Source organism: Arthrobacter sp. 24S4-2 (assembly GCF_005280255.1).
Classification (GTDB): Bacteria; Actinomycetota; Actinomycetes; order Actinomycetales; family Micrococcaceae; genus Arthrobacter.
Map to the genome: position 1 here is coordinate 1 of NZ_CP040018.1, position 113,895 is coordinate 113,895.

The window sequence follows — 113,895 nt, forward strand, 5'->3', positions numbered from 1 at the left end:
ATGACAGTAGACGAAGCCAACCACGCGAATACTGTCGGAAGTTCCTGGCGGCGGGTTGTGAGCCTCCTGGAGCAGGACCACCGGGTTTCACCCCGGCAGCGCGGCTTCGTAATCCTCGCCCAGGCGCAGGGACTGATCGGATCCACCCTCTTGGTGGCCGTGCCCAACGAACTCACCCGCGAAGTCCTGCAGACCCAGGTCAAGGAAGCCCTCGATGACGCCCTGCACAGCGTCTTCTCCGACGACATCCGCTGCGCCATCGACGTCGACACCGATCTGGTGCCCCTCCACACGGAGCCGGAACCCGCCGTCGAACTTTCCCTCGCCACCGATCCCACGGTGGAACAGAAGCCGCAGCCTATGCTGCCTAGCACTTCCCACGAATTTGGCCGACTAAACCCGAAGTACGTCTTCGACACGTTCGTGATCGGTTCCTCGAACCGGTTCGCGCACGCGGCTGCCGTCGCCGTTGCCGAGGCACCGGCCAAGGCCTACAACCCGCTGTTCATCTATGGCGATTCCGGCCTGGGCAAGACGCACCTGCTGCACGCGATCGGACACTACGCCCGGCGCCTCTACAGCGGAATCCGGGTCCGCTACGTGAACTCCGAAGAATTCACCAACGACTTCATCAACTCCATCCGGGACGACGAGGGCACGAGCTTCAAGACCACCTACCGGAACGTCGATGTGCTGCTGATCGATGACATCCAGTTCCTGGCCGGTAAGGACCGGACGCTGGAGGAGTTCTTCCACACCTTCAACGCGCTGCACAACAACAACAAACAGGTGGTCATCACGTCCGACCAGCCGCCCAAGCTGTTGGCCGGGTTCGAGGACAGGATGAAGTCGCGCTTCGAATGGGGCCTGCTGACTGACATCCAGCCACCGGAACTGGAAACCCGGATCGCGATCCTCCGGAAGAAGGCCCTCAGCGAAGGCCTGTCGGCACCGGACGACGCCCTGGAGTACATCGCGTCCAAGATCTCCAGCAACATCCGCGAACTCGAGGGCGCCCTCATCCGGGTCACTGCCTTCGCCAGCCTGAACCGCCAGCCGGTGGATGTGGCCCTGGCCGAAATGGTGCTCAAGGACCTCATCACGGACGACGGCGCCCAGGAAATCACCTCCGCGCAGATCCTGACCCAGACGGCCGACTACTTCAAGCTCAGCATGGAAGAGCTCTGCAGCAAGTCGAGGACCCGCACGCTGGTGACCGCGCGCCAGATCGCCATGTACCTCTGCCGCGAGCTGACCGATATGTCACTTCCCAAGATCGGGCAGGAGCTCGGCGGCCGGGACCACACCACGGTGATCCACGCGGACCGCAAGATCCGCGAACTGATGGCCGAGCGCCGTGTGATCTACAACCAGGTTACGGAGCTGACCAACCGCATCAAGCAGCAGCAGCGGGACTCCTGAGCCGCCACTCCCTACCTTATTAACAGGCGCATGTGGATAAGCCTGTGGACAGTTAAGGGGACAACCGCGCTTAATGGGCTTAAAACCCTTAAGCCATCTGTGGATCAGCGAAACGGCAAAAAAAGTTGTCCCCATCCACACCCTGTTTAAAACCTGCTTCGCCCACAACGGATGAACAGGGCTTAACCGCGGAATCGTGCCGTGAAACACGGTTATCCACAGTTTCCACAGCAGTTATTAACACTACTAATCCCAAAAAATTGAAATTCCCTCAAATAACAATCTCGTTCCCCACCCCGCACAGCCTCGTGACCTCGGCCCGGAAGGGCCAGCGTCCTTCCCGGGGATGGGGAAATCCTCAATGTTCCGGCTAAGCTGTCAGCAGCGCTCCCATCCTTGGGTCTGTTTGTGGTTCAGCAAGCGCGGACCATGCAGGTTCCGGTGTCCGGGAGCAAGGTTTTTTGAACTCCCCGAGGGAGTTCCCGTTGAGAAAATGGCAGCAGCAATGAAAGGCGGCACCCTTCCGTGAAGTTCAGAGTCGAACGGGACGTCCTGGCAGAAGCCGTCACATGGACCGCCCGGTCGTTGTCTCCGCGGCCGCCGGTTCCGGTGCTTTCCGGGCTCCTCCTCAAGGCCGAGTCCGGCACCGTGAGCCTCTCGAGTTTTGACTACGAAACGTCAGCCAGGCTCGAAATCCCGGCTGACATCAGCGTTGAAGGAACCATCCTGGTGTCCGGCCGCCTCCTGGCGGACATCTGCCGCAGCCTGCCCTCAGCTCCCGTTGAAGTCGAAACCGACGGCAACAAAGTCACGCTTACCTGCCGCCGCAGCAGTTTCCACCTCGCCACCATGCCGGAGGCCGAATACCCCCCGCTGCCCGCACTACCCACCATCAGCGGCACGGTTCCGGGCGACTCGTTCGCCCAGGCCGTCTCCCAGGTGATCATTGCCGCCAGCAAGGACGACACCCTGCCCATCCTCACCGGTGTCCGCATGGAAATCGAGGACGACCTCATCACCCTGCTGGCAACGGACCGCTACCGCCTTGCGATGCGCGAAGTGCCCTGGAAGCCAGTCACTCCGGGAATCTCCACAAGCGCCCTGGTCAAGGCCAAAACCCTCAACGAAGTTGCCAAAACGCTCGGCAACAGCGGTGACATCAACCTTGCCCTGGCAGACGACGACAGCCGGCTGATCGGATTTGAGAGCGGCGGACGCACCACAACCTCGCTCCTGGTAGACGGCGACTACCCCAAGATCCGTTCACTGTTCCCGGATGCCACCCCGATTCACGCCACGGTCCAGACCCAGGAATTGGTCGAGGCTGTCCGGCGCGTGTCCCTCGTTGCTGAGCGCAACACCCCCGTGCGGCTTGCGTTTACCGAGGGTCAACTCCATCTCGACGCCGGCACCGGCGAGGACGCCCAGGCCTCCGAAGAACTTGAAGCGCAGCTGACCGGAGACGAGATCACCGTTGCCTTCAACCCGCACTACCTTGTCGAAGGCCTGAGCGTCATCGAAACGAAGTACGTGCGGTTCTCCTTCACCACCGCTCCCAAGCCCGCCATGATCACCGCCCAGGTCGACGCCGACGGCGAAGACCAGGATGACTACCGGTACCTGGTCATGCCGGTGCGCCTGCCCAACTAGGTAGCAGCTGATGTCGTTTTGGGCACCCAAAACGACATCTATTGCGACCCAGTTGGGCACCAATCGCAGCCCCGTCACCACACCAGCGCAGAAAAGAGTTCCTACCGTGCATATCGGACTGATCGGCCTTGGAAAAATGGGTTCCAACATGCGCGAAAGACTGCGCAAGGGTGGAATCGAAGTCACGGGCTTTGACCGAAATCCGGACGTCACCGACGTCGCCACGGTTGACGACCTCATCGCGGCCGTTCCCGCCCCGCGCGTCATCTGGGTCATGGTCCCGGCCGGCGACATCACCGATGCCGTGATCACCGAACTAGGATCCAAGCTCGACGCCGGCGACCTCGTGATCGACGGCGGCAACTCCCGCTTCACGGAGGACCAGAAGCACGGCGCCGCGCTGGCCGAAAAAGGCATCCGCTTCGCCGACTGCGGTGTATCCGGCGGTGTCTGGGGACTGCAGAACGGCTACGGCCTGATGGCCGGCGGCGATGCCGCCGACATCGAACGTGCCATGCCGGCATTCGATGCGCTCCGTCCCGAAGGCGACCGGGCTGACAGCTTTGTCCATGTCGGCGGAATCGGCGCGGGGCACTACGCCAAGATGGTGCACAACGGCATCGAGTACGGGCTGATGCAGGCCTACGCCGAGGGCTATGAACTCCTCGCGGCCAAGGACATCGTCACGGACCTTCCCGGGACATTCCGTGCATGGCAGAAGGGCACAGTCGTGCGCTCCTGGCTGCTGGACCTCATGGTCAAGGCCCTGGACGAGGATCCGGGCCTGGCCTCGATCGACGACTACGTGGAAGATTCCGGCGAAGGCCGTTGGACCGTTGAAGAAGCGATCGCCAACGCGGTTCCGGCCCCGGCCATCACGGCAGCCTTGTTTGCGCGGTTCTCGTCCCGCGAGGACAACTCGCCGGCCATGAAGATGGTGTCCGCCCTGCGGAATCAGTTCGGCGGCCATGCCACCCGTCCGGCCAAGTAGCGGCAATCCGAGCAGTCCGGGAATCCTGAAGACGGCGTGTACCTAGAAAAGCTCTCACTGACCGATTTTCGCAGTTATGCCCAGGTGGACCTCACGCTCGAACCCGGCGTGACGGTGCTGGTGGGATACAACGGCATCGGTAAGACCAACCTCATGGAGGCCATCGGTTACCTGGCCACGCTCAGCTCGCACAGGGTGAGCACGGATGCCCCGCTCCTGCGGTTCGGGACCGAGCGTGCCCTGATCCGGGCCAAGCTGGTCCGTGGTGAGCAGTCAACGGTGCTGGAGCTGGAAATTAACGCCACCCGGGCCAACCGCGGGCGGATAAACCGCAGCAACCCTGTACGGGCACGGGACATCCTTGGAATTTGCCAGACGGTGCTCTTTGCGCCGGAGGATCTTGCCTTGGTGAAGGGCGATCCTTCCAACCGCCGGCGCTTCCTCGACGAGCTGCTGGTCAGCCTCATGCCCCGCCATTCGGCCACCCGCAGTGATTACGACCGCGTCCTGAAGCAGCGCAATGCCCTGCTGAAATCAGGCCGCGCCGGAAAGTTCACCTCCGGGCATGAGGCAACCCTGGACGTGTGGGACCAGCACATGGCCCGCGCCGGTGCCGAGCTGCTGCACGCCCGGCTTGAACTCGTGGAACGGCTGCGGCCGCACCTGAACAAGGCCTATGCGCAGCTGACCGACGGGTCGAAGGAAGCGGATGCCATCTACCGGTCCACCCTCCAGGACCTGCTGGACGACGACGGCGACGGCGCCGGTTACGCTGCCGGCCCCTCCGCCGTCGGACGCGGTGAGGACCTCCGCATGCTGTCCGTCGATGAGCTGACCGAACGCTATGTGCAGGCTTTCGCGGCGTCCCGCCGCAAGGAACTGGAGCGTGGCATATCGCTGGTCGGCCCGCACCGCGACGATGTGGAACTCATCCTCGGCGAGGCACCGGCGAAAGGGTATGCCTCCCACGGCGAAACGTGGTCCATGTGCCTTTCCCTGCGGCTTGCGTCCTACTACGTAATGCTCGACGACGCCCGCACCGGCGGGTCCGCCCCGATTCTGATCCTTGACGATGTGTTTGCCGAACTCGACGTCCAGCGTCGGCGTAAACTGGCGGCAATAGTATCCGGCGCCGAACAGGTGCTGGTGACCGCCGCCGTCGACGCCGATATTCCGGAGGAACTGACCGGGCGGCGGGTGAAGGTCATCCCGGGAGGAATCGATGAGTCGGAATCCCAATGAATAAGGACACCGGCGGTGGGCTGCAGCCTGGCCGCGATCCCGACGACATTGATGCTCCCCAGGCAGCCCTCAACCGGATGCGGGAAGCGGCGGCCGCCCGGGGTGAAATCCGCCGCAAGTACCCGCCGCCCGCAAGCGGAGCCAAGAAGCCCGGGCGCAGCGCCGGAACCCGCGGCTTCACCCAGTTCCACGGCACCGGCCGCGATCCGCTGGGCCTGGGCAAGGTAGTGGGACGGCTTGTCGCAGAACGCGGCTGGACCTCTCCGGTTGCCGTCGGTTCCGTGATGGCGGAGTGGAGTACCCTGGTGGGTCCGGAAATCTCGGCGCACTGCACTCCTGAAAGCTTCACGGACACCACCCTTCATGTACGGTGCGATTCCACGGCCTGGGCCACCCAGCTCCGGCTGCTCAGTTTCAGCCTCCTCGAAAAATTCCGGACCGAGCTGGGCGAGGGCGTAGTCACCAAGATCCAGGTGCTGGGCCCGGCGGCGCCTAGCTGGCGGAAGGGCGGACGGACCGTCAACGGCCGAGGTCCCCGCGACACGTACGGATAGCGGTTTGCGATGATGGCCGGCGCTATCCCGCCGTCCGGCTTCGCCTACTATTGAAAAATGGCCAAACGGCGTGTAGGACGCTCGAACGCCCCGGGACCGTATAGGAACCCGGAGACCGGACCGCTGGAGCCTTGCAGGTAGAGCCAATGGCCAGCCAGCGCCACTTTCGTCCGCGTTTGCGGGCCTGGAATGCGGGATTACGCTCTCCCACACGGTAGAATCGGGGTAGATAACTGGGCGCCGGTGAAACGTTGACTGAGTCCGTTTTTCGGCGCATTTCCTGCGGCCGGGGTACGGTTCCGCCAGTCACCGAAGTAGTCGGCGCGATCAGCGACGTGCCTGTTGGCGGGAGCCGCTTCCATCGGAGACGGTAACGGCCGGCCAAACGAATACAGAGGAGTCGAGAGCGCCTGTGGCTAACGACAATGCAGATGTCCTGGCAGTGCAACCCGCAGCTGGGGATGCCCGTGCAACTGATGCGCCGGCGGAGCCCGCCGAACGCAAGGGATACGGCGCCAGTGACATCACTGTCCTTGAAGGACTCGAGGCCGTCCGCAAACGGCCCGGCATGTACATCGGGTCCACCGGGCCCCGCGGGCTGCACCACCTCGTGTATGAAGTGGTGGACAACTCCGTCGATGAGGCCCTGGCCGGGTACTGCACCCACATCGAGATTGTTCTCCAGGCTGACGGCGGAGTCAAAGTGGTTGACGACGGCCGCGGCATCCCGGTAGACATGCACCCCACCGAGCACAAGCCCACGGTTGAGGTGGTAATGACCATCCTGCACGCCGGCGGCAAGTTCGGCGGCGGCGGTTATGCCGTTTCCGGCGGCCTCCACGGCGTGGGCATCTCCGTGGTCAACGCACTTTCCAGCAGGGTGGACACAGAAGTCCGGCGCCAGGGCCACGTCTGGCGGATGTCCTTCGCCGATGGCGGCAAGCCCCAAGGCGGCCTGGTCCAGGGTGATGAGACGGACCAGACCGGAACCACCCAAACGTTCTACCCGGACGCCAGCATCTTCGAATCCACTGAATTCGACTTCGAGACGCTCCGTGCGCGCTTCCAGCAGATGGCGTTCCTGAACAAGGGGCTGCGCATCACCCTCACCGACGAACGCCGCGTGGCCCAGGAAGACTCGGAAGACGAGGATCTGGACCTCGACGCCGTTCCCACCGAAGGCGAAGTCGCAGCGGAATACCGCACCGTGGTGTACCAGTACGACGACGGCCTGCTGGACTACGTGAAGCACCTGAACTCCGGCAAGAAGGTTGACGTGGTCCACGAGGACGTCATCGCCTTCGAAACCGAGGACACGGAACGGAAAATCGCCCTGGAAATGGCGATGCAGTGGACCAACGCGTATTCCGAAAGCGTCCACACCTATGCCAACACCATCAACACGCACGAGGGCGGCACCCACGAAGAGGGCTTCCGCGCCGCCATGACTTCGCTCATCAACCGCTATGCGCGCGAAAAGAACATCATCAAGGAAAAAGACGACAACCTCACCGGTGATGACATCCGCGAGGGCCTCACCGCCGTCATTTCCGTGAAGCTGGCCGAACCGCAGTTCGAAGGCCAGACCAAAACCAAACTCGGCAACTCCGAGGTCAAGGGCTTCGTCCAGCGCGTGGTCACGGATGGCCTGGGTGACTGGCTTGAACGCAACCCCGGCCCGGCACGCGATGTTATCCGCAAGGCCATTTCTGCGGCCCAGGCCAGGATGGCGGCCCGCAAGGCCCGCGACAACGCCCGGCGCAAGAGCCCGCTGGAGTCCTTCGGCATGCCGGGCAAGCTGTCTGACTGCTCCTCGAAGGATCCCGCCAAGTGTGAGGTCTACATTGTGGAGGGTGACTCCGCCGGCGGTTCGGCCAAGCGCGGCCGCAACCCGGAAACGCAGGCCATTTTGCCGCTTCGCGGCAAGATCCTGAACGTGGAGCGGGCGCGGCTGGACAAGGCCCTCGGCAACAACGAGGTCCAGTCCATGATCACCGCTTTCGGCACGGGCATCGGCGAGGACTTCGACCTCAGCAAGCTCCGCTACCACAAGATCGTCCTGATGGCCGATGCTGACGTTGACGGCCAGCACATCACCACACTCCTGATGACGCTCCTGTTCCGTTACATGCGCCCGCTGATTGAAAACGGCTACGTATACCTTGCCCAGCCGCCGCTGTACCGGATCAAGTGGTCCAATGCTCCGCACGACTACGTCTACAGCGACCGCGAACGCGACGCCAGGCTCGTGGCGGGCCAGGCCGCAGGGCGCCGCATCCCCAAGGACAACGGCATTCAGCGCTACAAGGGTCTCGGCGAGATGGACTACACGGAACTGTGGGACACCACCATGGATCCGGACCACCGGACCCTCCTCCAGGTCACCATGGATGATGCCCTCGCGGCGGACCAGATCTTCACCGTGCTGATGGGCGAGGACGTTGAATCCCGCCGTAATTTCATTCAGCAGAACGCCAAGGATGTCAGGTTCCTGGATATCTAGAGGGCCATTGGCCAGCCCGAATATTCTTGATTCGACATATACCTGAAACGGAAAATATAGACTATGAGTGACGAAACACCCGAGGTTCCCGGCGAGCCCGCCGGTCCCGCCGAGCCCGTCCTTGAGGGCGACGTACTGGTCGATCGCGTGGAGCAGGTGGACCTGCAGACGGAAATGCAGCGCTCCTACCTGGACTACGCCATGGCCGTTATCGTCGGCCGTGCGCTGCCGGACGTCCGTGATGGCCTCAAGCCCGTCCACCGCCGCGTGCTCTACGCGATGTTCGACGGCGGCTACCGCCCGGACCGCTCGTTCAACAAGTGCGCCCGCGTGGTGGGCGAGGTCATGGGCCAGTACCACCCGCACGGCGACACGGCCATCTACGATGCCCTGGTCCGACTGATCCAGGACTGGACCATGCGCTACCCGCTGGCGCTGGGACAGGGAAACTTCGGTTCTCCCGGTAACGACGGCGCCGCCGCGCCGCGTTACACCGAAACGAAGATGGCGCCGCTTGCCATGGAAATGGTCCGCGACATCGACGAGGAGACCGTCGACTTCCAGGACAACTACGACGGCAAGAACCAGGAACCCACCATCCTGCCGGCGCGCTTCCCCAACCTGCTGGTCAACGGCTCCTCGGGCATCGCCGTCGGCATGGCAACCAACATTCCGCCGCACAACCTCCGCGAGGTAGCCGACGGCGTGCAGTGGTACCTGGCCAACCCGACAGCCAGCCGGGAAGAGCTGCTCGAAGAACTGTTGCTCCGCATTAAGGGCCCGGACTTCCCGACCGGCGCGACCATTCTGGGACACAAGGGCATCGAAGACGCCTACCGCACCGGGCGCGGTTCCATCACCATGCGCGCGGTGGTCAACGTGGAGGAACTCCAGGGCCGCACCTGCCTGGTGGTTACCGAGCTTCCGTACCAGGCCAACCCGGACAACCTGGCCATCAAGATTGCCGAACTCGTCAAGGACGGGAAGATCTCGGGCATCGCCGACCTGCGTGATGAGACATCCGGCCGCACCGGCCAGCGCCTGGTCATTGTGCTCAAGCGCGACGCCGTGGCCAAGGTGGTGCTTAACAACCTCTACAAGCACACCCAGCTGCAGGACAACTTCGCGGCCAACATGCTGGCGATCGTTGACGGTGTCCCGAGGACCCTCAGCCTGGATGCCTTCATCCGGCACTGGGTCACCCACCAGATGGACGTCATTGCACGCCGGACCCGCTACCGCCTGCGCAAGGCGGAAGAGGAAGCACACATCCTGCGCGCCCTCCTCAAGGCTTTGGACATGCTGGACGAGGTTATTGCCCTCATCCGCGCCTCCAACACCACCGAAGCGGCGCGCGACGGCCTGATGCAGCTGCTGGATATCGATGAACTTCAGGCGCGTGCCATCCTGGACATGCAGCTTCGCCGGCTCGCCGCCCTGGAACGCCAGAAGATCCAGGACCGGCACGCGGAACTGGAAGCCCTGATTGCCGAGTACAACTCGATCCTGGCCTCGGAAGAGCGCCAGCGCGAGATTATCAGCACTGAACTTTCCGAAATCGTCGCCAAGCACGGCGATGACCGCCGCACGAAGATCCTGATGGGCTTCGACGGTGACATGTCCATGGAAGATCTCATTCCTGAAGAGGAAATGGTGGTCACCATCACCCGCGGCGGCTACGTCAAGCGCACGCGGAGCGACAACTACCGCTCCCAGCAGCGCGGTGGCAAGGGCATCAAGGGTGCCCAGCTGCGCGGGGACGACGTCGTGGAGCATTTCTTCGTCACCACAACGCATCATTGGCTGCTGTTCTTCACCAACCTGGGCCGCGTCTACCGTGCCAAGGCCTACGAACTCGTGGAAGCGGGGCGTGACGCCAAGGGCCAGCACGTCGCCAACCTGCTGGCATTCCAGCCGGACGAGCACATCGCCCAGGTACTGGACCTCCGCGACTACCAGCACGCCCCGTACCTGGTGCTGGCCACCAAGCGCGGCCTGGTCAAGAAAACCCGCCTGGAGGACTACGACACCAACCGTTCGGCCGGCGTTATTGCCATCAACCTGCGCGACGGCGATGAACTGGTCTCCGCCCAGCTCGTTTCGGAGACCGACGACCTCATGCTGGTGTCGCGGATGGGCCAGTCCATCCGTTTCACGGCCACCGACGACGCATTGCGCCCGATGGGCCGCGCGACGTCCGGTGTGACGGGCATGAAGTTCCGCGAGGATGATGAACTGCTCGCTGCGGATGTGGTCAAGGATGGCTCGTTCGTCTTCATTGTCACCGAAGGCGGGTACGCCAAGCGCACGGCAGTGGAGGAATACCGCCTCCAGGGCCGCGGCGGACTCGGAATCAAAGTGGGCAAGTACCAGGAAGAGCGGGGCCACCTGGTGGGCGCCCTGATCGTCCAGGAAGAGGACGAAGTCCTGGTGGTCATGGAAGGCGGCAAGGTGGTCCGGTCCTCGGTGGCCGGTGTGCCGGCCAAGGGCCGCGACACCATGGGTGTCATCTTCGCCAAGCCCGACAAGAACGACCGCATCATCGAGGTCGCACGGAACAGCGAACGTGGCTTGGAAGGCGAGGAGGCCGAAGCCTCCGACCCGGAAAACCCGAGCGAAAGCCCGGCTACGGCCGCGGATGACGTAACGTTGGCTGAAGGTGCCGGATCACATAGCGGGTCCGCAGAGGCAGATTCAGCACCGGCCGTGGAGTCCGACGAGTCATTGGACGACCCTGAGCTGGACGAAGAAAATACCGGAGGTAACGAGTGAGTAATTCCGACTCATATCCCAAGCCGAACAGCAACACTCCCGGCGGGATCAGGCAGCCGGCGTCCGCTCCGCGCGTGAACGCCCCCGTACGTCCCCAGCAGAGGCCGTCTACGCCGAGTGCGCCGGGCCAGCGCCCCGTGGTCCCCGGTCAGCGTCCGGCACAGGGCCAGCGCCCTGCCCAGCCGCCCCAGGGCCAGCGTCCCGGCGTTCCCGGGCAGCGCCCGGGCCAGGCCGCCGCGGGACTGGTCAAGCCTGCACCCAAGGCCAAGGTCCGGCGGGCGCGGCTCCTGGTCAGCAAGGTGGACCCCTGGTCCGTGCTGAAGATGGCGTTCCTGCTGTCCGTGGCCCTTGGCATTGTCACCGTGGTGGCGGCCATCGTGCTGTGGACCGTCCTGGACCTCACGGGCATCTTTGACCAGGTGGACAGCCTGCTCGGAACCCTGGCCGGCTCCGAGGGCGGCGGATTCGAACTGAAGAAGGTCGCGTCCCTGGGCCAGGTGGCCTCCTTTGCAGTCATCATCGCGGTGGTCAACGTTGTGCTGCTGACGGCACTGTCCATGCTGTCGGCTGTGCTGTACAACATTTCCGCCACCCTCGTCGGGGGCATCGGCGTGACCCTGACGGACGACTAGGACAAAGAATTTTGCCGGAAATCCACCCGCAAAATGCCTCGATTTGAGATCGGGCCGGGATGTGCTGTAAAGTCATGTCTCGGCCCGATGAGGCATCGGGGCGTATAGCTCAGGCGGTTAGAGCGCTTCGCTGATAACGAAGAGGTCCCAGGTTCAAGTCCTGGTACGCCCACGGAACCTGCACAGGTTTTGGAAATGGCCCGGGTAATCCGGACCGGAACGGGGTGCATGTGAAGAAGTTGCTGTTTGTGGCAATGGCAATCGCAGGCGCTCTGCTCTACAAGAAGGTGCAGGAGTCCGAAGCCCGGAAAGCGGTCTGGAGCGAATCGACTGACACGGTCGAATAGTCCGGATTCCCGGTCTGGACGCTGGTAAGACGCGTTCCGGAACTAGGGTATGATTGACGGGTTGCTTCTTATGGGGGCATGGCGCAATTGGTAGCGCACCTGCTTTGCAAGCAGGGGGTTCGGGGTTCGAGTCCCCGTGCCTCCACCATAAGAAAGGCCCCGGAATGCGGAAACGCAGTCCGGGGCCTTTGCTTTGCACTCATTCCTTACGCTTGGCGTAGTCGTCCATGCCCTGCCAGTCGATTAAGACGCAGGGCTCATCGCCCAACACCCAGGCGTCGTGCCCTGGCGGAATGATGCCGAAGCCGCCGGGACCGTCCACTTCTTCGCCGTCGCATGAGACCGAAGCTTAAGACTGGCACTGCGTATTCCAGCGTCAAGGACACTGTGCCGGCGGCCTGCCCATGGTCCGGGAGAAATGGCGCTGCGATTCCGCGAGCAGCATTACTGTTGGGTCAGTGAACTTCTTCCTCGCCACCCTGGGCGTGCTGGGCGTGGCCTCGTCCGGGCCCCTCATCGCCGCCACCCTGGGTGCCACCACTGTCAGTGCCCTCGCCATCGCCTTCTGGCGCAATGCGATCGGGGCGGCCGTCATGGCCACTCCGGTGGTGGTGAGGGATCCCCGGCAGTTCAGCAGGCTCACTGCGAGGGACTTCCGGTGGTCGCTGCTGGCGGCCGTTGCCCTGGCCTTTCACTTCGCCTGCTTCATCACCTCCCTCCAGCTCACCTCGGTAGCGGCAGCCACTGCGCTCGTGTGCCTTCAGTCAGGCTGGATCGCGGTTTTCCAGCTGTTCCGCGGAGTGCGCCACCGCTGGCAGGTGCTGGTGGGCCTGGGCATGGCCTTCGGCGGCGTGGTGGCCATCACCGGGTTCGACATGGGCACCTCACCGGATGCGCTGCCGGGTGACCTGCTGGCCGTGGCAGGAGGCGCCCTCGCCGGCCTCTATACGCTGGCAGGCGGCAAAGCCAGGGAAACCATGGGCACGGGCACCTACACGACGCTCTGCTACGGCATGTGCGCCGCGGTGGTGGCGGTACTGGCGCTGGGCTCCAACCAGCCGCTGGCGGGCTTCGAGGCTGCGGGCTGGCTGGGGATCCTTGCAATCACTGTTTGTGCCCAGTTGGTGGGACACACAGCCTTCAATCACCTGCTGGCCACCATGAGCCCGCTGCTGGTGTCCATGATCATCCTCCTGGAGATCCCGGGCGCTGCGCTGCTGGCCGCGCTGTTCCTGGGCGAGACCCTTCCCGCCGGCACGTATGCCGGACTCGGGCTGATACTCGTGGGACTCGCCGTCGTGGTGGCGGGCCAGCGGCGCCAAAAGCCCGGATACCCGGGAACGACAAAGCTGGCGGAGCTGGGAACGGACTGACGCCCGGCGGGAAAGTGCCGACGGTACAGGCACGCCAGGCAGCAGTTACTGGCCGCCCCGGCGGGCAGGCTGGGCCGAGTTTACGGTGTGGATGGCTCGCAGCAGCTTGGCCGGGAAATACACGGAGAAGAACACCACCATAGGCGCCTTGAGGGCCATCTTCTTGACGTTGTGAGCCTTGTAGGTGCGGTCAAACCTGGTGACGTAGTACCGGTAGTCGCGGGGCGAGTCCTCAAGCCGGCGGGCCGACATCCCCGACACCATCTGCGGCCAGTACTGCACGCGGAGGTCATGGTCAGCCAGATGCAGGGACAAATCGATGTCCTCATGCATTTCGTCCTTCTCATCCCGGCAGGTCTCGTCCCGGATGGTTTCCCAGGCGGAGCGGCGCAGCGCCATATTGGAGCCGAAAAGGAAATGGTACTGGTGTTTGGCCAGCTTGAGCATCAGCTGACGCATCTTGTCGTCCGCCTTGAGCCCGAAGCGGCGCATCGGCATGTCGTAATACACCACCGGGCCTGTTGCTGCCTGGACGGAGGGGTCAAAGAAGGCCTTCTGGACCTGTTCCACCCAGTCAGGTTCCACCACTGAGTCGGCATCGATTCTGCCGAGAACTTCGCCCGTGGCGTGGTTAAGGCCGAAATTACGCGTTGGGATGAGGCCCTGGTCGCGGTCCTGGCTGAGCAGGATGATTGGGCTCTCCGGGTATTCAAGCTGCATCTGCCGCACGATCTCGGCCGTACGGTCTATGGACATGTTGTCCACAACGATGATCTCCGCGGCCGGCACCGACTGGTAAACAGCCGCGATGAGGCACTGCCTGATGACGCTTTCTTCGTTGTATGCCGGGATGACGATGGATACGCCCGGCATTAGCGCAGCGTTGTGCGAGGCATTCTCGGGGGATCTATCGGGTGACATCACCTCAAATTTAGCACCGATATGCACCGCGACCCGGGACGGTGGGTGAAGGTCCGGAAAACAACAGATGGGCCCCGCATTGCGGAGCCCATCTGTTCCAGTTCCGTGCTGTGACGGCCTGTTCTACTTCTCGGTTGCCTTGGCGGCGCCGTTGTTCATGCTGGAAGCGATGTTTTTCACGGCAGTCTTGGCGTCCGTGGCAACCTTGGCTGCCTCGTCCTTGGCGTCCTCAACAGCATCCGCGGCCTTTTCGGCGGCGGCGTCGGAAGCGTCAGCAGCAGCGTCCGCTGCGTCGACGGTCTTCTCGCCGGCGGTCGCCGCAGCGTCCTTGGCCACCGCATTGACGTCATTCACGCTGGTCGCGGGAACCGGTGCCGGCGTTACAGGCGCCGGAGTCTTCCAGGGATCCTCCACGGGCTTGGAAGCCTTCCAAGCGGCCACGCCGGCGGCAACCGCGGCAGCGATCACACCGAAGATCAGCAGTCCGCGGTGCTTGGGCTTCTGCGGCTTGGCCACTTCCCCGGTGACAACGCGGGTGGCTTCGGCTGCAGCAGCCTTGAGCTGGTGGCCAGCGGCCTGGGCCTGATCCTGGATGGAATGCACCACGCCCGAATCAGCAAGCTTCTGTGCGACGGCATCCACATGGGCCGGGGCGCTTTCGAGCGTGCGGTGCACTACCTCCGAAGCCTGGCCGATCTGGTCCGAGAGCCGGGGCAGGTACTCCACCACAACACGGTCGCGGGCCTGGGAAATCACCGGGGTGGCCTTGTCCAATGCCTCGTGGAGGCGCGGGGCGGCATTGTCCACAGCGTCATGGATCTTCGGTGCGAGGTGAGCCAGACCGTCCTGGATCCGCGGCGTAACGATGGCGACGCCGTCGGCAAGGTTGTGGGCCGCGGACTTGAGCCCTTCCTGAATCTTCGGGGAAGCGGTGTCAATGCCGTGCTGCAGGCGGGGAACCGCCCAGTCCACGGCTGCTTCTACGCGGGGGGTTGCCCAATCCTTGGCGTTCTCTACCGCGCTGCTGACTGAGTGCTCCAGGTCACGGGCAATACGATCCGATTTCTTCACAACTACCTCCCGATTAATGTGACGGTTCTGTGGTTAGCCTACGTGGATTGGATCGCACCGGCTATTCTTCACAAGGATTTTGGCCGGATTTCACCTAGCGCGGAACTGCCCGGCAGGCCTCCTGCGCCATAGCCCGACATGGAACAATGGGCCTATGACTGCCATCGCAACAGCAAAAGCAACCATCCACACCAGCCTGGGCGACATCGTCGTCAACCTCTTCGGCAACCACGCGCCCAAGACGGTCAAGAACTTCGTCGGACTGGCCACCGGCGAGCAGGCCTGGACCCACCCGGAAAGCGGTGAGGACAAGACCGGAACCCCCCTGTACAACGGCACCATCTTCCACCGCATCATCAAGGACTTCATGATCCAGGCCGGAGATCCCCTGGGCCGCGGTGTCGGCGGACCGGGCTACAAGTTCGACGACGAAATCCACCCCGAGCTGACCTTCAACCAGCCGTACAAGCTGGCCATGGCCAACGCCGGCATCCAGATGGGCAAGGGCACCAACGGCTCGCAGTTCTTCATCACCACCATCCCCACCGACTGGCTTCAGGGCAAGCACAGCATCTTCGGCGAGGTTGCGGACGAAGAATCCAAGAAGGTTGTCGACGCCATTGAAGGTGTCCGCACCGGCATGGGCGACCGTCCGGTTGAGGACGTTGTCATCAACAGCATCGACATCGAACAGCTCTAACACTCCATGAGCTACGGAATTCCGGCGGCTGAGCCGTCCGCGCAGATTCCGGTGTGCCCCCGGCACCCGGACAGGCCTTCCTACGTCCGGTGCCAGCGTTGCGGGCGCCCGGCATGCCCGGAATGCCAGCGGGCGGCCGCCGTCGGGTTCCAATGCATTGACTGCGTCAACGAAACAAAACGTACGACGCCGGCAGCGAAGACCGTCTACGGCGGCACCGCCGTTGCCGGCCGGCCCCTGGTGACGTTCGGGATCATCGCCGTTTGTGCCCTTCTCTATGTGCTGCAGTGGCTGATCCCCAACGACGGAATCTACCAGAACCTGGCCTTCGCCTCGGTCTATGCGTCCCCCGAGTTCGGAGTATTCGAACCCTGGCGGATGCTGACTTCGGCCTTCCTTCATTCGCAGGGCTTCATCCTGCACATTGTCCTGAACATGTACACGCTGTGGATCTTCGGGCAGGCGCTGGAGCCGCTCCTCGGTCGCATCCGGTTCCTCGCTGTGTATCTGATTTCCGCGTTTGGCGGCTCCGTGGGCTTTCTCCTCCTGACGTCCACCTACGTCCCTGGCCAGCCGCTGACCGGCGTCGTGGGTGCCTCGGGCGCCATTTTTGGCCTCTTCGGGGCGATGCTGGTGGTCCAGCGGCACCGCGGCGGCGACACGCGGCAACTGTGGGTGCTGATCGCCATCAACGGTGCCATTGGCTTCATCGTTCCCCAGATCGCCTGGCAGGCGCACCTTGGCGGCCTGGTCACCGGCGCTGCCTGCGCCGCCGCCATTGCCTACGCCCCGCATGGCGCACGCCGCGGGCTTTGGCAGGCGGCCGGCCTGATACTGGTCCTCGCCCTCCTGGTCGCCGCCACTTGGTTCAGGATGGCCAGCACCTAGGCTTGCCTGGCCCTGATGGGGCCTCTTGCCCGGCCCCCCGCTAGCCCAAGCCCCCCTTTCGTTCAGCCCGTGCACCCCTCTCCCGGGCGCGCTAACGCGCCCGACGACATCTCATCCACGACGCTCGGCCGTGACGCCGCATCAGTTCCGCAGGGGCCCCAAACTCGGCACATGGCGGTTCCTGTTCCCCGTTGGCGTGTCCGGAGCCATCCCCGCGACTGACGTTGCCGCGGCCCGAAGTCGCGGTGACTCACCGCGGTAACCAGGGGCTGACCGCTTCCGGAAGTTGCCGTCTGGAAGTTTTCCACAGCGGTTATCCACATTGTTGGTAACTTACATGGTTGTAGTTCAGCAATGCTTCCATGTCCTGTCCGTGCCAACAGGCGATTATGGGTGCTGCCTCCCGTTTTCTATCCACATCTGTGGATAACTTTATTCCGCTGGCCTGTGGTTAAGTGGACAACTTTGCTGCCCCGGCGGTTGCGGGGTCTGACCCATTGATCGGGTGCGACCCCCGACCCCTGGTTGGGGCACGCCGCGAATTGCGGACCCGCTGGAGCCGCTCGGCTCCGCATCCATCCATTTGGGTCAGTAGACGGGTGTCATTTGTGGAAAGAGTGCGGACAGCGGCCGGATCGTCAACACGTTATGCACAGTGTTAATAAGTCGTCGCGCCGCACGAATACGCGGCGGTTCGCTGTCACAGAGCCTCAGCAGGACGGGTTCGGCAGAAATAACCCCCAGCTTATCCCCACCTGTGGATAACTTCTGGGGATAGCGCTGTTCTTAAGTGGATAACTCAGTGCCAGTTTCCCCTTGCGCCCACAGAAGCGGACGTCGGGTCCGTTATGTCCGGCAGAAAGCCCGAACTGGCCGGAACTTCGCCCACTTCGACGTGGCAGAAGCGTTATCCACAGGCAATCCACAGTGTTAATAACTTACAAGCACGTGATTGAGCTCGAACGGTGTTCCGTGAAGGGCCCTGAGCCGCCGAACAAGACATTCAGGCTGTCCGGACTTTTCAACATTGTGGATAACTTTCCCCACAGTGCTGGTGATAACTTCAGGCCGGTGCCACCCAGACGCCCGATGAACCGCGGCGGTGGCTGTCCACCAAATGGGTGTCGATCATGCCGATCGCTTCCATGAGCGCGTACATGGTGGTGGGGCCGACGAAAGCGAACCCCTTGCTGCGCAGTGCCTTGGACAGGGCGATGGATTCAGCCGAGGTGGTGGGAATCTCGGCATGCGTTTGGGGTTGAGGGGTCGCAGGCGGCTGGAAGCTCCAGACAAAATCCACCAGTCCGCCTTCTCGCCGCAGGGCGATGGTGGCTTGGGCGTTGGTAATGGCAGCCCGGATCTTCAGTCTGTTCCGGACAATGCCTGCGTCGAGGAGCAGCCGCTCCACGTCTTCTTCGGTGAACGCGGCCACGATATCCGGCTGGAAGTCATGGAATGCCGCACGGAACGCCGGGCGCTTACGCAGGATGGTTGCCCAGGAGAGCCCGGCCTGGAAGGCCTCCAGACTGATACGTTCAAACAGCCCCTGTTCGTCCCGGACCGGCATTCCCCATTCGGTGTCGTAGTACTCCTGGAGCATGGGGTCAACGGCTGCCCATGGCGGGCGGGCAAGGCCGTCGGTGCCGACAATGGTGCCGTGTTCATCCGGGGTCATCTGAGTTCCTTAGCTTTCCTGCGCGGTGTTGCTGCCTCCAGCATATTTAGCGACCAGGACAGGACATGCTTCCGACGTCGCGAAGTTCATAGCCGAAGGCGGACTCTCATATTATGCTGTGGCTCTGATCACAAAACACTGGGAGGTGCGTGTGAGGAAAACCAAAATTGCGGTGGCGGCCGTCGCGGGGGTCGTGCTCGGGATGCTCACCATCCAGGCCCCGGCCGTAGCCGCACCACCCGCCGACGACGGGTCAACGGGTGCCGAAGCAGCAATACGGCAGGACAACCGGCCGGGACCGCGGACCAAGGAACTCGTTGAAAAGCGCAAGGCGGCAATTGACAAGGTGGCCAGGGGCCAGGCCAAAGCCAACGACGACGGCGTAGTCCAGTTGGCCGAGGATAAGTTCGCGGAAATCCAAAGCACCAAACAGGACAAGATCTTCACCATACTGGCGGAGTTCGGCGACCAGGGCTCAGGCCGGTTCGGAACGGCGCCGGGTCCGCTGCACAATTCGATCGCGGCACCTGACCGTTCGGTGGACAACACCACCCTGTGGACCCAGGATTTCAGCCCGGCCTACTACGGAGAACTTTTCAACGGCGGCGGCGAATCGATGAAGGGGTACTACGAGGCAGTTTCAAATGGCAAGTATTCCGTAACGAATACCGTGACGGACTGGGTCAGGGTGCCGAACAACGGATCCTTCTACGGCGACAACGCCACCGAGGACACGGGCGGTTCATGGGCATTTGTCCGGGACTCCGGCAACGCCTGGTGGAATTCCCAACTGGCAGCCGGCAAGACCCCGGCGGAAATTGACGCGTACCTTGCCCAGTTCGATGTGTGGGACCGCTATGACTTCGACAACGACGGCAACTTCGATGAATCCGACGGCTACATCGACCACTTCCAGGCAGTCCACGCAGGCGAGGGCGAGGAAGGCGGAGGCGGCGCCCTGGGCGAGGACGCCATCTGGTCCCACCGCTGGTACGCCTACGGCGACCAGTTCGGCTCCGCCGGGCCTGACGGGAACCTTTCCGGCGGAACCCGGATCGGATCATCCAAATACTGGCTGGGTGACTACACCACAGAACCAGAAAATGGCGGCGTCGGCGTGTTCGCGCACGAGTTCGGCCATGACCTCGGACTGCCGGACTTCTACGACACCACGGGCGCCGCGACCAACAGCACCGCGTTCTGGACCCTCATGAGCTCAGGATCCTGGTTGGGCCACGGTTCTGCGGCCAACGACGGAATCGGCACGACCCCGGGCCTGATGGGACCCGAAGAAAAGCTCTTCCTCGGTTGGCTGGAACACAGCACAGTGGAGGCAGGTTCGACCGGAGACTTTGTCCTGAATCCGTCCCAGCTTCAAGTTGAGGGCAAGGACCAGGCCGTGCGGGTCAACCTTCCGGACAAGACAACCACCGCGGACTACACAGCCGCCGCCTCGGGGACGAAGGCGTGGTGGACGGGCAGCGAGGACAACCTCAATGAATCCCTGACCCATGCCGTCCCGCCGCAGTCGCGGGTGACCGTAACGGCCAACACCTGGTACGACATCGAGGAGAATTACGACTTCCTCTACGGTGAATATTCCACTGACGGCGGCAAGACCTGGAAGTCTGCGGGCCGCGCGCTCAGCGGCGCAGCCGGGTGGGGGCAGGTGCGCTACGCGTATGACGCCGCCGGCCTCGCATCGCTGTTTCGCTTCAGGTACCAGACCGACGGGGGCGTCCATAACCCGGGTGCCTTCGTTGACGACGTGAAGATAGCGGCCGGAAAGACCGCAGTCCTTGGCGACGACGTCGAGTCCGGCCAGGGGCAGTGGCTTGCCACCGGTCAATGGCAACTGAGTACCGGCTCGGTCACCCGCACCACCGAGCAGTACTACCTCGTGGAAAACCGTGAGTATGTGGGCTTTGACGCCACGCTTGCGGAAGGACCCTACGCCTTCACCAAGGGCATCACGGCCCCGAACTGGGTTGATTTCTTCAAGTACCAGAACGGCATGCTGGTCTGGTACATCGACGATTCCTATGCGGACAACAACGTTTCGGCCCACCCGGGAGCCGGCTCCGCGCTGCCGGTCGATGCCCGGCCCACACCCTTCAAATGGGCCGACGGCACTATGCCCGGCAATAGCCGGCAGCCGTTTGACGCGACGTTCGGGCTGGAAACAACTGATCCTCTGTGCCTTGCGAAGGAAGTGCAGACCGGCACCAAGCGCAATCCGGGCATCAGCTCAGCTGACGCCTGCGCCGTGGGCAGTGCACCGATCGGAGTCTTCAAGGACAGTGATCCGCTTGCCTACTACAGCGCCGACAATCCCTATGGAAGCGTCAAGGTGGCAGGGCACGGGGTGGAGATTTCTGTAACGTCGGATGCCGGCCAGGACCTGGCCATCCACGTGATCAACCCGGACTAGGACTGAACACCACCAGCCATATAAGAAGGGTCGGACCGGCACACTGTGCCGGTCCGACCCTTATGTATGAAGCTGGGTGCCCGCCCTGGGGGCGGTCAGGGTGGAAGGCCGGCGGCTAGGAGCGCCAGCGGGTGGTCATCAGGAACCCTACGATCGCAATGCCGAATCCGGCCACGATGTTCCATGATTCCCAGGCCTTCACGGGCAGGGCGCCTTCACTGATGTAAAACGTAATGATCCATAGCAACCCAATGATCATCAGTCCGAACATGACGGGCTTGAACCACACCGCGTTGGGTTTATATGCCTGCGATGCAGAAGCCGGCGTTTCCGAAGCGGCAGTCTTCTTTCGTGGCTTTGACTCGGGCACGGGTCCTCCTCGTCGGGCTGAATCAAAGGCGGAGCCTCCGGCTTGGTATCCTGCAAGAAGGAAATGCCGGCGGTGTGGGGCCCTTGCTCAGGTCTGAATTCTTACTAGCAGCCAATTCTAGCTGTAGTTCAGGACACACCGGTGCCCGCCCAAGCTGCCAATTGAGGAGAACACGTGGTGTTGCTGGAGAAGGAGACGACCGCGGCTGTGCCGGCCCGCGGCGTCGGGGTTCTCCGCAAGCTCGTCCAGATCGTCGGCGAGCTGCTGATCACGCTGGGCGTGATCCTGCTCCTCTTCGTCGCTTGGCAGCTGTGGTGGACGAACGTCGAGTCCGATGCGAAGCAGAGCGAGGTCATCAGGAATTTCGCCCAGGACCTGGGCGGTTCCGCCGCGCCAGTGGCCCCGGATCCCACCCCCGCCGCGCCGCCCGACTATGGTCCGCCAAAGATCGCCGAAGCGCCAGGGCACGGCGGCACCATCGGCATCATGTACATCCCCCGCTTCGGCGCGGACTACACCCGGCCCATCGTCCAGGGGACCTCCACGGATGTCCTGGACACACTGGGGCTCGGCCACTACAGCGAGACGGCCATGCCGGGGGCAACGGGCAACTTTGCCGTCGCCGGGCACCGCCAGACACACGGAGCGGTCCTGGACAACATCCACACCCTGGTCCCCGGAGACAAGATCTACGTCCAGACCAAGGACGGCTTTTACGTCTATGTGTTCCGCAACAACCAGATCGTGCTTCCATCCGCCACCGATGTGCTGCTCCCCGTGCCCACCCAGCCTGCAGCCCAGCCCACGGAAGGCTACCTCACCATGACCAGCTGCAATCCGCGCTTCGGCTCCCAGGAACGGATCATTGCCTACTCGATCCTGGACCACTGGCAGCCGGCCTCGGCAGGCCCTCCGGCGGAAATAGCGGCCCAGGTGGCCAAAGCGCTTGGGAAGGGCTGACGCCATGTATGGATGGATTTTCCGCCACTTGCCAGGCCCGCTGTGGCTCAGGATTGTCACCTCGCTGGCACTGCTGGCCTGCGCGCTAATACTGATGGTTCAGTTTCTCTTCCCCTGGATGTCACAGTTCACCCAGTTCACCGACTCAACGATTGGTTCAGTAACTCAACAATGAGCACCAAGATCCTGGTCGTAGACAACTACGACAGCTTTGTTTACACCCTGGTGGGGTACCTCCAGGAACTGGGCGCCGAGACAACGGTGGTCCGCAACGACGACGTCACCCTCGCGGAGGCGATCGAGATGACGGAAGCGCGCGACGGCGTCCTCGTCTCGCCAGGACCCGGCACCCCGGCGGAGGCCGGCGTCTGCATCGAACTGATCAAATGGTGCGGCAGCCACAACAAGCCCATGTTCGGCGTCTGCCTGGGACACCAAGCCCTGGCTGAGGCCTACGGCGCCACCGTGACCCACGCACCTGAGCTGATGCACGGAAAGACCTCCCTCGTGGAGCACCAGGGCGCCAGTGTCTTCGCCGGCCTCCCCTCCCCCGTCACCGCCACGCGCTACCACTCTTTGGCTGCGGTCCGGGAGACCATCCCGGACATCCTGGAAATAACGGCCCAGACGGCCAACGGCGTGATCATGGGATTGCAGCACCGGACGGCACCACTCTGCGGCGTGCAGTTCCACCCGGAGTCAGTCCTCACAGAGGGCGGCTACCAGATGCTCGGGAACTGGCTGGAATCACTCGGCATGGAAGGTGCCGCCGAGCGCGCCGCGAAACTGAGTCCGCTGATCCAGCACTAGGGTCCAACAGTGCGCCGCAGCGAAGGCTAACCGCGGTCCTTGCTCGGATCGGTCGCCGTAGGCGTGGGAGTCGGGGTGGGGCTGGGCGCTGGGGCCTTGGCAATGATCACGTTGATGGTCTTGCCCTGCTCCACCAGCGCGTTGACGGCGTCGCTTTGCTCCGTGACCTTCCCGGGCTCCACTTCGGAGTTCTCAACTTCTTTCACCGACATGCCCAGGCCGAGGTTCTTGAGGGCAGCCTCAGCTTCCGCACGCGGCAGGCCGCGGAGTTCGGGCATGGCCACCTTGCCCGTTGACACAACGATTTCCACGGTGCTTCCGATCGGGACTGTGTCGCCTGGGGCGGGTTTGGTGGTGATGACGATTCCCGCCGGCACGCTGGCGCTGTTCGCCATCGTGGTGCCAGGGGCGCCGGCAAGGCCGATCTGCCGCAGGACATCCCGGGCCGCCGCTTCCGTGCGGCCCGGCAGGTTGTCCGGGATCTTGACGGCGCTCGGCCCATCGGAGATGTTCAGCGTCACCTTCGACTCGGCTTCCATGGATGTACCTGCCGCTGGCACCGTGCCGATGGCCGTTCCCTTGGCGATGGTGTCATGCTGCAGCCTGGTGATCTGTGGGCTTAGCCGGGCGTTGTAGAGCTTCTGCAGGGCCTCAGTTTCCGTCAGTGACGCCACGGGCGGGACCAGGACCTTCGCCACGGCGGGCGGCGGTTGGTTCATGATGTTGTAGAGCCAGAGGCCACCGCCGGCGAGGACCAGCAGCGTGAAAATCACCAGGGTGGCAATCCACGTCCGGCGGCGGGACTTCTGCCGCGGTGTACGCTCACGTTCGGGCGGGAGCCCAAGGGGAAGATCGCTGGCTTCGGAGGGTTCGTAAACCAGGGCGGGCAGGGCCCGGTCATCGCCTAGAGTGTCCTGGACGGGCCGCAGCCTGCCGCTCGGTGCATCGTCGAGGAAGCTTGCACCCGTGAGCGAATAGGGGGCAGCCTGGGCCGTGCGCTCCGTGGCAGGTACCGTGTTGTTGGGTTCCGTGGCTGCTTCACCTGCCGCCACGTCGGGGACGGGGACGCCGCTGCGGGCCGCCCGGAGGGCGCGCTGGAAGGCGGCCGCATCCTGGAAGCGGTCGGCACGGTTTTTCTGCAAAGCTTTCGAGAGGACGCTGTCCAGGGCTTCTGACACGTCCGGGTTGAGGCTGCCGGCCGGTTCCGCGATCTCACGGACGTGCTGGTAGGCCACGGAGACCGGACTGTCGCCGACGAACGGCGGACGACCCGTCAGCATTTCGTACAGCAGGCATGCAGCGGAGTACAGGTCGCTGCGGGCGTCCACAGTTTCGCCCCGCGCCTGTTCCGGCGAGAGGTACTGCGCTGTTCCCACTACTGCCTGGGTCTGGGTCATGGTGGCCGACGAATCGGCCATGGCCCGGGCAATGCCAAAATCCATCACCTTGATGGTCACCGAGTCTTCGCAGACCATTACATTTGCCGGCTTGATATCCCGGTGGACGATGCCCGCCCGGTGGCTGTACTCAAGGGCGGAGAGTACGCCGAGGATGAAGTCGATGGCATGGTCGATGGTGACTTCCTTCGCGCGGATGAGATCCCTGAGGGTCTTTCCGGATACGAACTCCATCACAATGTAGGGCACCCGGACGGTGTCCTCCGGACCCCCCGGAACCGCGTGGTCACCGGTGTCGTAGATGGCAACGATCGAGGGATGGTTCAGCGCTGCCACGGCCTGGGCCTCGCGCTTGAACCGCGCCTGGAACTGCGGATCCCGGGCAAGGTCCGGCCGGAGCAGCTTGATGGCCACTGTCCGGCCCAGCCGGGTATCAACGCCGCGGTGCACGTCAGCCATGCCGCCGCGGCCGATCAGCTCACCGAGTTCATACCGTCCGTTGAGGACGCGCTGGGTATTCACTGGGAGGCTGTCCTCTCTGTGCAACGGGATACGGGGTGAGTCCGGCACGGTGCGTCTTACTTCGACGTCGGGGTGCTGGGCGTGGGCAGGAGTTCCGCGGCGAGGTGGTAGGTCACTACGGATCCGGCGGGCACCTTGCTTCCGGCGCCCGGCTCGGAACTGACGAACGTGCCGGCCTGTTGCCCGGTGCTGCCCGGCACGGCAGATCCCTTCACCCAGCGGAGCCCGGCGTCTTCGATCGCTTTCTGCGTCTGAGCTTCGGTGCTGCCCACGCCTATCGCGGGCACGGAAATCTCTTGGCTCGGATCCTTGCCCTTGGAATAGGTGACGGTGATGGTCTCCCCGGGATTAACCCGACCGGACGGCTCGATGTTGGTGACCGTTCCCTGTGCCGCATCGCTGAACACCGGGTCGCCTTTCACGGTTAGTCCCATACCGACGAGCTGGCTGCGGACGTCATTGTACTGCTGACCCAAGTAGGCGTCCGGGATCAGGTTGATGGCTTCCGGAGTGGTTTGCGTGGGGGTCGGAGTGGGGGTGGGGCTGGCGGAAGTGGGCTTGGCGGAAGTGGCCGACGCCGACGGGCTGGCACTGCTTGGCTTAGCGCTGCTGGACGTCGAAGAGGACTGTGCCGGGCTTGCCGGGAAGAGGATGCCGGCCTGCGTGAGGATGACACCAACCAGCGCGAACAGCACCAGCACGATGAGGGCAATCAGCGGCCATGTCCAGGGACTGCGGCCACGGCGTTGCGGTTCGTCCTCCGGCTCGTCATAGCGGTCGTGTTCCTCTTCCTGTTCCCAGGTGCGCTCGGCTGCCAGGGCATCGGCACGCGAAAGCGTGCCGCGCGGACCGGTGGCCCCCGCAGCAGCTCCGGCGGCCAGGCCCGCGGCCGCCCCGGCGCCCGCGGCGCCGACCACGGGAAGTGCGGATGTCGCCGTCGTCGATTTGTCCTTTTCGGGACCTGAGTCGATGACGCCGGTGGCCGCGGTGGGAATGTCCACAGGGGCGGTGATGGGCCCGGTGGTTGCCTCGAAGAGCAGCATGCCGGGAACGGCAGCGTGGGCAGTTGCGATGTCGCCGTTGCGGATGGCCTCGGCCGCTTCGGACAGCTTGATGGCGTTGGCCGGGCGGTTCTTGGGGTCCTTGGCGAGCATGGACATCAGGAGGGCCCGGACCGGAGTCGGGAGGGTTTCCGGCAGCGGCGGCGGAGCGTCGTTCACCTGCGCCAGCGCGATGGCGATCTGCGACTCCCCGGAGAACGGCCGGCGCCCGGTGAGGCACTCGTAGCCGATGACGCCGAGCGAGTAGATGTCCGAGGCGCCCGTGGCGGTCTGGCCGGTGGCCTGTTCCGGGGCAAGGTACTGGGCCGTGCCCATGACCTGCCCGGTCTGGGTCAGCGGGACCTGGTCGGCCAGCCGGGCGATACCGAAGTCGGTCACCTTGACGCGCCCCTCCGGAGTGATCAGCAGGTTGCCCGGCTTGATGTCGCGGTGGACCAGGCCCTGTGAGTGGGCAACAGACAGGGCCCGGGCCGTCTGGGCGATCATGGACAGCGTCCGGTCCGGAGAGAGCACCTGTTCGCGTTCGATGATGGCGCTCAGCGGATGGCCCGGGACCAGCTCCATCACCAGGTAGGCCGATCCCTCTTCCTCGCCGTAGTCAAAGACATTGGCGATGCCCACGTGGTTCAGCAGGGCCGTGTGGCGCGCCTCGGCACGGAAGCGCTGGAGGAACCCGGGATCGCCCGTGTACTCCTCTTTGAGCACCTTGATGGCGACAATCCTGCCAAGGATAAGGTCCTTGGCTTTCCAGACTTCTCCCATCCCGCCAATCGCAATACGCGTGGTCAGCTGGAATCTCCCGCCGAGGGTGATTCCCGATGTAGGCCTCACTTATTCAACACCGCCTCAAAAATCTTCTTCGCGTTCGGACTGGTTAGCTGTGCACCGGTGGTGATGTCCACGCCCTGCATGACGACGGTCACCGACACCTGCGGATCGTTGGCCGGGGCGAACCCGGTAAACCATGAGTTGTTCGAGCCGTCTCCGAGCTCGGCGGTGCCGGTCTTGCCCGCCACCGGGACGCCCGGTACGGCCGCCCCCTTGGCGATGCCGTCGCTGACCACGCTGGTCATCCACTCCGTGATCTGCCGCGAGATCTCCGGTGTAGTGGACGTCCGGAGGACCTCGGGTTTCGGTTCGCTGATGACGCGCAGGTCCGGGGACCGCACTGTCTTGACCAAATTGGGTTCCATCTGGACTCCACCGTTGGCGATCGCCGACGTCATCAGGGCAATCTGCAGCGGCGTGGCCCGGACATCCCGCTGGCCGATGACGGACTGGGCGAGCCCGGCGTGGTCCAGTTCCTCTTCCGGGAATGGTTTCTTGGCGTAGTCCAGTTTAAGCTGGTCGCCAAGGTCCTCGCCGAAACCGAATTTTGCGGCCTGGTCGGCTATCGCCTTTTGGCCCAGGTCAAGGGCAATGCTCGCGAACGGCGTGTTGCAGGACTGCTGGAGCGCGAAGGCGAAGCTGGCCGTGTTTTGCGTGTAGCAGTTACCGCCGGCGTAGTTCGGCAGCTTGTACTGGATGCCCGGGAACGGCATTTCCGCCGGGTTGGGCAGCACGCTGTCCTTGTTGTATTTCCCCGAGCTGAGCGCCGCGGCCGTATCAATGAGCTTGAACACCGAGCCGGGTGCCAGAAGCGCGCCGGTGGGGCCGCTGACGTTCTGGTTCAGGTTGATTCCGGGAATCTTGTTCAACTCGTTCAGGTTGGCTGCCTCGGCATCCGGGTCCTGGGTTGCGATCAGGTTGGGGTCGTAGGACGGCTTGGACACCATGGCCAGGATGTCGCCGGTCTTCGGGTTGGTCACCACAATGGAGCCGCGCTGGCCGTCCGGAATCAGGTCGTAGGCAAGCTTCTGGATCTTAGGGTCAATCGTCAGTTCAACGGACGCTCCCTTGGGCTGGTTGCCCAGGAACATCTGGCCGATCCGGTCGAGGAAGAGCTGGTCCGAGCTGCCCTCGAGCTGTTCGTTCATGGCCTTCTCCAGCCCGGTGACGCCGAAGCTCCGGGAGAAGTATCCGGTGATGCCGGCGTAGAGCTCAGGCTGCGTGTAGCTGCGCTGGAATTTGCAGCTTTCCGAACCGGGCACGGACTGCGCCACGGCCGTTCCGCCTACGATGATCGCTCCGCGGTCGTTGCAGTAGTTCTGCAGGATGGCGCGCTTGTTCCAGGCATTGGCCTGCAACTCATCAGCACCGATCACCTGAACGTAGCTGAGGGCGCCGAAAATGAGCGCGAACATGGCCACCGCGGCAATCCATGAATTCCGAATAGCGTGGTTCACAGTTGTTTCACCGCTTCAGTCGGGGCGTCGGGGTGGGTGGCAGCGGGCTGCCGTCCGGGCTGTTTGGCCGGGCGCGGCGGCGCGGGTGGAACAGGTTTCTGTTCATCCGGCTGCGCGCCGTGCGGCATGGGCGTAGTGTCCACGGGACCGCGGGCGGTGTGCGAGATCATCAGCAGCAGGCCAACGATGATCCAGTTGGCCAGCAGCGAGGATCCGCCCGCCGCCAGGAAGGGCGTGGTGAGACCGGTCAGCGGAATCAGTCGGGTCACGCCGCCGATCACCACAAAACACTGCAGGGCAATGGCAAAGGACAGGCCGCAGGCCAGCAACTTGCCGAAGGCATCCCGCGTGCCCAAGGCCGCGCGGAAGCCACGCGTGAACAGCAGAAGGTACATCAGTACGATCGCGAAGAGGCCGATAAGGCCAAGTTCCTCGCCGAATGACGCGATGATCATGTCGCTGTTGGCGAACGGCACCAGGTTTGGCCGGCCCTGGCCCAGGCCCGTACCAACCAGGCCGCCGTTGGCCATGCCAAAGAGTCCTTCGACGATCTGCAGGCTGCCGCCGAACTGCCGTCCGTAGACTTCGTCCGTGAAGGCGTTGAGCCATCCGTCGATGCGGAGACCCACGTGGGAGAAGACCTTGGAGGCAACAAAGCCGCCACCCAGGAGCAGCGCGACGCCGATGATGACCCAGCTGATGCGGCTGGTGGCCACGTAGATCATCACGATGAAGAGGCCGAAGAACAGCACCGAAGAGCCTAGGTCGCGTTGGAAGATCAGCACACCGATGCTTACCAGCCAGGCCGTGATCATGGGCCCCATGTCCTTGAAGCGCGGGAACTGGAGCGGCCCGATCTTGCGTCCGGCCAGCAGGATGAGGTCGCGGTTGGACGAAAGATACCCGGCGAAGAATATTGCCAGCGTGATCTTGGCGACTTCGCCCGGCTGGAAGGTCATGGGGCCGATCTTGATCCAGACGCTGGCGCCCAGGACTTCGCCGGCGGAGATGCCCGGCACCAACGGCAAGATCAGCAGCAGGGCACTGACAGCCAGCGAGATGTAGGTGAAGCGGCGCAGGATCCGGTGGTCTTTGAGGAACCAGATCACCGCGATGGCGACACCCATGGCCACCAACGTCCAGCGGAGCTGGTTGTTTCCGGTGTCCTCGCCCACCCGGTCCAGGCGGTGGATCATGGCCAGCCCGAGGCCGTTGAGGGCAATCACGAGCGGAAGTATTACGGGATCGGCATATTTTGCGCGGATCCGGAGGACGACGTGGAAAGCGAGGGCGGCGGCAGCCAGCAGGCTCGACTGGAACCAGAAATCGGTGTCAAACGCCTTTTCCTGATCCACGCCCACGAGGGCATTGGCGCCGATGCCGACGGCAAGGGCAAGGATCAACAGGGCCAGTTCGGCATTCCTGCGCGGCTTGGGAGTGGCCTCGATTTGTGTCATTTGGCCTCCTCACAAGGGTTGGCGGTCGGGCTGGGTGTTGCGGTCGGTTTGGGTGTTCCCGGCGGCGCGGCTGTGCCGCTTGGCGCGGGCGCCGCCCCGGAAGCGGATGGCGGGGCTGCCGTTGCGGTGGGCGACGGCGACAGGCACTCGTCCGACGGCGAGGTGGTACCGGTCAGGTCAAGGTTCTTGACGATCCGTTGGGCGTCGTAGAGGTCCTTCGCGGGCACCGTCTGGCGGACCCGTTGCTGCGAGAACTCAGGGAGGTCTGACATTTTGATGTCGGTGACGGTTTCCAGCGTCGACAGCTGGATGGGTCCCAAACGCTGGGAAACGCCGTTGAAGATAGCTACCCGTTGATCGTATTCGCCGATGTAGTAGCGCGTTTGCGTCCAGGCGTAGCCGAGCCACAGGCCAACGCTCAGGATGATCAGGAGGGCCGCCGCCGTGGCGATGGTGACCCAGCGGCGCGGCTTGGCAGCGGGTTTGTATTCGTCCGTTTCCTCGCGGCCCTGATCCGACTTGTGGGTGAGAACGGTTGCTGCGCGGCGCGCGACGGTCCGTCCTGCGATCGTGGGGATGGAGCCGGACTCGGCCGCGGCGACCGCCGCGCCCACGAGTTCATGCGGGCGGTTGGCGAGTTCCTCGCGAAGGACAGCGGCGGAGAGGTGCTCGCCGAGGTGGGGGTCCGTGGCGGTGGCGGGTTCAGCGGATGTCGCGGGAGGCGTGCCTACCTCGCCTTCCGTGGCCGCACCCGAAACTGCATTCTCCGAAGCATCCGCGCTGTCCGCTGTCGCAGCGGCCGGCGACGCCGGGGCATCCGCAGGTTTGGGGGAGGCGCTGTCAGTTGGGGCGGCTTCAGGGCCGCGGGACCCGGCGGCAGTGCCTGCCGGGGGCTGCACGATCTCGACGGCGGCGGTGCGGACGTCGTCGGACGTCTGTTCCACTATCTCAAGCAGGACAACGGTGACGTTGTCCGGAGCGCCTGCTTCGAGGGTGAGGTCCACCAGTTTTTCGACGCACTCGCGCAGGTCCTTGGTTTCGCGGACGGTGCGCTCCACCACGTGGCCTGCAACGTAATTAAGGCCGTCCGAGCAGAGCAGCCACCGTTCGCCGGGCTCCACCTCGTGGGTGGCCAGATCTAGTTCGGGACTAGCGTCGACGTCGCCCAGGACCCGCATGAGTACGTTCTTGTGCGGATGTGTTTCCGCTTCCTCGGGGCGAAGTCTGCCTTCGTCGATGAGCCTTTGGACGAAAGTGTGGTCGACGCTGATCTGTTTGAATTCACCGTTGCGCAGCCGGTAGGCGCGGGAGTCGCCGATGTGGGCGAAGTGCAGTTTGCCCTCGGCCAGGAGCAGAGCCGTGACGGTGGTGCCCATCCCGGCAAGCTTGGGGTTGATGTGCACCAGTTCGGACAGGAGGGAATTGGCGGTCTGGATCTCGTCCGCCAGGACGGTGCCGGCGTCGCCGTCGTAATGACCGTGGTCCAGGTGGAGCATGTCCAGGACGGTGGCCGCGGAGGCCACGTCACCGCCGGCATGGCCGCCCATGCCGTCGGCCACAACGGCAAGGTGCCTGCCGACATACGCGGAGTCATCGTTCTTGGCTCGAATGCGTCCCACGTCAGAGCGGGCGGCGTAGCGCATGATGAGCGGCCGCGTCGAGGTGGGGGCCTTTTCTGCGGGATTCTCCGGGGCGGCCACGGCTATGGCCTCAATTCGATGACCGTCTTGCCGATTCTCACGGGGACACCGAGCTCCACCGGCAAGGCGCGGGTGAGCTGCTGATTGGCTAGGTACGTGCCGTTGGTTGAGCCGAGATCCTCGATGAACCAGCGGCTGCCCTGCGGGAACAGCCGGGCGTGCCTGCCTGAGGCGTAGTCGTCTTCAAGAACCAGGGTGGCCTCCTGGGCGCGGCCCAGGAGGATGGGGCTTTCGGAAAGGGGGACTGTGCGGCCCTTGAGCGGGCCCTCGGTCACAACCAGTTGGCGGGCCTGCTGTTTCGCTGGGGGCGGGGCGGCTTCGGCCAACTCGGGGTGCTTGCGTACCTGGCGGGCAGTCGGTGCGCCCATCGCAGCCTTACGGCCGATCATCAGGTCACGGCGCATGGCCGAAACAATGCTGAAGATAAGGACCCAAAGCAACAGGAGGAAGCCGAAGCGCAGGGCCGTAATAGTCAGTTCGCTCACGGGCGGCCACCAGAGTTGGCGGGCAAAAGTCGGAAGATGATTTTGGTCCGTCCCATCGTGATGGTAGAGCCGTCAGTGAGGTCCACGCTGCCTACCACCTTGTGTCCGTTGACGTAGCTGCCGTTGGTGGATCCCAGGTCGACGGCCTGTGTTGTGCCGTTGGTGGTGCGGATTTCGAGATGGCGGCGCGATACCCCGGTGTCGTCCACCAGGATGTCAGCTTCGGAAGACCGGCCAAGCACAATGGACGCCGCGTTGAGTGAGTAGCGCTGGCCGTCAATGTCCAGAACGGGCTGGAGGCGCACTGGTTGCCTGTTGGGCGCTGCCGGGACGTTGTTCCTCGGCACGGCCGGGGCGGCGGGGGAACCGGAGGCCTTCTCAGTCCGGGAATCGATTTCGAAATCCCCGGCGCGGATTTCTTCGTCGCGCCGGAAGGAAATACGGACCGGGCCCTGGAGTGTGTAGCCCTGGCTTCTGACGTGGTTGATCACCACATCGCAAAGTTCTTCGGCCAAGGGGGTGCCCCATTCCTGCGCGCGTTTGAAGTCTTCCTCGCTGAGGCGGACGTCAAAGACGTTGGGGGCCAGCGTGCGGCCGGCGGCGATGGTGATGGCCTTGTGGTCGACCTCCCGGCGGAGCCGGCTGGCGATTTCCACAGGCTCAACCTGGGCGCGTGAACCGGTGGAGAAGACACCGCGGACGGCCTTTTCGATGCCGCGCTCGACTTTGTCCAGCATTCCCATGGCACCTCTCCTCTCCCTACGGCTGCGGGGCAGCACACGATTCGGAACTCAGCTCACAACATTGCCGGGAGCGCGCCGGGGACGGGCACTCCTACATCTGATACTACTGGGCAGGGCTGTGAATGACCTTAATGCACAACGCCGGGGCGGGCGGAATAGTTCGTTCCGGCCAGCCGTGGCGCGGCATCCGAAGCGGGGCGTGAGGGGTCCGTCGGCGGGGAGATTTCGGGCTGAGGCGACCGCCGCGGTTCCCGATTGGTGTTTTCCGGTGATTGTCCGTTATGCTTGATCTCGCTGCTTTTACGAGGCTGGCAGTCCGGAAATCGGACTCCATCCGGGTGAAAGAAGTTGCGCGCGAGTGGCGGAACGGCAGACGCGCTGGCTTCAGGTGCCAGTGTCCGAAAGGGCGTGGGGGTTCAAATCCCCCCTCGCGCACGCAAATGAAAGAACCCCGGTCTTAGGACCGGGGTTCTTCTGCTTTAACTGGACTCGCGGGGAAAGGCCTGGCGGGTCGTGGCCGGCTCCCGTATTGCCGTGGCGGATGCGCCTTCGGCGGGCACGACGGCGGACTGTTCCGCCGCCGTCGTCCGTTCCTTCAGGAAGTACACCAGGCCGGCGGCGAGGGTTGGAAGCTGCGGCCGGGGGCGAACAGGCCCGGAACAACGCTCCCGGTCTGTTCCTTGATGATGCCGAATCCGAACGGGCCACGAAGCCGCCCAGCACATTTTCTTGCCTGACTTGATACCTACAGGGCAGCAAGGGGGCGTTTACCGCCCGGCCCGGAGCCGCCGTCGTGAGTTTGCCAGATGGCTGCGCATGGCAGCCGACGACGACGGTTCGTCGCCTTCCGCGATCGCCGCGTAGATGGATTCGTGCTCGTGGACCACTTGTTCGAAGTGGTCCCGGGCGTAGTGTTCGACGCCGGTCATCAGCCGGGTGCGCGGCATGGCGATCATGGTCTGGCCCAGCGATGCCAGGCAGTCGGAGTAGAAGGGATTACCCGACGCCGCGGCGATTGCCTTGTGGAATTCGTAGTCGGACTTCATGGCATGCGCCGGATGGTCGCCGTTGGCCGTGAACTCCGCCAAGGCGTTCAGCACGGCCTTCAGTTGCCGGTCCGTCCGGTTGCGGGCAGCCAAAGCGGCGGCCTCGGACTCGACGCCGATGCGGAACTCGAGCAGGTGGAGCCGGTCCTCCATGCTGGAGACCGGCCGGCCTCCGGGTGCCGGCGGATCGCCGTGCGGGGGCGGGGTCAGCGCGAAGCTTCCCCGCCCGCGTTCGGTTTCCACGAGTCCCTCGGCCTGCAGCCGGGTCAGGGCTGCCCGGACCACGGTGCGGCTGACGCCGAACTCGCCGATCAGTGTGTTTTCGCTCGGAAGCTTGTCGCCGGGCTGGATGACGCCGTCGACGATGCGGGTGCGAAGATCTGCGGCGAGGTCCGTGGTCAGGTTCCGGCTCATGCGTTCAAGGTTACGCGCCGAACAACACGGACTCGGTGGTCCAGGCGCGGGCCTGGTCGCTGAGGGTCACGCCGAGTCCCGGGCGGTCCGGAACCAGCATGCGGCCGTTCTTGGTTTCAAGGCGCTCGTTGAACAGCGGGTCCAGCCAGTCGAAGTGCTCCACCCACGGTTCGCGGGGGTAGGCGGCGGCGAGGTGAAGGTGTATCTCCATGGCGAAGTGCGGTGCCAGTCCCAGTCCCCGTTCGTCCGCCAGTGCAGCCAGGCGCAGGAACTGGGTGATGCCGCCGACGCGGGGAGCGTCGGGCTGGATGATGTCGCAGCCGTTGGCGTTGATCAGGCCCTTGTGCTCGGCCACGGAGGCCAGCATTTCGCCGGTGGCGATGGGGGTGTCCAGGACGTTGGCCAGGTGGGCGTGGCCCTCGAAGTCGTACGCGTCCAATGGCTCTTCGATCCAGATGAGGTTGAATTCCTCCAGTTGCCGGCCCATCCGCATTGCCGTGGCGCGGTCCCACTGCTGGTTGGCGTCCACCATGAGCGGTACGTCCCAGCCGATGTGTTCGCGGATTCCGGCGACGCGGCGCAGGTCCTCTTTGCTGTCAGGGAGGCCGACCTTGATTTTGATGCCGCCGATTCCCTCGTCGATGGACTGGGTGGCGCGTGCCTTGACCTCATCCAGGGTTGCGTTGAGGAAGCCGCCGGAGGTGTTGTAGGTCTGGACGGAATCGCGGTAGGAGCCCAGGAGCTTGGCCAGCGGCAGGCCGGCACGCTTGGCCTTGAGGTCGTAGAGGGCGATGTCGATGGCGGCCAGAGCCTGTGTTGCCACGCCGGAGCGGCCCACGGACGCGCCGGCCCAGAGGAGCTTGGTGTAGATCTTGCCGATGTCGTTGGGGTCCTCGCCGATGATGCCCTCGGCCACCTCCTTGGCATGGGCATACTGCGCGGGTCCACCCGCGCGCTTGGAGTAGCTGAAGCCGACGCCGCTGTGTCCCTGTTCGGTGGTGATCTCCGCAAAGAGGAAGACCACTTCGGTCATGGGCTTCTGCCGGCCGGTGAACACCTTGGCGTCACTGATCGGAACAGCGAGTGGAAGCCTCGCGGTGGACAGATTTACGTGGCGGATGAGGTCTACGGTGCTCATGGGTGCTCCTTGGAAGCATGATGGCCGGGCTACATTGCCCTCCTGCTTAGAGTATAAGTTTCAAACTTGTATTACAAGTGGATGCCTCACGTTTGACGGTGATTGCGTTGTGGTTGTTGGTGGGGGTCGATGTGGGGTGGCGGGATGAACCAGGGGATGCCGGTTTTGACCTGGACGGTCCACAGTTCTTTGTGGATGAGGTGGTGGTGATGGGAGCAGAGCAGGGTTCCGTTGTCGGTGCTGGTGGGTCCGCCGTGTGACCAGTAGGTGATGTGGTGGGCTTCGCACCAGGGTGCGGGGATGGTGCAGCCGGGGAAGGCGCAGCCCTCGTCGCGGGCGGTGATGACTTTGCGGATGTGGGGCGGGAAGATCCGGGTGGTGCGGCCGATGTCCAGGATGCGGCCTTCGCTGCCGAGCAGGACGGGGATGATGTCGGCGTCGCAGGCGATCTTCCGGACGGTGGCGGCGGTGACCGGGCCGGTGAAGGTGAACGACCCCGTGCCCGGGATCCCGGTGGACCCGTGGTGCCCAGCTGTAGCGCTTCCGTCGCCGTGGAAGCCGGAGCTGGTGGCCGCGGTTCGGGAGCGGTAGCGGGGTCCCTGGTTGGTGGTGTGTTCGAGGCGGTCCAGGAGGTCGCGGTAGTCGATGGTGACCATGACTTGGGGCCGCAGCCCGCCCGCCGCGGGGAGGGTGCCGGTGGCGAGGGCTGCCTTGCACGCGCCGATCAGGCCGTCGAGGAGCCGCTGCGGCCGGGTCCGCCTGTCCAGATCGGCATCAAGTGCACTGCTGTTGCCGCCGGTCTCATCGCAGCTGTCCCCGGCGCCATCACCGGTCCCGCCACCGCTGTCAGGGGCGCCTCCAGCGTCGTTGCCCTCAGTAGTACCTGCCCGGGTGCGGGGGTTGGTGGCGGTGTTCATGACCGTCAGAAGTGATTCGTACTGGTCGGCGGTGGCGAAGATTTCCAGATGGTGCAGTCCGCGGCGGGCCGGGCGGAGGAACGCACCCTGGCGGCGGCGGAGTTCTTCCTCGGAAGGCTCCGAACCGTCCTGGTCGATCGCGTCGGTCCACTGGCGGGCGATGCGGGTCAGGAAGTCGGTGTCGCGTTCGGCCGCGGTGCGGGTCAGTGCATGTTCCATCCGGGCGGTGGCCTCTTCGGGGGCGTGGTGCCGGACACGGTCCAAAGCCAGGGTGATGATGGTCGCGGGACGGGAGCCGATGGTCCCGGCCGCAACGGCGGCGGCGAGTTCGGGCCGCTCCGCAGGCTCCGTGTGGCCCGTGAACCCTGTCCGGGGCAGCACCGCCGCAGCGAGAGTGATCCGGCGGCGTGCTTCAGCGGCGCTGATCCGCAGCAGGGCACGGAGGAACTCGGTGGCGTTCCGGGACCCGTCATCAGCAGGGTCGGAAGTGGTGGGTGGTGGCGCTTTGGGGGTCGCGGCAGTTTCTGTGCTCCAGCCAGTGGTCCAGCCGACTGCGCCCGAACCGGCTGATCCTGAGCCGAGTGCGGCTGAGCGCGCGGCTGCCGCGGCCTGGCGCCGGGTCCGGTCCACGGCCCCGGCTGCCACGACCTGCAGGTATTCAACGGCCCGGGAGATTTCCTCAACATTGGCGGCGAAGTCGGCGGACTCGCGGAAGCCGAGCATCGCGGTGTCGGCGACCGCCGTCGCGCTCAAGGTCTTGAGCAGCGCAAGGCACCGCGCCAAATCACCGGAACCTCCGGCGTCGGCTCCTAAGACAGCCGGATGCTGGAGTTCCACCGGGACGCTGCGCAGGCCGCGGATGCGCCCGGCATGCGATTGAACAGAAGGGGGCCGAACAGCAGAACCGGCGGCGGGCAGCTTGGCCCACCGCAATGCCTCTCCTGCTGCAAGACCCCCCACGGCTTCCATGGACTAAGTCTGAAGTGGGGGTATGACAATAATGCCGACCCGGAACTAATGAACCAGCCAGGCGACAACGAGCAGCGCGCCGATACTCAACAACGTGGTGCAGAGGATGACGTCGCGGGCCACCGTCATCCCGCGGCCGTAGGGGGAGGCGAAGAGGAACACGTTCTGCGCAGTGGGCAGCGCAGCCATGATGACGCTCGCCAGCAGGTGCTGCCCTTCCAGCTCGAAGACAAAGCGGCCCAGGACCCACACAACGAGCGGCATCCCGGCAATCTTCAGGAACGTGGCCACGAGGGTCTCAGTGCGGCCGTTATCTTTTTGCAGCGGCGCCCGGCCGGCCAGTGACAGCCCGAACGCGAGCAGGACCATCGGCACGGCACCGCCGGCCAGCATGTCGATGGGCTTCTGCAACAGGTCCGGGGCGCTCCAGCCGGTCAGGGCCACCGCGGCGCCAAGTCCGGAGGCGATGATCATGGGATTGGCAAACGGCGTGACCAGCAACTTCTTCCACGAAATTTTAGAGCCGGAGGCCACGCCCAGCACCGTGAGGTAGAACGGTGCCATCACCAGGATCTGGACCAGGAGCACGGGTGCAACGTGCTGTGCCGTTCCGACGGCGTACAGGGACACCGGGATGCCGATGTTGTTTGCATTGGCATAGCTGCTCGCCATGGCGCCCACCGCAGTTTCGGCTGCCGGGCGGCGGAAGAACAGGAAGCTTGCCAGGCAATAAAGGAGCCCCACTATCGCTGCTGAGAGCAGCGCCAACGGGGCGTCCGTTCCGAGTGCGGCCCGGATATCGCTGCCGGCCACCACCGTGAACAGGAGTGCCGGGTTGGTAACGTAGTAGGCGGTGCGGGTCAGCGCGCCCTGGACTTCCGGGCCTAGTATCCGGAGGCGGGCGGCGAGATAGCCCACGGCAATGACGGCGGAGACGATCAGTATTCCGGAGACAACGCCGCCCAAAATGAGCCCTTCTATTTAAGTCTGGGTTTCCGCACGGCCGTCTCCCCGTTGCGAAGGGAGGGCCGGCCGCGCGGAAGTTGGGGCTGGCGCCAGCAGGGACCTAGCGCACCAGACAGGGGCGCTTGGGATCAAAGGACCAGCCGTCGATGTAATACTGCATGCCGATGCTGTCGTCGCGGGCATCCAGCCCGTGCTCCAGGTACAGCTGGTGTGCCTTGTCCAGGGAATCGTGGTCCAGCTCGATGCCCAGCCCCGGCGCGTCCGGAACCTCGATGGCACCGTTCCGGATCTGCAGCGGGTCCTTGGTGAGCCCCTGCCCGTCCTGCCAGATCCAGTGCGTGTCCAGCGCCGTGATCTCGCCCGGCGCGGCTGCCCCGGTGTGAGTGAACATGGCCAGCGAAATGTCGAAGTGGTTGTTTGAGTGCGAGCCCCAGGTGAGCCCGAATTCATGGCACAGCTGCGCCACCCGGACGGAACCGTGCATGGTCCAGAAATGCGGGTCTGCCAGCGGAATGTCCACGGCGTTGCTGCGGATGGCGTGAGACATTTCGCGCCAATCCGTGGCAATCATGTTGGTGGCCGTCTTGAGCCCGGTGGCGCGGCGGAATTCCGCCATGACTTCACGCCCGGAGAATCGGCCTTCGGCGCCGCAGGGATCCTCGGCGTACGCCACCACGCCCTGCATCCGCTTGCCCAGCCGGATAGCCTCGTCCAAAAGCCAGCCGCCGTTCGGGTCGAGGGTGACCCGCGCGTCGGGGAAGCGCTTGGCCAGAGCCGTGACCACGTCCACTTCCTCGTCGCCGGAGAGCACGCCGCCCTTGAGCTTGAAGTCACTGAACCCGTAACGGTCCTGCCCGGCTTCTGCCAACGCAACCACCGCTGCGGGGGTCATGGCTTCCTGCCGGCGCAGCCTCTCCCAGCGGTCTGCCGGGGCGTCCTCCACAGGGTACGGCAGGTCCGTCCGACGGCGGTCACCGCGTGGACGGTGGTGCGGAGGTCGAAGGTCTGCACGCCGCGGCCGCCGGCGTCGCGGTCCGCGAGCTCCGCCGCGATCTCGCGCAGCAGGGACCGGTAACGGGCCACCGGCTTGCCGGCGATGAAGGCTCCGGCCTCCTCGATTGTGGTGCGGATCTTCTCCCCGCCGGGCACCTCGCCCAGCCCGGAGCGGCCCTCAGGGTCGGTAATAACCACCACGTTGCGGGTGAAAAACGGTCCGTGCGCGCCGCTGAGGTTCATCAGCATGCTGTCGTACCCGGCGACCGGAACTACTTCGACTTTGGCGATCGTGGGCTGGGTGCTCATGCGTTGACCCCGGCCTTTGCGTCGGCGGCGGCTTCAACCGTTCCGTCGATCCGGCGGTTCAGGTGCCACGGGTTGGCGTCCTGCAGCGGTGCCGGAAGCAGTTCCTGGGGGAGGTTCTGGTAGGCGACCGGCCGCAGGAAGCGGTTGATTGCCAGCGTACCCACGGAGGTGGTCTTGGTGTCCGATGTTGCGGGGAAGGGACCGCCGTGGACCATCGCATGGCCAACTTCGACGCCGGTGGGCCAACCGTTGACGATGATGCGCCCCACCTTCTGTTCGAGTGCGGGCAGCAGCTGGGCCGCCGTCGGGTAGTCCTCTTCGGTGAGCTGCAGGGAAGCGGTGAGCTGCCCCTCGAGCCGGTTGGTGGCTTCGACCAGTTCCCCGGTGCTGGAGTACCGGACCACCAGGCTGGCGGCGCCGAAGATCTCGGCGTGCAGCACGTGGTTGCTGACAAAGTCGGCGATGTCGGTGCCGAAGATGGTCGGTGCCGGTGCGTTTTCGGTGGAACCGGCCGTGCCCTGCCCGACGACAGTCACGTTTTCGGCGGAACCAAGCGCGTCGGCGCCGGCGTTCCAGGACGCGGCGATGCCTTCGGTCAGCATTGTCTGGCCGGCGCAGGCGGATACTGCGCGTCCGACGGCGGCAGCAAGTTTGTCACCTGCCTCACCGGACGGGGCGAACAGCAGGCCGGGAGAAGTGCACAGTTGCCCTGAGCTGCCGGTGACGGCTGCGACGTATTGCTGCGCCAGTGCGCTAATTTGTTCGGCGGAGCCGTTCAGGGCGCCGGGGAAGACGAAGACCGGGTTGATTGAGGACATTTCCGCATAGACCGGGATGGGTTCGGGACGCGCGGCCGCCGTGCGCATCAGCGCGATGCCGGCGTTCTGCGAGCCGGTGAACCCCACGGCCTTTATGGCGGGGTCCGCCACGAGGGCCTGGCCGATGCTGCTGCCGGGGCCGTAGATGAGCGAGAAGACGCCGGGGTGCAGCCCGGCGTCGCGGACGGCTTTCACGATGGCCTGGCCGACGAGTTCGCTGGTGCCGGGGTGGGCGTTGTGGGCCTTGAAAACCACCGGGCAGCCGGCGGCGAGGGCCGAGGCGGTGTCTCCTCCCGCCGTCGAGAAGGCCAGCGGAAAGTTGCTGGCACCGAAGACGGCCACGGGGCCCAGCGGGATCTGGCGCTGACGGATGTCGGCGCGGGGGAGCGGTGTGCGTTCCGGCAGGGCGGGATCGATGCGGACGCCGCGGAAGTCGCCCTGGCGGACTACCGTGGCGAACAGCCGGAGCTGGCCGGTGGTGCGTGCGATTTCGCCCTGCAGCCGGGCTGCGGGCAGGCCGGTCTCCTGGCCTGCACGGTTGATCAGCTCGTCGCCGATGGCCTCGATGTTGCTGGCGATGGCTTCCAGGAAGCCGGAGTGCGTCTCGGGATCGAGGGTGCTGAAGGAGGCATACGCCTCGGCGGCCGCGGCGGTGGCTGCCTTGAGCTGCTCTTCGGTGAGCAGCGTGTACGCGGGCTCAAGGGCTTCGTTGCTGGCAGGGTTGAAGCCAAAGGCTGTTTTGCCTTCGCCTGCTACGGCCTGCCCTGCGATCAGGGAATGTCCGGTGAGTGTCACGGTGGTTGCTCCTAGGAAAGGATGGATCAGGAGACGGTTGGTCAGGAAACGGTGGCGATGAGTGCTTTAAGGTCGGCCAGGTCCTGCGGTGCCAGGTTCTGCAGCGGCGGGCGGACCCCGCCGGCGGAGCGGCCAATGGCGTCCAGGCCGCCCTTGACGATGGACACGGAGTAGCCCTTGACCCTGTCCCGGATGTCCAGGTAGGGGATCACGAAGTCGTTGAGCTTCTTGTTGACGGCGATGCGGTCCTGTTTGCGCACGTCCTGGTAGAAGTCCAGGGCGAACTGCGGGACGAAGTTGTACATGGCGCTGGAGTAGGTGCTCATGCCCAGCTGCAGCAGTGGGAGGGCGAAGGTCTCGGCCGTGGGCAGCCCGCCAAGGTAGAACAGGCGGTCGCCGAGCTTGGCGTAGACGCGCGCGTCGTGTTCGAGGTCGCCCACACCGTCCTTGAAACCGATCAGGTTCTCGTGGCGGTCGGCCAGGGTGGCCACGGCGGTGTCCTTGTAGATCGCGTTGGCGCGGTTGTAGATGATGACGCCGAGCGAAGTGGAACTGCAGACCGCACTGACATGGTCGATCAGGCCGGCCTGGTCCGCTTCCGTCAGGTAGGGCGGCAGGAGCAGGATTCCTTCGGCTCCTGCGGCCTCCGCTGCCTGGGCGTTCTCAATGGCCTGTGACGTGGACCCGCCGGCGGAGGCCAGGACGGGAACGGTGCTCCCGACCTCCTCGACGGCGGCACGGACAACGCGGGCCGATTCGGCGGGCGTGAGGGAGAATCCTTCACCGATCCCGCCGGCGGCGAAGAGCCCGGCCACCGGGTAGCTGGCCTGCCATGCGAGGTGCTTGCGGTAGTTCTCCTCGTCGAATTGGAGCTGCGAATCGAACGAGGTCACCGGGAAGGAGAGCAGCCCGTCTTTGAGAGCGCTGGCAAGTTCCTGGGGTGAGTGTTTGGCCACGATGGGTCCTCCATGCCGGCGCCGCATCGGCGCGTCAGTTGATGTCTTCCCCTTCAGCCTAGGGAGCCAAGTGATGCCTGTCTAAGTTCATTTTTGAATGCATTGATACCCTCCGAGCATCGCTCTCCAGGGCCTGCTTCGGTGCCTCAGTGACCGCGCCCGACTTCAGTTCTCCTGGAACTCCAGGGACCCCAGCGCCAGTGTGAGTGCGGGGTTGGTGATGTTGCGGTTCCAGATGGCGTGCAGTTCCACCGGGTCATCCACGCTGCTTTCCAGAGGCAGGAATTCGACGCCCTGGACGCCCAGCAAGGTTGCGGAGTGCGGTACGAAGGCCACGCCGCGCTTGGCGGCAACCAGCGACACCATGGTGAGGATCTGGCTGACAGTGTGGACCACGTTTGCGTGCTGGATGGGGATCATCCGGACCACGAGGTCATAGAAGTACCGTGCCTGGGTCGATGAGTGCATGATGAGCGGCTCGCCCCTGAGGTCCTGTTCGGTGATGTCCCGCTTAAGGGCGGCCAATGGGTGGCCTGACGGCACGGCCAGCACCATGGCTTCCCGGTAGAGCAGATGCGAGTCGAAGACTTCGTTGTCAAAGGGCGGCCGTGCCAGGCCGAGGTCCAGTTCGCCGGACTGGAGTCCGGCGATCTGCTCGCCGGTGACCAGTTCCTGCAGGTCGATGTCGACGTCGGGCAGTGTTGCGGCGATCTCCTCCAGCAGCGGGCCAAGGATGCTGAAGCCGCTGGCTGCCGTGAAGCCGATCCGCAGCAGGCCCGAACGCCCCGAGGCGATGCGCCTGGCCGTCACGGGCGCCCGGTCGGCCAGTGCCATCAAACGGCGGGCTTCGTCCAGGAAGGCCCGCCCGGCGGCCGTCAGCTGGACCTTGCGGTTGTCGCGTTCCAGCAGTTCCGCGCCCACGGACTTTTCCAGCTTCTGAATCTGGCGGCTCAGCGGCGGCTGGGTCATGTTGAGGCGTTCGGCGGCCCGGCCGAAGTGAAGTTCCTCCGCCACGGCGATGAATCCTGCAAGCTGGTCAAACGTAAACATGATGCCTTCCGGGTATCACTGGATGCAAATTTGGGCTTAGACATGCATCATAATGGCTTCCTACACTCGATACAGCCGACCGGCAGTGATCCGGTTCACAGACGTACGGGGCAACGGCCCCACCGGCTTCTTCGGTCGTCCCATCTCAGCCACCCTGCTTGTGGTGTTCGTCCTGGTTGCGGTGCTTCCGGGCATCAAGTCCATGCTGGCCAAGCGCCAGGCCCCGGCGGCGGCAGAGACCGCACCCACCAGAATCAAGGAGAAGGTATGAGCATCATCGTCGGATTCGTTTCCACGCCTGCAGGCGAGGCGGCGCTCACCGCAGGCATCGCCGAGGCAACCCTCCGCAACGAGGACCTGGTGATCGTCAACTCCGCCCGTGAAGGTGCGCTGGTGGACAAGTCCGTGGCCGCCGAGGACGTCCTGGCCCGGGCCGCCCGGCGTGCCACGGAGGCCGGCGTCAAGGCAACGGTGATCCAGCCGCCCTACCAGCACGACCTTGCCGACGAATTCCTGGACATCGCCCGCGAAGCGAATGCGTCCCTGATCGTCATCGGCCTGCGGCACCGTTCACAGGTGGGAAAGTTCATCCTGGGCAGCCATGCCCAGCGCATCCTGATGCAGGCAGACCGGCCGGTCCTGGCCGTAAAGGCCGACGGCTCGAACTTCTAGGCCGGATTCTCCAACCCAAGGCGCGGTACGCGACCTATCACAGGGTCCGCGGCCGCCCCTTGCCGGCGGAGCCTACTGCCGCAGTGCCCCAAGCCCGGAAATCAGCGCCTCCAGGCCCAGGCTGAATGCGACGTCCGCCGGCTTTTCGTGGCCCTGTTCCGCCAGGCTCCGCACCGCTGCCGTGAAGTTGGGCGTGGATTCCGCCATGCTGCCCGGATCGAAGATGTCCGCCGGCGCCGTTACGTCGTAGGCAGAGCCGAAGATGAAGGATTCCAGCGCCACGATCGAGGAGATGATGCGCTCCTGCGGGAACCCCGCCTCACGGAGTCCCCGGCTGACCGTTTCGTACATGGCCAGGGTCTGGGGTGCATCCGTCACCGGCAGCACAGCGATGACCGGGATCAGCGGAGTGTGCTTGGAGAACACGTCCCGGTAGCTCCAGGCCCACTGCCGCACGGCTTCGTCCCACGGCACCGTGCCGAAGGCGGACACATCCACCAGGGACGCGAGGTGGTCCTCCACCAGGACCAGTACGTCCTGTTTGGACGTCACGTGGTTGTAAAGGGCCGACGGCGCCACGTTCAGGGAGCGCGCCAGCGCGGCCATGGTGAGGCCGTCGTAGCCGTTCTTTCCGATCAGCAGCAGTGCTGCTGACGTAATAACTGCCTGGTCCAGCACTGCCGAGGCTGGCCTGCCTGCGCGGCGTTTCACCGGCGCTTCGGCGTGGCGGGAGTCGGTGGTCGGGCGTGCGGCTGCCGGCATCGTCGGCCTTTCTGCTGGCGGGGTCCCCAGCATTATTCCACTCACCTCTTCCGTGACGATCCGGAAACCGCTATAGTTCATAAATGAATGGCATTCATTTAGTGGTTCGCATCACTCTGGCGGCCACAGAAAGGACATCATGCTGGAACTTGACCGCGACGTCGTCGTCGTAGGTGCAGGCCCCTCGGGCCTCACTGCAGCCCGTGAACTGAAGAAGGCCGGCCTCAGTGTCGCCGTACTGGAAGCGCGCGACCGCGTGGGGGGCCGCACCTGGACCGACACCATTGACGGCGCCATGCTGGAAATCGGCGGCCAGTGGGTTTCGCCGGACCAAACCGCGCTGCTGGAACTGCTGGACGAGCTGGGCCTGGAAACGTACTCCCGCTACCGCGAGGGCAAATCCATCTACGTGGGCGCCGACGGACGGAAGACCCGCTACACCGGTGACTCCTTCCCCGTCAGCCAAACCACGGCCGCCGAAATGGACAAGCTCATCGGGCTGCTGGACGGGCTGGCGGCGGAAATCGGCCCCACCGAGCCTTGGGCCCACCCCAAGGCCCGCGAGCTGGACACCATCTCCTTCCACCACTGGCTTCGCCAGAACTCCCCGGATGAAGAGGCCTGCAACAACATCGGCCTGTTTATCGCCGGCGGCATGCTGACCAAGCCGGCACACGCCTTCTCCGCGCTGCAGGCGGTGCTGATGGCGGCATCCGCGGGATCGTTTTCGCACCTCACGGACGAGGACTTCATCCTGGACAAGCGGGTAGTGGGCGGGATGCAGCAGGTTTCGCTGCTGCAGGCGCGGGAGCTGGGCGACGACGTCGTCCTCAGCAGCCCGGTGCGCACCATCAACTGGACCGAAGAGGCCGACGGCGGCCCACGCGTGACGGTTGTGTCGGAGCGGGCAACGGTGAACGCCCGCTACGTGATCATGGCCGTCCCGCCCAACCTGTATTCGCGCGTCTCCTTCGTCCCGCCGCTGCCGCGCCGGCAGCACCAGATGCACCAGCACCAGTCACTGGGCCTGGTCATCAAGGTGCACGCCGTGTACAAGACGCCGTTCTGGCGCGAGGACGGGCTGTCCGGCACGTGCTTCAGCGCCGGCTCGCTGGTGCAGGAGGTCTACGACAACACCAACCATGGGGATCCCCGGGGCACGCTGGTGGGCTTTATCTCCGATGAGAAGGCCGACGCCGTCTTCGAGCTGAGTGCCGAGGACCGCCGCCGCGCCATCCTGGAATCCATCGCGGCGTTCCTGGGGACAAGGCCCTCGAGCCCGAGGTGTACTACGAGTCCGACTGGGGCTCCGAGGAATGGACCCGAGGCGCCTACGCATCGAGCTACGACCTTGGTGGCCTGCACCGCTACGGCAAGGACCAGCACCAGCCGGTGGGCCCGATCTACTGGAGCTCCTCGGATCTGGCGGCCGAGGGCTACCAGCATGTTGACGGGGCCGTCCGGATGGGGCAGCTCACCGCGGCCCGGGTGGCCACAGTCGCCAGGGTCACCGCCCCGGCTTAAGCTCCCCGCCGCGCCCGGGTGTCAAGCCAGGCGCCCGCCATTCAACGTCGAATGAACCTCCTGAGAGGCAACCCCAGAATGTCAACCGCAACGCAGCCGGCGCCGGCTGCCCACAAAACACTCAGCGATAAAGGTCTGAAGGCCGGATCGGTGGGGCTGATCGGCGCCGTCGTCATCGGGGTCTCCTGCATTGCGCCGGCCTACACTTTGACGGCTGCGCTGGGCCCCACCGTCTCGGAGGTGGGGGTCCACCTGCCGGCGATTTTCCTGGTGGGCTTCATCCCCATGCTGCTCGTGGCGCTGGGGTACCGCGAACTCAACAACGCGATGCCCGACGCCGGCACTTCCTTCACGTGGGCAACGCGCGCCTTCGGGCCCTGGATCGGCTGGATGGGCGGCTGGGGCCTGATAGCAGCCACCATCATTGTGCTTTCCAACCTGGCAGCCGTTGCCGTGGACTTCTTCTACCTCATGCTCGCCCAGCTCTTCAGCAACCCTGAGCTGGGCGGGCTGAGCAAGAACCTTCCGGTGAATATTGCCACCACGCTGGTGTTCATCGCGCTGGCCTGCTGGATTTCCTACCGCGGCATGGAGACCACCAAGGGCGTCCAGTATGTGCTGGTGGCGTTCCAGCTCCTGGTGCTTGGCTGGTTCGCGGTGGCGGCGTTCAGCCATGTTGCCAACGGTTCTGCCTTCGATGCCACGGCACTGTCGCCGGACTGGTTCAATCCGTTCGCCGTGGACTCCTTCTCATCCTTCGCCGCCGGGGTGTCGCTGTCGATCTTCATCTATTGGGGCTGGGACGTCACGCTGACCATGAACGAGGAAACCCGGAATCCGGAAAAGACGCCTGGCCGGGCCGCGACCGTGACTGTCCTGGTGATTGTGGTCATCTACATGACGGTTGCGCTGGCCACGCTGTCCTTTGCGGGCACCGGCGACAGCGGACTTGGCACAGGGAACCCGGACAACCAGGGCAGTATCTTCGCTGTGCTTGCCGGTCCCGTGATGGGTCCGTTCGCCATTCTGATGTCCCTGGCCATCCTGAGCAGTTCGGCGGCATCCCTGCAGTCCACGTTTGTCTCGCCGGCCCGGACCCTGCTGGCCATGGGCCACTACAAGGCCCTGCACCCGAAGTTCGGCAGGATCAGCCCGCGGCACAAGTCCCCGAGCTACGCCACCGTGGCCGCGGCCGTGGCTGCCGCGGCCTTCTACGTCATCACCCGGACCACTTCCGAGAATGCATTGTGGGACACCATCACTGCGCTGGGCATGATGATCTGCTTCTATTACGGCATCACCGCCCTCGCCTGCGTCTGGTTCTTCCGCGCCCAGGCCTTCAGCGGAGCGCGCGCGTTCCTCTGCAAGTTCCTCGCACCCCTCCTGGGCGGGGTCATCCTGCTGGTCATGTTCGTCAAGACGGCCTACGACTCCATGGACCCCGAATACGGTTCGGGTTCGTCCGTTGGCGGCGTGGGGCTGGTGTTCGTCCTTGGCATGGGCGTGATCCTGCTGGGCGTGGTGCTCATGCTGGTGATGTACAAGGTCCGTCCGGAATTCTTCAGGGGACAGGTCCTGTCCCGCGGAATCTGATCCGGGAAATGTAATCCCCGAGCTTCCGCCCGGCATCCTGCCCATTGAAAGTAAGCGCACTTACTAATAGGCTGGATCGGGCTGGGGAACTCACCCCCGAGGTGGTCCTCTTGCGCGTTGACTCGGATTCGGCCGAATGCTGGACCAGCCCCGTCGGAACGGCCGCAACAGTTTTTCAGTGGATCAAGTCCAAGGTGACGCACAGCCGCATGAGCGTGGGTGAAAGCGGGACCGTGGACCTGTAGTCCCTACTGCACCTTCCGGAGGGCTGCCAGCACTTCCGGTAGCAGGACGTCGTTCCGGCCCCAGACCGGGTCCAGGACTTCCACATACCAGGAATCGGCAAGCAGCAGGGCCAGCGTTTCGTTGGTCTCGTCGGACCAGTCGCGGAGCTGGTCGTTCTCCACCGGGCTTTCGCTGGAGCCGAGCACCGTGACTACCGCATCGCCGTCGAAGGTGACAGGAATGGCGGCCCGGCTCGTTTCCCCGGGGCGTGGGCAACGGTAATGAGTTCGGACCTGGTGGACAGCGCCACAAGCTCGGCCGCCGCACCGGCGCCGCAGAAGCCGGTCACATACTGGCGCTGCGCGTGGCCGGAGTCGTCGCGGACACCCGGCTGGGATTCCTTGGTGAAGAGCCCGTTCCTGTTGATTTCCGCCAGTGCGGCGGCGATGGGACGGGTCTCGTCGTCGAAGCTGGGCGCAAACGTTCCGGGCTGGTATTCGCTCCGTGACTCAAGCCACCGCGCAGTAAGTTCACCGGCCGCTTCGAGGGTGGTGGCCTGCCGCCAGACTCCCCGGTCCGATCGCAACCTGCCGTGCTCGTCTCGTGTGTCTGTGACTAATGGCTCCATCATGGGATGCTACCGCCGCACCTGCCGGCGTTTCCAATGTCGCCGACACACCCGTTAACGTCCGGGCAGCCAATGTCCCGAGGTTTGGGGCGACGGAACACCCGCCGCGGCCTCCGCCCTGCCCAGGGCGTTTTCCAGCCGGGCGACGGCAGGAAGGTACCCCGCTGCTTCCATGGCACGGAGCCGCTCGGCCTCCCTCAAAGCCTTGATCAGGGCCGCCGTTTCGGGCCGGCGCACGTCGGACATGTCCGGGAAATCGATGCAGCACGCGGGGTCCAGCTCATAGCGCTGCCAACGCGCCAGCACCATCCGGTGCCGCGCCGCCGCGGCCTCGAGCTCCGCCCGTAAGCCGGTGCGCTGCAGTCGCGCTTCCTGCCAGGCCAGTACGCGGGGACTCCACAGATAGGCGGCAACAGCCGTGACAATGGCAAGGGTTCCTACAGCGAGGCCCAGCCACGGCGAGTCCAGGGTAGGTATGAGGACGGCCGGGAACACAATCACGAGTCCGGCGAAGCCGTCCCAGAAGACGGCGTCGGTGACCTCTCCGGCGTCGCGCCTGACGTGATACCGCGCGGAAAACACCGCGCCGGCCACGCCACACACCACGACGGCGGCGCAGACTGCTAGCTGCAGGGGCCCCATGGGGACCGATTCCGTGATGACAGACACCGCTCCACCTCCAACGGAACCGGACCGGGATGGTTGGGTTCCGCTAATTCCATTGGAATCCCGGCGGGCCCGGCCGTCAATGGGCAGGCCCCGTGGCCGGTCTCGCCCGCACGGCCTCTCTGCACGACCTGCCTCCAGGCCTTGCCGGCCATAGCCGTTCCGGTGCCGCGGGCCCACGGGTAGCCTAGGCACCATGCGACTAAAAATGTGCAGCATCCACGTCAAGAACCCGGCCGCGGCCCACCGGTTCTATACAGAGACCCTTGGGTTTGAGACCCTCATGGCCATGCCCGAATATAACCTGTACATCGTGAAGGATCCCGGCTCCGCGGGTGGCAGTGCCGGGTCCGCGGGGCTGCTGCTGGAGCCCAGCGACAATCCCATTGGGGCGGACTACATGAACGGCCTGCACGACGCCGGGATCCCGGCCATCGTGTTCGGCGTCCCCGACGTCCGGGCCGAGTATGAGCGGCTCAGGGCCCTGGGCGTCGTGTTCCAGGCGGAACCGTCCGAGGGCCCCACGGGCACCTCGGCGGTGCTGGACGACGGCTGCGGAAACTACATTCAGCTGCACCAGGATTGAGGCAGGACCAATGCTTCATACCTCTGGACTGCACCCGGACCCACGCTGGTAGTCTGACCGCATGACTGCAGCGTTGGTTCGGCCCAGGAATGGCAAGATGATCGCCGGCGTCTGTGCCGGCCTCGCTTCAAGGTTCGGTATTTCAAAAGCCCTTGTCCGAATCGGCTTTGTGCTCTTCGGCGTTTTCGGCGTGGGTGAATTGGTATATATCGCCCTGTGGATCATCATGCCCAAGGAGTGATCCTGCCCGGCTGGGCAGTTAACTACCTGCGGGGCCCCGCAACGGAGTCCCGCACAACCAGCGGGCATGCGGCCCGATAAAGGCCCATGGCCTGTCGCCACTTTTCAAGGGCGCGCAGCCGGCGCACAATGAATCCACCTTTACCTTGGCGGTGATGACCAGTGGCGCTGGCAATCGTGGTTGTGTGCACGCTGTTGCTGCTGGCTGGCGTCGCCATGGTCATCGCTTGGGGAGGCCGCACGGTCAGGGCGCCTTCGAGGCCCGCTTCTTCGGCGGATACCATAGAGTCTTCGGCAGTGCCCGCACGGGATGCTGTTGTGGAGGCGCAGGTCTCCGCCCTACGCCGCTACCTGTGGTGGGCCAACGTCGCCACCGTGGCGGCCGTCGCATCCGGGATCCTCGTTGCAGGGGGCCGGCGGCAGGCTGGTGATGCGCGTACTGGCCGTCACCTCGCCGGCGTCGGCCCAGGGGCGCCTTACCGAAGCCCAGGCTAATGTCGGATTCCCCACGATCGACGGCAGCATTGCCTTGCTGTTCTTTGGCGGACTTCCCGCCGGCTTCGCGGCCGCCTTCATCTACCTGCTCATTCACCGTTGGCTCCCCGCCGGCCGCCGGGCAGGACCGCTGTTCGGGGCACTGCTCCTGCTCGTTCTCGGCGCTTCCGTGGAGCCGTTCCGGGCCGACAACATCGACTTTGCCATCGTGGGTCCAGGCTGGCTGTCCGTAGTGCTCTTCTCCGCGCTTGCCGTTTTGCACGGCGCAGTGGTGGCCGCGGTGGCCGGCGCTTTCAGTGAGCGCCTTCCGCTACCGTCAGGGCAGGACTGGAAGCATTACCTGCCGCTGCTAGGAGCGTGGGGCGGTAGTGGTTTCCGTCATCCAGGAGTGGTCCTGTCTACTGACCGGTGACACGTTGCCATCTTGATGACCGGGCTGTCCGCGGCGGTGGTGGGCCTCCTTCGAGGATTGGCAGCGGCCGCGGGCCGGGCAGCCGTGGCCGCCTTGGCCCGTGGGTCAGGCTCCGGCCGGGGCGTTGAGACCGGCTTTGGCTTTGAAAGTGAACAATTTCAGCAGGTTGTGACAGCCTGCCATCAGTTCCCACTCGTGTTTGGCCTGTTCGAGGCCGCGCAGGAGTGCGTGTTTGCCCTGGCGGGTGTGGATTTGCCCGAAGACCGGTTCGATGATCGCCTTGCGCCGCGCGTAAACGGCCCGGCCCTTCTTGGTTTTGAGTTTCCTCGCCATCCGTTCCCGGAGTGTGGCGGTGGCCGGGATCCTGCCCCGGGGCGTCTCGGGAACCTTTTCGCCGTGTTTGAGCCGGCCGGTCGCGATGAAGAACTCGGTCCCGCCGGCGGCCTCGATTTCCTTCACGTGTTCGAGGTTGGCTGCTGAACAATATCCGGCATCAATGGTCCATTGGGCGGGCATCCGGCCCAGGGTTTCGGCGGTGCGTTCGGTCATCGGGACCAGTTGCTGCACGTCCACCGCGGTGTTGTTCAGATCGGTGGCGACGATGACCTGATGGTCCGCGTCGACCACGGCCTGGGCGTTGTAGCAATAGTGGTACGAGCCGTCTGCGGTCTTCATGATCCGGGAGTCGGGGTCCGTGAAATTGCGCTGGGCCCTCGGTCTGACCTCCGCTTTGGCCGCGGCTTCCTCGCCCTTGGCCGCAGCCGCCCCGTCGTCATCGCCGCGGTCCCGGGCTTTCTGCTCCGCCTCTTGGCGTGCTTTGGCTGCTGCGTCCTCTTCGAGCTGTTTGCGGGCCGCGGCCATCTTCGCCAGCCGCGATTGCCGGTCGGCCAGGTCCGGCGGGAGCTCATCGCCGCGCGTATCCGCCCCGAACCGGGCATCCTCCTCCCTGTCCACGGCCTCGGCGTCGGCGAGCATGTCCGAGACCTCCGCGGCGAGGATCCTCTGTTTTTCGGTCAGCCGTCCGTAGCTCATCGCCTTTCGCCGGGACGCGTTGGCCCGGACCTTCGTCCCGTCCAGGGCAACCCGGCCCAAGGAGACCATGCCCGCGGCCCGGCAGAGTTCCAGCGCCTGCAGGAACACGTTCCCCAACGCCGCGAGATGGCGTTTGCGGAACCGGCCGATGGACCGGAAATCCGGTGCCTGCTGCCCGGCCAGCCAACGGAACGCGACCACGTCCACGCACGCCCGCTCCAACTCCCGGGAGGAACGCACCCCGACGCAGTAGCCGTAAAGCAGGACCCGGACCATCAACCGCGGATCATACGGCGGCTGGCCCTTCGTCTTCCCATACGAGCCGTAGAACCGGGACAGATTCAGCTCCCGGGACACCAGATCAGCGATGAACCGGGCCAGATGATTGCCCGGCAACCACTCATCCAGCGACGGCGGGACCAGCATCACCGCGTCCGGCTCAAAGGATTTGAACCGCTTCTTCACACCAGCGCCGGCCTCAACGATCCCGTCATCAAAACGCTCCACCCGCTCCACGAGAGCTTCATCAAAAAGGCCATCCTGGGAACCGGAATTCATACTCCCGATTCTTCCAGCCACCCCTCCCGCACCCCGGCAATTCACACGGCGTTTTAAGAACCCGGCCGACTACTGACCCGCGCTCCTAGCGGCCGTCCTGTTCGTGCCTGCGGGACTGGTGATTGGCGCCGGGGCGCTAGCGGTCGTGGTGTGGAGCAAGCTTGTTCCGGGTGCCGGGGCCGGGCAGCCGGGAACAGAGGACGGACCACCTGCAGCCAGGCGGCCGGGGACCTCCCACCGGGCGGCGGCCATGACCTGGGCAGCCCGCGGGCTGCTCGGATTGGCGGCTGTCGCGGCCTTGCCCCTGTTTATCAGCGCAGTCACCTTGATTGCCTCACGCTGATTCGTCCGGCCCCGGTGACAGCACCGGCGACACCATCGGTGCCCGCGTCGTTGATCGCGTTCGTCAGTGCGGCCAGTACGTCGTCCTGGGCGGCGCCCGCGTCGATCCCGACGAACGCGGGGAACTCCGGAAGCGAGCGGTATGCGTCGCTGAGTGCCGCCAGCTCCTCCAGTGTTTCGGTGTCCGTCGCCCGGAGGAGGATACGTTCCAAAGCCTGCTCCGGAGCGATGTCGAAGTTGACCACCAGGTCAGGCGCGGGGAGTAGCCGCAGGAGCCAGGGCAGGAACCTGCCGCGCGGGAGCTGCCTGACCCTACGCAGGGCAAGCTGGCAGTAGAGATGGCGGTCCATGACCACCATGCCGTTGAATCGGCGGGCGCGGGCATGTGAGACCAGCACGTTGACGGTGCGGACTAGGGTCTCCAGGGCATCGGCCAGGCGGGGGTTGAGCGGCACCCCGCAGCGTGCCGACCACTGGGACATGTTTCGGCGGCCCGCATGGTTTCGAAGCAGGAGTGCCTCGCCGCCGGCCAGACGGGCAGCGTCAACGGCGGCCCGGGCGGCGGTCGTCTTGCCGGCACCATCAATTCCGGTCAGGACAACCGGCAGGGGTTACTCGTTTCGTAGGGTGGGACGTCTATTCGGTGGACCGGTCCAGCGGACCTGTTCAGTCGGGCCTCGCCCGGCACCGTGCCCCGTTCTTTCTTTCGGACTGTTTTTACTCCAACGACGAACGGGGTGTCCATCGGCCGTTGAACTTGTTCGCTGTTGGCCGTCCGGATTTCACGCGCCGTTAATGGTGGCGTTTTAGCGTGGTTCTTCAAGCACCATTTGCAAGAAGGGATCCATCATGGCCGATATTGCTGCTGTGCTTGGACGGCTCACCCCGGAAGAGCTCGACGAACTCCGTGCCCTCGGCCCCCAGGGGCACCTGCCCCGGCACCTCACCGATGCCCTGGACAGGGCTGCCGGCGGGCCCGGTGCCGGCCGCGGCTACTACGTTCCCACCGGGAGCGTCAGCCCCACCGGCGGACCCCACCTTGTGTTGCGCAGCGACGTTGCCAGCTGGCTGTTCGGGTCGGCGCCGCAGATTCCGCACGGTCATCAACCGGCGGAAACCGATGCGGAGTCAGTCCACACCGGAGCTGACTGGTCGGAGCTTCGGCCCGGAGACAGGGTGTCGATCGTGCGGGGCAACCGCGTCACGGGGTCGGGCATCGTGGACACCATGACCGAGGATGCTTCCACAGTGTGGGTTCTTTTCGAAGGCGTTGCACCCCGGCGTATGTTCCACCGCGGCGACCCGGACGAACTGCGGCCGGTCCGCTAAGGACCCACCGGAGTCAGGCTATTCGGCCTTGGCGCGGGCCTTCTTGGCGTCCTTCTTCGCAGCTTCGTCCTTGACGCGCTGGGCCTCGGTGCGGACTGCAGCGTGCGTGGAGCGCTCGGCGACCAGCCATGCGGGCGGCGCCTGTAGCAGTGCGGTGATTTCCGCCGTCGTGAGTGCCTCTTCGACACCGCCGCGGGCCAGGCCGCTGATGGAAACGTTCAGTTTCTGCGCCACCACGGGGCGGGGGTGCGGGCCGTTGCGGCGGAGTTCAGCCAGCCACTCCGGCGGGTTGGCCTGGAGCTCGGCGAAATCGGCGCGGGTGATAACCGAATCCTGGAACTCCTGGGGTGTTGCGGGCAGGTGGATGCCAAGCTTCTTGGCAACGGTGGCCGGCTTCATGGACTGGGAGTTTGCAGAGGTCATGCTTCAAGGGTATCCGGCGGACCGCCCGCAGGGCACCAACGCAGCACCAACGCAGCACCACGCAGGCCCCGTGCGTCCGCCGGCACGGGGCCACCCCGCGGCTCTGGCGGTACTGTGAACGTGTGTCCGCTGAAGAAGAATTCCCGCAAGCATCCGCACCTTCCGAACCGGAAGGGCGTGAGTTGCGCTTCGCGTACGTTGCCGGCGTGACGCCGGGGAAATGGATCCGGCGCTGGGAAGAGCGGATGCCGGACGTTCCGCTGCACTCCTTTATGTCCGACGACGGCGCGCAGCTTTCGGTCCTGCGTGACGGCGCCGCCGACCTCAGCTTCGTCCGGCTCCCGGTAGAGCGCGAGGGCCTGAACGTCATTCCCCTTTACGAGGAGCAGGCCGTAGTGGTTGCCCCCAAGGGCCACGAAATTTCGGTGTTCGAAGAGGTGGCACTAGCGGACCTCGCCAGCGAAACGTTCCTGGATGTCGCGGAACTCGGCGGCCCGGAAATGGCCCTGCAGGTGGTGGCGTCCGGGGCCGGCCTGGCCATCCTGCCGATGTCCGTTGCCCGCCACTTCAACGTGAAGGACACGGTGGCGCGGAAACTCACCGGTGCCCCTACCACCCAGATTGCGCTGGCCTGGCCCAGCGAAGCCACGGATGAGGTGATTGAGGAGTTCATCGGCATTGTCCGCGGCCGCACCGCCCAGAGCTCCCGCCAGCCGTCGGCGAAGGTGGAAGCGCCCAAGAAGGAGCCGAAGCCGGACAGGCGGGGGACCGGCGTCAAGAAGCCCAAGGTCGCCCAGCGCTACGCCCCGAATCCGGACAAGGGCCGTGGCAAGGGATCGCGCAAGAAGGGAAAGCGCTAAGGCTTAGGCCGCGCAGGCGTCCTTGAGGGCCGTGACTGACTCGGCCGGAACCTGGTCGCCGGCTTCGGCGATCTGCCGCAAGGGAGTGGTGATCTCGGACGGGACACCGGCGGGTTCCGCGCCGGCAACGAGGCCGCCCAGCGCTTCCTTGTCCTTGACGCTCACAAGCCCGTCTTGCACGAGGGCGCAGACCTGGCCCTTGACCTGGTCGGCGGCCGCGGTGGCAACCTTGGACGCGCCGTCGTTCACGGCTTTTTCCGCTGCATCCTGGACCTGGCCGCAACCGGTGAGTATGACGATGAGGGCAGCAACGGACAGGGCGGCGAGGCGGGATTTCATAATTCCACCCTAGCAAGGGCTGTTGGGAGCCGTTCTTGCCTTCTCCTTTGGACTGGCCTCCTTTGGACTGGCCTCCTTTGGACCGGCGCCGGCAGGGTGTGTGGGATGACGCCCCGTGGCGGCACGAGCCGCGCGTTTCAGCTGGAAACGCGGGCAGTTGTGCCGCGGACGATGAGGGCAGGTTCGATCAGCTTGCGCCCGGGTTTGAGGGTGGGGTGTCCGATGCGGGTATGGCCGAGGCTGAGCAGGTGCTCGGCGGCCATACGGCCGCCGCCGTCGTCGTCGTTTGTGATGAGGTCGGCGCCGGCCGGAACGCCGTTCCGCCAGCCGGCGACGACGGCGGGAATCCAGGTTCCGGCCATCATGGATTCGCTGGGCTCGGCGGCGATGACGAGCCCGTCCACGTGCATGGCCAGCAGGCCGTCAGTGGCTTCCGTGATGCGGTTCTCGCCTGGGCGTGAATCGGCAAGGGTGACCTGGTAGCCGTGGGGTGAGAGGGCGGATTCCATGCCCCTCAGGAGGTCCACTAACCAGAGGTTCCGGTAGTCATCAATGACCAGTCCGATGCTTTTTGTCTGGCTGCTGGCGAGGGTGGTCGCGGCCCCGCTGGACCGCTTTCCGGCGCTTCTCGCTGACCTTGGACGGGTTTTGAAGCACGAGCGACACCAGGGACGGAGAGACGCCGGCAGTGGTGGCGACGTCGTAGATCGTCGGTCGGCGCGTCCTGGGCGAATTTCAAAGGAGAAATCGATGGCTGACAGTCTAGGAGCACGCCAACAGCCTCAACTTCGAAGTGTTCTGCGAGAACGGTGCCGCCAAGTTTGACCAGCGCCGCCCCTCCGAAATCCAGCTGTTCCTCAACGATGGCTCCGGCAACGAGAACGGCTACCGCCAGGTCATCCTCGGCCCCGGCCACCCCTACGTCGCAGGCGGACTGACCATGGACGCCGCTGAAGTCGGCTTCGGCCAGAACGGCGCTTTCGGCTACCAGGCACGGGCGTTCCTCGAAGAGGTTGCCGGCCTCAGCGAAGCAGAATCCCTGCCCCGCTGCGCCAGCTTCGACGAAGGCGTGCGCAATATGGAGCTGCTCGGTGCTGTCACGGAATCCGCGCTCAACAACGGAAGGAAAGTCACGCTATGAAACTCGGCGTCTACAACGCAATCCTGCACGACCGGCCCCTTCCCGAGGCACTCAAGGTCATCGCGGACCTCGGGCTGACCGGCATCGAAATCAACACGGGCGGATTCCTGCCCGCCGTCCACGTCCCCAACATGGACCAGATCCTCGAAAGCGATGCGGCCCGGGACGACTACCTCGCGATTTTCGATGGCACCGGCGTCTCGATCGCGGGCCTGAACTGCAACGGCAACCCGCTGCACCCCAAGCGTGAGATCGGCGAGAAGCATGCCGAGGACATCCGCCGCTCCATCCGGCTGGCGCAGCGGCTGGGACAGGACCGGGTGGTGACCATGTCCGGCCTGCCCGGCGGCGAACCCGGGGCCGCCACGGTCAACTGGGTGGTCAACGCCTGGAATTCGGCCGCCCTGGACGTGCTGGACTACCAGTGGGGCATCGCGGCCGACTTCTGGAAAGAAACCGACCGCCTTGCCGCCGATCATGGCGTGAAGGTTGCCCCTGAGCTGCACCCGCAGAACATCGTGTTCAACACTGCCGATGTCCACAAGCTCATCGAGCTCACAGGCGCGACCCATGTGGGCGTCGAACTGGACGCCTCGCACCTGTTCTGGCAGCAGATGGATCCTGTGGTCGTGGTCCGTGAACTCGGCCCGCTGGTTTTCCAGGCGGCCGCGAAGGACGTGCGCGTGAACACGGAAAACGCCGCTCTCTACGGTGTCCTCGACAACAGCTTCCGCCGGCTCGCGCCGGAGGAAAACCGCACCAACCTCGGCGGCGACGAGTGGGCCAACGAATGGCCCAAGAACTCCGCATGGGACTTCGTGGCACTCGGCCGCGGGCACGACACCGCCTACTGGACCGAGTTCCTGCGCGCGCTGTACGAGGTGGACCCCAACATGCTCGTCAACATCGAGCACGAGGACACCTCCCTTGGCCGGATCGAAGGCCTCCAGGTGGCGGCAAAGGTCCTGCGGGACGCAGACGCGGCGCTCACGTCGTCGCTGCATCTCACGGCCTAGGACTTACCGTGTAACCCCGCGCCCGGCGCCGCCTTGACGGGCGGCCGCCGGGCGCGGACTGCGTTTACGGGCCTGTGTTTAGTGGCGTGTGTTTAGGGGTCACACACGCACGCGGTGTCCCTAACCCTGGCGGGCCTTCATCCGCGGATTCTTCTTGTTGATGACGAAGGTCCCGCCGCGGCGCCGCACGATCTGCGCACCCGGTATTTTCTTCAGTGCCCGCAGCGAATTGCGTACTTTCATGGTGTTTCTCCTTGGTTGATTGGGTGGGGGCCTGACTCCTTGAATGGCGATCCTGCGGCCCGGTGCGGTCCGGACTGACCACGCGGCGGGCAACGGCACACTACGTCGAGGGAGCTGACAACTGTAAGGTGCACACCAATTACTCTAATAAGAATGATTCGCATTTGCAATAGCTTTGAGTGTTGGCCCCGGTGTGGAGGCCGACGACGGCGGCCCCGCTGCCGCCGTCGTCCTCCGTAGTGCCCGCTATTGGTGAGGGGCTGAATCGTTTTCGGCGTCGCGTGCCCGCACCAGGCCGTCGAGGACACGGTCCAGCCCGAACGCGAACTCGTCGGAGTAGTTGTAGCCGGGCGTGAGGACGTGCTGGGGGTGAGTTCAGGGAGGTAGGGGTATTCGTCGGCGCGCAGGTGGGCGAGCATCACTTCCGCCATTGAGCTGCGGTCCGACGGGCCGCCTGGCGTGGGCACTGCTCGGCAGCCGGATGGCTTACTTCTTGGTGACTGGAAGCCGGGTGCGCTTGGTGTTTTACCTCAGGGACGCCGAGATCGCCTTGCACAACGGGGATGCCGCTCCGCGGTTTGCGATCTGGTCGTGCAGGGAACCGGTCACGGTTCTGGGCGCGTGGATGTCAGACAGCGGGCCCGTGGAGGTGGGGGACATCTTCCGCAAGCTTGAAAGCTCGTTCTCGGACTGCACGGCCTACGAACACGAAGTCATCGCGGCCGACGTGATCGGGGACATGGCCTACACCGTTGGCTACGAGCACACGAGTACCGCGGTGAACGGGGAACCAAGGACGTACACCCTCCGCGTAACCCAGGTGTACCGACGCGAAGACGGTGAGTGGAAGGTGGCCCACCGCCATGCCGACACAGTGGTGCAGCCGGACGTCCAGTAGGGCGCCTGACTGCCATTTGACCCTCTTTGGCAGTGTGGCCTATTGGTGTGCTGGGTTGTCTTTGCCGAGGTGGGCAATGAGGGCGTCGAGGATCGGCAGTTGGCCGCCCACCAGCTTGGTGCGCGCTTCCCGCTCGCCGACCCAGCGGGCGTCGTCGATCTCGGGAAAGTCCCGGATTACGCCGGATCCTTTGGGCCATTCCAGCGCAAAGGTGTTGCTCACGATCTGTTCGGGCTGGAAGTCCGACTCCGCCGCGAACGCGGTGATGATTTTTCCTGACGGCTGCCGGAAGGCACCCAGCGGAATGTAGTCAAGGGCCGGGGCGGGCATGCCCATTTCCTCGGCAAACTCGCGCAGGGCGGCCGTCAGCGGGTCCTCGCTGTCCAAGTATTCGCCCTTGGGAATGGACCAGGAGCGGTCGGTCTTATGTGCCCAGAACGGTCCGCCCATATGGGCTATCCAGACCTCAAACCGGTATTCGGTGTTCCAGCGGTAGAGCAGAATCCCTGCGCTGCGAACCGTCATATCCCCTCGTTCTCCTGGTGTGCAGCTGGCGGGTGGCCGCGGGCCTGTGGCCACCGTGGCCGGCCGCGCCCGTGCTGTGCGGTCTATCCTGCCTCACAACTGCGCGTTATGTCAGAGGGCCGGCCGCGGCGTGGTCCGCGGGCCCGCAGCGCCTGACGGTAGCCGCACAGTTCGTAGCAGGGTGGGCGGCGCCGGCGAGACCCAATGAAGGGAGGCCGGTTCCGGCTCACGCTTGGCCCGCAGCAATTGTCTTCGGAGCGAGACGGGGCGCTTGTCGTCGAGGTACAACGAAGGCCCGCCTATGGGGGACAGACGGGCCTTCGAGACTAAATGCTACAACTCTCTTATATAGCTATCGAGTGGACGAGAGTCGAACCACTACCGGATACAGGCGCCGCGGCCTTGCCGGTCCTGAGTGGCGGCTTAGCCGGGCCAGCGGCGTCGATCGGGCTAACTGAGAGGCCGATAGTGGGCAACGAAAGCCCGCCGGATGGGGGCGGCGGACTTTCCAGGTTCGAATTGACGACCTCCTTCCTTGGTGCAGATGCTCACCAGAAAAGACGCCGTGGCTGTGACGACTCGAGCTATGTCAGGAAGTAGCCTGCCTCGCCAGGACCACCACGGATGCGCTTATCTCGTCGGCGAGCTTCAACACGCCGTACATCTGCGGGCAGGGGTACGGCGTGCCAGACTGGGGGCCGTGGTGGCGGTGCTGCTCATTCTTTGGCGGAGCGGGCCCGGGGCCGCCTTATGAGGATCCCTGTTGCGGCGTACCCTGCGGACAGGACAACCATGCTGACCAGCCATCCGGATGCCAGGAACATCAAGACCATCTGGTCCCTACTCTCATAGGGTGTCAGTGATTGGCCCGCTACGATGACCTTTCCTCCCGCTGGGCGTGCGACCACCGCCATGCGTAGTCCCGGCTCGGGCTGCCACGTGACCGCGTCGCTGCCGGCGGTTCGGGCCGTCTGGAGCACTCCGGCGGGCAGCACGGGTAGGGATCCATGGAGAGCGGCAGTTCCCGACACCGGCTGATCGTCTGGGCCGTAAATGATGAAGAAGATCCCGCTCTCCGGAGTGAGTTCCACACGTGGGGACGGAGCCGTCTCCACCCCAAGCAACTCCACCTGGGCGGCGGCGGTCGCCGCGGGCGCGTCGTTTGCACTCCGGCGCCCGAGCTGCTGAAAGGTCACGTAAACGCTTCCAAAAATGATCGAGACGACGACGGCGGCCGTCAGCCAGGTGATCGTCCTGCCGGTACCTTTCATACCGGGCATTATCCAGCCCCACCAGACCCCGGGCAATCGCCGTAAGCGGCGCTCCGGATTGTGCTGCGTTCCGTTCCCGACGTCCTGGAGTTATCCGGCACGCAAGAGCCTGCGGGCGGCCGTGACGATGTGCCGGGCGGAGATGCCGGCGGCGTCCAGCAGTTCCTGGGATGTGCCGGAAGTGGGCAGTGCCTGGACGGCGAGCAGGACGGCGTTGAGTTCAGGCGTGTCCGGGCCGGTGAGGGCTTCGAGGACGGCTGCGCCGATGCCGCCTTCGGGGTAATGGTCTTCCGCGATGACGATCCTGCCCCCGGTCTCCTGGCAGGCACGGCGGAGGGTGTCCGCGTCGATGGGTTTGATGGAGTAGAGGTCGATGACGCGGGCGTTTATCCGGTCTTCGGCGAGGTGAGCGGCGGCCGCCAGGCACTCGTGCAGGGTCACTCCGGCGCCGATGAGTGTCACGGCGTCGTTGGGTCCTGCGTGGTGGACTTTGCAGCCGCCGAGCGGGAATTGTTCGTCCGGGCCGTAGATGACCGGATAGGCGCCGCGGGTGGCGCGCAGATAGGAGATGCCGGGGGTGTCGGCCATCGTCTTCACGAGTTGGGCGGTGGAGGGGGCGTCGGACGGGTAGAGCACGGTGGAGGTGTGCACGGCCCGCATGGCGGCGATGTCCTCCAGCGCCATTTGCGACGGGCCGTCCTGGCCTATTTCGACACCGGCATGTGTGCCGACGAGCCGGATGCTGACCTGGGAGACTCCTGCCATCCGGATGAAGTCAAAGGGACGGGCTATCAGGAAAGCGGCGAAACTCGCGGAGAACGCGATGTAGCCGCGGACCGAGAGCCCAATCGCAGAGGCGATGAGTTGCTGTTCAGCGATGAACATTTCGAAGTACCGCTCCGGGGCGGCGTCTTGGAATTCGCCGGCGTGGGTCGAGTTTCCCACTTCGCCGTCCAGGACAACGATTTCGGGGCGGGCGGCCAGCGCGGACACGGTGGCGCCGAACGCGGCCCGGGTTGCCACCTCCTCACCCACCTCCCATTGCGGCAGGCTGACGGCTGCCCGCGGATTCGGGGTGAGCGCAGGTGCGCCCGGTTCGGGGAGGGCTGTGGTGACCCGCAGGTTACCGGGGCCGCCGAGCGCTGCCACGGCGCGGTCGGCCATGTCCTTCGGGAGCGCCTTGCCGTGCCAGCCGTTCCGGTCTTCGATCTCGGGAACGCCTTTGCCTTTGATGGTTCTGGCCAGAATGACCGTGGGCCGGTCGGGCCGGGATCGTGCGCGGGTGAGCGCGTCGTCGATGGCGGTAAGGTCATGGCCGTCGATGACGAGGGGGTGGGCGCCGAAAGCTTCCACGCGCCGGGCGGATCGGTCCATGTCCCATTGGAGTTCGGTGGGACCGTTCTGTCCCAGGCGGTTGACGTCCACGATGGCGGTCAGGTTGCCCAGCTTGTAGTACGCGGCCTTGTCCAGAGCTTCCCAGATGGAGCCTTCGGCCAGTTCGCTGTCCCCGCACAGGACCCAGGTCCGGTACGGCAACCGGTCCAGGTACCGTCCGGCCAGGGCCACTCCGACCGCGTCCGGCAGGCCCTGGCCCAGCGAGCCTGTCGCCACGTCAACCCAGGGAAGGGCCGGTGTGGGGTGGCCTTGGAGCCGGCTGCCGAACTGCCGGTAGGTGTTGATCAGTTCGTCCTCCCCAACGACACCAACGGCCCGGTACATGGAGTACAACAGCGGGGAGGCATGACCCTTGGAGAAAATGAGGTGGTCATTCGTCGGCTGCAACGGCTGGTCCCAGTCATAGCGGAGGTGCCGTTCGAGCAGGACAGCCATGAGATCCGCAGCCGACAACGAGGAGGTCGGATGGCCGGAGCCGGCCTGTGTGCTGCAGCGGATGGAATCCACCCGCAGCTGCGCCGCGAGCCGTCCGATGAGCACGGCCTGCGCCGCGGTCATCGGCGCCGGGGCCGGTTCCTGATGTTCGGTCATGGCAATCACCTTTCACCTGTTCAAAGGAACCCCAGTCTCCGGGAGGCCTGATACGTGTCGTACCCCCGGAAGCCGGTTCCTGCGGAAATTGCGACCGGTCAGGCGGCGCCGGTCCAGCGGGATCTGCTTGCGGCCCCTGGGAGTGCCCTGTCCCGGGTGCCGGGATTCACCTGCGGGCTCCTGCCCTGGCGGCGACGTTGCCGCGCCGGATCGGACGGCACCCTCGCGGTCGGAACCTCGTATGTTGATCAACTCATCACGTGATCAACAGATTGCCGCAGGCAACCAGCCCCGCGCAAGGCCCGCCGGACAATCCACAGGCAAGATCCACGGAACTCACAGCGAAGGCGGGCAGTGTCCGCTCCCGCAGTGCCCGCTTGGCCCTGGCTCAGCTGACCACTCAACTCGGCGGAGTCTCGATTCCCTCGCTGCCGGCGTTTCAGGTCGTCATGGGTCTCGGGGCGGCCGCAGTCCTCGCAGCACTCGCCGTCGCAGCCTTCCTGCCGGGTCATCCTGCAGCTGCATCGGGTCGCGGTACAGGGGAATAGTTCGGGATGACCGGTTTGAACGACACCACGGCGGCCGACGCAGGCCGCAGCCGCGCTGTCGATGCCTACCCCTTCCATTTCCAATCTATCCCCCGCCAGGGGGCTTGCCGCAAGCCCCGGGCCGTGCCGGATAATCGCCGAAGACCGAACCTAGAGAACGGGAGTAGCGAAATGATGCCGACAGGAGTGTTGCCATGAACGAGCATGCGGTGGTGATCGCCGGGGGAGGTCCGACAGGACTGATGTTGGCAGGCGAGTTGGCGCTGGCGGGCGTCGACGTTGCCATCGTCGAGCGGCGTCCCACCCAGGACCTGCCCGGCTCGCGGGCAGGCGGTCTGCACTCACGCACCATCGAGGTCCTCGATCAGCGTGGGATCGCCGAGCGGTTCCTGGCGGAGGGGCAGGTGGCTCAGGTCGCCGGTTTTGCCTTCAACCGCCTGGACCTCAGCGATTTTCCCACCCGGCACCCATATGGCCTCGGGCTGTGGCAGAAGCACATCGAGCGCATCCTGGCCGGCTGGGTCGACGAGCTGCCCGTGACGGTCTATCGCGGACGCGAGGTGACGGGCTTCGCGCACGACGACACCGGTGTCGACCTCGCGCTGTCCGACGGCGAGTCTCTGCGGGCGGGATATCTCGTGGGGTGCGACGGTGGGCGCAGCGTCATCCGCAAAGCAGCCGGCATCGATTTCCCCGGGTGGGATCCGACCACCAGCGCACTGCTCGCCGAGGTCGAGGTGACAGAGGAGCCGGAGTTGGGCATCCGCCAGGACGACCTCGGCACCCATTCCTTCGGCAGGGTGGAGTACGAGATCCGCGACGGCGAGGTCGTTTACGCAGATGAGGGGCCGGTGGGGTCATGGTGACCGAACAGGACCCCGGAGCCACCAGCGAACCGACCCTGGCCGATCTCAGCAAAGCACTCATCACTGTCTACGGAACCGATTACGGGATTCACAGTCCCACTTGGATCACCAGGTTCACAGACATGACCCGGCAGGCCGCGTCTTACCGGGAGGGACGGGTGCTGCTGGCCGGCGACGCCGCACACGTGCATTACCCGGCGGGTGGACAGGGCCTCAACATCGGTGTCCAGGATGCCGTGAACCTGGGATGGAAACTGGCCCAGGTTGTCAACGGGACATCCCCAGCCAGCCTGCTGGATACGTACCAAGCTGAACGCCACCCCATCGCTGCGCGCGTGCTGCGTAACACGATGGCGCAAACCGCGCTCATGCGTCCGGCCGATGCGCGCCTCGAGGCCTTGCGCGAGACCGTGGCCGAGCTGCTGAGCATGGAGGAGCCGCGCAAGCGCTTCGCCGGGATGATGTCCGGTTTGGACGTCCATTACGACGTCGGGCATTACGACGGCGGCGAGGGTCACCCGCTGTTGGGGCGCCGCATGCCCGACCTCGATCTGGTCACCGCCGACGGCCCGCTGCGGGTTTTCACCTTGCTGCACGGTGCACGGCCTGTCCTTGTCAACCTCGGTGAGCCCGGCGGCTTCGATACTGCTCCTCGGCCGGACCGGGTCCGGCTGATCGACGCCCAATACGGTGGTACCTGGGAGCTTCCGGCAATCGGGGAGGTGGCGGCCCCCGGCGCCGTGCTGATTCGACCCGACGGATATGTGGCCTGGGTGGGAGACCGGGCCCGGCTGGGGCTAGCCGACGCGCTCACCACCTGGTTCGGACCGCCTGCCGCGGCGTAGCGCACCAAAGGGTCCGCGCACCGTTGTCAGTCCCATGCGGAGAGGCCTAGACTCAGCCCACAACCCCTGTCGGGGAGAACTCCAGGACCCTTCACTCATCCGATGTTCTGGGCGTGCGGATAGGTTCGTGTTCTGGGCACAAGCAGAACGGGAGTCAGCCATGAGCAAGTATTTTTTCCAAGCAAATTATGTGGGCCAGGGCATCAAAGGCCTGATGGAGGAGGGCGGTTCCAAACGTCGGGACGCGGTGGTTAAGGCCTTGGAATCCGTGGGGGATCATTGGATTGCATCTACTACGCGTTCGGTGAGACGGACGTCCTGGGGGTCTTCGACATACCCGATCAGTCCAGCGCCGTGGCCCTGTCCCTGCTGATCAATTCCACCGGCGCCGTGGATCTGCACCTTACGCCGCTCATGACGCCTGAGGACATCGACGCAGCAGCGGGCAAGGCGCCTGCCTACCGGGCACCCGGTCAGTAGCGGGAGTATGCGGCCGCCTCGCCGACCAGGACCATGCGGCCGCGGTGCCAGCGTGGAATGGTGGGGAAGTCATAGGTCATGTACGGGCTGATGATTCCGTCCGTTGCCTCAATGATCCGGGCCATGGGTGTGTGGTCCCCGGAGACTAACCCCGTCAGCCAGCCCTTGAATGCGGGAGCGTCCAGCTCGGCACGATTGCCGGAGGACCGCTGCAGTGGGTTGGCAAACCACCAGATCCTGCCGTCCGGGTCGGGGATGTAGCAGTAGAAGCAGCGCTTGCCGAAGACCATCTTCATCCGGCCGGGCTCGACGTCCAAAGCGGGACCGAGGCCGGCCGGAACAATCCCGCCGGTATTGGGCAGCGGTATGCTCCTGGGCTGCGGGGAGGAAGGCGCAATGAGTGGCCGGACGGCGGAACGGTGTACGAGTCGGGCCGGGAGTTGTCGACGGCGGCCGTTATGTTCCACACGGCGCTGTCCGAGCTGCGCGGGCTGTCCGCGACGGAAGGCAAGGCGATCGATATCCTCATGCGCTTCGGGCCAATGACTGCGGGTGAGTTTGGTGAGCATTCCGGGCTCGCGCCTGCGTCGGTGACCGGTTTGATGCAGCGGCTGGAGGGCAACGGCATCGCACGCCGGGTTCGCCATGGGGAGGACAAGCGCAAGGTCCTCATCGACCTAGTAGGCGACCAGGCAGCAGCCGCGGCACCCTACTTTGCGGACTTCATGGGCGGACTGGCGGCACTCCTGGAAGGCTACAGTGACGACCAGTTGCGCACGATTGCCGATTTCTCCACGCGGGCCGCCCGGATTCAGCAGGAGGCTGCGGGCCGGCTGGCCAAGTCACCAGAGGCCGTGGAACACGTCTCGATCGTTTAGCGCACCCGGTGTCAGGGCAGAATGGTAGGCATGACCCAAACGACGTTCGCCCTTGTCCGCCACGGCCAGACAGACTGGAATGCGCAGCGCCGGCTGCAGGGTTCCACCGACATTCCGCTGAACGACGTCGGACGCGGCCAGGCGGGCGACGCCGTCGCTGTCCTGTCCGGCTACGAGTGGGACACGATCGTGTCCTCACCGCTGAGCCGTGCCGCAGAAACCGCCGACCTGATTGCCGAAGGACTCGGGCTCAGCGTTGCCCGGCGCGTGCCGGAACTCACCGAGCGTAGCTTCGGACCAGCAGAGGGCCTGCAGGCCGGCCCCGAACTCGACGCCCTGCGTACGCCCGGTGGTTTCCGCGGCGCGGAAAGCGAGGACGAGGCGGCCAGCCGCGGGCTGGCCGCCCTGGAAGTGCTGGCCGAGGAATTCAGTGGCCGCCGCGTCCTGGTCGTCGCCCACGGGACCCTCATCCGCGTAAGCCTCAGCCGCGCCATCGGCCGCACCCTGCAAAGCATCGACAACGCGGTGCTCAACGTCGCCCACCACCATGCCGTTGACGGCTGGCAGCTCGAATACTTCAATGGCGAGCGGGTTGTGACTGCTGTCCAGGGCTGACCCGCCCCGTTCCCCGCCCCTCAAACTCGGGTTTGTGGTCCCTCCGATTAGGGCTGGTAGTACTCCTCCGTCGGTGTGAAACCCACACGATCCACTTTCCGGTGGTAGTGAACACCGGTCATGCCGCCGAGCACCGCGCCCACCAGGGCTGTGGCGGCCACGGCAATGACCGCGATGATGCCGCTCGTACTCAGCTGGCCCTCGGCCGCGGGAAGACGGAGGAAACTAGAGAGCATGGTCAGGGCATTGAGTTGCCCGCCGCTAACCATCGGCAAGAGGGCGACGCCCGCGGCCACTATCACGGCCCACAACCAGACCATAAGCCCCTGGCCGATGCCGTTGAAGCGCGCCATCCGACCTGCGACGTAGCCGCCCGAAAAATAGGCAAGGAAGGGGATCGACAGGAGCACGATCACGCCTGTCACGCCGCCTGATGATGCCTGCCCGGCTTCTGCCATCAGGTCCGTGCCGGCCAGATAGCCTGCCCTGGCGGCCGCCGTAACCGCAGCTACCAGCAGAATGGCCATTGCCGTCGCGGTCAGCCAGCCGAAGAAGGCCGAGCCGATCTTGATGCCGCCGAACCGCTCCTCTTCGCGGGCAACCACGGTTTCATGGATAGCGGCGACCGGGTCTTCCGTAAAGAAGCCTTCCACCGGGCCGCCGGTGGCATCGACATACCCGGGGTCCTCGTAGCCGACGCTCTCGCCAGCGGGGACAACGCCGTCGGACTCTTCGTAGTAGCCGTCGTCAGGACTGCGGTCAGAAGCGCGGGCATCCGGTGGGCCCAGCGGTTCGGGAAAGTCATCCCCCACTCCGTCGCGTCCTCGACCGCCAACAGGATCCCTTGCGCTGCCCATCACGCATCCCCGCTTTCAATGTCCAACCAGCACTTTCGCTGAATCGGCCAGTGCGGCGGACTGCTCAGGAATTCACAATCATTCACGGGCCGCCGCCCCACAGGCGCTCCCCGACGCTGCGCGGCCGGTGAGTAGTACCCAAATTAGTCGCGCTCCGTCCCGGTTCACGAGGGGCTTTCGGCCTTATTTGGCCCTTCGTCTCCGCCTCCGCAACAGCGTCGGAGGCTAAGCGTAAGGCAGCGGCTTCAGGCAGCCTTTCGCACCCTACAGTTGCCGTCCGAACGGGACCTCGACGAAGGACTTGCCGGCGGCTTGCTTCTGGACAATATGTGGCTTCCCGGGGAGACCGTGGTGTCCCCGTGCAGGTGGACCCCATGGCCTATAACGGCGCCTGCTCCGATCCGGGAGTGGCTGCCGACATGTGCGCGGTTGCCGACCACCGCGCCCGGCCCAACGTACACGGCCTCACCGATGACTGCCCTGTGCCCAATACGGGCCTTCCGGTCGATCCAGCTGCCGCCGCCGACGCGGCATCCCGATCCCACCCAGGCGCCGGCCTCCACGTATGATGTTGCGCTGATGAACGAGGTGTCGTCCACGTCGGCGCCGCGCCCGATGAGGCCGCCGCCATTCGGATGCCGGTGGTAGGTGGTGACCTTCCCGGCGTCGTCTTCGACTGTTTCGATTTTCCTGCTCATTGCCTTCCTGTCAGCCCGGTGCAACCCGTCGCCCCGGACACTCGGTTTAACACGAGCGCAGCGGCGTGCATTCCATACAGAAATGCGCCCAATGCCGTTGAATTTTTGGAACATGCGGGCGCCTCCGATGGTTATGTACAGAAAGGGCTCGGGCTTCCCACAAGGAGGTGCAGGGTGACCACGAATGACAAGGACCTGTCAGGGCGTCGGCCCCGCAGTGCAGTCGCTGGTGCTGCGTACGTCGAGGGTGCAAGCCACCACCCGTGGCGCCGGTACGTTGCCTTGGGGGATTCGTTCACGGAGGGTGTGGGTGACCCCGACCCTCGGAGTCCAGGCGGAGTACGCGGTTGGGCTGATCGTGCAGCGGAGGAGCTGAGCATCGGCCACGAGGAGTTCGCGTACGCGAATCTCGCCGTGCGCGGCCTGCTGTTGGAGCAGATCCTGGAACGGCAGATCGGGCCTGCGTTGGCATTGGAGCCGGACCTGATCACGCTTTCGGCCGGAGGCAACGACATGGTTTTCCACAGCAGCGATCCGGACAAGTTGGCTGACAGGCTCGACGCCGGGGTGGAGCTCTTGAGTTCTGCCGGCGCCACCCTGGTGCTGTTCACCGGGCCCGACTGGGGATCAACGCCCTTCCTGGGCCGTAACCGGACCAAGGTCGCGGTTTTCAATGAAAACATCCGGGCCATCGCATCCCGGCACGACGCCGTGATCGCCGATCTGTGGGGTATCCGGGAGCTCAGGAACCCGCGGATGTGGGATCAGGACCGACTTCATCTTTCCCCGCTGGGCCACCACGCCGTGGCATTGATGGTGCTGGACACGCTTGGTGTCCCGCACCGGCTCCGGCCGCTGGAACCCGGAGCCGTGCCGCCGCGCAACTGGCAACAGGCAAGGGCAGGAGATCTTGTGTGGGCGCGCAGATATCTCCTGCCGTGGGCATGGCATCGACTCCGGAAGCGTGCCGCCATGGATGAACCGAGGGCAAAGCGACCCACCGCAGCCCCGCCTGCCACCTCGGCGCCGGTGACCGGGTTCGTCGTTCATTCTTTTCGCCAGTGATTTGTCCATCCGACGAATGCCGATAAAAGATATTCATTCCGTCCGCCTGCGTATTAAATTAAGTAACAGTTATGCGGGATTTAGTTCGGAGCATGAATGATAATCTTTTCCGCATGGCAAAACGAGTAATAACCACGCTGGAAGATGACCTCGACGGCACTGAAGCGAGCGAGACAGTCCGATTCTCTATTGATGGCGCTGAGTATGAGATTGATCTCAATGAAGCCAATGCGCACGAACTCCGTCAGGCAATCAACAAATACACAGCTGTCGCACGCAGGTCTGCCGGACGTCCCCGCTCGGCAACCCGTCCCGTCACCGGCGGCAGCGACACCAAGGCTGCCCGCGCCTGGGCGGTTGCCAACGGAATTCCCGTCAGCGCCCGGGGCCGTATCCACTCCGAGGTCATGGAGCGCTACGCCGCTGCACACTAGTGCGGCGTGTCTAAAGTTATTTTATGGTTGGTGTTTGGGAGAATTGGGCATGGCTCATCCTCCTGCTCCTGCTTTGGTTATTCGTGATGGTGACTTTGACGTTTTGGTGCGGTGGTCCCGTTCGTCGGCGATGCGGGCGGGGCTGGTTCAGCGGGCCCGGATCATTCTGATGGCGGCCGAGGGCGCGCCGAATTCACGCATTGCCCGGGAGGTTGGCGTCTCGGTTCCCACGGTTCTCGCGTGGCGTGGAAGGTACCAGGATCGGGGTATGGCCGGCTTGGAGGACGAGCAGCGTGCCGGCCGGCCGCGGGAGATTGACCGGACGAAAATCATTGCCGCCACATTGACGCCGCCACCGGCATCGCTGGGGATCACGCACTGGTCCTCCCGGCTGCTGGCCCGGCATTTTGAAGACGGACTTTTCCACTGTGGCCAAGACCTGGCGGGAGTATGGGGTCAAGCCGTGGAAGTCCGAGACGTTCAAGTTCTCCACGGACCCGGAGCTGGAAGCAAAAGTCGTTGACGTCGTCGGGCTGTACTTGGCCCCGCCGGAAAACGCGGTCGTTGTGTGCATTGACGAGTCCCAGATCCAGGCCCTGGACCGGACCGCGCCCCTGCTGCCGATGCAGATCGGCTCCGCCGAGAAACGCACCCATGACTACGTCCGCCACGGCACCACGACCTTGTTCGCAGCACTGGACATCGCCACCGGGAATCTCACCGGCCTCTGCAAGCCGGCCCATACCCACAAGGAATTCCTGTCCTTCCTCAAGCATGTCGCCCGCGCCTACTCGGGCGTTGAGCTGCATCTGGTGATGGACAATTACGCCACGCATAAGAAGGCCGAAGTGCGCACTTGGCTGGCGGAGAACCCGCGCATCCACGTCCATTTCACCCCGACGCCCGGGTCCTGGCTGAACATGGTGGAAATCTGGTTCGGCATCATCGAACGCCAGGCCATCCACCGCGGAACGTTCACCTCGGTCACAGACCTGATGCGCAAGATCCGGCAGTTCATCACCGGTTGGAACAAGCGCAGCCACCCCTTCACCTGGACCAAGTCGCCGGAAGAAATCCTCGCGAAAGCCAAGCCAAAGACAACTTCAAACACGCCGCACTAGGGCCGCCACTATTGCCAATTGATCGGCTGACATGGAAATAGGTGAACCCTAAATCCTTAAAGGCGACTTATCGCGACGGCGTCCCCGGAATTGGCCGGAAACAGCCGGCGCATTAGTGGACTTCGCGTGATTCACGGTCCCCGACTGCTTCGATCCACCGGCAGGAAAAAGCGTACGACGGCGGGAGATCCCGCCGTCGTACGCTTGCGCTTTTATTGGGGTACTTCGCTGAAGGAGCCGGGAGTTCCCGGCCGTCAGTTGCGGACGTAGGCCGCCAGGTGCTGGCCGGTGAGGGTGGACCGGCTGGCCACCAGGTCAGCAGGTGTTCCCTCGAAGACGATTGATCCGCCGTCGTGGCCCGCGCCGGGGCCCAGGTCAATGATCCAGTCGGCGTGCGCCATGACCGCCTGGTGGTGCTCGATCACGATGACCGACTTGCCGGAGTCGACCAGCCGGTCCAGCAGGCCGAGCAGGTTCTCGACGTCCGCGAGGTGCAGGCCGGTGGTCGGTTCGTCGAGCACGTAGACGTCACCCTTTTCAGCCATCTGGGTTGCCAGCTTGACCCGCTGCCGCTCGCCGCCGGAAAGCGTGGTGAGCGGCTGGCCGAGGGTGAGGTACCCGAGCCCGACGTCTACGAGCCGGTCAAGGATCCTGTGGGCGGCCGGAGTGCGTGCCTCCCCGGCGCTGAAGAATGCCTCCGCCTCGGTCATCGACATCGCCAGCACCTCGGCGATGTTGCGGCCGCCCAGCGTGTACTCCAGCACCGGAGCCTGGAACCGCCTGCCCTCGCACTCCTCGCACGTGGACTCGACGGTGGCCATGACGCCCAGGTCGGTGAAGATCACTCCCGCGCCGTTGCAGCTGGGACAGGCGCCCTCGGAGTTGGAGCTGAACAGTGCAGGTTTCACGCCGTTGGCCTTTGCGAATGCTTTGCGGATCGGCTCCAGCAGTCCCGTGTACGTTGCCGGGTTGCTGCGGCGCGAACCCTTGATCGCGGCCTGGTCGATCACCACGACGCCGTCGCGGCCGGCCACCGAGCCGTGGATCAGTGAGCTCTTGCCGGAGCCGGCGACGCCCGTCACCACGCAGAGCATGCCGAGCGGGATGTCGACGTCGACGCCGCGGAGGTTGTGCGTCGACGCGCCGCGGACCTCAAGGGCGCCGGCCGACGAACGCACCGAATCCTTGAGGCGTGCCCGGTCGTCGAGATGGCGGCCCGTGATGGTATCGCTCCCTCGCAGGCCCTCCACGGTGCCCTCAAAGCACACGGTTCCGCCTGCCGTGCCCGCCCCGGGCCCAAGGTCAACGACGTGGTCGGCGATTGCGATGGTCTCGGGCTTGTGCTCGACCACCAGCACGGTGTTGCCCTTGTCGCGCAGCTGCAGCAGCAACTGGTTCATCCGCTCGATGTCATGCGGGTGCAGGCCGATCGTCGGCTCGTCAAAGACGTACGTGATATCCGTGAGGGACGAGCCCAGGTGCCGGATCATCTTGGTGCGCTGGGCCTCACCTCCGGACAGCGTGCCGGCCGGCCGGTCCAGCGAGAGGTACCCCAGGCCGATCTCGGCGAACGAGTCGAGCAGGTGCTGCAGGCCCTTGAGGAGCGGCGCGACCGTGGGCTCATCGAGCGCACGGATCCACTCGGCCAGGTCGCTGATCTGCATGGTGCACAGCTCAGCGATGTTCTTGCCCTGGATCTTCGCGGACCTGGCTTCCGGGCTGAGCCGCGTGCCGTCGCACTCGGGGCAGGCCTGGAACGTGATGGCGCGTTCCACAAAGGCCCGGACGTGCGGCTGCATTGCGTCGACGTCCTTGGAGAGCATGGACTTTTGAATCTTCGGGATCAGGCCCTCGTACGTGAGATTGATGCCCTCGACCTTGATCTTGGTCGGCTCCTTGTAGAGCAGGTCGTTCAACTCTTTCTTGGTAAATTTCGCGATCGGCTTGTCCATGTCAAAGCCGGCCCCGCTAAAGATGCGGCCGTACCAGCCGTCCATGCTGTAGCCGGGGATCGTCAGGGCACCCCCGGCGAGTGACTTGCTGTCGTCGTACAGCGCCGTGAGGTCGAAGTCAGAGACCGAGCCCATGCCCTCGCAGCGTGAACACATGCCGCCCAGGTATACGGCACCCTGCACCACGCTCTTCTCCACCCGGCCGCCGGCTTTCTCGGTGCTCATCACCCCGCTTGCCTTGCGGGTGGGGACGTTGAACGAAAACGCCGTGGGCGGCCCGACGTGCGGCTGCCCGAGCCGGCTGAAAAGGATGCGCAGCATCGCATTGGCGTCGGTGGCTGTGCCAACAGTGGAGCGGGGGTTGGCACCCATCCGCTCCTGGTCCACGATGATCGCCGTCGTCAGGCCTTCGAGCAGGTCGACGTCGGGCCGGGCCAGGTTCGGCATGAAGCCCTGCACGAACGCGCTGTAGGTCTCATTGATCATCCGCTGCGACTCCGCGGCGATGGTGCTGAACACCAGCGAACTCTTGCCCGAGCCGGAGACGCCGGTAAACACCGTCAGCCGGCGCTTGGGGATCTCGATGCTGAGGTCCTTGAGGTTGTTCTCGCGTGCGCCCTGCACGCGGATCAGGTCATGGGTATCGGCGACGGGCTGCGCGGGCGACTGCGAGTCCGTCTGGGTGGCCATGCTCATCGTGTCTCCATCTGTTGAGAAGCCGCCGTCGCGGTCTCCGTTGGCGTCGCTGGGTTCATCTAAGCAGCTTCGATCAGTACGTTTGGTTCACCTTCAAGGATGCCCATGGCAATCATGCTAGTTGCGACCGGGCGGACGGCGCTTCTCGATTCCTGACCTGTCCGACTACTTTGTTGCAGGTGGGCCGGCGGGAGGATGCGCGGACCCGCCGCCCGAGGTCGAAGGCATGCGGGTCCACTGAGGTGAGGTCAACGCCTGGCGGGTTGCTCGCTGGCCCATGGCCGGGCGGTCGGCCCTAGGCCAGGTTTTCCTTGAGCAGCGCGCGGTGTTCGACGGCGGCCTGGCCGTGGAGCGCCCGGCCGGCGTCGGTAAGTTCGAGAAACAGGGAGCGCCGGTCATCTTCGCAGGAACGGCGGGCGATCAGGCCGGCTTTCTCGAGCCGGTCCACCACCTTGGACATGGCGCTCTGGGTCATGGGCGTCCGCTCACCAAGTTGCTTCATCCGGCATGCCGCGTCCGTGCTGTCGGCCACCAGGTCCAGAATTTCAAATTCCGTCAGGCCAATACTGAACCGCGCCTCCAGGGCACGGTCGATTGCGCCTGCGGTGCGGAAATACGTGTTCTGGATGCTGCGCCATTGCTCAACCAGCTGTTGGTCCTGCGGTGTTGCCATGCTGCGATTCTAGTTCATGACGAATTAAAAGTCCACGTCATAATATTCCTTGTCATTCAATGACGCGTCATATAAGTTGTTGTCATGACTTCAACTTCCACCCTTGAAAGAGCTGCCGGCGACCGGCTTGCACCTGTGCGCTGGACCCGTGCGCAGTGGATGCTCCTCCTGGTCCTGTGCACCGTCCTGGCGCTCGACGCGCTGGATGTGTCCATGGTCGGCGTGGCGCTGCCCTCGATCGGCACCGAACTTCACCTGGGAACCGAATCCCTCCAATGGATCGTCTCCGCGTACGTGCTCGGCTACGGAAGCCTGCTTCTTCTGGGCGGACGGATGGCGGACCTCCTCGGCCGGCGCCGCATCTTCCTTATCGCGCTCAGCGTCTTCGCAGCAGCATCCCTGCTCGGCGGGCTGGTGGATGACCCTGCCCTCCTCATTGCCACCCGCTTCGTCAAGGGACTGGCTGCCGCATTTACGGCGCCGGCCGGCTTCTCGATCATCACCACCAACTTCGCGGAAGGCCGCGAACGCAACCGCGCGGTGTCCATCTTCACCACATTCGGCGCAAGCGGCTTCTCACTCGGCCTTGTCGTCGGAGGGCTCATGACTGCCATGAGCTGGCGCTGGACTTTCCTGGTCTCCGTACCCGTGGCGGTCGCCGTCGTGATTCTTGGCCTCAAGTACATCCCCAGGGACAGTTCCGCAGGCCAGTCCGCAGGCGGGGAACCAGCGAGCGGGCATGACGTTTGGGGCGCCGTGACACTCGCGGCCGGCATGCTGGGGCTGGTGTACACGCTGGTATCGGCGCCCGGGAACGGCTGGGGATCTGTGGCAACCATCGCCGGATTCGTGGCCTCCGCAGCGGTGCTGGCAGCGTTTGCCGTGATCGAAAACCGCGTCAGGCATCCCTTGATCCGGTTCAGCATCCTCAAGGAAGGCTGGGTTGCCCGTGCCAACCTGAGCGCCGTGGGACTGTTTGGCTCGTACTTGAGCTTCCAGTTCATCCTGACGCTCTACCTGCAGTCCGTGCTGGGATGGAGTCCACTGGGCATGGCACTGGCCCTGCTCCCGACCGGCCTGCTGGTTGCCTCGAGCGCACCCTTCGCGGACCGGCTCATCGACAGGTTCGGCGCCCCGCGGCTCATCCTGACCGGTCTGGCGGCGTTGGCGCTGGGCTACGTGCTGTTCCTCCGTGTGGGTACTTCGCCCAATTACGTGACCGACATTCTGCCGTCTGTCCTGTTGCTGGGTGTCGGTTTCGCCCTGGCCTTCCCGTCCATCAACGTCCAGGCCACGGCAGGTATACGGAATGCCGAGCAGGGTCTGGCGGCCGGGCTGATCCAGACCAGCACACAGGTGGGTGCCGCCCTGGTGCTGGCCGTCACCACGGCGATGGTCAGCGGCCACGGCAGCGCGCCCGAAGCTGGTGCGGCCGTGGATGCAGCCGCGATGCTGGAACAGTACCGCCCCGGCTTGATCCTGAGCGCCGCCGTGGCTTCTGCTGCCCTGCTGGTTGCCGCGGCGCCGTCCCGTAAGCGGAAGCCGGCGACAACGGCCCGTTGAGCTGCCCGCCAGCCAGGTCCCGCACCGACCTGGCTGGCATCTCCTTCGCCTGCCGGGGGCTATCGTTGGCGCTTCGGATTCCTCCGGGCCGCCGCTAGTCCAGGGGAAGGGTGATGGACACCAGGGTGCCTTTGCCAGGGGCGGAATCAATCGCGATGGTACCGCCGGCTTCGTGCACGGCCATAGTCATCAGGCACACGCCGTACCCATGCTTCCTGCCGCCAAGGAGTTGGCTTTGGAAGCCGACACCGTTGTCCGTGATGGTCAGCCGGACACCGTGGTTGACGGCTGCCAGCCGGAGGGTCAGCTCGGTGGCCTGGGCGTATTTGAACGCGTTGGTAAGTGTTTCCTGCGCGGCCTGGTAGAGCAGCACGGCACAGGCTGCCGGTATTTCGACGCCATGGTGCGGGGTCTCCCAGCGCACGAATACCCCGTTCTGGCGCAGGGGAATGGTCAGTTTGTCCATGCAGCCGGCGAGTCCCAAAGTGTGGAAGTCACTAGCTTGGTCATTCGTGATGACGCCGCCGGCGGTACCTTCGTCCAGAGCTGCTGCTTGACCCACGGCTTTCCCTGCTTTCTTGCATCCCTTGCTGAGTATCCGCACCCTTGGTCCGGCTGGATCGGTGCGACTGGATCAAGTCTGAGTTCTACGCATCAAGAGTTCCGGCAGTTAACCGCAGTTCTCGTGCAAATTTCCGGCAGAATACGGCAAACATTGCCCTGGCCCGGTGCCGTCAGGGACGGGCGGCTGCGCGGGCCACGAGAACGTAGTTAGGGCTCCGAACGCGTGCGAGGTGCCCAACAGACGGGCTCCAACCCCGCCTGGCAGAGTGTCGGAGCGCCAGCGTCGGTGCCCTGCCGTAAACTCACCCAGTGGCAGATTTGAGCACCGACGGCACTACAAACACGGCGGCAATCCAGGTATTGGACGGCCAAACCTGCATTGACGAGCTGCTCACGGATATTGACGGCATGTTCGGCATGGCCTCGCCGGAGTGGGTGTTGCCGGCCTCCGACGCCAACGGATCAGAGGGCCACCAGCTGCGCCTTTTCTGACCGTCACCTCCGGCAGCAGGCGCTTTTGGGTGAAGTTGATGGCATGGGCTGTGACTGTGGCGGCCGCGACGAGCGTCCCGACGAACCAGCCGTGGTGTGGCAGCCACCGCAGGAAGACCGCGGCGGCCACCACCATCGCCATGGTGGTCCGGCCCCACGCAAGGTCGGTGCGTTCCGGCTGGAGGCCGGAATCGCCGTGCGTTGCGGCATCGCGCCGGGCAGTCATGTTCAGGCCGGCCGGGCGATGACAAACACCACCATAATGGCGGCCACGAGGGCTCCGCCGATGGCCAGCACCGGGGCAATCGGGGGGAGCGGCAGGGGTGATTTTGACCTCATGGCGCGTTCCGCGTTCAGCCACCGGAAGAACGAACCGCCGCCGATGATCAGTGCCAGGACCAGCAGGAGCACAGCGATGGTCTTGCGCAGGTCCGGATCCAGGCCAGGAAAGTGCGCTCATTCGCCAGGCTGAACCGCGGATCGGGCTCGGTGCCTCCGCGGAGAATCCGTGACGAGAGGCCGCTCCTCTCCTTCGGTTCCCCGGTGTTCGGGTCTTGCGTCAAGGTGGCCCTTTCCTGGCAGGTCAATGTGCTTCTTTGTACTGCCTACCACGTTTCCCGGCGCAGGTCAGGTGAACGCCAGTGTCCAAAAGTTAGGGCCGAAGGTCCGACAGTTTCCATCGGCTGGCGGGTAGCGTAGTACGACGTGGACACCGGGCGGATGGTTTTGGGCATTCTGGCGGTGTGGTCCGCTGTCCTCATTAGCGTGCTGACGCTCCCGGCAACGGCAGCGGCAGGGCCGTGCCCCGCGGGGCAGGTGCCGGTGGGCGGAGGCGGGTTCTGCGTCCCGCTGGGCCCCCTGATCCCCGGACCGACAACGCCGGCAGCGTCACCGACCGCGGCGCCCCCGTCTGCGCCCGCCCCAACCGGGCCCGTCTCCGGGGAGCCGGTCCCGGGCGCAACGTTGCCCGTGGCCACGGATCCCGGAAGCCAGCAACACGGAAGCAGGACTACGGAGCCGGGGCGGTCCCCAGGCGCCGCCGTCACGCCGTCGTCCTCGGAATCGCCGGGCGGGACCGCGTCGCTGGCCCCGCCGGCATCAACGCAGCCGTCGTCCGAACGTGCTCAGCCGGAAACAGCCGCCGGATCGCCCCGCCCCGCCAGGCCGCAAGCCCCGCAGCGGATGATCCCGCTGGCCGGGTACTTGCTGGCGTTCGGCGGAATGCTGCTGCTGGCTTCGGCCGCCGTCGGACTTATCCGGCAGCGTCCCGCCAGCTGGTGACCACACCCGGCGTGACTAGGCTGCGCCCGTCAGGTGCGGCGCGGGCCGGCGTACCGGCCCGTGTGTGCGGAAATTGGCACCGGGCACGCGGGCCGGTTCGCAGTTGGTTGGTGCAGGGGCGGGCGGTACGGGTGCAGGAGACACTCCGGCAGGTGCCGTTACCTGGCTGGCCGCCGGGCAAAGGTCCGTAACGAGTCCCATGCCCGCGCACTCGCGCACCGCGGCGATGCAGGCAGCGGCCGCGGACTTATCCTCGAAAGCGGCTGACACGGCCAGCTCGGTTCCGTCCGGCCCCATTAGCCGGAACCGGAAATGTGCCTCGGCGTCAATGAACACTTCAAACTTGCCGGCCATAACTATCCTTCCGGTCTGCGGTTCCTGTCCGCTGGCAGCTGCGCCGCTAAACAGGCCCGAGCGCATGTCTGCGATCGCCTTCCGCTGGTCTGGTCGAACGATCAGAATTGAACCGTTCATCAAGTGATTTAAGTCTGTCGCGGGCGGGTGTGGCCTTACAAGGCCGGGCAGGTTAAGCCCACGTAAAATGCATGCAACGGGCTGCCGGACCCGGTACCCGCCCAGAACCTGAGGAGCTCGTTATGACCAAACTGTCAGATCGGCCCAATACCGCCTTGATGGTGATTGATGTCCAGAACGGCGTCGTGGCCGAGGTGCATGAGCGTGATGCCGTGGTGGCCAACATCGCCGCGCTGGTCGACAAAGCCCGCGACGAAGGCGTGCCGATCGTCTGGGTCCAGCACTCGGACGAGCAGCTGCAAAAGGGGAGCGAAGCGTGGGAGTACGTTCCCGAGCTGAAGCGCCGCGAGCCGGAGCCGCTGGTCCATAAGTCGTACGCAGACTCCTTCGAGGACACGGACCTGGAGGATGTGCTGGCCGCGGCCGGGATCGGGCGCCTGGTTGTGGCCGGGGCGCAAACCGATGAGTGCATCCGGTCCACCATCCACGGCGCCTTTGTCCGCGGCTACGACGTCACGCTCGTCGGTGACGCGCATACAACCGAGGATCAGAGCGCGTGGGGCGCTCCCACCCCGGACAAGGTCATCGCGCACACGAACCTCTACTGGAAGTACCACACGGCGCCCGGCCGCACCGCCGCTGTCACGGAATCCAGGGACGTGACGTTCGCCGGCTGATGCCCATTGGCGTCGGGGCCGTCAGCCGCAGCGGACAAGGACCCTTGCTCAGCTTGGCAGAATGGAAACCGGCAAAAGGCCTCAAAGGGGCTTCGGGACTGAGTTGGGTGGATCCATGGTGGAAGTTGACGTCGCCGTTGTCGGCGGAGGTGCGATGGGATCCGCGGCCGCATGGCAGCTTGCCCGCCGCGGGCACTCGGTGACTCTCCTTGAGCAGTTCGGGCAAGGGCACCACATCGGCGCTTCCCACGGTGCGACGCGCAACTTCAACATGGCGTACGCGGAGCCGGACTACCTCGATCTGGTGACCGAGGCGAAGAGTCTCTGGGACGAGCTTGCCGCCGAAACCGACACGCAGCTCCTCGACCTGGTGGGTCTGGTCAACCACGGCGACGTCCGCCGGCTTCACGGCGTCCGCGCCGCGCACGCGGCGCTGGGCATCGAAAGCCACTTCATCCCGGCGTCGGAGGCGGCAAGCCGCTGGCAGGGCATGAACTTCCGCAGCGACGTCCTGGTTGTCCCCGGCTCCGGACGTGTCCGGGCCGCCGATGCCCTGGTGGCGCTTCGCCGGGCCGCGGAATCACACGGCGCCCGCTTCGAGTATTCGACGCCGGTCCGCGACATCCGCGTTACCGGCGAGGACCGGGTAGTTGTGGTGACCGATTCAGCAGAGATCGAGGCACGCCGGGTTGTGGTCACGGCCGGCGCCTGGACCACCAGGCTCCTCGGAAACCTGGTCCGGCTCCCCGAACTGGTGGTGACCCAGGAACAGCCCGCCCACTTCACGCCGCTGGACGACTCGCTCGTCTGGCCGAGCTTCAACCACAGCCCCGACCCGGACGACCCCCGCGACGCCTACTGGTACAGCCCGGTCTACGGCATGCTCACGCCGGGGGAGGGCATCAAGGCCGGCTGGCACGGGGTGGGGCCGATGACCGATCCGGACGCCCGCAGCTTTACCCCCGAGCCGGTGCAGCTCGGGGCGTTGGCGCGGTACGCCCGGGAGTGGCTGCCCGGAGTGGACCCGGCATCGGCGGTTCCCATCAGCTGTACCTACACGAGCACCGCCAACGAGGACTTCGTGCTGGACCGCTTTGGGCCAGTGGTGGTCGGCGCCGGCTTTTCCGGGCACGGCTTCAAATTCACCCCGGCAGTGGGCCGGGTGCTGGCCGACCTGGCCGACGGCGGCAGAGCCCCGGGCCGCTTCTCCGCCCGGCGTTAGCACGCCGCCCGGACCGCTTCCCGCCCGGGCCGTTTCTCCGCCCGCCCCCGCAAGCGCCTGACTGGCGGTCAGCGGGCGGGCATCCGCTTCAGAGGGTAGCGTTGGATGGCATGTGCAACCGTCGACTGGTTCTATGCGTCCTCGCGGTGCTGTCCGTCGTCGCCGCCGGAGTCTTGGCTTTTGCTGTTCCTGCGGGTGCGGAACCCTGCCCGGGCAAGCAGGTTCCGGCTGCCGCCGGCGGGTTCTGCGTTCCCGGCGGGCCGCCTTCCCCGGACCCTACGTCGTCGGCAACTTCCCCGGCTGAACCTGCGGGCTCCGCACCGGGGCGGGGTGGCCAAGGTCCTGCGGGCCCGCAGCCTGTTGTCACCGGTTCCGGCCCGGAAGACGTGCCGTCCCAAGAAGGGGTGGCTGGCCAGGGATCAACGCCGGGCCCCAGTGTGTCCGCCGGATCGCCGTCAGCCGCAGGCCCTGCCGCCCGTCCGGCAGGCGCGGCGTCGCACCCGTCCCGGTCGGCCCGGACCTTGACAGCGGCACCGCCGGATTCCGGCAGGGCAGAGGCCGGGGCCGTTCCCGTGGCCGGGTGCTTAGTTGCCATCGGCGGCGGGATGCTGCTGCTCTCCTCAGTTTTCGGGTTCATGAGGTTCCGTCCCGCCGCCCGCTGAGGGGCAGGAGTTGCGCCTCAGGCCGTGGAGCCGCGCACCACGAGAGAACTTTCCAGCGTCAGCTGGGGCTGCTCCAACGGGCGGCCTTCCATGAGGCCGCGCAGCTGCTCGCCGGCCTTGAGCCCGAGCGGCGTCGCCGGCAGGTGCACGCTGGTCAGGCCGGGATTGCTCGTCGCTGAATACGGCAGGTCGTCGAAGCCCGCCACTGCAAGCTCCTCCGGGATCCGCACGCCCGCTACCCGGGCCTCCTGCAGCACGCCATAGGCGTGCGTATCGGTACCGCACACGACGGCGGTGACTCCGGACCGCTGCCACTGCGGCCACGCCCGGGCGAACGCCTCGGCGGCCGCCCCGACGTCGATCGTGGTGCTGATGATGCACCCGGGCGGCACCGAGATCCCGCGCGACCTCGCCTCTTCGAGGAATGCGTTGCGGCGCACATCGAACGTGGCCGTGCCGGTCACGCTGTCGATGTATGCCGCCCGCGTGTGCCCCGACTCGGCCAGGTGGGCCGCCAGCTCGCGTGCGCCGTGCGCCACGTCCAGGTTGACCGACGGGGCGTACGTCTCCAGGCCGGGAGCATCAAGCAGCACCAGGGGCCCGGCAGCGGACAGTTCTTCGAGGAAGTCGGCGTTGGGGGCATCCACCAGCAGGCCGGCGGGCCGGAGCGCCATGAGCTTCCGGACGTCGTCCGCCTGCGGAAACTCGCCGGCGTCGGTGACGGACAACAGCAGCTGGTAGTCGGCGCCAAGGGACTCCCGCACCCCGGCGATCACCTTGGCGAAGAACGGGTTGGAGATGTCCGGCGCCACCAGAATGACGATCGAGCTCACGCCCTTGGCCAGCGAGCTGCCGATGCCGTCCACCACGTAGCCCAGCTCGGAGATGGCCTCCTGCACGCGCGAAATGTTGTCCCCGGACACGCGGCCGCGGGTCTTGCCGTTGGCCACGAGGGAAACAGTCGCCGTCGATACCCCGGCGCGCGCCGCAACCATGGCCGCCGTGACCCGCGGCGCTGCGGCCCGCGTCGTTGCACCCTGCGTCGTTGAGGCCTGCGGCGCTGAGGCCCTCAGCCCTGCGTCCGGCTGGTCCTGTACGTGCTCCGCGGATTCCATACCTCGATCGTAGTCGGCGCAGCCGCCACACCCGCCCCGTCAGGCCCAGCATGGCATCAAGCGCTTGACGCAATTTACGTTAAGCGCTTGACGTTGAGGCGGCGGAAGTGCCATGATCACTCTGATTGCTTTAGCGCCCTGCCTCAGGCGGGACCCCAATGACGTGGAGATAGACGTGGACCCCAACCCCGTGACCCCTGGCCGCAAGAAGATCATCCTGGACTGTGACCCCGGGCATGACGACGCCGTGGCGCTGCTGCTTGCGCACGGCAACCCTGACATCGAGCTGCTTGCCGTTACCACCGTGGTGGGCAACCAGACCCTGGAAAAAGTCACCCGCAACGCCCTGTCCGTCGGCACCATCGCCGGCATCACCGGTGTCCCCTTTGCCGCCGGCTGCGACCGACCGCTGGTGCGCACCATCGAAACCGCGCCGGACATCCACGGCGAAACCGGCATGAACGGCCCCGCCCAGCCCGAGTCCGCCATCGAGCTGGACCCGCGCCATGCCGTCGACCTCATCATCGATACGGTCATGGCGCACGAACCCGGCACGGTGACCCTGGTCCCCACCGCCGGCCTCACCAACATTGCCATGGCTGCCCGCAAGGAGCCGCGCATCGTTGAACGCGTCAAGGAAGTGGTCCTCATGGGCGGCGGCTACCACGTGGGCAACTGGAGCGCCGTGGCCGAATTCAACATCATCATCGATCCCGAGGCCGCGCACATCGTCTTCAACGAGAAATGGCCCGTGGTGATGGTTGGCCTGGACCTCACGCACCAGGCCCTGGCCACCCCGGAGGTCGTTGAGAAGATCGCCGCGGTGGGCACCAGGCCGGCCAAGTTCGTGATGGAACTGATGGAGTTCTTCACCAGGACCTACAAGGACGCCCAGGGCTTCGACTACCCCCCGGTCCACGACCCCTGCGCCGTCGCCTATGTGATCGACCCGAGCATCGTCACCACCCGCAAAGTTCCGGTGAACATCGAACTGCAGGGCAAGCTGACGCTCGGGATGACCGTGGCGGACTTCCGTGCCCCCGCGCCCGCCGACTGCAACACCTCCGTCGCCGTCGACCTGGACCACGGGCGGTTCTGGGACCTCGTCACCGATGCCCTCATCCGGATCGGCGAACCCACTCTCCTGGAAACTGCCGGCGCAGCAACCGGAGGCGTCAAGTAAATGGCCACCATCACTGAAACCAAGACCACCCGCGGCAACATCACCGCACTCATGGTCGCCCTGCTCGCAGCCTGCGTGGCCTTCCAGCTCAACGCCTCGATGCTCAGCCCGGCCCTGGTCACCATGGGCAGCGAACTCCACACCGACCAGGCAGTCATCGGCCTGTCCCAGACCTGGTTCTTCACCGCCGCCGCCCTGTTTTCCCTCTTCCTGCCCCGCCTGAGTGACATCATCGGCCGCAAGAAGATCCTGCTCGGGATGATGCTGATGATGGCCGTCGGCTCGGTCATCGCCGCAATGGCCCCGGACGTCACCTGGCTCTTTGTCGGGCGCATCATCCAGGGCGTCAGCGGCCCCACCGTGCCGCTGTGCCTGATCATGCTGCGCTCCGCCGTCAGCAATCCGCGCAAGTACGGCACGCTCATGGGCCTGATCACGGCCGTCAACGGCGGCGTGGCCGGCGTGGACTCCTTCGTGGGCGGCTACTTCGCCGAGCACTTCGGCTTCCGCAGCATCTTCTGGCTCATGGTGGTCCTCGCGCTGGTGGCCACCGCGCTGATCGCGCTCCTGGCCGGCGAAAGCAAGCCCGCGGCCGGCACCACCATGGACTGGCTCGGGGTGTTCTTCATCGTGGTTGCCGTCGGCGCGCTGCTCACCGCCCTCAACGAGGGTTCCAAACTCGTCGGCGGCTTCTCGGCGGGCACCCTGATGCTGTCCCTCGGACTGGTGGCGATTGCCGTCGTCGCCTTCCTTGCTTTCTGGACCGTGGAGAAACGCTCCAGGCAGCCCATGGTGGAAACTGTCCACCTGCGCCAGCGCTCCACCTGGGCCCCGCTGCTGACCACCACGCTGACCATGACCGGAATCTTCGCGGTCATCAACGGCATTGTTCCCGCCTACGTGCAGGCAGCCGCACCCGGCTTCGGCGTAGGGCCCACCGAGATGTCGCTGATCATCCTGACCCCGTACGCCCTGCTCGGCTGGCTGGTGGGCCCCATCAGCGGCAGGCTGGCACCGGTGCTGGGCTACACCAGGGTGCTGCGGATCGGCCTGTTGGGCAGCATCGCCGCGCTCGCCCTGATCGCCTTCTTCGGCCTGGGCAGCCTGCCGATGATGATCGCCGGAACGGTCTTGCTGGGCATCATGTACGCGGGTACGGTCAACATCATGCTGAACGGACTTGGAGTGGTGCTCTCGCCGGCCGGAAACCCCGGATTCCTGCCGGGCATGAACGCAGGCGCCTTCAACCTTGGTGCGGGCCTCAGCTTCCTGGTGCTGCCGGCCGTGCTGGTGGCAACATCAGCCCTCGGGGACGCCAAGGCGTCTTACCTGACTGTGGTGGTTGTTGGCCTGGTGATCACCGTCGCGGCGTTTGGCGCCTCGCTCCTGATTCCCAAGCCGGTCGAGGCTGAGGTGGCCGAATGAGCGCCGGAACAGCCGGAGCGCACGGCCGGATCGTCGTCGTCGGGTCCCTGAACGCCGACCTGACCATCTATTGCGAACGGCTCCCGCTGCCGGGCGAGACGGTCCATGGCACCGGTTTCGCCGTCAACCCCGGCGGAAAGAGCGCCAACCAGGCCGTGGCGGCCAGCCTGCTGGGCGGGGCGGTCAGCCTCATCGGCGCCGTGGGGGACGACTCCAACGGCGAGATGCTCCAGGCCTCCACCGCAGGGGCCGGCGTGGACATCTCGCATGTGCGGACATCCCACTCCGCCGCGACCGGCGTCGCGGTCATCGCCGTGGACGCCCACGGCGAGAACAACATCATCATTTCCGCCGGGGCCAACGGAACCCTGGCTCCCGCCGACGTCGCGGCGTCCGCGGACGCGTTCGACGGCGCCTCCGTGGTCTGCCTGTGCCTGGAGGTCGGCCTCGAAACCGTGGAAGCCGCCGCCCGGATGGGGCACGACGCCGGCGCGACGGTTCTGCTGAACCTCTCGCCTTACGGCGAGATCCCGCAGAGCCTCGCGGACCTGAGCGATGTCCTGCTGGTCAACGCCCATGAAGCGTCGCTTTTTCTCGGCTCCGGGGGCGCCGGTTCAGGGGAGATGCCGGGCGCTAAAGCGGACGACGCCGCGTGGGACCAGGTGCGGCAGCGTTTCGCCGAGCGCGGGCTGCAGCAGGTCCTGGTCACCTTGGGCGCCAACGGTTCAGTGGTTCTCGATTCCCGGGCCGCCGGAGACGGACGCGTTACCCGGATTGCGCCGGTCAAGGTCAATGCTGTGGACACCACGGGCGCGGGGGACGCGTTCACGGGCGCAGTGGCCGCACGGATTGCCGCCGGTGATCCGCTGGCCGAGGCTGCAGCCTTTGCCTCCGTGGCGGCGGCACTGGCTGCCACCAGAAAGGGCACCCAGGCCGCCTACGCCGGGGTTGCGGACGTGGACCGGATGCGGGCGTTGTAGGAATCTTAGCTCCGGCGGGCTGGAAGTATGATGCCGACGACGCGCAACCCGGCAGGGCTGGTCGGCGCCGGACCCTTCGAGGCCGCCATGGAGGACTGGTCGGCCCTCTGGGTGTGGCCCCGCCCCTCATCCGGACACGCAAAAAGGTGCACCCCCCGGGGGGTGCACCTTTTTGCTTGCGGTCGTCAGTCCTTCTTGAAGGCGTCCTTGACCTTTTCGCCGGCCTGCTTCAAATCACCCTTGGCCTGATCGGCCTGGCCCTCGGTACGCAGGCTTTCGTCGCCCGTTGCGGCGCCGGCAGCTTCCTTACCCTTGCCTCCTGCCTTCTCGGCAGCGTTCTCGATCTTGTCGCCTAGTCCCATGGTGTTTCCTCCTCTGGTTGGCGGCCGTTCGATCCGGCCTCGCAAACATCATAAGCATGCTTATCTTCAAAGCGCCACCGACCGTGGAGCGAGATCGATGGCGGTCCGCAGGCTCACCCGGCGTGTCGGTCGATGCGCTGTTCGAAAGCTGTTGCGGCCTGACCTCTGCTTTTCGACGGAAATCGCTGGACTCCGGGACCCTCACGGCCGGTTCCTATCGGTGCGCTTTCTGAGCGAGTCACGGCACGGGTGTGAACGGGGACCTTGCGGTGCACCGCTTCAGCGGACGAGGCCGGAGACGAGGTTGATGGTTGTGGCTAGCACGATGGCACCGAGGAGGTAGGAGAGGAGGGCCTGGCGCAGCGCGGTGTACCGGATGGCGTCGGTTCTCAGGTCCGTGTCCGAAACCTGGAACGTCATGCCGATGGTGAAGGAGAGGTATGCGAAGTCCGCGTACTGCGGAGGCTTTTTCTTGTTGAAGTCCACTCCATCGTTTTCCCGGTAGTAGATGGTGGCGTACCGGAGTGTGAAGAGAGTGTGGACCAGGAACCAGGACAGGGCGACGCTGGCTAGTGCGAGGGCAGTGATTGACGCTTTCATCCCGCCCTCGCTGGAACCTGCCTCCAGCAGGATGAGTGCGACGCCGCCGAAGCTGCCCAGGGTTGCCACCAGGAGGAGCAGATCCGACACGACTCGGCCGGGATCCTCCCGGCGGGCGTGGGCTGCGGTGCCGGCGGCATCGAGGCGGCCGACGACGGACCACACCCAGATGAGGTAGATCAGGCACGCGGCCGCCCATCCCATGGCCGGGGCATAGGCCCAGGAGCCAAGAACCCCGACGGGCAGCGCGACGGCAAGGCCGCCGACCACCATGACGGTCGTGCGCAGACTGGAGCGGTGGACGGGCCTGCTGAACCTGGGGATGCTCATCACCTGATCATGACATTCCCGCACCGTGTCACCGGCCAGGGGGTGCGTGTCTGCGGGATCCACAGGGCCGGCCCGTGCGTTTTGCAGGGCCGGAAGGGGCGGCGATTCTTGCTACCGCTCCGCGCTGAGGTGGTGGCGAGGGCGCGTGACGACGTCCCTGCGCGGAAGTTGCCCGCGGGCGCCCTGTAACGCACCGCTCATATGCGCCTGATAGTCTCCGCCCATGATCAACATCCTCCAGGCCGCGATCCTCGGTCTCATACAGGGCGTCACCGAACTGTTCCCCATCTCAAGCCTGGGCCACAGCGTCATCCTGCCGGCGCTGTTCGGCTGGGACCTGGACCAGAACAACCCGTCCTTTCTGACGTTCCTCATCGCCACCCACCTGGCAACGGCGATCGTCCTGTTCGTGTTCTTCCTCAAGGACTGGATCGAGATCTTCAAAGGCCTCGGCCGGTCCGTCCGCGACCGTAAGATCTCCGCAGGTGACACGTACGCGAAGCTTGGGTGGCTTCTTATCGCCGGAACCATTCCCGCAGGGATACTGGGACTGGTCCTGGAAAAGCCCATCAGGGGCCTGTTCGCGTCCCCGTTGCTCGCCGCTGGGTTCCTAGTGGTGAACGGGCTGGTGCTTTTCGCCGCCGAGGCACTGCGCCGGCGCCGGACAACGCCCGCCCTGGTATCCTCCCGGTCCGCTAAGCCGGAGCTTGGCGTGGCCACGTCCGCCCAGGACTCCTCCACGCCCGACTCCAGCATGACCGCATCCCTCGAGAACACTGACGTGGCTGACTCCCGTCTGGCCGGACTGTCCTGGAAACAGGCGTTTGGCATCGGCTCCGCCCAGGCGGCAGCACTGCTGCCGGGGATCTCCAGGTCCGGATCCTCGATGGTAGGCGGGCTGCTCTCCGGGCTGTCCCATGAGCACGCCGCGCGGTTCAGCTTCCTGCTCGCAACCCCCATCATCGGTGCCGCAGCAATACTGAAACTTCCGGAGGTGTTCAACCCCGCCATGGCAGAAGAACGAGGATCGTTCCTGGTCGGCGCCGTGTGTGCCGCCGCGGCAGCGTGGTTATCAACGAAATTCCTCCTTCGGTTCTTCGAAACCAAAAGCCTGACCCCATTCGCCGTCTACAGCGTTATTGGCGGAGGCGTCTACTTCACGGCACTCCTGCTGTGGGGCTGAGATGACCAGCCAGCTGCGTGGCGCCGACAACGGGCCGCTCTGGCGGCGCGTCTGAGCTGTGGTGCAGCTATTTTGCGGATGTCGCGGCCGGGGCAGCATGATCCGCTTTACGTCCCCGCGCTTCCTTCTTCATTCATCGGGGGCCGGCCGGGGGCCTTTGCGTTCGATGTCCCGGCCGGTGATGGCGAGGTAGGAGACGAATCCGAGGATGAGGGCGGCCCATCCGAGGCTGACGGGCCCGGAACCCCAGTCGAGTCCGCCACGCGCCGGGGAGACGGCCATCCAGTCGGCCAGGGAAGCCCCAAGGGGCCGTGCCGTGATGTAGGCAAACCAGAACCCGACGACGGCGTTCAGCCCCAGCCGCCGGTAGTCGACGGCGGGAATCGCGATGATCACCGCAAACAAGACTGCCGAGGGCAGATATCCAAGATTCAGCGTCATCGCCGTAAGGTCGCCCGCTGCGGTGCCGAGGGCAAAGGTGGTCAATACAGCTGCCCAGTAGAAGAACTCCCTCCGCGGCGTGAGGATGCTGTGGATGGACAGGGTCCGTTCGGTGCGGTGCCAGACGATGAAGACGACAGCAAGGACGACGGTGAAGACCACTGTCGATGCCGCATAAGGCACGTCGAGGCCGACATGGAGGACGTCGGCGGCCATGGTGCCGAAAACGCTGACCATCACCACGGCAGACCAGTAGATCCACGGAACGTAACGGCGGACGGCGAACTGCAACAACAGCGTGATTGCCAGTCCTGCCGCCCCAAGCGCGACGGCGATCAGCGGACCGAGCCAGGTCACCAGGAAATCCGAGGTCGTCTCGCCCATCCCGGTGGTGAGCACTTTAGTGATCCAGAAGTAGACCGAGACTTCCGGGACCTTGCTGGCGGCACACCCGGCGCCGCGACGGAGACCGCCGGGGTGCGCTAACCTGCTGAGCGCCCCGGGACGTCCGGGTTGGAAAGACGCCTGGACGCTGTCGCGGAGTTGATCTTGAACGGGCTCAGTCATGGACGGATTGTCCCAGACGAACCTTGACGTTCCGCCGGGGTTAGAAAGTCCCGTTCCCGTGCCGCGGAACGTGAGCCGTGCACATTCTCTCGTTATCGCAAATAAAGGATTTCAAGGACAGGATGCATCGGGAACGGCGGGGTGCTAGCGTCGAGCTCCCGCCAATGACCCGGCCGCTGAGGACCATGTTTCGCCAGGCTTACGCAATACGGCGGTCACGTCATTAGACGTGACCGCCGTATTGCCAGGAGTGGCCGGAGGATTACTTCGCGGCTTGGACGAATTCGTTCGTGAACGTTTTCGCCAGGTCGATGGCTTTGCCCTTGACTTCGGCGTTGGTTTGAAGGACGTCGTTGACAATCTTCGGGCCGTCGGCAGGCATGAGGCCGGTGGGGCTGTAGATGCCCTTTTCTGAGTCCAGTGCCTGGATATAGGCGTCCTTGCCCACGCCGGCGTAGTAGTCGGCGGGAACCTTATCGGTGATTTCGGCAGCCGTGTGGTCCTGGATGTATTTGAGCGTCTTGACGTAGACGTTGGCCAGTTTCTGGACAACGTCCTTGTGTGCCTCCACGTAGGCGGTTGTCATGTACAGCGATGTTGCCGGGTAGGCACCGCCGAAGGTCTGCTTGGCACCGTCAAGAGTCCGTGAGTCGTAGAGGATGAAGGCCTTGTTGGTGTTGACCAACTGGGAGACCGTGGGTTCCGTGGTCATGGCGCAGTCAATGTTCTTGTGGTCCATTGCGGCGATGAGGGTACCTCCGGACTGCACACCGATGCGGTGTGTTTCCGTCGGTGCGACACCATTCTTCTGGCCGATGTATTGGGTCAGGTAGTCGGTGGAGGATCCGAGGTCGGTGATGCCCAGGTTGAGTCCCTTCCAGTCCGCGGCTGACTTGATCTGGTCTTTGAGGTCGGTCCGGCAGAGTTCGACTTCTCCGGGGACCTGGAGCATGGTCACGACAGCCTCGGTTGATTTTCCTTTGGCCTGCAGGACCTGGTTGTGGTCGTAGAACCCGCCGACACCGTCGACCTGGCCTGAGATCATGTTGGTTTCCGCGTCCACGCCGGCCGGTTCGTCCGAAAGCTGGACGTTCAGGCCAGCGTCCTTGTAGTAGCCCAGCTGGTCGGCCAGCTTGAACGGCAGGTAGATCTGCTTGTTCAGCCCGCCCACCATGAGCTTCACTTCCTGGCCGTTGGCGTCACCGGCCTGCTGCGGCGCCTGTCCCGCGGTGCTGGCTGTGTTCGCGCAGCCGGTCATTCCCGCTACCAGGGCTACTGCCATTCCTGCTCCGGCGATCCATTTTTTCCTAGACATTGTTCTCCTCTTTGAGATGGGTTGTGCCTCGTAGCCCTCTCTTGGCCCGAGGCGGCGGGTGAAGGGGGTGCTCAGGCTTCGGCTGCCGCGCTGTGCTGTGGCGGCCGCCAGCGCAGCAGCCGGTTTTCCAATTTGGTGATCAGCCACTCGGCGATGAGTGCGACGCCGGCCATAATGAGCATGGCGGCCCAGATGCCGTTCTGGTTGAGGTTTCCCTGTGCCTGCCGAATCAGGTTGCCCAGGCCTTCCTGGGATCCCAGGAACTCTCCGACGATGGCGCCGATCAGTGCGAAGCCGAAAGCCACGTGGAGGCTGGCGATGATCCAGGAGAAGGCTGAGGGGATGACCACCTGGCGGGTGACCTGCCATTTGCTGGCTCCGAGGATCTCGGCGTTGGCGATGAAGTTCTTGTCCACTTCCCGGGTGCCCTGGAAGGCATTGAAGAAGACGCCGAAGAACACCAGGACGATGACCAGCATGACTTTGGACATTAGGCCAAGGCCGAACATGACGACAAAGGAGGAGCCCAGCACGATGCGGGGGACGGCGTTGACGATCTTAAGGAAGGGGCCGATGACCTCGGACAGGAATTGGATGCGGCCCATTGCGACGCCAAAGACTATGCCGAGGGCGGTACCGATGAAGAATCCGATGAGGGCTTCTTCTATGGTCACCGTGATCTGTTGGCCCAAGGATCCGTTGTCGGTTCCTTGGGTGACCCAGATATAGAGCTGGTTCACGATGAGGCTGGGCTGGCCGTACAGGAGCGCATCGAGCACTTTGCCGCGGACCAGCAGTTCCCAGCTGCCTAGAAGCACCACGACGATGCCGAGCTGGACTGCGAGGACTTTCAAACGGCGGCCTGTGAGGGATTTCTTCCGTCCCTGAGTAGGTGCCTGGGCGGACGGCTTCGGCTCCTGGGTGGCCACAGTATTCTCCAGGCTGGTCATGGTCATTCCGCTTCCTTTGCGTCCGGGGCGGCGCTTCGGGTCGTCTGGGCGTAGGCGATGTCCACTTCCTCACGCAGGGCTTCCCAGATGTTCTGGTAGATCTCGTTGAATTTCTTGTCGAAGCGGATTTCCTGCACCACGCGGGGCCGGGGCAGGTCGATGTGGAAGGTGGCCTTGATTGAGGCGGCTGGGCCGGCGGTGAGGACTACGACCTTGTCGGCGAGGGCGATGGCTTCCTCGAGGTCGTGGGTCACGAACACCACGGCGGGCCGGGTCTGTTCCCACAGGCCCAGCAACTCCGTGCTCATCTTGGCTCTGGTCTGTACATCCAGGGCGCTGAACGGTTCATCCATAAGCAGCAGCTCGGGCTCGTTGATCAGGTTCTGGGCCAGGGCGACGCGTTTGCGCATGCCTCCGGAGAGCTGGTGCGGGAAGTTGCTTTCAAATCCAGCGAGCCCGACCCTGCGGATCCAATCGCGTGCATCCCGGTAGGCCGTGGTTTTCGATACCCCCCGGTACCTGGGGCCCGCGGCGACGTTTTCCAGGACGGACTGCCAAGGCAGGATCGCGTCTGTCTGGAACATGAAGCCGGCCTTGGGGTTATGCCATTGACGTCCTTGCCGAAGACGCGCACGGATCCTTCGGATGCCCTTTCCATGCCTGCCGCCAAGGTCAAGGCCGTTGACTTGCCGCACCCTGTGGGCCCGACGATTGCGCAGAACTCTCCACGCTCGACGCGCAGGTCAAGATTCTTCAGGGCCGTATAGCTGGAGCCGTCGGGCGTCCTGAATCTTTTGGTGGCTGCTGTCATTTCGATTGCCGGGGACGTCGTCGCCGCCCGGCGGTTTAACTGTGATTCCGACACCGTTGTCACTCGAATCCTCTCCTTCGTGCTCGTTCGCTCGGGTGAACTGGATCACATAAGCTGTATTGAGCTTAGAAAGAGATGGCAGGTGCTGAAACAGTTCTGTAAGTTCTGCAAAATAGCCGCGATGTTGCAGGTTTTGCGCGTTTTGTTCAGGATCGCGGCGGCGGAGGCCGGCTCCTCCGGCCGCTCGCTGTGAGATGGGCCCGAATCAGGGACTTTCTGCGGGCCCGCAGGCGGACCAGGACCCTAACCGCGCAGATCCTGGTCTGGATGCTGTCGATACTGGTGCTCACGGTGACCTTGGGCGCTGTCCTTTTCACACTGATCAGCAACCAGACCCTGAACCGCCAGTACCAGCTGCGGGCGCTGGGAATTGCGGTCACCGTAGCCCAGATGCCTGCGGTGGTTACAGCCTTGGGATCGGGTGACGCCGGCCACTCTATCCAGGCGATAGCAACGCGGGTACAGACCGAGGCTCAGCCAGACTATGTCGTGGTTACCGACAGGAACGGTGTCCGATACTCTCACCCGAACCCCGACCTGATTGGACGGACCCTGGAGGAACCCGTAGCCGTACTGGACGGCCAGAACCATGTCGGCACCGATCAGGGCAGCCTGGGAGCATCGGTAAACGCCAAGGCACCTATCCGCGCGGCAGATGGCACCGTTATCGGCCAGGTGTCGGTTGGCATCCTCGAAACCGTCGAAAACACGGAGGTGGCCCAGCAGATTTGGGTGATCGCAGGTTATTCAGTCGTGGTACTGCTCATCAGCGCCTCCGGCTCACTGGTACTCGGCCGCCGGATCAAGAGAGTTACTTTCGATCTCGAACCGGCAGAGATCGCCTCCTTGCTGCAGGAACGCGAAGCCCTGTTGCATGGCATCCGTGAAGCGATGATCGGCGTAGACGACGGCGGGCGCGTTACGGTGATCAACGAGGAGGCCCGCCGGCTGCTTCGCCTGGAAGGAAGCAGCATCCTTGGCGAACCTCTGGAGGACCTCCTTCCGGTCGGAAGGCTCAGGGACCTCCTCACCGGGCAGCTTGACGGCACGGATCAGGTGGTGATCACGGACGACGCGCTGCTGGTGGTCAACCGCATGCCCGTCAACCTCGCCGGCAGAAGCATTGGCGCCGTGGTGACGCTGCGGGACCGCACTGAAGTGGAGGCCCTGGTGCGGGACCTGCGCTCCCTTCGTGGTCTGATAGAAGCGTTGAGGGCGCAGGAACACGAGTACGCTAACCGGCTTCATGTGGTGGACGGACTGCTGGAGATGGGTGATGTGGAACAGGCGCGTCGTTTCGTCTCAAAGATTTCTGACACGTCGCGTTCCCTTGGTGAGGGTCTGCGTGGCCGGGTTGAACCCCCGGAATTGGCTGCCCTCCTGCTGGCCAAGATCACTGTCGCGGCCGAACAGGACGTACAGATCACGGTGACAGAGGACTCCCGCCTGGACCAGACCACGGCTAGCCACCAGTCCTTACTGACGATCGTTGGCAACCTCCTGGACAACGCCGTCGACGCGCTTGCCAACACGCCCGAGCCCCGGGTTGTGACGATCCAGTTCGACGACGCAGACGGCGTCTTTATTGCAGTACGCGACAACGGGCCGGGTGTTCCTGCCCACAGCCTTGAGAAGGTCCTGGTTGACGGCTATTCCACCAAGGAGGCCCGGCCCGGCATGAGGCGGGGGATTGGACTGGCGCTGGTGAGCCGGATCGTCCGCCGTGCCGCCGGCACCCTGGACGTTTTTCCGGGACCTGGCGGACACTTTGAAGTATGGCTCCCGGCCGACTCGCAAGCCACATCCCCAAACGACGAGGACACTCCATGATCAGAACCCTGGTAGTCGATGATGATTTCCGGGTAGCCGCCATCCACGCTGCACGGTTGGCCAAAGTGGATGGTTTCGAGTGCGTGGGAGAGGTATATACAGCCGCGGCCGCCCGGGAGGCCATTGTCCGGCTGGAGCCCGAACTGCTCCTGCTGGACGTCCATCTTCCGGACGAGGACGGAATTTCACTGCTGCGTTCCCTGCAGGCCGCCGGCAGCCAGGTTGATTGCATCATCATCACCGCCGCACGCGATTTGGCCACGGTCCGGTCGGCGATGAGCAGCGGAGCTGTCTACTACCTGGTCAAACCTTTCAGCTTTGACCAACTGCGCATCCAGCTCGAAGCCTATCGACGCTGGCGTGACGAACTGGAGTCATCTGCGCGCGGGGATCAGGCCACCGTTGACAGCCTCTACAACCTGCGCAGGGCCGCCGTCGAACCTGCGGCCGCTCCGCCGCCCCGGCTTCAGCCGACCATGCAAAAGGTTTTCGATGCTGTACGTGCCTCGCAGAAGCCGATCGGCGCGGCCGACATAGCGGACCAGCTTGGCGTCAGCCGCCCCACAGCCCAGCGCTACCTGGGCGCACTTGAACGCAAGGGACTGGTCAGCCTGGAACTGGCCTACGGGTCCACTGGGCGCCCCCTGAACTCATACACAGCTAAACGGAGTCTCTCCTAGCTACCGGGCTATGTGTGACCTTGGTCCGGCTGATTCGCGCCACCGGGTGGTTATTCCCTAAATGAAACGCCACCCGGCGGCTGGCCGGGTGGCGTTTCTCGGAGTCCTGTTTTTCGGTGCCGGTGCCGGTGCCGTTGCCTTCGTCGCCGTTGTCGGGGGCCACCTTCATGGAGAGGTGGTTCCCGTCGGCGGTCATTTTGAACGGGTTGCGGGTGGCCACATGGCCGGCGGTGGACCACTGCTGGAACGGGACGTCGCGGATCACGCTGTGGGATTTGAGGTCGATCATCGCCATGCTGCCGAGCTCGTAAGTGGCGCCGGCGCCGCCGGCCGCCGGGGTCTGCGGGAGGTTGGTGATCCCGTCGCAGAGCATCTTGGAGCTGGGAACGTACTGGCAGTCCTGGTAGTCGATGAAGTAGTTGGGGTTCTCCGAGGTCGAGAGCTGCTTGCCCTGCAGGTCCCATTCCGCGAAGCGGCGCGAGCCCCAGGTGTTGCCGACCAGGTGGCCGGTCTGTTTGTCCATAACGATGCCGCCGAAGTGGTCCTTTACCTCGAACTGCTTGTGCACGTCCAGCGTGGCCGCGTCGACACGGTAGATGATGGCGCTGCTGTTGGGCCGGTACTGGGCCACGGGGATCCAGACGTTGGTGCCGTCGAAATCGATGCCTCCCGGGTGGTACATGTCGCCCTCGCCGAGGATGATGTCCTTTTGCAGGTTTCAGGCCTTGTCCATGACGAACAGATGGCCAATACCCTTGCCCGGTGTGCGGTCGAACCCGTCCTGCGGGGTCGGGAACTTCGTGGTCGGCTCGATGATCTGAACGGCCGAGAGGAAGATGTGGTCCTGGCTGTAGGCGATTCCCTCAGTGTGGAACGTCGGGAAGTTCAGCTTCAGCTTGGACGTCTGCTGCCAGTTCGTGCTCCCGTCAACACTGTTGAAGGCGTCGGCCAGGGCAGTGTCCGTTTCACTGTGGGTGGCGGATTCAGCGCCGGTGCCCTGGTGCTGATCATTGTTGCCGGCGGCCTGGGCCGCCGCGGTGAGCATCTTGGTGAACAGAACGTTGCTGTGAGCCCGATGGGGGCATCGAAGGCCTGGCGCCCGCGCGAGGAGCGGCATGGCAAACACCCTGCAGCCGGAGCGGCCAGGCGAGGTTCCGGGTCAGGGCTTGCTGTTCAAGACGTCGGGGGCGAAGCCGTTCGGGCCGGGAGCTCCGGAACATCCGAGGCGGGTGAAGGCTCGTGTCCTGCGGGAAGTGACTACGTAGCCACCACTCCTACCGCTCCGACATGACGCAGGCCATCCGCGTTCCCCATTAGGCGGGTAGCCGCGGCCGCCCCAGTCGCACTATGGGCGGCCATTGGGGAAAGTGCGTTGGGCCACCAGTCACGCAGTACCCGCAAGCGTCGTCAGAAGCCGCGAAACCCGGGGTAGGCCACTGGCCGCTCCGCATGAATGAATACCGCGTCTTCTAGTCCCCGTGGACTTCGGCCTGCTTTTCCTCGGACCGGTCCAGGTAGGACTCCAGCAGCTCGGCCGAACGGTCCAGTTCACCGGCTTCGAGCGCGGCGCAGATCTCCTCGTTGTCCTTGAGGTAGCCGCTGTAGAAGTGCGCGTCCACTGTGGCCTTGTGGAAGAACAGCCGCATCTCGGCCAGGACCTGGGACATGATGGTGTTTAGCCGGCGGCTCCCCGCCAGGGCCACGATCGCGCCGTGGAAGTGCTGGTTCGCGCTGCCCAGCGCCTCGTCGTCGTTCGCGGCCGCCGCGAGCTTCCCCTCCTCAACCGCCGCCCGGACGGCGGCCACGGCTTCCGGGTTGCCACCTCTGCGGATCGCGCTGACTTCCAGGACGCGGCGAACCGTGTAGACGTCGTGGATGTCCCCGGCCCCCAGGCTGGCCACGAAGACGCCGCGGTTCGGGTGGCGCACCACCAGGCGCTCGCTGGCCAGCTCGGCAAAGGCTTCGCGGACCGTGTTGCGTGAGACGCCCAGGTCCTCGGCAATGGTGGATTCAGTGAGGCGGGCGCCGGGCAGGAGGATTCCCTCTGCCAGCTGCAGCCGCAGCTCGTCGGCCACCCGGTCCGCCACCGAAGGTACGGTGACGCGCAGGCGGGCTGCTGCGGATGCCGATGCGGCGGAGCTGACTCGTACTGCTGCTTCTGAAGGGGCCATACTCCAGAATTTACACGATCGTCACATTGTTGAATCGAAGAATTGTTGAACAATCGCTGAATTTGGTGCATCCTAGTAGGAGTAAATCAATGAGACGAGGATCACAATGGTTAACATGGACCTGAACAGCGACGTAGGCGAGTCCTTCGGTCGCTGGACCCTGGGCGACGACACGGCGATGTTCCAATCCGTGTCCAGCGCCAACGTGGCCTGCGGTTTCCACGCCGGCGATCCCACGGTCATCCGCCGTACCTGCCGCGAAGCCGTGCAAGCCGGCGTGATGATCGGAGCCCATGTGGGCTACCGTGACCTCTCCGGATTCGGCCGCCGCTTCGTGGACATCGATCCCCTTGAACTGGCTGACGACATCGTCTACCAGATCGGTGCGCTGCAGGCGCTGGCCGCCACCGAAGGGGCCCGCGTCCGCTACGTCAAGCCGCACGGCGGCCTGTACAACGCAATCGTCTTCCACACCGCCCAGGCACGCGCCGTCGTCGACGCCGTCAGGTCGATCGATCCCGGACTGCCCATTCTTGGCCTTCCCGGCTCGGAGGTGCTGCGCCTTGCGGAAGCAGCCGGACTCCGCGCCGTTTCCGAAGCCTTTGCCGACCGTGCCTACAACCCCGACGGCACGCTCGTCTCCCGCTCGCTCCCCGGGGCTGTCCTGCATGACCCGGCCCAGGTGGCCGAACACGTCCTGCGCATGGCCGCCGACTCCGCCATCCGCACCGTGGACGGCTCCATCCTGAGAATCAATGCAGACAGCATCTGCGTCCACGGCGATTCCCCCGGGGCCGTTGCCATGGCTGTCGCAGTGAAGGCTGCGCTTTCCGACGCCGGCATCACTATCAGAGCGTTCGCCTAAACCGCGTTCGCCTAACCCCGCGACCGCTTCGCGAGCAAAAATTCCGCCAAGCAACCGCGCCCACCACCCAGGCAGCACCCCGCACTCCTGAAGGAAAACCATGACCACGCACAACCCGGCCGCCCGCACCAGCGCCCGCAAGATCCCGCCCGGAGCCCTCAAAGCCTACGTTGCCAGCCTCACCGGCACCTCGCTCGAGTACTACGACTTCGCCATCTACTCGGTGGCTTCAGCGCTGGTCTTCCCGAAGATCTTCTTCCCGGGCAATGACGAGTTCGTGGGCCTCCTGCTCTCCTTCTCAGCCTTCGCGGTGGGGTACCTTGCCCGGCCCATCGGCGGTGTGATCTTCGGCCGGCTGGGCGACAAGATCGGCCGCAAGCACGTCCTGGTTGTCACCCTGATGCTGATCGGTGCGGCCACAGTGCTGATCGGCCTGCTACCGGACTACTCGGTCATCGGGGTGGCGGCTCCCACCCTCCTGGTGCTCCTGCGCCTGGCCCAGGGCATCGGCGTCGGCGGCGAATGGGGCGGTGCCGTCCTGCTCTCCAGCGAATTCGGCGATGCCAGCAAGCGGGGCTTCTGGTCCTCGGCGGCCCAGATCGGCCCGCCGGCCGGCAACCTGATGGCCAACGGTGTTCTGGCCGTGCTGGCGGCAACGCTCAGCACCGAAGCCTTCCTCTCCTGGGGCTGGCGCGTCGCCTTCCTGGCTTCCGCGCTGCTGGTGGTCTTCGGCCTGATCATCCGCCTCAAGCTTGAAGAAACCCCCGTGTTCAAGGCCATCAAGGCCCATGGGGAACAGCCCAAGGCCCCCATCACAGAGGTGTTCACCAAGGAACCCCGCGCCCTCGTGGCCGCCGCACTGTCCCGCGTCTGCCCCGACGTCCTCTATGCCCTGTTCACCGTCTTCGTGGCCGTCTACGCCACCAAGGAACTCGGCATGACCACAGGCAATGTCCTCACCGCCATCCTGATCGGCTCAGGCTTCCAGCTGTTCCTGATCCCGTTGGCCGGCGCCGTGACTGACCGCTTCAACCGGCGCCTCGTTTACGGCATTGCCGCCGTGGGCACCGCCGCATACATCCCGCTGTTCTTCCTCATGATTGAGGGCAAGTCGGTGCTGATGCTCATTATCGGCGTCGTGATCGGCCTGGCCTTCCACGCCTTCATGTACGGCCCGCAGGCCGCCTACATCACCGAGCAGTTCCCGGCCCGGCTGCGCTACGCCGGCAGCTCGCTGGCCTACACCCTGGCCGGCGTTATCGGCGGCGCCGTGGCACCGCTCATCTTCACTGCGCTCTATGCAGCGTCCGGTGACTGGTTCCTGATCGCGGCCTATCTCCTGGTGGCCTCCGCAGTGACCGTTGTGGGCCTGGCCCTCGGCCGGAACCCGCAGACCGCCGAGGAAGAGCGGCTCCTGGCTGACACCCACGCCTGAACATCACTGACTGCGGCTGGCTGAACAGCGGCTGTACGAAACAATTGCCCGACTCACCAACGGCCACGCGGACCACCGCTGCGCCAACCACCTGATGACGCTGACGAACGGATATTTGAGGCAGCTGATGATTGAAACAGCGGGGGAAACCCTGACCGCGCACAAGGTCCTCTCGGTACGGCCCGTGGGAACGCGGGCGGTGCTCGCGGAGCTGTCCGGAACGCCGGACGTGCTCGCCCTGCAGACCCTGCTGCTGGAATCGCCGCTCCCTGGCCAGCTGGACGTCTTGGCGGCCGCGCAGACCGTGATGGTCCGCGCGGATTCGCCGGCGGCTGCCCGCCGGATGGGTGCCCTCCTGCTGGAGCTGGACCTGACGGCCCAGTCGAAGCAGGAGGGCGGCCTGGTGGTCATCGACACCGTGTACGACGGCGAGGACCTCGCCGAAGTGGGGCGGCTGACCGGCCTCGGAACAGACGGCGTGATCGAAGCGCATACCGGCCAGATCTGGACAGTGGCCTTCGCCGGGTTCGCGCCTGGGTTCGGCTACATGGTGGGGGAGAACCAGGAGCTGGAGGTTCCCCGCCGGAGTTCACCGCGCACCGCGGTGCCCACCGGATCCGTTGCACTGGCAGGCAACTATTCGGCCGTGTATCCGCGCAAATCCCCGGGCGGCTGGCAGCTGATCGGCCGCACCGGGGCACGCCTGTGGGACCTCAACAGGGCCGAGCCGGCACTGGCCAGTCCGGGCCACCGTGTCCAGTTCCGTGCCGTCCGCGACGTTGTGGCCATGGCGCCCGAGCCCGCATCCGCCGCCGAGGCGCCGGCCGGGGAACCGGATTCCGGCCTGCGGATCGTTTCCCCCGGACTCCAGAGCCTCATCGAAGACCTGGGCCGGCAGGGCCATTCCGCCCTTGGTGTGTCCGCCGCCGGGGCGTTGGACCGGGCATCACTGCGTCGGGCCAACCGGCTGGTGGGCAACAGCCCCTCGGCTGCGGCGATCGAAACCGTCGCCGGAGGGCTCCGGGTCCAGGCCGTTGGCGACCAGGTGCTGGCAGTCGCCGGGGCGCCGTCGGCACTGACTATCGACCCGCCGTCGGGCGCAGTATCGGACGCTGAATCCGACCCTGAATCTGACTCCGGGCAGTACGAACCGGCGCGGCAGCGCACCGTTCCCATGGCCACCCCGTTCGCCCTGCTGGACGGTGAAACCCTGACCCTGGGCGCACCCGGGGCCGGCTTCCGCAGCTACCTCGCCGTCCGCGGCGGCGTGGATGCCGCGCCGGTCCTGGGCAGCCGTTCCACGGACACCATGTCCGGGATCGGGCCGGTGCCGCTTGCTGCGGGCCAGCTGCTGGCATCCGGGGACGTGGTCGAATCCGGTGTGGTGGCACATCCCGAACTCCAGCCAGAGTTTCCCGGGGCCGGCGTCACGGTGCTGGACATTGTGCTGGGCCCCCGCGCCGACTGGTTCGATGCGTCTGCCCTCGAGTCCCTGTGCGGGCAGGACTGGGTGGTGAAGCCGCAGTCCAACCGTGTGGGCATGAGGCTGGACGGCACGCCGCTGGAACGCAGCCGGCAGGGCGAACTGCCCAGCGAAGGGACCGTGGCCGGAGCCATCCAGGTTCCGCCGGAAGGCCTCCCTGTCCTTTTCCTTGCCGACCACCCGATCACGGGCGGCTACCCGGTGATCGGCGTGGTGGTGGACCACCAGCTGGACCTGGCCGCCCAGGTGCCCATCGGCGGCAGCATCCGCTTCCGGTGTTTTCCGGATCAGGCTTTCCCCGAACGGACGTCCCCCGAACAGACTTCCTCCGAACAGACTTCCCAAGAAAAGTGAGTAACTGATGCGCAAGGTCCTGATCGCCAACCGAGGCGAAATCGCCGTCCGGATTGCCCGTGCCTGTGACGACGCCCGGCTCGAATCCGTCGCCGTATATGCGGACATAGATGCCGATGCCATGCACGTCGGCGCTGCCAGCGAAGCCTTCAGCCTGGGCGGTAACTCCCCGGCGGACACCTACCTCAACATCCCCAAGCTGCTCGACGTGGCGGCCAGGGCCGGAGCGGACGCCGTCCACCCCGGCTACGGCTTCCTTTCCGAGAACGCCGACTTTGCCCAGGCCGTACTCGATGCCGGGCTGGCCTGGATCGGCCCCACCCCGGAGGCCATCAGGCAGCTCGGCAACAAGATCACTGCCCGCGAGATCGCCGTCCGCGCCGGTGCGCCGCTGGTGGCCGGCAGCGACGGGCCCGTGGACACCGCTGCCGAGGCCCGCACCTTCGCCGAGGAGCACGGCCTGCCGATTGCCATCAAGGCAGCCTTCGGCGGCGGCGGCCGCGGGCTGAAGGTGGTCCGGAACATGGACGAGATCGAGGAAGCCTTCGATTCCGCCGTCCGTGAAGCCGTGGCGGCCTTCGGACGCGGCGAATGCTTCGTCGAGCGCTATCTGGACCGTCCGCGGCACGTCGAGGCGCAGGTCCTGGCGGACACGCACGGCAACGTCGTGGTGGTGGGAACCCGTGACTGCTCCCTCCAGCGCCGGCACCAGAAGCTGGTGGAGGAAGCACCCGCCCCGTTCCTCAGCGACGATCAGCGGAAGCAGATTTACGACGCAGCCAAGGCGGTCTGCCGCGAAGCGGGCTACTCCGGCGCCGGCACGGTGGAGTTCCTGGTCGCGGCAGATGGCACGGTTGCATTCCTTGAGGTCAATACGCGCCTTCAGGTGGAGCACCCCATCACCGAGGAAACCACCGGGATCGACCTGGTCCAGGAGCAGTTCCGGATCGCCGACGGGGACCCCCTGCGCATCACCGCGGACCCCGAGCCCCGCGGCCACTCCTTCGAATTCCGGCTCAACGCCGAGGATGTGGGGCGCGGGTTCCTGCCCTCGCCCGGAACCATCGAAGAGTTCGCGGGCCCCACCGGCCCCGGCATCCGCCTGGACACCGGCGTCCGCTCGGGCTCGTTCGTGGCGCCGCAGTTCGACTCACTCCTGGCCAAGCTGATCGTCACCGGCGCGGACCGCCAGCAGGCTCTTCGTCGCGCCCGCCGCGCCCTTGCCGAAATCAGCATCACCGGCGTGGCCACCGTGCTGCCGTTCCACCGCGCCGTGCTCGAATCACCGGACTTCACGTCCGAAACCGGCCTGGGCATCCACACCCGCTGGATCGAAACCGACTTCGCGGACCGCATCCCTGCCGACCCCGGCTACAGCACCGCCGTACCCGACGGCGTACGCCGCACCATCACCGTCGACGTGGACGGCCGCCGGCTCGCCGTGGGCCTGCCCGCGGACCTGCTGGACGGCTGGGCCCGCTCGGGCGGGGCCCTTCCTGCCGGGGTCTCGGTAGATTCCGACGGCGGCAGCGCCGCCGATCCGGGGGAGTTGCGCGCGGACATGGCCGGAACTGTGGTGAAGTGGCTCGTGGAGGCGGGCGCCGAAGTTTCGGCGGGGGACGCCGTCGTCGTGCTTGAGGCAATGAAGATGGAGACCCAGGTGACGGCGCACCGCGACGGTACCGTGACGGGTATCCGCACCGAAGCCGGCGGCGTGGTTACTGCCGGAGCCGTGCTGGCCCTGATCGGGTAGCTGCCCGGCTGGCTGCGTGAGGCGAGGAACACTGTGGTGCAGGCCGGGGTTCAGGAGGACAATGCAGAAACATAGCAGCCCTCCAGGAGTCAGGCCAGAACCGTGGATGAACCCAGTGCAAACGAAAAGGTAGTCGACCGGCTGATCGCCTGCATCAATGACCGCCGCGTTGAGGTCATGGACGAGCTGTTCCATGACGACGCAGTGATGCACTGGCCGCAGTCCGGTGAGCTGGTGCGCGGCGCCGAAAACCGGAGGGGCATCTACAACGCGTTCCCCCAACTGCCCACCATCACGCCGCGCCGGATCCTCAGCGGCGGGGATCTGGTGGTGGCCGAGGCTTTGCTGGATTACGGCGGACCGCAGTATGAAACGGTGTTCATCTTTGAGTTCCGGGACGGCCGGATTGCGAAGGAAACGGCCTACTGGAGTGAGGCCTTCGACGCACCGGAATGGCGCGCACAGTGGGTTGAAAAAACCTAGGGGAGACTCCGGGCCGCACCGGAAGGCTCACTGCCCGTCACGGCAGGATTCGCCGGATCACGGCCGGTGAATGTCGACGCCTGAAGCGGCCAGAGCAGAAAGGAACCGCTCCTGGCGGTCTTGATTTCCAAGGCTCAGCAGATATCCGTGGCCGGAATCGAGCTGGACCGCCGGCCCGGTGTCCTGGATGATTCCCAGCCCGAAGGCGCCGAACCGCAGCCCGAATCCGTAGCGCAGGCCGTGAATCGCCGCGGGAGTGGCCCGCCGGATCGCTGTTACGGGGATCCGGCGGCGATAGAAGGGGAACCAGCGCAACCGCACTTCGTTTTCGCGGACCTGGATCCTGGAGAATCCGAAGCCGAGGATCCCGATAAAGGCTGCAGCACCGCCAAGGAGCACGGCGACCGACGGGTCAGTACGCAGCGCACCGGTGGCGAACGCGGCGAGCAGGCTTCCTGCCAGCAGGATGAAGGTGCCGCCGATGATGGCGCGCGGCAGCCGGCCGTAGAACATCCGGCCCGAATCGAAGAGGATGCCCGCGTCCCGTGGTGTCGTCCCCATCAGATCATCCTCATCAGGCCGATTCTCGGACCACCAGCTCGGTGGGAAGGGTGATGGCGGCGGGCCGCTCGCCGTCGATGACGGCCAGGAGGAGCCGGACCATTTCCGCGCTGATCCGTTCAAACGGCTGCCGGACCGTGGTCAGCGTGGGCACAGTGGTGGAGGAGACCTTGATGTCATCGAACCCGGCGACGGCCACGTCTTCCGGTATGTTGGCGCCGACGATCCCGGAAATGATGCCCTTCCTGGTGGCGTGCGAGGAGACCAGGAGGACGCCGTCCACATGGCCGGCCGTCAGGAATTCGGTGGCCCGGCGCTGTTCGTGCGGATTGACCCGGTACCCGGTCTTCTTGATGGCGGCATTCACGGCTGCCAAAGCCGGTGGACTGACCCAATGCCCGCCGCTGTGAACCCGGGAAACCGTGCCACGCGAGACGCCCGCTTCCCTGGCGACGTCGTCGATCTTGGGGCGGTTTTTGGCGGGAGTCTGAGACATGGCTAAAGCCTATCCGGGGCCAGGCCTTTACAGGCCAGGGCGGAAGCGCCCTGGTTGAGTAGGCCGTTCAGGCCCACCGTGACGGGGAACAGGTGGTCGTCCCCGAGCATGACGGCCGGGCCGCTGCGGGTCCCGCCATCACCCGCAACGCCTTTGGCGGCGATACCGCCTGGTACGTATCGACCAAGCTCGACGGCGGCGACCTCACCGCAGCACCGCCACGGATAATTTCACTTTCCTCATCAACCGCCCGTCAGCTCGAGGAGCGGCTCAATGCGGCCGTCCGGGACCTGCAGGACGTCGCAGCCCGCACGCGCCCCCGGGGGATCTGGTGTGACCCGGAATTTAGCCGCCTGACTCGACCGCGGCCTGCCCGCCCACGGTGGACTCACGCGGCACCAGGCGGAATGCCGACTCGACTTCGCGGGGAGGCCCGCCGTCGGGGTTCTTGATCCGCTCCATAAGCAGCCGGATGGCGGTCCCGGCAATTTCGTCCCGCCCAGGGTCCACGGTACTGAGGGTCGGCAGGGAATAGCGTGTCTCGTCCAGGTCGTCGAAGCCGATCACGGCGACGTCATCCGGGATGCGGTAACCCGCTTCCTGGAGCACGCGCATGGCACCCTGGGCAAGGGTATCGTTGAGGCCGAAGACAGCGTCGAATGTGGCCCCCCGGTCCAGCAGCTCATGCATGGCCGCCGCCCCGTTGGAGCGGTGCCAGTCCTGGACATAGGAAACGATGCCGTCGTCGTACGGGATTTTCCGGGTTTCCAGCGCCTCCCGGTAACCGCGCAGGCGTAGGCCGGCGGAACCGATCACCTCGCCCTGATGCGCGCCCACCACCGCTATCCGCTTGCGGCCCAGGTCAAGCAGGTGCTCTGTCGCGGCGCGGGCCGCAGCAACATTCTGCATGGTCACGTGGTCCGAAGTGCTGTGGAAGATCCGCTCACCCAGCAGGACAAGCGGTACGTCGGCGCGGATGAGTTCGGCATCGTCCTGGCCCAGTGCCAGCGGGCTGAAAATCAGCCCGTCCGTCATTTTCAGGCGGGGGTTGGCCATCACCTCGAGTTCGCGGTCGCGGTCCGCCCCGGTTTGTTCGATCCGCACCACCAGGCCCTGTTTGGCGGCGGCTTCGATGACGGAATCCGCCAGCTCGGCGAAGTAGGGCAGCCGCAGCTGGGGGAGCGCCAGCGTGATGGCGCCGGCGTGCCCGGACCGGAGGCTTCTGGCCGTCAGGTTGGGGCGGTAGCTCAGGGCAGCGATGGCCGTTTCCACCTTGGCCCGGGTGGTGTCCCGCACGTGCGGATGGTTGTTGATGACGTTTGAGACAGTCTTGATCGAGACTCCCGCCAGGCGTGCGACGTCGTGAAGCGTTGCTGCCATGCCGCATTCCCCCGTTGTCGTTTTCCTAGGGCAACACCCCATGCCCGCACCGAGTTTACAGCGGGCCGCCGGCGTGACGCCGCCGCCAGCCGTACAGCTAGCGGACCGCTGTTTCCCTTGCGGATTCGTCCAGTGCACTCAGGGTCAGGCGTGTCGTTTGCAGCACAATGCCCAGCAGGGAGTGGGCTGCCGTGAGCAGGCTGCTCACTTCGGGGCAGGACAGTTCGTAGAACAGCCGCCCGTCCTGACGGGAGGGTGTGATCAGGCGCTGGCGGCGGAGCACGCCGAGGTGCTGGGACAGATTTGAGGGTTCGAGGCCTGTGTCGTCGCGCAGCCGGCTGACGGCCACGGGGCCGTCTGCGAGCATCTCCAGGACCTGAATACGCGCAGGATGCCCCATGGATTTGAAAAGTTCGGCCTTCACGCCACTGGGGACCAGAGCTACGGGCAGATCATCCTTCATCAGGCCTCCCTCCTTACATCCAATGTGCAGCGCCAGACTGATGTCCAGCGGTCAAGGCCTAGGGCAGACAGAAAGGTCTGTCTCGCACGCCCCCTATTTATCGCGGTGCTGAGGTACATCGTAGCCCCTGGATGTGTCCCGGCGGGCGGGTAATTTTCAATCTGCGGCCGCCCCTTGCGCAGACGGGATGCGTAGTTCAGACTTTCATGAATTCATCAATTCGAACCGGCCGTTCACAGGCGTCCGGCACCACAACGATGGATTCAGGCTGCTTCCGCTGACAACGGCGTCACCGGGAGTGGCGTGATCCCAGGTCTCAGGAGGGTTCAATGGCAGGCATGTTCGAACTATTCACAGACTCGGACGATTCCTTTAGATTTCAACTGACTGCTCCGGACGGAACAGTCATGGCACTCTCCAAGCCGTTCCCGGACAAACCCGCCGCTGTGGCTGGGATCGCCGCGGTGCGCGAGTATGCCGGGATGGGCTTTGTCACCGAGATTCCGGCACCGGAGGTTGAACGCACCGCCGGCGCGTTTGCAGTCCTGTCGACTCCCCTGGCGGACGTGGCAGGGGATGTTCCAAGCGAAGCTGGGGAAAAGCGCAAAGTCCTCCCGGCCGGATCGGTCAGCCCGTCCCGGCAGCCGAAGACCCGGATCACCTCGGCGGCCCGTGCCCTGGGCGGGCGGGCGGCGAGCCGGAAGCAGCAGATCCTGGTCCGGTGGCGGCAGTCCCTCAGGCCGGAAGCCGCCGTCGCCGGTTTCCGTCCGTGCTGAGTGCCATGGCCGCACCGAAAGCTGCTCAGCTGTACCCCAATACCCTTGCGCCGGCGGATTGCCTCGCGGGCACGTTCCGCTTTGACGCTGCCACAGGCAAGCTGCACTGGTCGGAGGAGCTCTACCTCATTCACGGCTATGGCCGCGGGGAGATCGTGCCCACCATTGACCTGTTCCTGTCGCACAAGCATCCGGACGACCGTAGCCGCGGCCGGGAAATCTTCAGCCAGGTCCTGACGCAGGGCGGTAGCTTCTTCAGCTTCGACAGGCTCATCGACGCCCGCATGCGTGAGCATCGGGTCCTGACGGCGGGGGAGGGCATACTTGGCCGCGACGGCGGCCTGAGCCACATTGACGCCTACGTTATTGACCTCACCAAGACCCTGCAGCGTGAAACGGAGCAGTTTGCCCGGGAGGCCGTTGTGGCGGCCAGCGCGAGCCGGAGCACTATCGAGCAGGCCAAAGGCATCCTGATGGGAGCACTCCATATTGGTTCCGAGGAGGCCTTCCGGCTCCTGGTGAACTACAGCCAGCACCGCAACATCAAGGTGGCACGGGCAGCAGCGGATCTCGTGGGGCTCGCCAACAACTCCAAGGATCCCACCCTGTTGGACGGCTTCGTCCAGGCGCTTAACCGTGGTCCTGTCCGGCACCGGTCCAGGATCATCGGTATGCACCGCCATCAGGGGAGGCGGCCCCAGCGCTCCCTATAGCTCAGCGCGCCCGGTTAATCCGCGCTCACTCGGTTCCGCATGTAAAATTTCTTCCACAATGACTGCCGAAGACGCCAACCGTTCCACCTTGTTGCCCGCCCAGGCGCTGTCCGGCCGGGATGATCCCGTGGACCGGATCCTTGCCGCCGCTTATGAGCTGTTTTCCCGCCGCGGCATCCGCGATGTGGGAACCAACGAGCTCATCAGCCGCTCCGGCGTGGCCAAAGCGACGTTCTACCGGCATTTCCCCTCCAAGGACGCCCTGGTTTTGGCCTTCCTGGCGCTCCGTGACCAGGTGTGGACCGTAGACCTCATTGTCTCCGAGGCCCGCCGGCGCGGCAGCACTCCCGAGGAACAGTTGCTCGCGGTGTTCGACGTGTTCGGCGACTGGTTCCACCGCGACGACTTCGAGGCCTGCACGTTCATCAATGTCCTGCTGGAAATGGGCCCGGAGCATCCGCTGGGGAAGGCGAGCATCGGTTACCTGAGCCGGATCCGCGGCCACATCCAGGCCCTGGCCGAGGAAGCCGGGCTGCAGCGCACCGAGGAGTTCGCCCGCTCCTGGCACATCCTGATGAAGGGCTCCATCATCTCGGCCACCGAAGGGGACTTCCTGGCGTCCAGGCGGGCGCAGCAGATGGCCGGCTGGCTCATCGACCACCACCGCAGCTAAGGGGTGGCTAGGCGTCCTGTGCCGCGGACTCGCCCAGCGGCCGCCGGGCCAGCCACGCGGCCACGATCGCGCCCGAGATATTGTGCCAGAGCGAGAACACTGCGGAAGGCAGTGCGGCCAGCGGGCTGAAATGCGCTGTGGCCAGGGTGGCGGCGAGACCGGAGTTCTGCATGCCCACTTCGAAGGCCAGGGCCCGGCGTGCCTTGTCGTCGAGGCGCCCCACTTTCCCGGCCAGGTATCCGAGGCCCAGGCCAAAGCCGTTGTGCAGGACCACGGCGAGGAAGACGATTCCGCCGGCGGCAACAATCTTGCTGGCGCTGCCCGCTACGACGATCGCAACGATTAGGGAGATTACGACGGCGGACGCCCAAGGAAGTGCCGGCAGAAGCTTTGCCACGAGCTTCTTGAGGAACAGGCGTGCCAGCAGTCCCGCGATCACCGGCAGGAGGACAGTCTTGACTATGTCCAGGACCATGGCGCCGGCGTCGATCTGCAGGAAGGATCCGGCGAGGAACAGGACCAGCAGGGGTGTGACAACGGGGGCGATCAGCGTCGAAACGGACGCGACGGCCACGGACAGTGCAACGTCGCCCTTGGCCAGGAAGGCCATCACATTGGAGGCGGTCCCTGACGGTGCGCAGCCCACCAGAATGAGGCCCACGGCCAGTTCGGGGGGAAGGTTGAGCGCAACGGCTATCAGCCATCCGGCCCCGGGCATGATCACGTAGTGGGCGACTATGCCCAGCACCACGGCCCAGGGGCGCTTGACCACAGAGGCGAAATCGGGAGGGGTGAGGGTCAGGCCCATGCAGAACATGATGATGCCGAGCAGGTAGGGAACGCTGGGCGCCATGGGTTTGAACGCGCCGGGCAGCAGGAAGCCGGCAATCCCTGCAACCACCACCAGGATGGGGAAAACCGTCACCGCAATGCGGGCGATTTTCGCTTCCGCGGCCAGCGCGGGATTGAGCGGCGCGTCGGCTTCAGTGCCTGCCGCTGTGGTCTCGTGGGTATTAGTTGCCTCAAGCATCCAATAATGCTCACACCCGGGCGGCCAGTCCGGCCAATTCATGAACAAACGTCTGACATTTATGTCAGACTGGGCGGTCGGAAGCCCGGGTGGGTGTGGGCCCTATTCCTGTGGGCCGTCGCTGTGATCGGCGATATGTGCCGTGGCCGCGTGCTCCCGGATCTCCGTAACGCCGCACGCAGCTGCCGCGCGGTCACGATAGATGCCCGAGACGGCCAGGACGTTGCCTGCACCGTTGATGAGCCGGATGCGGACGCCGCCTTGTTCAGCGGCGACGAGTTCGAATTTTCCTGCCATGCTATTTCTCTCCCCCGGGATGGCGTGTCTGCAACGTGCCGCAGAGCTGCTCCTGGGACAAGCATAGATGACAGAAGCTGTCACATGAATTACAAAACGGTTTGTGTCAGTTGGGCATCGTCCAGCGTGGGGGGGTGCCCGGAGGGCGGCGCTGCTGTGATTATTGGTTCGTGAACAACAGGGAACCAGGGAAATCCGACGGTGGGCCGTCCGCCGCGGTGGCAGCAATGGACAGCCGGATTTTGGCAGTCCTGAACGGGGTCCCTGCCATGGTCGGCTACTGGGATCCGGAGCTGCGGAACCAAGTGGCCAATGACGCGTACGTGGGGTGGATCGGCCGGACCGCGGAGCAGATTCGCGGGCTGCACATGCGCGATGTGGTGGGTGAGGACGCATACCGCGAAGACCTCCCCTACATTGCGGGCGTCCTCGAGGGGCGGCCGCAGCTGTTCGGCAAGACGATTGTGAATGCAGCCGGCCAGAGGCGCCACGCCCAGGTTTCCTACGTGCCTGACCTGCGGGACGGGCAGGTCAGCGGTTTCTTTGTCCTCATCACTGACATTACCGACAGGATCGTGGCTGAACGCAGGGAGCATCGTGATGCATCCCGCTACCGGGCATTGGCCAGCAGCATTCCGAGTGTTTTTGTTCTGCTCTTCGACTCCGACCTGCGGTACATCATCGCCGAAGGCCAGGAACTCGCCGCATTCGGCCACACCCCCGCGGAACTGGAGGGGCGGACCATTCACGAGGCATTGAGCCCGCAACTTGCCGCGGAGCTCGAGCCGCGCTACCGCGCGGCGCTCGCCGGGGACGAGGTGACGTGGAAGCGAAGTATCGGACACCGGACATTCAGCCTCACGGCAAGGCCGGTCAACTCGGAAGAAGGAATAACGGCAGGCCTGGTTGTGGCGGTGGATGTCACCGAACGGCTGCAGCGTGAACAGACCTGGGCGGCCCTGCACGAGATAGCGACAGCCGTCGCCAGAAGTGTGGCGCCCGTGGACATTGCGGAGCGGGTTGCTGCGATCCTGCAGCGCCTGTTCTCCGTCGACTCCGCCGCCGTTGTGCGGTTCACCGGTGCCGGTAGTGCAGACATTGTTGCCATGGCGCCGGGGCTGCCGCCTGAGATCAAGCGGGCGCAGGATTTCGGCCCGGAGGACTCATCCGCTGTGGCCCGGGTGGCACTCACCGGGAAGCCGTCCATCGTGAACTACCGGCACGACGATGGCCGCGTTGGTGCGCAGTTGCTCGCTGGAGGCTTCCGAAGCGGTGCCGCTGCGCCAATCCGCGTCCACGGCGAACTGTGGGGAGCCGTGGCGCTGACCTCGCGTTCCGTTGACGGGGTCACTGAACCGATGCTTGACCGGCTGGCCGAGTTCGCCGAGCTGGTGGAGATTGCGATTGGCAACACCGAGGCCTGGGCGGCCCTGGAGCACAATGCCAGCACGGACAGTCTCACCGGACTGCTGAACCGCCGCGCTTTTGAGGCGGGCCTGGCCCTTGAACTGGAGAAGGCCCGGCTCCACGGCACCCCGCTCAGCGCGATCGTTTTGGACGTTGACCGCTTCAAGACCGTCAATGACACCTTCGGACATCCCGCTGGAGATGATGTCCTGGTCGAAGTGGCAGCGCGGCTTCGGCGGACTGCCCGGCAAGGGGAGCTCGTGGCACGCCTGGGCGGCGAGGAATTCGTGTGGCTGCTGCCCGGAACCAGCGGCGCGGACGCCATCCGGGCCGCTGAGCGGGCCCGGCAGGCCATTGGCGCCATGGACTTCCCTGGCGTCGGAGCGGTTACCGTCTCCGCCGGCGTCTGTGAATTAGCCGATGTTGGCCGCGCCCGGCTCCTGGACCGGGCGGACCGCGCCCTTTACCAGGCCAAGAAACAGGGCCGCAACAGGACGGTGCTGTACCGGCTCCCCTAGTTAAGCCTGCCGGCCAGCCGTTCCCGCATCAGGGCCGTGGCGGCAGAGATCATGGCCGGCCTGCCGCCCACAAAGGAGATGGTGACGGCCATGGCAGAGGACGTGAAGAGCCCGATCCGGGGGTCCACGCCGGCAATCACGGAGAACGCAACGGCCTCCGGGATAAGGGCGAGCGCCACCACCAGTCCGGCGAGGGCCTCGGTCTTGAGGCGGCGCGGGGAACGGAGGGTAGCCCGGACGGACTGGAGTTGTTCGGGCTTCATGCGTTCCTATTGTTGGGTCTGGCGATAGCGCTCGATCTGCTTCAGCCGCCGCAGGAGGCTGTCGCGCCGGGGGTGCGGGACGGCGTCGGGCGCCTCCGCGGTGAGGTCGATGTGTTTGGTGCCGTACTGCCACAGCAGCAGGTCATCCAGCAGCCGGTCGGGCCCGGGGGAGTACCGGTGGTCCAGGGCCTTGCGGACCTCGGTGATCCGGTTGGCACTGAGCAGCCCTGCAAGCTGTACGGTCTGGTTGAGGCCGTGGGCGGCCATCAGTTCGGCTGCCCAGCCCCAGTCATCGTCCACTTTACGGTCCACGTGGGGCAGGAGCGTCCGCCAGACGTCGCGGATCCGGTTGGGCGTCAGCTGCGCGGCACCTTCACCGTCCATGTCCCAGTAGCCGCGGACTTCCTCGTAGCGTTCGTGCAGGTCCGCGAAGGCGCCCTCCACGGTTTCCAGCATGGCGGCCGTGGCCGTGAACTGCCGGTCGAAATGCGGTGTCCAGGCGCGGGGGTCCTCGGCCTTGAACCGGATGTCGTGCTCGATCTCGCTCCAGGCGTGGGCAAAGACGGTGCGGATCTGGCATTCGAAAAAGTAGCTGCCGTTGGGTTGGGCGTCCGCGTTGAACACCTGCTGGTAGTCCTTGACGGCCTCGTTCTGGATGGTCCGCAGGATCAGGTGGCGGCTGGAGTAGCCGTAGGTGCCGGATTCGATGGAGCCGATGTCCTTCTCGCGGTCGCCGCGGCAGTCAAAGAGCTGGCGCTGGCGCTTGATGAGGTTGGCCACCACGGCGTTTTCTGCCGGGAGTTTGGTGATGACCCGGACGCCCACCATGTCATTGAGGGTCCGGAACGGGTCCGGGAACTTCAGCACGGGCGGGCCGCCGGGTTCCAGCGGTTCTTCCGTGCGCGAGATCTTCTCCCTGAAGGACTCCACGGTTTTAGTGCGGCCGGTGACGAACAGGGGTGTCACTTCGGTGTCCTTCAGCATGCTCCGCAGTGAGAGCAGGACTTCGCGCGTGACCAGTTTCAGGGCAGGGCGGACCCGTTCGTAGAGCTCCACGTTTTCCTGCACGGACTCGCGCAGGCCTTCGTCCAGGCGGTCCCAGTTGCTAGCCATGCTTCCAGCTTACGGGTGGCCTACGACAGCCGCGCGGGGTGACACTCTGTGGCTGTTCTGTCCGTGG

The 113,895-nt window shown here is 65.2% G+C and carries 107 protein-coding genes, 3 tRNA genes and 10 pseudogenes; 61 read left to right on the plus strand and 59 right to left on the minus strand.

The genetic code is table 11. The features are described from left to right. From dnaA to FCN77_RS00060, 12 genes are all read left to right on the plus strand, one after another. Positions 1–1,422, plus strand: coding sequence for a chromosomal replication initiator protein DnaA (gene dnaA / locus FCN77_RS00005; RefSeq protein ID WP_137320582.1), 1,422 nt, complete (start codon positions 1–3; stop codon positions 1,420–1,422). A 525-nt stretch (positions 1,423–1,947) separates the two neighbouring features. Further along, on the plus strand, positions 1,948–3,072 hold the full coding sequence (gene dnaN / locus FCN77_RS00010) for a DNA polymerase III subunit beta (RefSeq protein ID WP_137320583.1): 1,125 nt from the start codon (positions 1,948–1,950) through the stop codon (positions 3,070–3,072). Positions 3,073–3,178: 106 nt separating this feature from the next. After that, positions 3,179–4,063: a phosphogluconate dehydrogenase (NAD(+)-dependent, decarboxylating) gene (gene gnd / locus FCN77_RS00015; protein ID WP_254678765.1), complete on the plus strand. Its 885-nt coding sequence runs from the start codon at positions 3,179–3,181 to the stop codon at positions 4,061–4,063. A gap of 36 nt (positions 4,064–4,099) precedes the next feature. Beyond that, entirely contained in the window at positions 4,100–5,305 is a 1,206-nt protein-coding gene (recF, locus tag FCN77_RS00020) for a DNA replication/repair protein RecF (RefSeq protein ID WP_137320584.1), read from the plus strand. Next, positions 5,302–5,859: a DUF721 domain-containing protein gene (locus FCN77_RS00025; RefSeq protein ID WP_137320585.1), complete on the plus strand. Its 558-nt coding sequence runs from the start codon at positions 5,302–5,304 to the stop codon at positions 5,857–5,859. The genes recF and FCN77_RS00025 overlap by 4 nt, the downstream gene beginning before the upstream one ends. A 412-nt stretch (positions 5,860–6,271) precedes the next feature. Then, positions 6,272–8,362, plus strand: a complete 2,091-nt coding sequence (gene gyrB / locus FCN77_RS00030) for a DNA topoisomerase (ATP-hydrolyzing) subunit B (RefSeq protein WP_137320586.1) — start codon at positions 6,272–6,274, stop codon at positions 8,360–8,362. Positions 8,363–8,425: 63 nt separating this feature from the next. Next, positions 8,426–11,134, plus strand: a complete 2,709-nt coding sequence (gyrA, locus tag FCN77_RS00035; RefSeq protein ID WP_137320587.1) for a DNA gyrase subunit A — start codon at positions 8,426–8,428, stop codon at positions 11,132–11,134. Then, on the plus strand, positions 11,131–11,766 hold the full coding sequence (locus FCN77_RS00040) for a DUF3566 domain-containing protein (protein WP_137320588.1): 636 nt from the start codon (positions 11,131–11,133) through the stop codon (positions 11,764–11,766). Before gyrA ends, FCN77_RS00040 begins: the two co-directional genes overlap by 4 nt. Before the next feature lie 98 nt (positions 11,767–11,864). Beyond that, positions 11,865–11,938, plus strand: a tRNA-Ile gene (locus FCN77_RS00045). A 58-nt stretch (positions 11,939–11,996) separates the two neighbouring features. Continuing rightward, positions 11,997–12,113 carry a DLW-39 family protein gene (locus FCN77_RS26165; protein ID WP_217496202.1) on the plus strand — a complete coding sequence of 39 codons (117 nt, stop codon included), beginning with the start codon at positions 11,997–11,999 and terminating at the stop codon, positions 12,111–12,113. A gap of 72 nt (positions 12,114–12,185) precedes the next feature. Continuing rightward, positions 12,186–12,261, plus strand: a tRNA-Ala gene (locus tag FCN77_RS00050). Positions 12,262–12,571: 310 nt separating this feature from the next. After that, positions 12,572–13,486, plus strand: a complete 915-nt coding sequence (locus FCN77_RS00060) for a DMT family transporter (protein WP_137320589.1) — start codon at positions 12,572–12,574, stop codon at positions 13,484–13,486. A gap of 45 nt (positions 13,487–13,531) precedes the next feature. Here the strand turns inward: FCN77_RS00060 and FCN77_RS00065 are convergent, their stop codons facing one another. After that, positions 13,532–14,407: a glycosyltransferase family 2 protein gene (locus FCN77_RS00065; RefSeq protein WP_137320590.1), complete on the minus strand. Its 876-nt coding sequence runs from the start codon at positions 14,405–14,407 to the stop codon at positions 13,532–13,534. A 123-nt stretch (positions 14,408–14,530) separates the two neighbouring features. Further along, the gene (locus FCN77_RS00070) at positions 14,531–15,478 is read right to left on the minus strand and encodes a hypothetical protein (protein WP_137320591.1); all 948 of its coding nucleotides are present in this window, start codon (positions 15,476–15,478) and stop codon (positions 14,531–14,533) included. A 154-nt stretch (positions 15,479–15,632) separates the two neighbouring features. Between FCN77_RS00070 and FCN77_RS00075 the strand changes: the two genes are divergently transcribed. Further along, positions 15,633–16,178, plus strand: a complete 546-nt coding sequence (locus FCN77_RS00075) for a peptidylprolyl isomerase (RefSeq protein ID WP_137320592.1) — start codon at positions 15,633–15,635, stop codon at positions 16,176–16,178. Between the two features lie 6 nt (positions 16,179–16,184). Then, positions 16,185–17,066 (plus strand): rhomboid family intramembrane serine protease, encoded by an 882-nt coding sequence (locus FCN77_RS00080; RefSeq protein ID WP_137320593.1) that lies wholly within the window; start codon positions 16,185–16,187, stop codon positions 17,064–17,066. Positions 17,067–18,129: 1,063 nt separating this feature from the next. Here the strand turns inward: FCN77_RS00080 and FCN77_RS00085 are convergent. Continuing rightward, on the minus strand, positions 18,130–18,741 hold the full coding sequence (locus FCN77_RS00085) for a DNA-3-methyladenine glycosylase I (protein ID WP_137320594.1): 612 nt from the start codon (positions 18,739–18,741) through the stop codon (positions 18,130–18,132). A 151-nt stretch (positions 18,742–18,892) separates the two neighbouring features. Between FCN77_RS00085 and FCN77_RS00090 the strand changes: the two genes are divergently transcribed. Continuing rightward, positions 18,893–21,172, plus strand: a complete 2,280-nt coding sequence (locus FCN77_RS00090) for an immune inhibitor A domain-containing protein (protein ID WP_137320595.1) — start codon at positions 18,893–18,895, stop codon at positions 21,170–21,172. A 115-nt stretch (positions 21,173–21,287) separates the two neighbouring features. On the opposite strand, the gene FCN77_RS00095 is transcribed toward FCN77_RS00090, so the two are convergent. Next, the gene (locus FCN77_RS00095; RefSeq protein ID WP_137320596.1) at positions 21,288–21,542 is read right to left on the minus strand and encodes a cell division protein CrgA; all 255 of its coding nucleotides are present in this window, start codon (positions 21,540–21,542) and stop codon (positions 21,288–21,290) included. Positions 21,543–21,716: 174 nt separating this feature from the next. Between FCN77_RS00095 and FCN77_RS00100 the strand changes: the two genes are divergently transcribed. Both FCN77_RS00100 and FCN77_RS00105 read left to right on the plus strand, forming a co-directional pair. Beyond that, the gene (locus FCN77_RS00100; protein WP_137320597.1) at positions 21,717–22,502 is read left to right on the plus strand and encodes a class E sortase; all 786 of its coding nucleotides are present in this window, start codon (positions 21,717–21,719) and stop codon (positions 22,500–22,502) included. A 171-nt stretch (positions 22,503–22,673) separates the two neighbouring features. Further along, positions 22,674–23,312, plus strand: coding sequence for an aminodeoxychorismate/anthranilate synthase component II (locus FCN77_RS00105; protein WP_137320598.1), 639 nt, complete (start codon positions 22,674–22,676; stop codon positions 23,310–23,312). 26 nt (positions 23,313–23,338) lie between these two features. On the opposite strand, the gene pknB is transcribed toward FCN77_RS00105, so the two are convergent. Genes pknB through FCN77_RS00140 form a run of 7 tightly spaced genes read right to left on the minus strand, consistent with a single transcriptional unit; the run spans position 23,339 to position 32,962 of the window. Then, positions 23,339–25,231, minus strand: coding sequence for a Stk1 family PASTA domain-containing Ser/Thr kinase (gene pknB / locus FCN77_RS00110; protein ID WP_254678766.1), 1,893 nt, complete (start codon positions 25,229–25,231; stop codon positions 23,339–23,341). 56 nt (positions 25,232–25,287) lie between these two features. Continuing rightward, a complete protein-coding gene (locus FCN77_RS00115; RefSeq protein WP_137320600.1) occupies positions 25,288–27,123 on the minus strand; it encodes a protein kinase in 1,836 nt (611 codons plus the stop codon). Continuing rightward, entirely contained in the window at positions 27,120–28,577 is a 1,458-nt protein-coding gene (locus tag FCN77_RS00120; RefSeq protein ID WP_137320601.1) for a penicillin-binding protein 2, read from the minus strand. Before FCN77_RS00120 ends, FCN77_RS00115 begins: the two co-directional genes overlap by 4 nt. After that, complete coding sequence (locus tag FCN77_RS00125; RefSeq protein ID WP_137320602.1) at positions 28,574–30,034, minus strand: FtsW/RodA/SpoVE family cell cycle protein; 1,461 nt, start codon at positions 30,032–30,034, stop codon at positions 28,574–28,576. The genes FCN77_RS00120 and FCN77_RS00125 overlap by 4 nt, the downstream gene beginning before the upstream one ends. Then, positions 30,031–31,677, minus strand: coding sequence for a PP2C family serine/threonine-protein phosphatase (locus FCN77_RS00130; RefSeq protein ID WP_137324569.1), 1,647 nt, complete (start codon positions 31,675–31,677; stop codon positions 30,031–30,033). Before FCN77_RS00130 ends, FCN77_RS00125 begins: the two co-directional genes overlap by 4 nt. A 59-nt stretch (positions 31,678–31,736) precedes the next feature. After that, a complete protein-coding gene (locus FCN77_RS00135; RefSeq protein ID WP_137320603.1) occupies positions 31,737–32,219 on the minus strand; it encodes an FHA domain-containing protein in 483 nt (160 codons plus the stop codon). Beyond that, complete coding sequence (locus tag FCN77_RS00140; protein WP_137320604.1) at positions 32,216–32,962, minus strand: DUF3662 and FHA domain-containing protein; 747 nt, start codon at positions 32,960–32,962, stop codon at positions 32,216–32,218. The genes FCN77_RS00135 and FCN77_RS00140 overlap by 4 nt, the downstream gene beginning before the upstream one ends. Positions 32,963–33,314: 352 nt before the next feature. On the opposite strand from FCN77_RS00140, the gene FCN77_RS00145 reads away from it, so the two are divergent. Then, positions 33,315–33,397, plus strand: a tRNA-Leu gene (locus tag FCN77_RS00145). A 332-nt stretch (positions 33,398–33,729) separates the two neighbouring features. Here FCN77_RS00145 and FCN77_RS00150 read toward each other — a convergent pair. The 8 genes and pseudogenes from FCN77_RS00150 to FCN77_RS00185 form a co-directional block, all read right to left on the minus strand. Further along, a complete protein-coding gene (locus tag FCN77_RS00150; RefSeq protein WP_137320605.1) occupies positions 33,730–34,422 on the minus strand; it encodes a FadR/GntR family transcriptional regulator in 693 nt (230 codons plus the stop codon). 10 nt (positions 34,423–34,432) lie between these two features. Beyond that, entirely contained in the window at positions 34,433–35,560 is a 1,128-nt protein-coding gene (locus tag FCN77_RS00155; RefSeq protein WP_137320606.1) for a mandelate racemase/muconate lactonizing enzyme family protein, read from the minus strand. A gap of 86 nt (positions 35,561–35,646) precedes the next feature. Next, a complete protein-coding gene (locus tag FCN77_RS00160; protein ID WP_137320607.1) occupies positions 35,647–37,446 on the minus strand; it encodes an HNH endonuclease signature motif containing protein in 1,800 nt (599 codons plus the stop codon). 45 nt (positions 37,447–37,491) lie between these two features. Next, a complete protein-coding gene (locus FCN77_RS00165) occupies positions 37,492–38,412 on the minus strand; it encodes an AEC family transporter (protein WP_137320608.1) in 921 nt (306 codons plus the stop codon). 100 nt (positions 38,413–38,512) lie between these two features. Continuing rightward, positions 38,513–39,714 (minus strand): annotated as a pseudogene (locus FCN77_RS00170) (enolase C-terminal domain-like protein). Then, positions 39,711–41,327 (minus strand): aldehyde dehydrogenase (NADP(+)), encoded by a 1,617-nt coding sequence (locus FCN77_RS00175; protein ID WP_137320609.1) that lies wholly within the window; start codon positions 41,325–41,327, stop codon positions 39,711–39,713. Before FCN77_RS00175 ends, FCN77_RS00170 begins: the two are co-directional and overlap by 4 nt. A 41-nt stretch (positions 41,328–41,368) precedes the next feature. After that, positions 41,369–42,283, minus strand: coding sequence for a 5-dehydro-4-deoxyglucarate dehydratase (gene kdgD / locus FCN77_RS00180; RefSeq protein ID WP_137320610.1), 915 nt, complete (start codon positions 42,281–42,283; stop codon positions 41,369–41,371). A gap of 165 nt (positions 42,284–42,448) precedes the next feature. Continuing rightward, entirely contained in the window at positions 42,449–43,333 is an 885-nt protein-coding gene (locus FCN77_RS00185; protein ID WP_137320611.1) for a LysR family transcriptional regulator, read from the minus strand. 85 nt (positions 43,334–43,418) lie between these two features. Between FCN77_RS00185 and FCN77_RS00190 the strand changes: the two genes are divergently transcribed. Beyond that, positions 43,419–43,604: a hypothetical protein gene (locus tag FCN77_RS00190; RefSeq protein WP_175417080.1), complete on the plus strand. Its 186-nt coding sequence runs from the start codon at positions 43,419–43,421 to the stop codon at positions 43,602–43,604. Then, positions 43,601–44,005, plus strand: a complete 405-nt coding sequence (locus tag FCN77_RS00195; RefSeq protein WP_137320613.1) for a universal stress protein — start codon at positions 43,601–43,603, stop codon at positions 44,003–44,005. The genes FCN77_RS00190 and FCN77_RS00195 overlap by 4 nt, the downstream gene beginning before the upstream one ends. 72 nt (positions 44,006–44,077) lie before the next feature. Here FCN77_RS00195 and FCN77_RS00200 read toward each other — a convergent pair whose 3' ends face one another. Beyond that, complete coding sequence (locus FCN77_RS00200) at positions 44,078–44,767, minus strand: TetR/AcrR family transcriptional regulator (protein ID WP_254678768.1); 690 nt, start codon at positions 44,765–44,767, stop codon at positions 44,078–44,080. Between the two features lie 139 nt (positions 44,768–44,906). On the opposite strand from FCN77_RS00200, the pseudogene FCN77_RS00205 reads away from it, so the two are divergent. The 3 genes and pseudogenes from FCN77_RS00205 to FCN77_RS27450 all read left to right on the plus strand — a co-directional run. Beyond that, positions 44,907–46,291, plus strand: a pseudogene (locus FCN77_RS00205) (flavin monoamine oxidase family protein). A gap of 78 nt (positions 46,292–46,369) precedes the next feature. Beyond that, positions 46,370–47,884 carry an APC family permease gene (locus FCN77_RS00210; RefSeq protein WP_137320614.1) on the plus strand — a complete coding sequence of 505 codons (1,515 nt, stop codon included), beginning with the start codon at positions 46,370–46,372 and terminating at the stop codon, positions 47,882–47,884. Positions 47,885–47,976: 92 nt separating this feature from the next. Then, positions 47,977–48,129, plus strand: a pseudogene (locus FCN77_RS27450) (pyridoxamine 5'-phosphate oxidase); the annotation flags it as partial. 3 nt (positions 48,130–48,132) lie between these two features. Here the strand turns inward: FCN77_RS27450 and FCN77_RS00220 are convergent. Further along, positions 48,133–48,737 (minus strand): annotated as a pseudogene (locus tag FCN77_RS00220) (hypothetical protein). Between the two features lie 54 nt (positions 48,738–48,791). After that, positions 48,792–49,406, minus strand: coding sequence for a hypothetical protein (locus tag FCN77_RS00225; protein WP_137320615.1), 615 nt, complete (start codon positions 49,404–49,406; stop codon positions 48,792–48,794). Between the two features lie 193 nt (positions 49,407–49,599). Between FCN77_RS00225 and FCN77_RS00230 the strand changes: the two genes are divergently transcribed. The 3 genes from FCN77_RS00230 to FCN77_RS00240 all read left to right on the plus strand — a co-directional run bounded on the left by FCN77_RS00230 (position 49,600) and on the right by FCN77_RS00240 (position 51,136). Then, positions 49,600–49,989: a VOC family protein gene (locus FCN77_RS00230; protein WP_137320616.1), complete on the plus strand. Its 390-nt coding sequence runs from the start codon at positions 49,600–49,602 to the stop codon at positions 49,987–49,989. A 61-nt stretch (positions 49,990–50,050) separates the two neighbouring features. Further along, entirely contained in the window at positions 50,051–50,230 is a 180-nt protein-coding gene (locus tag FCN77_RS00235) for a PspC domain-containing protein (RefSeq protein WP_137320617.1), read from the plus strand. 402 nt (positions 50,231–50,632) lie between these two features. Next, positions 50,633–51,136 carry a hypothetical protein gene (locus FCN77_RS00240; RefSeq protein WP_217496203.1) on the plus strand — a complete coding sequence of 168 codons (504 nt, stop codon included), beginning with the start codon at positions 50,633–50,635 and terminating at the stop codon, positions 51,134–51,136. A 105-nt stretch (positions 51,137–51,241) separates the two neighbouring features. Here the strand turns inward: FCN77_RS00240 and FCN77_RS00245 are convergent, their stop codons facing one another. Together FCN77_RS00245 and FCN77_RS00250 are read right to left on the minus strand one after the other, a co-directional pair. Next, a complete protein-coding gene (locus tag FCN77_RS00245) occupies positions 51,242–52,726 on the minus strand; it encodes an IS1182 family transposase (protein WP_137320619.1) in 1,485 nt (494 codons plus the stop codon). A 320-nt stretch (positions 52,727–53,046) separates the two neighbouring features. Continuing rightward, a complete protein-coding gene (locus FCN77_RS00250) occupies positions 53,047–53,676 on the minus strand; it encodes a thymidylate kinase (protein WP_137320620.1) in 630 nt (209 codons plus the stop codon). Between the two features lie 241 nt (positions 53,677–53,917). On the opposite strand from FCN77_RS00250, the gene FCN77_RS26475 reads away from it, so the two are divergent. After that, the gene (locus tag FCN77_RS26475; RefSeq protein WP_254678769.1) at positions 53,918–54,397 is read left to right on the plus strand and encodes a hypothetical protein; all 480 of its coding nucleotides are present in this window, start codon (positions 53,918–53,920) and stop codon (positions 54,395–54,397) included. An 18-nt stretch (positions 54,398–54,415) separates the two neighbouring features. On the opposite strand, the gene FCN77_RS00260 is transcribed toward FCN77_RS26475, so the two are convergent. After that, complete coding sequence (locus FCN77_RS00260) at positions 54,416–54,820, minus strand: DUF5997 family protein (protein WP_137320621.1); 405 nt, start codon at positions 54,818–54,820, stop codon at positions 54,416–54,418. A 122-nt stretch (positions 54,821–54,942) separates the two neighbouring features. Here FCN77_RS00260 and FCN77_RS00265 point away from each other — a divergent pair, with 122 nt between their 5' ends. Further along, positions 54,943–55,680 carry a LysR family substrate-binding domain-containing protein gene (locus FCN77_RS00265; protein WP_137320622.1) on the plus strand — a complete coding sequence of 246 codons (738 nt, stop codon included), beginning with the start codon at positions 54,943–54,945 and terminating at the stop codon, positions 55,678–55,680. 3 nt (positions 55,681–55,683) lie between these two features. Here the strand turns inward: FCN77_RS00265 and FCN77_RS00270 are convergent, their stop codons facing one another. The 3 genes from FCN77_RS00270 to FCN77_RS27455 form a co-directional block, all read right to left on the minus strand. Further along, a complete protein-coding gene (locus tag FCN77_RS00270; RefSeq protein ID WP_137320623.1) occupies positions 55,684–56,019 on the minus strand; it encodes a hypothetical protein in 336 nt (111 codons plus the stop codon). Positions 56,020–56,156: 137 nt separating this feature from the next. After that, a complete protein-coding gene (locus tag FCN77_RS00275; RefSeq protein WP_254678770.1) occupies positions 56,157–56,546 on the minus strand; it encodes a substrate-binding domain-containing protein in 390 nt (129 codons plus the stop codon). Between the two features lie 22 nt (positions 56,547–56,568). Then, positions 56,569–56,685, minus strand: coding sequence for a hypothetical protein (locus tag FCN77_RS27455; protein WP_368074301.1), 117 nt, complete (start codon positions 56,683–56,685; stop codon positions 56,569–56,571). A 103-nt stretch (positions 56,686–56,788) separates the two neighbouring features. On the opposite strand from FCN77_RS27455, the pseudogene FCN77_RS00280 reads away from it, so the two are divergent. Both FCN77_RS00280 and FCN77_RS00285 read left to right on the plus strand, forming a co-directional pair. After that, positions 56,789–57,160: pseudogene (locus tag FCN77_RS00280) on the plus strand (gfo/Idh/MocA family oxidoreductase); the annotation flags it as partial. Then, a complete protein-coding gene (locus FCN77_RS00285) occupies positions 57,157–58,176 on the plus strand; it encodes a sugar phosphate isomerase/epimerase (RefSeq protein ID WP_137320624.1) in 1,020 nt (339 codons plus the stop codon). The pseudogene FCN77_RS00280 and the gene FCN77_RS00285, both read left to right, overlap by 4 nt. 120 nt (positions 58,177–58,296) lie before the next feature. Here the strand turns inward: FCN77_RS00285 and ykgO are convergent, their stop codons facing one another. Further along, entirely contained in the window at positions 58,297–58,419 is a 123-nt protein-coding gene (gene ykgO / locus FCN77_RS00290) for a type B 50S ribosomal protein L36 (RefSeq protein ID WP_137320625.1), read from the minus strand. 520 nt (positions 58,420–58,939) lie between these two features. On the opposite strand from ykgO, the gene FCN77_RS00295 reads away from it, so the two are divergent. Beyond that, complete coding sequence (locus FCN77_RS00295; protein WP_368074351.1) at positions 58,940–59,317, plus strand: nuclear transport factor 2 family protein; 378 nt, start codon at positions 58,940–58,942, stop codon at positions 59,315–59,317. Between the two features lie 39 nt (positions 59,318–59,356). On the opposite strand, the gene FCN77_RS00300 is transcribed toward FCN77_RS00295, so the two are convergent. The 3 genes from FCN77_RS00300 to FCN77_RS00310 all read right to left on the minus strand — a co-directional run bounded on the left by FCN77_RS00300 (position 59,357) and on the right by FCN77_RS00310 (position 63,099). Continuing rightward, a complete protein-coding gene (locus tag FCN77_RS00300; RefSeq protein ID WP_137320627.1) occupies positions 59,357–59,842 on the minus strand; it encodes an NUDIX domain-containing protein in 486 nt (161 codons plus the stop codon). Between the two features lie 716 nt (positions 59,843–60,558). After that, entirely contained in the window at positions 60,559–61,113 is a 555-nt protein-coding gene (locus tag FCN77_RS00305) for a hypothetical protein (protein ID WP_137320628.1), read from the minus strand. Between the two features lie 90 nt (positions 61,114–61,203). Continuing rightward, on the minus strand, positions 61,204–63,099 hold the full coding sequence (locus FCN77_RS00310) for a transketolase (protein WP_254678772.1): 1,896 nt from the start codon (positions 63,097–63,099) through the stop codon (positions 61,204–61,206). 260 nt (positions 63,100–63,359) lie between these two features. Here FCN77_RS00310 and FCN77_RS26170 point away from each other — a divergent pair, with 260 nt between their 5' ends. The 4 genes from FCN77_RS26170 (at position 63,360) to FCN77_RS26490 (ending at position 65,838) form a co-directional block, all read left to right on the plus strand. Further along, positions 63,360–63,647 (plus strand): hypothetical protein, encoded by a 288-nt coding sequence (locus FCN77_RS26170; protein ID WP_217496204.1) that lies wholly within the window; start codon positions 63,360–63,362, stop codon positions 63,645–63,647. 194 nt (positions 63,648–63,841) lie between these two features. Beyond that, positions 63,842–64,513 (plus strand): FAD-dependent monooxygenase, encoded by a 672-nt coding sequence (locus FCN77_RS26480; RefSeq protein ID WP_254678773.1) that lies wholly within the window; start codon positions 63,842–63,844, stop codon positions 64,511–64,513. Beyond that, positions 64,507–65,358 (plus strand): FAD-dependent monooxygenase, encoded by an 852-nt coding sequence (locus FCN77_RS26485; RefSeq protein ID WP_254678774.1) that lies wholly within the window; start codon positions 64,507–64,509, stop codon positions 65,356–65,358. The genes FCN77_RS26480 and FCN77_RS26485 overlap by 7 nt, the downstream gene beginning before the upstream one ends. Before the next feature lie 279 nt (positions 65,359–65,637). After that, positions 65,638–65,838 (plus strand): GYD domain-containing protein, encoded by a 201-nt coding sequence (locus tag FCN77_RS26490; protein ID WP_254678775.1) that lies wholly within the window; start codon positions 65,638–65,640, stop codon positions 65,836–65,838. Here the strand turns inward: FCN77_RS26490 and FCN77_RS00325 are convergent. Then, entirely contained in the window at positions 65,832–66,155 is a 324-nt protein-coding gene (locus FCN77_RS00325) for a hypothetical protein (protein WP_175417091.1), read from the minus strand. The two genes, FCN77_RS26490 and FCN77_RS00325, sit on opposite strands and share 7 nt — an antisense overlap. A 102-nt stretch (positions 66,156–66,257) precedes the next feature. On the opposite strand from FCN77_RS00325, the gene FCN77_RS00330 reads away from it, so the two are divergent. Both FCN77_RS00330 and FCN77_RS00335 read left to right on the plus strand, forming a co-directional pair. Further along, positions 66,258–66,716, plus strand: coding sequence for a MarR family transcriptional regulator (locus FCN77_RS00330; protein ID WP_137320630.1), 459 nt, complete (start codon positions 66,258–66,260; stop codon positions 66,714–66,716). A 30-nt stretch (positions 66,717–66,746) separates the two neighbouring features. Further along, entirely contained in the window at positions 66,747–67,331 is a 585-nt protein-coding gene (locus FCN77_RS00335) for a histidine phosphatase family protein (RefSeq protein WP_137320631.1), read from the plus strand. 47 nt (positions 67,332–67,378) lie between these two features. On the opposite strand, the gene FCN77_RS00340 is transcribed toward FCN77_RS00335, so the two are convergent. Together FCN77_RS00340 and FCN77_RS00345 are read right to left on the minus strand one after the other, a co-directional pair. Further along, on the minus strand, positions 67,379–68,143 hold the full coding sequence (locus FCN77_RS00340; RefSeq protein ID WP_254678776.1) for a hypothetical protein: 765 nt from the start codon (positions 68,141–68,143) through the stop codon (positions 67,379–67,381). Between the two features lie 290 nt (positions 68,144–68,433). After that, positions 68,434–68,886 (minus strand): transferase, encoded by a 453-nt coding sequence (locus tag FCN77_RS00345; protein ID WP_137320633.1) that lies wholly within the window; start codon positions 68,884–68,886, stop codon positions 68,434–68,436. Positions 68,887–69,060: 174 nt separating this feature from the next. Here FCN77_RS00345 and FCN77_RS00350 point away from each other — a divergent pair, with 174 nt between their 5' ends. The 3 genes and pseudogenes from FCN77_RS00350 to FCN77_RS00360 all read left to right on the plus strand — a co-directional run bounded on the left by FCN77_RS00350 (position 69,061) and on the right by FCN77_RS00360 (position 71,506). Beyond that, positions 69,061–69,951: an SGNH/GDSL hydrolase family protein gene (locus FCN77_RS00350; protein WP_254678777.1), complete on the plus strand. Its 891-nt coding sequence runs from the start codon at positions 69,061–69,063 to the stop codon at positions 69,949–69,951. A 113-nt stretch (positions 69,952–70,064) separates the two neighbouring features. After that, the gene (locus FCN77_RS00355; protein WP_137320635.1) at positions 70,065–70,385 is read left to right on the plus strand and encodes an Lsr2 family protein; all 321 of its coding nucleotides are present in this window, start codon (positions 70,065–70,067) and stop codon (positions 70,383–70,385) included. A 130-nt stretch (positions 70,386–70,515) separates the two neighbouring features. Continuing rightward, a pseudogene (locus FCN77_RS00360) lies at positions 70,516–71,506 on the plus strand (IS630 family transposase). A gap of 254 nt (positions 71,507–71,760) precedes the next feature. Here FCN77_RS00360 and FCN77_RS00365 read toward each other — a convergent pair. Beyond that, positions 71,761–74,154 (minus strand): excinuclease ABC subunit UvrA, encoded by a 2,394-nt coding sequence (locus FCN77_RS00365; RefSeq protein WP_137320636.1) that lies wholly within the window; start codon positions 74,152–74,154, stop codon positions 71,761–71,763. Between the two features lie 295 nt (positions 74,155–74,449). Then, on the minus strand, positions 74,450–74,827 hold the full coding sequence (locus FCN77_RS00370; protein WP_137320637.1) for a MarR family winged helix-turn-helix transcriptional regulator: 378 nt from the start codon (positions 74,825–74,827) through the stop codon (positions 74,450–74,452). A gap of 84 nt (positions 74,828–74,911) precedes the next feature. Here FCN77_RS00370 and FCN77_RS00375 point away from each other — a divergent pair, with 84 nt between their 5' ends. Beyond that, positions 74,912–76,390: an MFS transporter gene (locus FCN77_RS00375; protein ID WP_137320638.1), complete on the plus strand. Its 1,479-nt coding sequence runs from the start codon at positions 74,912–74,914 to the stop codon at positions 76,388–76,390. Positions 76,391–76,484: 94 nt separating this feature from the next. Here the strand turns inward: FCN77_RS00375 and FCN77_RS00380 are convergent, their stop codons facing one another. Beyond that, a complete protein-coding gene (locus tag FCN77_RS00380) occupies positions 76,485–76,952 on the minus strand; it encodes a sensor histidine kinase (RefSeq protein ID WP_137320639.1) in 468 nt (155 codons plus the stop codon). Between the two features lie 311 nt (positions 76,953–77,263). Between FCN77_RS00380 and FCN77_RS26495 the strand changes: the two genes are divergently transcribed. Beyond that, the gene (locus tag FCN77_RS26495; RefSeq protein WP_254679086.1) at positions 77,264–77,446 is read left to right on the plus strand and encodes a hypothetical protein; all 183 of its coding nucleotides are present in this window, start codon (positions 77,264–77,266) and stop codon (positions 77,444–77,446) included. Between the two features lie 22 nt (positions 77,447–77,468). Here the strand turns inward: FCN77_RS26495 and FCN77_RS26500 are convergent. Further along, positions 77,469–77,672: pseudogene (locus FCN77_RS26500) on the minus strand (DUF202 domain-containing protein); the annotation flags it as partial. Between the two features lie 2 nt (positions 77,673–77,674). Then, positions 77,675–78,009: pseudogene (locus tag FCN77_RS00390) on the minus strand (YidH family protein). A 142-nt stretch (positions 78,010–78,151) separates the two neighbouring features. Here FCN77_RS00390 and FCN77_RS00395 point away from each other — a divergent pair. After that, a complete protein-coding gene (locus FCN77_RS00395) occupies positions 78,152–78,727 on the plus strand; it encodes a hypothetical protein (protein ID WP_217496205.1) in 576 nt (191 codons plus the stop codon). Positions 78,728–78,742: 15 nt separating this feature from the next. Here FCN77_RS00395 and FCN77_RS00400 read toward each other — a convergent pair whose 3' ends face one another. After that, positions 78,743–79,201 carry a DUF1508 domain-containing protein gene (locus FCN77_RS00400; RefSeq protein ID WP_254678778.1) on the minus strand — a complete coding sequence of 153 codons (459 nt, stop codon included), beginning with the start codon at positions 79,199–79,201 and terminating at the stop codon, positions 78,743–78,745. 122 nt (positions 79,202–79,323) lie between these two features. Here FCN77_RS00400 and FCN77_RS00405 point away from each other — a divergent pair, with 122 nt between their 5' ends. Together FCN77_RS00405 and FCN77_RS00410 are read left to right on the plus strand one after the other, a co-directional pair. Next, entirely contained in the window at positions 79,324–79,878 is a 555-nt protein-coding gene (locus FCN77_RS00405; protein ID WP_137320642.1) for a cysteine hydrolase family protein, read from the plus strand. A 118-nt stretch (positions 79,879–79,996) separates the two neighbouring features. After that, a complete protein-coding gene (locus FCN77_RS00410) occupies positions 79,997–81,100 on the plus strand; it encodes an FAD-dependent oxidoreductase (RefSeq protein WP_137324573.1) in 1,104 nt (367 codons plus the stop codon). 679 nt (positions 81,101–81,779) lie between these two features. Here FCN77_RS00410 and FCN77_RS00415 read toward each other — a convergent pair. Then, positions 81,780–82,757, minus strand: coding sequence for a LacI family DNA-binding transcriptional regulator (locus FCN77_RS00415; RefSeq protein ID WP_137324574.1), 978 nt, complete (start codon positions 82,755–82,757; stop codon positions 81,780–81,782). Between the two features lie 232 nt (positions 82,758–82,989). On the opposite strand from FCN77_RS00415, the gene FCN77_RS00420 reads away from it, so the two are divergent. From FCN77_RS00420 to FCN77_RS00430, 3 genes are read left to right on the plus strand one after another with little or no spacing between them, the layout of a single operon-like run. Further along, positions 82,990–84,060 (plus strand): nucleoside hydrolase, encoded by a 1,071-nt coding sequence (locus FCN77_RS00420; protein WP_254678779.1) that lies wholly within the window; start codon positions 82,990–82,992, stop codon positions 84,058–84,060. Next, entirely contained in the window at positions 84,061–85,485 is a 1,425-nt protein-coding gene (locus tag FCN77_RS00425; protein WP_137320643.1) for an MFS transporter, read from the plus strand. Beyond that, the gene (locus FCN77_RS00430) at positions 85,482–86,465 is read left to right on the plus strand and encodes a ribokinase (RefSeq protein ID WP_137320644.1); all 984 of its coding nucleotides are present in this window, start codon (positions 85,482–85,484) and stop codon (positions 86,463–86,465) included. Before FCN77_RS00425 ends, FCN77_RS00430 begins: the two co-directional genes overlap by 4 nt. A 185-nt stretch (positions 86,466–86,650) precedes the next feature. Here FCN77_RS00430 and FCN77_RS00435 read toward each other — a convergent pair whose 3' ends face one another. Next, positions 86,651–86,827, minus strand: coding sequence for a CsbD family protein (locus FCN77_RS00435; protein ID WP_137320645.1), 177 nt, complete (start codon positions 86,825–86,827; stop codon positions 86,651–86,653). 279 nt (positions 86,828–87,106) lie between these two features. Continuing rightward, positions 87,107–87,757 (minus strand): DUF1345 domain-containing protein, encoded by a 651-nt coding sequence (locus tag FCN77_RS00440; protein ID WP_137320646.1) that lies wholly within the window; start codon positions 87,755–87,757, stop codon positions 87,107–87,109. Between the two features lie 223 nt (positions 87,758–87,980). On the opposite strand from FCN77_RS00440, the gene FCN77_RS00445 reads away from it, so the two are divergent. After that, positions 87,981–88,940 carry an undecaprenyl-diphosphate phosphatase gene (locus FCN77_RS00445; protein ID WP_137320647.1) on the plus strand — a complete coding sequence of 320 codons (960 nt, stop codon included), beginning with the start codon at positions 87,981–87,983 and terminating at the stop codon, positions 88,938–88,940. A gap of 129 nt (positions 88,941–89,069) precedes the next feature. Here FCN77_RS00445 and FCN77_RS00450 read toward each other — a convergent pair whose 3' ends face one another. The 4 genes and pseudogenes from FCN77_RS00450 to FCN77_RS00465 form a co-directional block, all read right to left on the minus strand. After that, complete coding sequence (locus FCN77_RS00450; protein ID WP_137320648.1) at positions 89,070–89,948, minus strand: hypothetical protein; 879 nt, start codon at positions 89,946–89,948, stop codon at positions 89,070–89,072. Positions 89,949–90,210: 262 nt separating this feature from the next. After that, on the minus strand, positions 90,211–91,263 hold the full coding sequence (locus FCN77_RS00455; protein WP_137320649.1) for an ABC transporter substrate-binding protein: 1,053 nt from the start codon (positions 91,261–91,263) through the stop codon (positions 90,211–90,213). A gap of 71 nt (positions 91,264–91,334) precedes the next feature. After that, positions 91,335–92,219 carry an ABC transporter permease gene (locus FCN77_RS00460; protein ID WP_137320650.1) on the minus strand — a complete coding sequence of 295 codons (885 nt, stop codon included), beginning with the start codon at positions 92,217–92,219 and terminating at the stop codon, positions 91,335–91,337. Next, a pseudogene (locus tag FCN77_RS00465) lies at positions 92,216–93,024 on the minus strand (ABC transporter ATP-binding protein). The gene FCN77_RS00460 and the pseudogene FCN77_RS00465 overlap by 4 nt, the downstream one beginning before the upstream one ends. On the opposite strand from FCN77_RS00465, the gene FCN77_RS00470 reads away from it, so the two are divergent. From FCN77_RS00470 to FCN77_RS00480, 3 genes are all read left to right on the plus strand, one after another. Next, entirely contained in the window at positions 93,011–93,277 is a 267-nt protein-coding gene (locus FCN77_RS00470) for a hypothetical protein (RefSeq protein ID WP_137320651.1), read from the plus strand. The pseudogene FCN77_RS00465 and the gene FCN77_RS00470 overlap by 14 nt on opposite strands. Before the next feature lie 74 nt (positions 93,278–93,351). Continuing rightward, entirely contained in the window at positions 93,352–94,914 is a 1,563-nt protein-coding gene (locus FCN77_RS00475) for a sensor histidine kinase (RefSeq protein ID WP_137320652.1), read from the plus strand. Next, on the plus strand, positions 94,911–95,594 hold the full coding sequence (locus FCN77_RS00480; RefSeq protein ID WP_137320653.1) for a response regulator: 684 nt from the start codon (positions 94,911–94,913) through the stop codon (positions 95,592–95,594). Before FCN77_RS00475 ends, FCN77_RS00480 begins: the two co-directional genes overlap by 4 nt. Here the strand turns inward: FCN77_RS00480 and FCN77_RS00485 are convergent. The 3 genes from FCN77_RS00485 to FCN77_RS00490 form a co-directional block, all read right to left on the minus strand. After that, positions 95,575–96,276: a DUF6454 family protein gene (locus FCN77_RS00485; protein WP_254678780.1), complete on the minus strand. Its 702-nt coding sequence runs from the start codon at positions 96,274–96,276 to the stop codon at positions 95,575–95,577. The genes FCN77_RS00480 and FCN77_RS00485 overlap by 20 nt on opposite strands. Positions 96,277–96,312: 36 nt before the next feature. Next, on the minus strand, positions 96,313–96,711 hold the full coding sequence (locus FCN77_RS26505; RefSeq protein WP_254678781.1) for a hypothetical protein: 399 nt from the start codon (positions 96,709–96,711) through the stop codon (positions 96,313–96,315). A gap of 352 nt (positions 96,712–97,063) precedes the next feature. After that, on the minus strand, positions 97,064–97,765 hold the full coding sequence (locus FCN77_RS00490) for a GntR family transcriptional regulator (protein WP_137320654.1): 702 nt from the start codon (positions 97,763–97,765) through the stop codon (positions 97,064–97,066). 106 nt (positions 97,766–97,871) lie between these two features. Here FCN77_RS00490 and FCN77_RS00495 point away from each other — a divergent pair, with 106 nt between their 5' ends. The 5 genes from FCN77_RS00495 to FCN77_RS00515 all read left to right on the plus strand — a co-directional run bounded on the left by FCN77_RS00495 (position 97,872) and on the right by FCN77_RS00515 (position 104,138). Next, complete coding sequence (locus tag FCN77_RS00495) at positions 97,872–98,630, plus strand: LamB/YcsF family protein (RefSeq protein ID WP_137320655.1); 759 nt, start codon at positions 97,872–97,874, stop codon at positions 98,628–98,630. A 100-nt stretch (positions 98,631–98,730) separates the two neighbouring features. Next, on the plus strand, positions 98,731–100,065 hold the full coding sequence (locus FCN77_RS00500) for an MFS transporter (RefSeq protein ID WP_137320656.1): 1,335 nt from the start codon (positions 98,731–98,733) through the stop codon (positions 100,063–100,065). Positions 100,066–100,192: 127 nt separating this feature from the next. Continuing rightward, the gene (locus tag FCN77_RS00505; protein ID WP_175417093.1) at positions 100,193–101,902 is read left to right on the plus strand and encodes a carboxyltransferase domain-containing protein; all 1,710 of its coding nucleotides are present in this window, start codon (positions 100,193–100,195) and stop codon (positions 101,900–101,902) included. Positions 101,903–101,909: 7 nt separating this feature from the next. Further along, positions 101,910–103,655 (plus strand): biotin carboxylase N-terminal domain-containing protein, encoded by a 1,746-nt coding sequence (locus FCN77_RS00510; RefSeq protein WP_137320657.1) that lies wholly within the window; start codon positions 101,910–101,912, stop codon positions 103,653–103,655. A 102-nt stretch (positions 103,656–103,757) separates the two neighbouring features. Then, a complete protein-coding gene (locus FCN77_RS00515; protein WP_137320658.1) occupies positions 103,758–104,138 on the plus strand; it encodes a nuclear transport factor 2 family protein in 381 nt (126 codons plus the stop codon). A gap of 57 nt (positions 104,139–104,195) precedes the next feature. Here FCN77_RS00515 and FCN77_RS00520 read toward each other — a convergent pair whose 3' ends face one another. The 4 genes from FCN77_RS00520 to FCN77_RS00540 form a co-directional block, all read right to left on the minus strand. Beyond that, positions 104,196–104,699 (minus strand): hypothetical protein, encoded by a 504-nt coding sequence (locus FCN77_RS00520; protein ID WP_137320659.1) that lies wholly within the window; start codon positions 104,697–104,699, stop codon positions 104,196–104,198. A gap of 13 nt (positions 104,700–104,712) precedes the next feature. Further along, entirely contained in the window at positions 104,713–105,195 is a 483-nt protein-coding gene (locus tag FCN77_RS00525) for a substrate-binding domain-containing protein (protein ID WP_137320660.1), read from the minus strand. A gap of 345 nt (positions 105,196–105,540) precedes the next feature. Further along, positions 105,541–106,575: a LacI family DNA-binding transcriptional regulator gene (locus FCN77_RS00535; protein ID WP_137320662.1), complete on the minus strand. Its 1,035-nt coding sequence runs from the start codon at positions 106,573–106,575 to the stop codon at positions 105,541–105,543. Positions 106,576–106,672: 97 nt separating this feature from the next. Beyond that, positions 106,673–107,038, minus strand: a complete 366-nt coding sequence (locus tag FCN77_RS00540; RefSeq protein WP_137320663.1) for a helix-turn-helix transcriptional regulator — start codon at positions 107,036–107,038, stop codon at positions 106,673–106,675. Between the two features lie 407 nt (positions 107,039–107,445). Between FCN77_RS00540 and FCN77_RS26510 the strand changes: the two genes are divergently transcribed. The 3 genes from FCN77_RS26510 to FCN77_RS00555 are packed head-to-tail and all read left to right on the plus strand — an operon-like array spanning position 107,446 to position 109,200. Continuing rightward, the gene (locus FCN77_RS26510; RefSeq protein WP_254678782.1) at positions 107,446–107,814 is read left to right on the plus strand and encodes a hypothetical protein; all 369 of its coding nucleotides are present in this window, start codon (positions 107,446–107,448) and stop codon (positions 107,812–107,814) included. A gap of 5 nt (positions 107,815–107,819) precedes the next feature. Beyond that, positions 107,820–108,527: a PAS and ANTAR domain-containing protein gene (locus FCN77_RS00550; RefSeq protein WP_137320664.1), complete on the plus strand. Its 708-nt coding sequence runs from the start codon at positions 107,820–107,822 to the stop codon at positions 108,525–108,527. Between the two features lie 58 nt (positions 108,528–108,585). Continuing rightward, a complete protein-coding gene (locus FCN77_RS00555; protein WP_175417094.1) occupies positions 108,586–109,200 on the plus strand; it encodes a TetR/AcrR family transcriptional regulator in 615 nt (204 codons plus the stop codon). 7 nt (positions 109,201–109,207) lie between these two features. Here FCN77_RS00555 and FCN77_RS00560 read toward each other — a convergent pair whose 3' ends face one another. After that, the gene (locus FCN77_RS00560; protein ID WP_137320665.1) at positions 109,208–110,230 is read right to left on the minus strand and encodes a bile acid:sodium symporter family protein; all 1,023 of its coding nucleotides are present in this window, start codon (positions 110,228–110,230) and stop codon (positions 109,208–109,210) included. Between the two features lie 102 nt (positions 110,231–110,332). Further along, positions 110,333–110,527, minus strand: coding sequence for a YegP family protein (locus tag FCN77_RS00565; RefSeq protein ID WP_137320666.1), 195 nt, complete (start codon positions 110,525–110,527; stop codon positions 110,333–110,335). A 227-nt stretch (positions 110,528–110,754) separates the two neighbouring features. Between FCN77_RS00565 and FCN77_RS00570 the strand changes: the two genes are divergently transcribed. Next, positions 110,755–112,452 carry a diguanylate cyclase gene (locus FCN77_RS00570; protein ID WP_175417095.1) on the plus strand — a complete coding sequence of 566 codons (1,698 nt, stop codon included), beginning with the start codon at positions 110,755–110,757 and terminating at the stop codon, positions 112,450–112,452. A gap of 35 nt (positions 112,453–112,487) precedes the next feature. Here FCN77_RS00570 and FCN77_RS00575 read toward each other — a convergent pair. Together FCN77_RS00575 and FCN77_RS00580 are read right to left on the minus strand one after the other, a co-directional pair. Continuing rightward, a pseudogene (locus FCN77_RS00575) lies at positions 112,488–112,715 on the minus strand (SulP family inorganic anion transporter); the annotation flags it as partial. A 6-nt stretch (positions 112,716–112,721) separates the two neighbouring features. Next, positions 112,722–113,828 carry a GTP pyrophosphokinase family protein gene (locus tag FCN77_RS00580; RefSeq protein ID WP_137320668.1) on the minus strand — a complete coding sequence of 369 codons (1,107 nt, stop codon included), beginning with the start codon at positions 113,826–113,828 and terminating at the stop codon, positions 112,722–112,724. Positions 113,829–113,895 lie beyond the last annotated feature (67 nt).

Coding starts and splice junctions, on each gene's coding strand:
- FCN77_RS00335 (WP_137320631.1), top strand. CDS start 66,747: ATGACCCAAACGACGTTCGCCCTTGTCCGCCACGGCCAGACAGACTGG.
- FCN77_RS00455 (WP_137320649.1), bottom strand. CDS start 91,263: ATGTCTAGGAAAAAATGGATCGCCGGAGCAGGAATGGCAGTAGCCCTG.
- FCN77_RS00495 (WP_137320655.1), top strand. CDS start 97,872: ATGGTTAACATGGACCTGAACAGCGACGTAGGCGAGTCCTTCGGTCGC.
- FCN77_RS00260 (WP_137320621.1), bottom strand. CDS start 54,820: ATGACCTCTGCAAACTCCCAGTCCATGAAGCCGGCCACCGTTGCCAAG.
- FCN77_RS00150 (WP_137320605.1), bottom strand. CDS start 34,422: ATGAGCCGGAACCTGACCACGGACCTCGCCGCAGATCTTCGCACCCGC.
- FCN77_RS00080 (WP_137320593.1), top strand. CDS start 16,185: ATGAGCTACGGAATTCCGGCGGCTGAGCCGTCCGCGCAGATTCCGGTG.
- FCN77_RS00075 (WP_137320592.1), top strand. CDS start 15,633: ATGACTGCCATCGCAACAGCAAAAGCAACCATCCACACCAGCCTGGGC.
- FCN77_RS00305 (WP_137320628.1), bottom strand. CDS start 61,113: ATGAAAGGTACCGGCAGGACGATCACCTGGCTGACGGCCGCCGTCGTC.
- FCN77_RS00155 (WP_137320606.1), bottom strand. CDS start 35,560: ATGAGCACCGTAGACCTCATCCGCCACGTAAATCTGTCCACCGCGAGG.
- FCN77_RS00355 (WP_137320635.1), top strand. CDS start 70,065: ATGGCAAAACGAGTAATAACCACGCTGGAAGATGACCTCGACGGCACT.
- FCN77_RS00490 (WP_137320654.1), bottom strand. CDS start 97,765: ATGGCCCCTTCAGAAGCAGCAGTACGAGTCAGCTCCGCCGCATCGGCA.
- FCN77_RS00425 (WP_137320643.1), top strand. CDS start 84,061: ATGGCCACCATCACTGAAACCAAGACCACCCGCGGCAACATCACCGCA.
- FCN77_RS00460 (WP_137320650.1), bottom strand. CDS start 92,219: ATGACCATGACCAGCCTGGAGAATACTGTGGCCACCCAGGAGCCGAAG.
- FCN77_RS00245 (WP_137320619.1), bottom strand. CDS start 52,726: ATGAATTCCGGTTCCCAGGATGGCCTTTTTGATGAAGCTCTCGTGGAG.
- FCN77_RS00435 (WP_137320645.1), bottom strand. CDS start 86,827: ATGGGACTAGGCGACAAGATCGAGAACGCTGCCGAGAAGGCAGGAGGC.
- FCN77_RS00480 (WP_137320653.1), top strand. CDS start 94,911: ATGATCAGAACCCTGGTAGTCGATGATGATTTCCGGGTAGCCGCCATC.
- FCN77_RS00235 (WP_137320617.1), top strand. CDS start 50,051: ATGACTGCAGCGTTGGTTCGGCCCAGGAATGGCAAGATGATCGCCGGC.
- FCN77_RS00270 (WP_137320623.1), bottom strand. CDS start 56,019: ATGAAATCCCGCCTCGCCGCCCTGTCCGTTGCTGCCCTCATCGTCATA.
- FCN77_RS00550 (WP_137320664.1), top strand. CDS start 107,820: ATGGCCGCACCGAAAGCTGCTCAGCTGTACCCCAATACCCTTGCGCCG.
- FCN77_RS26475 (WP_254678769.1), top strand. CDS start 53,918: ATGGCCGATATTGCTGCTGTGCTTGGACGGCTCACCCCGGAAGAGCTC.
- FCN77_RS00185 (WP_137320611.1), bottom strand. CDS start 43,333: ATGTTTACGTTTGACCAGCTTGCAGGATTCATCGCCGTGGCGGAGGAA.
- FCN77_RS00210 (WP_137320614.1), top strand. CDS start 46,370: ATGTCAACCGCAACGCAGCCGGCGCCGGCTGCCCACAAAACACTCAGC.
- FCN77_RS00125 (WP_137320602.1), bottom strand. CDS start 30,034: ATGACACAAATCGAGGCCACTCCCAAGCCGCGCAGGAATGCCGAACTG.
- FCN77_RS00415 (WP_137324574.1), bottom strand. CDS start 82,757: ATGGTTGCGGCGCGCGCCGGGGTATCGACGGCGACTGTTTCCCTCGTG.
- FCN77_RS00160 (WP_137320607.1), bottom strand. CDS start 37,446: ATGGAAGCCGTGGGGGGTCTTGCAGCAGGAGAGGCATTGCGGTGGGCC.
- FCN77_RS00505 (WP_175417093.1), top strand. CDS start 100,193: ATGATTGAAACAGCGGGGGAAACCCTGACCGCGCACAAGGTCCTCTCG.
- FCN77_RS00400 (WP_254678778.1), bottom strand. CDS start 79,201: ATGAACGGTTCAATTCTGATCGTTCGACCAGACCAGCGGAAGGCGATC.
- FCN77_RS00540 (WP_137320663.1), bottom strand. CDS start 107,038: ATGAAGGATGATCTGCCCGTAGCTCTGGTCCCCAGTGGCGTGAAGGCC.
- FCN77_RS00065 (WP_137320590.1), bottom strand. CDS start 14,407: ATGTCACCCGATAGATCCCCCGAGAATGCCTCGCACAACGCTGCGCTA.
- FCN77_RS26505 (WP_254678781.1), bottom strand. CDS start 96,711: ATGCCGCTCCTCGCGCGGGCGCCAGGCCTTCGATGCCCCCATCGGGCT.
- FCN77_RS00440 (WP_137320646.1), bottom strand. CDS start 87,757: ATGAGCATCCCCAGGTTCAGCAGGCCCGTCCACCGCTCCAGTCTGCGC.
- FCN77_RS26510 (WP_254678782.1), top strand. CDS start 107,446: ATGGCACTCTCCAAGCCGTTCCCGGACAAACCCGCCGCTGTGGCTGGG.
- FCN77_RS00535 (WP_137320662.1), bottom strand. CDS start 106,575: ATGGCAGCAACGCTTCACGACGTCGCACGCCTGGCGGGAGTCTCGATC.
- FCN77_RS00130 (WP_137324569.1), bottom strand. CDS start 31,677: ATGCGCTACGCCGCCCGCTCTGACGTGGGACGCATTCGAGCCAAGAAC.
- FCN77_RS00560 (WP_137320665.1), bottom strand. CDS start 110,230: ATGCTTGAGGCAACTAATACCCACGAGACCACAGCGGCAGGCACTGAA.
- FCN77_RS00365 (WP_137320636.1), bottom strand. CDS start 74,154: ATGAGCATGGCCACCCAGACGGACTCGCAGTCGCCCGCGCAGCCCGTC.
- FCN77_RS00430 (WP_137320644.1), top strand. CDS start 85,482: ATGAGCGCCGGAACAGCCGGAGCGCACGGCCGGATCGTCGTCGTCGGG.
- FCN77_RS26480 (WP_254678773.1), top strand. CDS start 63,842: ATGAACGAGCATGCGGTGGTGATCGCCGGGGGAGGTCCGACAGGACTG.
- ykgO (WP_137320625.1), bottom strand. CDS start 58,419: ATGAAAGTACGCAATTCGCTGCGGGCACTGAAGAAAATACCGGGTGCG.
- FCN77_RS00450 (WP_137320648.1), bottom strand. CDS start 89,948: ATGACTGAGCCCGTTCAAGATCAACTCCGCGACAGCGTCCAGGCGTCT.
- FCN77_RS00580 (WP_137320668.1), bottom strand. CDS start 113,828: ATGGCTAGCAACTGGGACCGCCTGGACGAAGGCCTGCGCGAGTCCGTG.
- FCN77_RS00565 (WP_137320666.1), bottom strand. CDS start 110,527: ATGGCAGGAAAATTCGAACTCGTCGCCGCTGAACAAGGCGGCGTCCGC.
- FCN77_RS00300 (WP_137320627.1), bottom strand. CDS start 59,842: ATGACGGTTCGCAGCGCAGGGATTCTGCTCTACCGCTGGAACACCGAA.
- FCN77_RS00420 (WP_254678779.1), top strand. CDS start 82,990: ATGATCACTCTGATTGCTTTAGCGCCCTGCCTCAGGCGGGACCCCAAT.
- FCN77_RS00485 (WP_254678780.1), bottom strand. CDS start 96,276: ATGTACCACCCGGGAGGCATCGATTTCGACGGCACCAACGTCTGGATC.
- FCN77_RS00520 (WP_137320659.1), bottom strand. CDS start 104,699: ATGGGGACGACACCACGGGACGCGGGCATCCTCTTCGATTCGGGCCGG.
- FCN77_RS00200 (WP_254678768.1), bottom strand. CDS start 44,767: ATGCCGGCAGCCGCACGCCCGACCACCGACTCCCGCCACGCCGAAGCG.
- gyrA (WP_137320587.1), top strand. CDS start 8,426: ATGAGTGACGAAACACCCGAGGTTCCCGGCGAGCCCGCCGGTCCCGCC.
- FCN77_RS00570 (WP_175417095.1), top strand. CDS start 110,755: ATGGACAGCCGGATTTTGGCAGTCCTGAACGGGGTCCCTGCCATGGTC.
- FCN77_RS00105 (WP_137320598.1), top strand. CDS start 22,674: ATGAGCACCAAGATCCTGGTCGTAGACAACTACGACAGCTTTGTTTAC.
- dnaA (WP_137320582.1), top strand. CDS start 1: ATGACAGTAGACGAAGCCAACCACGCGAATACTGTCGGAAGTTCCTGG.
- FCN77_RS00310 (WP_254678772.1), bottom strand. CDS start 63,099: ATGACCGAACATCAGGAACCGGCCCCGGCGCCGATGACCGCGGCGCAG.
- FCN77_RS00475 (WP_137320652.1), top strand. CDS start 93,352: ATGCTGTCGATACTGGTGCTCACGGTGACCTTGGGCGCTGTCCTTTTC.
- FCN77_RS00370 (WP_137320637.1), bottom strand. CDS start 74,827: ATGGCAACACCGCAGGACCAACAGCTGGTTGAGCAATGGCGCAGCATC.
- FCN77_RS00555 (WP_175417094.1), top strand. CDS start 108,586: ATGACTGCCGAAGACGCCAACCGTTCCACCTTGTTGCCCGCCCAGGCG.
- FCN77_RS00510 (WP_137320657.1), top strand. CDS start 101,910: ATGCGCAAGGTCCTGATCGCCAACCGAGGCGAAATCGCCGTCCGGATT.
- FCN77_RS00345 (WP_137320633.1), bottom strand. CDS start 68,886: ATGAGCAGGAAAATCGAAACAGTCGAAGACGACGCCGGGAAGGTCACC.
- FCN77_RS00085 (WP_137320594.1), bottom strand. CDS start 18,741: ATGACCCCGGATGAACACGGCACCATTGTCGGCACCGACGGCCTTGCC.
- FCN77_RS00195 (WP_137320613.1), top strand. CDS start 43,601: ATGAGCATCATCGTCGGATTCGTTTCCACGCCTGCAGGCGAGGCGGCG.
- FCN77_RS00140 (WP_137320604.1), bottom strand. CDS start 32,962: ATGGGAATGCTGGACAAAGTCGAGCGCGGCATCGAAAAGGCCGTCCGC.
- FCN77_RS00375 (WP_137320638.1), top strand. CDS start 74,912: ATGACTTCAACTTCCACCCTTGAAAGAGCTGCCGGCGACCGGCTTGCA.
- FCN77_RS00285 (WP_137320624.1), top strand. CDS start 57,157: ATGAAACTCGGCGTCTACAACGCAATCCTGCACGACCGGCCCCTTCCC.
- FCN77_RS00445 (WP_137320647.1), top strand. CDS start 87,981: ATGATCAACATCCTCCAGGCCGCGATCCTCGGTCTCATACAGGGCGTC.
- FCN77_RS00405 (WP_137320642.1), top strand. CDS start 79,324: ATGACCAAACTGTCAGATCGGCCCAATACCGCCTTGATGGTGATTGAT.
- FCN77_RS00500 (WP_137320656.1), top strand. CDS start 98,731: ATGACCACGCACAACCCGGCCGCCCGCACCAGCGCCCGCAAGATCCCG.
- FCN77_RS00525 (WP_137320660.1), bottom strand. CDS start 105,195: ATGTCTCAGACTCCCGCCAAAAACCGCCCCAAGATCGACGACGTCGCC.
- FCN77_RS00025 (WP_137320585.1), top strand. CDS start 5,302: ATGAATAAGGACACCGGCGGTGGGCTGCAGCCTGGCCGCGATCCCGAC.
- FCN77_RS00230 (WP_137320616.1), top strand. CDS start 49,600: ATGCGACTAAAAATGTGCAGCATCCACGTCAAGAACCCGGCCGCGGCC.
- FCN77_RS26485 (WP_254678774.1), top strand. CDS start 64,507: ATGGTGACCGAACAGGACCCCGGAGCCACCAGCGAACCGACCCTGGCC.